Below are 98215 nucleotides of genomic sequence, written 5' to 3'. Positions count from 1 at the left end.
AATGGCAGGTTACATTGACTCAATTTCAGGTAATCTGGATTTGGGTCATCCTGAATGGCAGGTTACATTGACTCAATTTCAGGTAATCTGGATTTAGGTCATCCTGAATGGCAGGTTACATTGACTCAATTTCAAATAATCTGGATTTGGGTCATCCTGAATGGCAGGTTACATTGACTTATATTCTGAATTCTGAGTTTTAAGGTCAATCAGTGGTTCCAATAACTCCGGATGGTGGGGAAAAGAGTCGACCACGGTCTTCGCGAACCATTGCCGGCTGAACTGTTACAGTTTGTATATTTCACATTTCCCATATAAACCCCTATATTACTTCCTTTTATAGTGCCAAATCACTGCTGATCCTTAAGAAGCTCCATCAGCCGTTTCATGGCTTCGCTGCACCTTTTTACATCCTGAACAGCATATACAAGGTAGTAGTATATAGGCGGCTCCAATGACACAACATGGAAGTCTTTGCCATAGTCCAAAAGCGCATGCTCCGGCAGAAGGGCAATGCCGGCACCGGAAGCAACCATGTTTACCATGGCGCGAAACAGATTTATTCGACAGATTACATCCGGAGTACAGTTATGCTGCCTTAATGCTGCAGAAACAATGTGCTGTACCGCAGTGAACTCCTGCTGCAGAATAAAACGTTCTCCATCAAGGTCCTCCAATCTCACAGATCCCGGATATCTTTTCTCAAGATTCATTGGTGTTATCAGCTTCAATTCCTCCCTATAGATTTTAGAATACCTTAGGGTTCCACCGCTTAAACCCGGCACAACAAGGATTGCCATATCAACCTGATCTTTTAAGAGCAGCTCTCTGGCACGGTCGGTATCCGCTTCGGTAATATCAATCTGAATATGTGGGAATTCCTCCAGAAAAGTCGAAAGTACCCGAGATATCATGAGGGAGCCGGTCTGACGGCTCAGGGCAATTCTAATCTTATGTGATGTTCGCCTGAGGTGCGTATCCAGCTCGGTTTTAAATCCTCTGTCTATCTTTCGGGCGGCTTCAACTATGGTCAGATATCTGGCTCCTTCATCCGTGAACTCACAGCGTCCCCGATGCCTGTTCAGCAATTTCTTTCCAAGATTTCTTTCCAGGGAATTCAGATACTGAGTCAGTGCAGGCTGAGAAATATACAGATTTTCCGCAGCGTTTGTGATATTTCCCGTCTGAAATATTTCGTAAATATAAGAAAAGGAACGAAAGTCAATAGCATCCTCTGCACGTGTCTCATCTCCCACAAATTCAGAAAGTTCCTTCCTGATCTGCTCCAGTTTAACGCCATACTTAAGGTACAGCTTTCCGGCAAATGTAAGCTCGTGAGTCTTTCTGTCAAACAGAGTACATTCCAGTGCGACTTCTTCTGCCAGAAGACGCCTGCTGAGGGTTGACTGAAGACATCCCCGGGAGTCTGCAGCAAGCGTAAATTTCTTCTGTTCTTTAAGAACTTCCAAATCCAAATAAACCTGATAATTCATAAAACTCCTTAATTATATTTCATTAAAAAGCCCATGATTTTAATGCATGATTTTTTTCTTTCTATGCACAAATCTTATCCATCTTATGTCTGGATTTTATTAGACGACAAAAGAACTGTCAATCTATACTAAAACCATCACTAAAGCTTCGTCCGGTATTTTCAGGAGATGATTTCCCTTTGATGTCCGGCTTGCAATACCCGTATTTCGAACAACATTTTAAAACCAATATATGGAGGAAAAAAGATGGCTGATTACAATAAGGATTTTGAATTTAAGGACCCCAAATACCGCAGCGCTACGTTAACAAACGGAATCGCCCGCTCAGGTCAGCGTGCTCTTCTTTATGCCAATGGCATGGACGAGGAAGACATGAAGAAGCCTTTTGTAGCAGTTATCGGTTCTTTTTCCGAGATGGTTCCGGGACACCGTCATCTTCAGGAACTTGCCGAGTACGTAAAGATGGGTGTTATCGAGGCAGGCGGTGTGCCTGTTCGTTCAGAAACCATCTGTATCTGTGACGGATTATGTCAGGGCCATATGGGCATGAGATATCCTCTCGCAAGCCGCGAGCTTATCGCCGATTCCGTAGAAATGGTGGTTGAGGCCCATCACTTCGACGCCATGGTTCTCCTTGCAGGCTGTGACAAGATCCTTCCTGGTATGATCATGGCAGCTGCCAGACTGAACATTCCTACCGTCATCGTTCCGGGTGGTCCAATGCTTCCGGGCTACGTTGATGGCAATCCTCTTTTCTGTTCTTCCGAGCTTCGTGAATTTCCGGGCCGTGTTGAGGCCGGTGTGGTAACTCCCGAACATATGAAGGAGGTTGAGAAGCTGACATTACCGACAGTTGGCTCCTGTGCGCACCTTGGAACCGCAAATTCTATGTGCATGCTTTCAGAGGTTCTGGGACTTGCACTTCCCGGCGCCGGAACAGCTCCCGCAGTTTCAAACAAACGTAAGCGTATCGCCAAAGCCTCAGGCCGCGAGGTCATGAAGATGCTGAAGGAAGGCATTACCCCGAGAAAGATACTGACAAGAGAAACTCTTCTAAATGGTATCACCGGTGCCATGGCAACAGGTTCTTCAACAAACCTGGTTCTCCACCTTATGGCTATAGCTAATGAAGCAGGCGTTAAGCTTGAACTTTCGGATTTCGACAGAATAAGCCGTGAGGTTCCGTTTATCTGTAACCTTCAGCCATCAGGAAAGTATCCTATCGCATCTCTTGATAATGATGGCGGTATCACAGCGGTTCTTAAGACTGTTGAGAGCAAACTCAATTTAAATTCGCTGACACTTACAGGTGAAACCATCGGCGAGCGAATCAAAGACGTTGTGGTTCAGCACGGAGACGTTATAAAGACCATGGAAAATCCTCAGAAGCCTGAAGGCGGTATCGCTATTCTGAGAGGTAACCTTGCACCTAACGGCGCCGTCATAAAGCAGTCCGGCGTTAAGGAATCCATGTATTACTTCAAGGGAACCGCAAGAGTTTTCAACTCCATGGAGGAAACAGACGCTGCCATCTCCGCAGGGGAGATCAAGAAAGGAACTGTCCTTGTCATCCGCTATGAGGGTCCCAAGGGAGGCCCCGGCATGAGGGAAATGCTTTCAACCACCTCTCTCATCATGGGACGCGGAATGGATGAAGACGTTGCTCTCGTTACAGATGGACGTTTCTCAGGAGCCACTCACGGACCATGCATCGGTCATGTATCACCTGAAGCAGCCGACGGCGGTCCTATCGCCTTTGTTCAGGACGGTGACGAGATCACCATCGATATACATAACCGTAAGCTGGAGATCAATGTAAGCACCGAAGAATTTGAAAGAAGGAAAGAAGGCTGGAAACCACTGGTTAAGCCTCGTCTTAAGGCTCTTGCAAAATACGCAACCCTTGTTACCAGTGCTGATACCGGTGCTATTGTTGATGAAAGCAAGCTGATACAGTAAATAAAAGATTGTTCCATCAATCCAATTCTTGGAGTAAAATATACCCATCGGGGACGGTTCTCAACCGCGAGAATCGTCCCCGATGGATTTTTTGTAATAGGGGACATTTATGAAAACAGTTGTAGCAAAGTTCGGCGGTACATCTCTGGCTGACGCCGGCCAGTTCCAAAAAATAAAGGATATCATCGAAAAAGATCCTTCACGAAGGTTTATCGTGGCATCCGCACCGGGTAAAAGATTTCCGGAAGACATAAAGGTTACAGACATGCTTCTGAGATGCTATCAGAATGCAAAAAACGGTGAGGATTATGAACAGGATCTTACTGAAATAAAGAAACGCTTTCAGGAAATCATGGAAACTTTGAACATTGACTTCCCAATCGATAAAGAAATAGAAATTATCAGAAAACATCTCAGTGAAAACCCTGACGATCAGTATATGGCCAGCCGGGGTGAATATCTCAACTCTCAGATTCTCGCTTCATACCTCGGATTTACCTTTGTTGATCCGGCGTGGTGCGTCTGTTTCAATGAAGACGGTACCCTGGACAATGTCATGACTAAACGTGCCATGAGCGCTGCTCTCCGCCCCCTCAAAAACGCTGTTGTGGCAGGTTTTTACGGTGCCGATGCAGAAGGCAGGATCCATACATTTTCCAGAGGCGGCTCCGATGTAACAGGAAGCCTTGTGGCAAGTGCCATTGAAGCAGATCTCTACGAGAACTGGACCGATGTTTCCGGTCTCCTGGCTGCAGACCCCCGTATAGTGGATTCTCCAAAATCTGTTGAATATCTCAGCTATCGTGAGCTTCGTACCCTTTCCTATATGGGTGCCTCCGTACTTCACACAGATGCTGTTTTACCTGCATCGAATTTGGGCATTCCTATCAATATAAGAAACACCAACCGTCCCGAAGACCCGGGAACCACTATTGTGCGAAAACTTCCGGAAGGTAAAGTAAAGTATCCTGTAGTCGGTGTCGCAGGTCGTATCGGTATGTCTGTGATTCAGGTTGAAAAGGTCATGGTCAGTGATGGATCAGGATTCAGCGCTGTCATGCTTGACATCCTTAAGGAACGTAATCTTCCCTTCGAGCAATGTCTCACAGGAATTGACACCATCACCCTTGTTATCAGAAGTGATCTATTAAACCCCTGCAAAGATGAGCTCCTGGAGGAAATAAAGGCAAAGCTTAGCCCCGACTACCTTGGCATCAAGGAAAACCTCAGCATGATAGCTGTTGTTGGTGAGCGCGGCACCGAGTCCAGCGATGCCAATGTTAAAGTCCTGCACGCTCTCGACGAAGCCGGCATCGAGATCAGCACCATAAATCAGGGAGCCGGCAAACTTAATCTCCTGATAGGTGTACCGGAGGAACGTTATAAAGACGCCATCCGAGCCGTCTATTCTTCCATCGACAGCTCACTGAACGAAGCTTGATAACCCGAACAAAAATGAGGCTTCATGCCAACGTACCACTGAATTTTCAAGTACATTACATTAAAAGAGTCCGTCAGAGATTTACACTTCCGTGTTCATCCCTGACGGACTTTTTTCTTCATGTTCTTTCAATCAGCAAGCCTGGCTGGCATTGAAGCCTCTTTTTATGTGTTTCAAGAGACTCAATGTTTTTTCTTTCTCTTCTTTTTCTTACTGTTCTCCGAAATATCTTCTCCGTTGCCGGATTCAAGTTCAGCTTCCTTTACAGTTTCCTCAGCAGCTTCTTCTGTCTCGGGGACATCTTCAGCCTGCTTCTCTGGAGCTTCCTGAGTAACTTCTTCGGCAGCATCACTCTCTTCGGATTCAGAATCAGTCTCTTTTTTTTTTCGGATTCTGAAGCCTTCTCATCTTCCACAGAATAGAACTCAATCTCAACATCCTCATCATCCACAAGATCTTCGTCATCGATATCATCGAGGTCGTCATCTTCTGAAGTCTGGAAACCGAGCTTTTCGTTCAAAGCTTCCTTCACAGTTCTGTAAGCATCCTTACCTGCATCAATGGCAAGATTCTTGGTATCAACCGCAAGATTCTTGGCTGCATAACCGAGATCCTTAGCTGCCGCCTTGAATTCTTCCTTACCCTGATTGTTCTTTAAAGTTGTATAAGACCTCTTTGCAGAATTCTTAACCTCATTTGCTGACTCAAGCACATCTGTAAAATCCTGATCAACTTCCTCAGAAAACTTCTGATACTTGTAGAGATAAGAAACAACTGCCGCAACGCCGCCGGCCAAAGCCGCAAATCCGATAAGTCCACCTAACCCTTTTTTCTTCTTAGACATATTTATATCCTCCATTCGGGCAAACAGTTGCCCCAATTTTTTCAAAAAACTATAAGAAAATGATACCACCAATAAAGAGCGATGTAAAACAAACATTTTTCAAATTATAAAAATAAAGCCGGAGGGCATGCCCTCCGGCTCGTCTGCCATTATTTACCCTGCTCCGGAAGCTTGAAGGAGGACTTAAGTCCTACGATACGGTTATATACCGGATGTTCAGGAGTTGAATCCTTGCTGTCCACACAGAAGAAACCGTTACGGACAAACTGGAAGCTGTCATAAGGCTTAACCTTCATAAGCTCCGGCTCAACCATGCAGTTTGTTACTGTTGTAAGTGAGTTAGGATTAAAGTTAAGGGTTCCGTCATCATTCAGCTTACCCTTCTCCTCATCGATAAGCTGCTCATAAAGACGTGCTGTCACCTGACCTGCGGTAGGAGCATTTACCCAATGGATAGTTCCCTTTACCTTACGGCCTTCGAAACCTGAACCTGACTTTGTGGCAGGATCATAGGTACAATGTACAACTGTAACATTACCCTCGGCATCAGTCTCATAGGACTCAGCCTTAACGAAATATGCAGACATGAGGCGAACCTCGTTTCCTACATAAAGTCTCTTATACTTCTTTGGAGGCTCGATCATGAAATCATCACGCTCGATGTAAAGCTCTCTTGAGAATGGCACCTGACGGGAACCAAGAGCTTCATTCTCTAGGTTATATGGTACCTCAAGCATTTCTTCCTGTCCCTCAGGATAGTTGTCGATCACAAGCTTGATAGGATCGATGACTGCCATCATTCGCTTAGCTTTAAGCTTCAGATCCTCTCTGATGCAATACTCAAGAAGTGAATAGTCAGAGCTTGAATTTGCCTTTGAGATACCGGAAAGCTCAACGAACATACGGATGGACTCAGGTGTGTAACCGCGTCTTCTGAGAGCTGCGATGGTCACAAGACGAGGATCATCCCAGCCGTCAACCACGCCATCCTCAACCAGCTTCTTTATATATCTCTTACCTGTTACGACATTGGTGAGATAAAGCTTTGCGAACTCGATCTGTCTCGGAGGATTCTCAAAGTCACAATGCTTAACTACCCAGTCATAAAGAGGTCTGTGATCCTCAAACTCCAGAGTACAGATGGAATGAGTGATTCCCTCACAGGCATCCTCGATAGGATGAGCAAAATCGTACATAGGGTAGATGCACCACTTATCACCTGTATTGTGATGATGCATGTGGGCAACACGATAGATGATCGGATCTCTCATATTGAGGTTAGGTGATGCCATATCGATCTTTGCACGAAGTGTGAGGGTTCCGTCCTCATACTTTCCATCTTTCATATCCTGGAACAGCTTGAGGTTCTCTTCCACACTTCTGTTTCTGTTTGGTGATTCCTTACCCGGTGTAGTGAAATCTCCGCGGTACTCTGTGATCTGCTCTGCTGTAAGATCATCCACAAATGCAAGTCCCTTCTTGATAAGAAGTACTGCCTTGTCATACATAACATCAAAGTAATCGGAAGCAAAGAATACTCTGTTCTCAAAATCTGCTCCCAGCCAGCGAACATCTCTCTCGATGGCCTCAACAAACTCTGTTTTCTCCTTCATAGGATTTGTATCATCAAAGCGAAGATTGAACTTTCCACCGTATTCCTTTGCAAGTCCTGAATTAAGGATTATGGACTTTGCATGTCCTATATGAAGATATCCGTTTGGTTCCGGCGGGAATCTGGTCTGTACATGATCATATACTCCCTCCGCGAGATCCTTGTCGATCTCACGCTCTATAAAGTTCTTTGACTCCTGTGGCTTCTCCACAAGCTCGCCTTTCTCGTTTCTGATTTCTTCAGACATAAATGTTCTCCTCTGTAAATGCTGATTTTTTGCCGTTTCAATACAACATAGGGATGTCAGTCAATCCGGCTTCTTATAACATTGCAGTAAATATGGCGCAAATGTTTATCTTTCTGTTTTTATGAATAAAGCCAGATGGCTGAAATCAGACTCTCAGCCAATCTGGCATCTTATCAAAACCCTTTGGATTTTACAACTTTCCCGGTTTATACGCAATAATCTGCGTAGTTTTTTATTGCATAAGTTCGGTATCTCTCATAGAAATGCCCGGAGCCTATGACTTTTTCTTGTTTTTCAGCCTTTCGCTGCTCATTCTGTTGAATCCAACCCGGTGCATCTCATTAAGATCTTTTACCTCAGAGTATCTTACTATACCTACGGACGGGTGAAGAGTACAGCTATAGCCATTAACATTATTAATATCCATGATAAGCTTACGTATCTTGTTAGCAACTTTCTCTATATCCCCAGGTTTTCCCGACTGAGTAAATGCCAAAAAATCATCTCCGGAATATCTGACAAGTGTTGCACTGGTGCCAAAGGAAGCTGCCAGTTTCTTTCCTACAGCATAAAGTATCTCATCTCCGAAGGCATGTCCGTACTGACTTATAAGATCCTGGTAGTTATCTATGGAGAAATATAATTCGGCGAAATCAACGCCTCTTCTGTCGTACTCATCCTTGTAGGAAGATACCGCCGCCATCATTCCCCTGGTATTGAGAAGTCCGGTAAGGTTATCAGTTTCCTGAATATCGAATTTGCTTACTCTGTCACGCTCTACCTCTGTAACATCCTCGAAATAGCCAATGAGACCAATGATACGTCCGTTGTCATATACCGGCATCTTTGATGCTCTGATATCTCTGATACTGCCGTGGGCGATACAACGTCCCGGTACCCTCAGAGTCACCGCTCCCTCTCTGAGAACACGATACTCATCTCTCTTATATGGCTCTGGAGCAACATGCCATCCCATTTCCTCGTCAGTCTTTCCGATAAAATCAGACTGACTCCTAAAGCCATAATAATCCATGAACTTCTTATTGGCCCCCACAAATCTGCGCTGCTTATCCTTCCAGAACACGCCGAGTGAAGTATTGCGGTTAAGATTATCCCAAAGAAGTTCTTTGGTAAGCTCAGATCCAAGATTATTGCTGCTTCTCACGGCAGCCATATAATTCTGATAAGCTGACAATTCTGTTGATTTTATGTTGTCAGCATTTCTTATGAATACAAGGGCGTGATCCGAGGCCACCAGAACCGCCAGATATATCTTCCAGGTGTAATCCCCGCTAAGGGTTTTTGTCCTTATGTAAGCATTTATAAATCTGCTGTCTGTCTGCTTTATTCTTTGCTTGAGAGTACTCGTATCAAAGAAATTCAGATAGTTGTTCCTGTCCGCTTCATAAACATAGTTTTCAGCAAATTGTTTAGTCAGTTTTTCAATGTTTCCGCTTTCAAAATCTCTTTTTTCCGAATCCCTCAGATACAGTACTTCAAGGAAATTCTTATCAAGATCCAGCATTGAAACACTGTTGTATATACCATACAAATGCTTCAGACTGGCATCCAGCTTCTCAAGCTTTACCTTCTTGCCATCCTTGTTGCTGTTAGTGAGGCTGAAGAGTATCGCACATCTGTCAAAATTGCGGGCCACCACCCGGGCCTCGAAATAACAATAGTAACCGTTTATGGTGAAATCCGAGTAGCAGGAACCTAATTCTGTTGTTTCTTCTATTGCTTTCCTGAGCTTCCGTTTATCGGAATCTCCGGAAATATCGTTTAAATCATCATCCTCATACCCTATCACCTTCAGAGTCTTCAAGTACTCGGCGTTACGGTAAAGATACCTGAAAGAATTTCCGTCATACTCCACCATCGCATAGGGAATAACACTTTCGTAGGCTGATTCCACAGGCATATCTGTATTTCCGGCGGGATTTACCCTGGTAAGGGAAGCCGGGCTCAGGATGTTGATGCTTCCAACTTCATCAAAGTACTTTACCTCATCGGGATGCTCTATCTCAATTCCCTTAAGGGAAAGCTCTTTCATACAGTCTTCCACAGGAAGAGGCTTGCAGAAAAGAAAACCCTGAATCATCTCACAGCCAATGCTTCCTAAAAATCTTGACTGCTCCTCAGTCTCCACTCCTTCAGCTATGGTAAGGATACCTATCTCCTTAGCCATGTCCACAACAGATGCCACTATACGGCACGCTTTAGGACTGAAATCTCTGAGGAATTTCATATCTATCTTTATCTCATCAATTTCAAAATCCTTAAAAATGTTTAATGAGGAGTATCCTACTCCAAAATCATCCATGCAGATCTGATAACCTGCATTTCTGAACCGGTCAAGCTTCTCCTTTATCTTTTCCGTATCCTGATTGAAAGCATCTTCATTTAGCTCGATAATGACAAACTCTCTGGATATTTCATATTTTTTTACAGAAGCTTCCACAACTTCAAAAATATCGCACAGCTCAAAATCCTTCCTCGATAAATTCACTGAGAAAGGAACTATCTTCTTACCTTCATTGATCCTGTTTCTGAACTGTCTGCAGGACTCCTCTATCACATAACCGTCAAGCTTATAAATAAGTCCATGCTCTTCCAGAACATATATAAAATCCTCAGGCATAATCAAACCATGTTCAGGATCCTGCCATCTGGAAAGTGCTTCAAATCTGCTCACCTTTCGGCTTATCCCTCTTATGAGCGGCTGAAAAAACACCTTTATCCATCCCTTGGATATGGCATCATCTATGCATTCGACGATATATTTTTCAAGATCAAAATTACCCATACTACACCCTACGCGCGCTTACATGAAGTCATCTATCTATAACCAGAAAAAAATATTTAAAAAAATACTATCCGAACTTAATCTATTATTTTGATTATAAACATTTGCCCATTACAAAGTCAACGAAACCGACAGGAAACTAAGGAAAAACCATAATTAAATGTAAAAAATCCGCGGAACTTTATCGCTCCACGGATCTTTATTGAATCACTGATTATTTATTTACGAGATCTATCATGACATCGGGAAGTATACCGTCATTTCCGGCCCACATTTCTTCGATCTGTGACTCATCTACAGGTGAAGTTCCGATACCGCACTCTATGGTAACAGAAGGTATGTCAAGCTTCTGAACTGCCCAGTCCTTGAATCCTGCTGCGTCCTTTTCCGCCCAGGTATTGGAGATCCTGTAACCTGTATTCTGACTAACGATAGATGCAAGGTTGAAACCTTCATTTTTATAGTTTCCGGTCTCTCCGAAATACCAGTAGATAACCTTTCCCTGTGTATGGTAGCTGATGGTTCTGTCCGGCATCAGACTGCGGGTGAGGTCTGCAAGCACCTTGGTCTCGATCTCACACTCAGGTGCTGTTCCCTTATAGTTCATGGATGACGGATGGTCTACCTTGGATGGAGTCTCCTCCCAGTTTGCATCGAAATTACGGTTAAGGTTTACACCGTTAAGGTTGTTCTTCCAGGTTCTCAGATACTGTTCCATATCGGATGCGTTGTCCATTCCTGCGATGGTCATGACTGACATTCTGGCATCTTCTGAATTGAGGGCTTCCAGTCCGCCCTGAACCAGGGTAATTCCGTCAGGATCCACCATTGGCACAAAATGAATACAGGTGTTGTTCAGAAGATCCGGAATTGAGCAGCCTTTGTAAACTGTTCCGGCCTGCTGCATCTCAAGAAGTGACGCTATCTGTCTCATGACAACCTGACAAACTATATACTCTCTTGCATGGATTCCGGCATGAACCAGGATCTTGTGTTTAGCCATAGGATTACCAACCACAACATGGTAAAGATTACGGCTATCTGCTGTGGCGGCAAGGACGTCCATCTGCATATTGGGATATTGAGCCTTAAGTACTGTAAGATCATCAACCATATTCTGATAGGTGTAAGGCGCAATATTGTTAAAATGGTATCCTGATGGAAGTGGTAATGTCTCCTCCTGTGCCTCAGCCGTCTGGTCTGCTGCAGTTTGATCAGTTTGTGCTGTCTCTGCTGCTGTACCGCCGACTGATGGTCCAAACTCTGAAGCTGCAGTCTGTTCTGTGCCTGTTCCTGCTACCGGACCGTTTGACTGTATTCCTGTTGTATCCGTTGAAGTATCATTTCCTGTCATAACCGCTATCGGACCCTCTTTTTCCGTCAAGGCATCCTGTGCTTCTGTGTTTGTAGTTGCTGCCTGCTGAGTTTCATTCCCGGATACAGCACTCTGATCTTCTGCATTATTCAATGCTTCCTGAGCAGTACCGTCTGCTTCAACTATAGCAGTGACATAGCTTTCTCCGCTTACAGTTTCTTCCGCATAACCGTTTAAACACAAAATTGCACTGATTGCAGAAGCTGCAGCCATGGCAAATAGAAATTTTTTCATAAACACCCCTGATGATTTATTTCTTGTAGTATTATAATCATGCTACAGTATAGCCTACCTGAATTTGAGTGTGTACCTACGATTTTTTTAAGATTTTATCCTGACATGACGAATAAAATATCACTATTTATACTTTTTCTTGATGTAATATCGTTTTTGATAAGTCATTTAGCGGCAACCTTCCGTGGATTTACTGATTTTTATTCTCATAATATTTATCGCTATGTGAGCCTTGCAGTAAGCAGCATTACGGGACTGCTGCCTTTTTCTCTGACTGAGCTTTTGCTGTATGCATTGATCATTTTCGTTATATGGGATTTTGTGAAACAGCTGAGTAATTCTGTTAAGATTTTCATAAATAGTAAAGATAAAGCTTCAGGGTCGGTTTCAGAGAACAATGCTTCTGTCTTGAGAAAATCATTAAAACCTATGGTTCTTTTCGCCCGGCACATCTTTTTTACTGCTTCTATTCTTTTTATTCTTTATGTGTTTAACTGCGGAATAAATTACAGACGCACCAGTTTCTCATCTGAAGCAGGGATTACCGGCTATGACAGCCAGAAAAACATTTCCTCTGAAACTATGAATACAGGGGATACTTCATCTTCTAAAAATGATGCAGATTACGGCCTCGTGGAGCTTTGTACTTATCTTGTAGAAAACATTAATCTTACGGAAGAAAAGCTTCTGGAAAGTTCACAAATGTCGAATGACACCACATTAGCCTCAGGTTTATACAATGGGAACGAACATCCTGTAATATCTGGTTCAGAATCCCAAAACCGGGGTGATTACGGCTATGATCTGCCTCTGTCTCCTATAAAACTGTATAACGGAGCTTATCTCGGAGAAACTTATGCTTCTGAAAGAGCTTCTGTAACCTGCCTTTGGGAAACAGGCAAACTTGGTCAGAAAGCAATGGAAAGTCTCGGAACACGTTTTTCACGACTTTCGGGACATTATCCTTTTCCGAAGCCCCTCATAAATTCCTGGATTCTAAGTATCCAACAGGTTACGGGAGTTTACTCACCTTTCACTATAGAAGCAAATTACAACCGGGATATCCCCTACTATGACATTCCCTTCACCATCTGTCATGAATTATCACATCTCAGAGGTTACATGCAGGAGGAGGAAGCCAACTTCATCGCGGTTCTCGCCACCGTCGGTTCCGAGGATCTTTACTTCAATTACTCGGGTTTCGTTTCTGCCTGGGTCTACGCCGGAAATGCCCTTGCCAAAACCGATCGTGAAAAGTTTTCAGAGCTTTACATGAAGATAAATCCTTACACCCGTCAGGACATGATGTACAATAACGAATTTTGGGACCGATACGATACGAAAATGGCCGAAGTGCATGAAGAGATTAATGATGCATATCTTAAGTACAACGGCCAAACGCAAGGCGTTAAGAGCTACGGTCACGTGGTAGATCTAATGCTGACATACTTTTCGGAAAACAGAAGTCTGAAATAACCTTAATGTTCAAATCACGATTATTTAGAGCTTTCAGATCATCCTTCCAGAAAATCCAGGAATTTGAGAGCAATATCTTTCCTGTCGGAAACCACCGGCACTCCGAAAACCGGAATCGTGGCCGCAAAGAAGCCACCGTCAGATATTATTTTTGTGTCTGTTACGATTATTCCGACGGGAATGGGATCCTTCATCTTTTCGGGATCGGGAACTTCAAATTCTTCTCTGTCAACCACATCCGGCTTCCCCATAAGATCAGCCGCAAACTGCTCCATCTCATCGAGGGTTTCCTCTGAATCTCCGTCATTCTTGCCTGAGTCAATGTTTTCACCGGAAGCCTGATCACTGTCAACCTTATCTTTCTCTTCTGTTCTTCCGGATTCTGAGCTATAGGCATCAATTTCTCCTGCCTCGATACTCTTCATTTTTTCTTTGATATAGCCATCTATATAGTAGATTTTGTTTGCTTCCTCATATCTTCGGAACTCTTCTTCACTGAGCACTTCTCTCAGATCCGAGAAGGCACCACTCAGGGCATAATAAGTAAAAACTCCAGGATCGATAACCATGGCGTCAAGGTCATGAGATGCAAAAAGAGCTGTGATCTTGGCATTCTGGGCCATGGTGTACTGGCTGTTAACATTGGGATTGAAAGAGGCTGTTGTATCGATGACAACCTTCTCCTTTCCGCCATCTATTTCGGCATATTCCGCAAATCTCTTCTCCAGCTCATCGGCACCTATGGACATCTCCTGACCGGAACCATTGAGAAACATAGCGTAAAATCCCAGAGGTTTGTTGTTTATCAGAGTCTTCAGTACAGAAACCACCAGTATGATCACTACCAAGGTAACAATTATCGGAAACTTGTAATATTCAAATATGTACTCAGCCTTCTGCCCGAAAGTCATCCTGCTAAGCTTCTTCTTTTCATTTTTGATTTCATTCTTTAATTTTTCGTTCATATCTGTAAGCCTGTCTTTGATTTTTCTTCTATCATTCTGTATTCAAAGGTCTCCTCTCACTGTGATGAATCACTTTTTTTACATACTTATCAGCATCATCAGGGTAATTTCGTTTTCTCAGCGATAGGACTTTACCAGCTATACTATCAGAATGCCGGAAAAATATCCACTTTACCAATCTCAGGTTTTGATATACATTGTAGGTGAAACTAAACAAATTTTTTTAGCAGAGTAGGCAATCGAGCGTACAGTGCCTTCCGAACGGGGAGTTTGTCGGAGGGACGAAGCCAATGCAGAGAGCGGTCAGGGAATTCGTTTGAACAGGAACAAAATTCTGACCGGAAAATATCCTAAAAGGATAATGCATCGGCGCGGTTCGATGGTCGCATCCCGCTGCAGTGGAGTATAACCTCCTTTGTAGTCAGGGGCTGCAAAGGAGGTATTATTATGAAAAGATTCTCAACGAGAAATCTGGTAACCCTTTCAGTTCTTGTGGCTCTTCAGGTGATCCTGACAAGATTTTGTTCCTTTAATGCCTGGAACGTCAGAATAGGCCTTGGATTCACAGCACTTGTTATCGCCGGAATTTTCTACGGACCCGTTGCTGCGGCTCTTGTGGGCGGTTTAGGTGATTTCATCGGTGCGGTGGCATTTCCTACAGGTCCATACTTTCCCGGCTTCACCCTGACCCAGGTTCTTATGGGAGCTGTATTTGGGCTGATGCTCTATCAGAAGCACTCCTCGGAACCCTTATTTTCAAAAGCTTCTGATTCCGATGCTACGTCCTTTTCTTTTAAAACAGGTTCAGCTTCGATGATCCTTCGTATTGCAGTGGCCGTTCTCATTAACCAATGTATACTTAGTCTCCTGCTGAACACCTTCTGGATTTCCTTTGTATACGGCTCAAGCTTCACCGGACTTCTGGCTACAAGAGCAATGCAGGCAGCTGTAACAGCTCCGATACAGATGATAATAATTTATGTTCTGGGCAGCGTACTGAAGCGTGCGGATATCAGAAATGTTCTGGCTGTCTGATACTCTCCCAATCCTGTCTTGCAAAACACTCTCGAAGAACAATCTGTCCGGGGATATGTTTCTGTAAACCTCATGTATCACTAAAATAACTTGCCCGTCATGGAGGATGATCACAATTCACAGCATCCTGCATGACGGGCTTTTCAGAGAAATAATTAAAGAATGAAAGGCAACTTGTATGGATTGGAATGAAGCAATAGCTCTTTTACATGGCGCAGACTGGAAACATGCGAAGATTGGTCTTGATCGTATGAAGGCCCTCATGAGCGCCCTGGGAAATCCTCAGAAAAAACTAAGATTCATACATATAGCAGGAACCAATGGAAAAGGATCCACATGCTCCATGGTGAGATCCATTCTTACGGAAGCCGGCTTTAAGACCGGATTATATATTTCCCCTCACCTCTTCAGTTTCAATGAACGTATCTCCGTAGACGGCACAGACATTTCAGATGATGACCTCCGTCGGATTTCCGGGAAGGTTAAAGCAGCCGTGAAAGATCTCAATGAAGAGCCTACTGATTTTGAACTGATAACCGCCATGGCACTCTGCTACTTTTATGAAGAAGGCTGTGACTATGTAGTTTTGGAGGTTGGCATGGGCGGTCGTCTGGATGCCACCAATATCATCGATGCTCCGGAAGTGGCTGCTATCATGAGCATAGGGCTCGACCACACAGAGGTTCTGGGTGATACGGAAGAACTGATCGCCGCAGAGAAAGCCGGAATAATCAAAGCCGGGGCTCCACTTGTTGTCCTGAACCAAAAGGTTTCTGTCCTTCAGGTCATCGCTGACAAATATATCGAGGTTAACGGAGCTAATGCCGAAGTTTCTGCTCTCATTCCTTTCCGGAAAGATTCTGAATACAGCCTGGAAAAGCCACTCTTACACTGTGACTTAACAGATAAAACTGAAAAGATGGTCAAGTCATACCCTGACCAGATCGTAAACCGTTTTTCAGGACGGGTTTATCTTACCGTCACAGATCCGGAGAAACTGATTGTTCACTCCTATTCTCTGAAAGGAGAAGTTTTCAGCTACAGATCAATAAAAAATATAGAATTACCTCTGCTTGGTTCTTACCAGATTGCCAATGCCATGGCCGCCATTGATATCATTTTGAGCCTGAAAAGCCGAGGCGCAGACATTGACGATGAAGCCATAAAACAGGGACTCCTTAATGCCCGGTGGCCGGGAAGGTTTGAACTTCTGTCCGGAGATCCGGTATTCATACTGGACGGAGCCCACAATCCAAACGGTGCAGAGGCCCTCGCGGAATCCATAAAAGTGTTTCTGCCGGATCAGAAGATAATCTTCGTCATGGGAGTTATGAAGGACAAGGATCATCTGGAAATGCTGAAAATCATTACTCCATTTGCAGACAGCTTCATAGCAGAACTTCCATACGATGGTCGAGGACTCAATCCTGAAGAGCTTAAAGCTGAGATTTCTTCAATCTTCGACGGTCCTTCTTTCACAGCCCCTTCCATTAAAGATGCTGTTGCCATGGCTGTAAAACGTGGAAAAGAACTGAATCTCCCGATAGTTTGCTTCGGTTCACTCTACCAGGCGGGAGAAGTCAGAAAATACTTTCTGCATTGAAACAGTTCTGTCCGGGATGAAATAAACCGGAAGCACCGGACATCCATTTATAAGCTTTATGTACAAACGTGAATAATCATAACCCAACGACTTATAGTCTCTGCTTATATCACCTCCTAAATATTATTTATTATGAAACAGTCTTCTTTTATGATTAAATATAAGAAAAGCTTGTTTTTACGAAGTATTTAACAGTGCTTCCGGAAAACTGCTGTCATTACAAATTTCAGGAGGAATCCATGAGGATAATTGACATACTTAATAATGGCGAGACTACTTTATCTTTTGAGGTTTTTCCGCCCAAAAAAATAGAGAACTTTGACACTGTTCAGCAGGCTACCGAAGAAGTCGCAGCACTTAAGCCAAGCTTCATGTCCGTGACCTACGGCGCCGGAGGCGGAACCTCGGAATTCACCTTGAACATCGCAAAAACCATCCGGGATAAGCACGGAGTTGAGGTTCTCCCTCATCTTACCTGTGTTTCCTCCACCAAAGAACATGTTCACAACATGCTTTCCAAATTCAAGGAATATGGCTTTGAAAATATCATGGCTCTGCGAGGTGATATCCCAAAGGACGGCACACCTCATCATGATTACCATTATGCTTCGGAGCTTATTGCCGACATCAAGGCTCACGGAGATTTCTGCATCGGAGGTGCCTGCTATCCGGAAGGTCATGTGGAGTGCATCCACAAGGACGAAGACATTAAAAACCTGAAGAAAAAGGTGGATGCCGGCGTTGATTTCCTTACGACCCAGATGTTTTTTGATAATGCTGAGTTCTTCAACTTCCTCTACAGACTTAGGGAGAATGACATCCGCGTGCCGGTGCTTGCGGGTATAATGCCTATAACAAATGCCAAGCAGCTGGGCAGGTCTGTTGCTCTCTCAGGAACTTCTGTTCCAACAAGGTTCAGAGAGATAGTCGACAAGTTCGGAGACCATCCGGAGGCCATGAAGCAGGCGGGAATCATTTACGCAACAGAGCAGATCATTGACCTCATAGCAAATGATGTAAAGCACATACATGTTTATTCCATGAACAAGCCGGATATCGCTGAAGCGATACAGAAGAATCTTTCGGAGATACTGAAGATCTGAAGTTATATCGACTACATCGGTTTTTCTCCATGACTTTGCAGAATGTGAATCTCTCTTCTGCCCTCCGGTAAGTGCATATCGGAACAAACATTGATTTACACACTGCGATTCAAATTTACCGTGCCGTCGCCCCGCGGGGTACGGCACTTTTAGTATTTTATGATAGAACTAAGACAAAAAGAAATATACCGTTTCCTGGGCTACCAAAAGATCACCCCGTCACCGGAGGTTGATGAGCGGATAAAGGAATGCGTTGAAAAAATGCAGAATGCTGCGGCTCCCCGATGCTTCTACAGAAGCTTTCAGGTTAAGCAGACTGCCCCTGATATCACAGAAATCGCGGGACTCAGCATTAAATCAAAGAATCTGTACAAAAACCTGGAAGGCTGCGATCACGCCTATATGTTTGCGGCAACTGTAGGCATAGGCATCGACATGCTCATAAAACGGAGCGAACTGACAAGCCTCATGGAGGCCTCCATCTATCAGGCGGCCGGTGCGGAAATGGTAGAGTCCTTCGCCGATTCGGAAGTAAAAAAAATAAGAGAAACGGAGAATGCCTCCGGCTATACATTGAGGCCACGATTTTCTCCCGGTTACGGCGACCTGCCTCTTGCCCTGCAAAGCGATTTTGCAAAGATACTGGATATGCAGAAATGGTGCGGGATAACACTCACGGAAACCCTTCTTATGGTGCCTAGTAAGTCCATCACAGCTTTTATTGGATGCGCGAAGTCCTCCGACCTGCCGGAATCCGAATATCTTGCAAAAACCATCAATCCTTTGGAACTCTCTTCCTGCACTCTTTGCAGTAAGGCGAAGGATTGTTTATACAAAAACAGCTCCAAAGGAGAACAAACGAAATGCGAAAAAACATATTAGACCGCCTGGGAAAAGAATGGATATTTTTTGACGGAGGCACCGGTTCCATCCTTCAGGAAAAGGGACTTCAGCCGGGAGAGCTTCCTGAAACCTGGAATCTTCTGCATCCTGAGGAGATCATTGACCTTCATCTCGGATATCTCAATGCCGGTTCACACATCTTCAATACCAACACCTTCGGGGCCAACCGGCTGAAATTTCAGGACAATCTGGATGAGATAGTTACTGCTGCCGTGAAACTTGCGAAGGAAGCAAGAAAAAGATCCGGTCGGGAGGATGATGCTTATATCGCCCTGGACATCGGCCCAACAGGAAAACTTCTCAAGCCAATGGGGGACCTTTCCTTTGATGATGCGGTGGATATATTCGCCGAGGTTGTACGGATAGGAGCCCGGGAAGACGCGGATCTGGTGCTCATCGAAACCATGAACGATTCCTATGAGGCCAAGGCTGCCGTACTTGCGGCAAAGGAAAACTGTGATCTTCCTGTTTTCATAACCTGTGTTTTCGATGCGTCAGGAAAAATGCTTACTGGTGGCACTCCCGAGTCAGCCGTTGCCATGCTGGAGGGCCTGGGTGTTGATGCCTTGGGAACAAACTGCTCTCTCGGACCTGAACAAATGATTCCTATCGTGGAACGTCTGGTGAAGGCCGCCCACGTTCCGGTGCTGGTGAATCCCAATGCAGGTCTCCCGAAATCCGTGGATGGCCGGACTGTCTACGATGTGGATCCGGAGGCATTTGCAGGATTTATGAAGACCATCGCAGGCCTGGGCGCTGTTGGGCTCGGCGGCTGTTGCGGCACCACCCCCGCCCACATCAAAAAGGAAATTGAAGCCGTGACTTCTCTTCCATTCCGGGCTCCGAAGGCTGAGGCTCACACCGTTATCTCCTCCTTCTCTCAGGTAGTGGAAATCGGCGGAGGCGCAAGGCCCGTAATCATCGGAGAGCGCATCAATCCAACAGGAAAGAAACGCTTCAAGCAGGCTCTTGTGGAGCATGACATCGATTACATCGTGGATCAGGGCTTACAGCAGGAGGATGCCGGAGCCCATGTTCTGGATGTTAATGTTGGTACTCCGGAAATCGACGAAGCGGAACTTTTGGATGAAGTCCTCACCAGACTTCAAAGCGTGCTGGCACTGCCCCTTCAGATCGACACTTCAGATCCTGTAGCCATGGAGCGGGCACTGAGACATTATAACGGAAAGGCACTTATCAATTCCGTCAACGGTAAAGAGGAGGTAATGCACAGCGTATTTCCTCTTGTAAAGAAGTACGGCGGAGTTATCGTGGGACTTGCCCTGGATGAAGGCGGAATTCCCGATACTGCTGACGGTCGTATCGCCATTGCGAAAAAGATTTACGATACCGCAGCATCCTACGGAATTCCTAAAGAAGATGTGGTTATCGACGGTCTCTGTATGACCATATCCAGTGATCCACGGAGTGCCCTTGTGACCCTTGAGACTATAAGACGGATCCGTGATGAGTTGGGTGGAAGTTCCATCCTGGGAGTTTCCAACATAAGCTTCGGACTTCCTGCGAGGGAGCTGGTGAATTCCTATTTCTTCGCCATGGCACTTCAGAACGGACTGTCCTGCGCCATCATTAACCCGAACAACCAGGCAATGATGCAGGCCTACAGAAGTTTCTGCGCTCTTACCGCTCAGGATGAAAACTTTCAGAATTTCATCGGGGCTTATCAGAATTACAAAACACCTGACAAGCGGGTTTCAGAGGCAGTGGATGCCTGTCGCTCCAGGGTTCTCAATGCACTTGGAATTTCAGCCGGAGACCTTAAGTCTTCCGGCAGTCCCCTAGGGGGTAATGCTTCCTTCGTGACATCAAACGGAGGTATTTCGGGAAATTCAGGTGGTTCAGGTGCAGGCCAAAACGGAGCATTCGGAAGCTCAGGTACAGTTACCGGAGGTGCGTCCGGTGCTTCATCCCAGGGCGGCTCCGGCAACGGTCAAGGCTATCACTCAAAACTCATGGAAGCCATCGAACGTGGAATGGCAAAACCTGCTGCCGCTGCAACAAAAGATGCTCTTTTAACAAGGTCTGCTCTCGATATCATCAATCAGGATTTAGTACCTGCCCTTGATATAGTCGGAAAAGGCTTTGAAAAGGGAACTCTCTTCCTGCCACAGCTTTTGATGGCGGCTGATGCCGCAAAGGCTGCCTTCACTGTAGTAAAAGAATCAATGTCCGACACACAGCAGGAATCAAAGGGAAAGGTTATCCTTGCTACCGTAAAGGGTGACATCCATGATATCGGAAAGAACATAGTGAAGGTTCTTTTGGAGAACTACGGTTACGATGTTATTGATCTCGGAAAGGACGTTCCGCCTGAAACCATTGTTGAAACCGCAATTCAGCAGGACGTAAAACTCGTTGGTCTCTCCGCCCTTATGACCACCACCGTCGTGAATATGGAGGAAACCATCAAACAGCTCCACAAAAAAAAGCCCGACTGCAAAATCGCAGTGGGCGGTGCCGTCATGACCCAGGATTACGCCGACAAAATCGGCGCCGACTGCTACGGCAGTGATGCCATGGCGACCGTAAGATATGCGGATGAGCTGTGCGAAAAAGGATTGCTGTAAATCGAGCGGGAGGGGCTGTGCCCCTCCCGCTTCTATCTTACTTACTAAAATCCACCGCATTTCCAAAGAAATCCGTTCCCTTCATGGTCTTAACATTTACGGTATACCATGTCCAGGTAGTTTCATGGAAAGTGCTGCCATCATTAACGTACTCATACATCCTTATGGTGATGGTGTTATCATCATCCCATTGTATTTCAGCTTCCGGGGCGCCGCTGAGCTTCTTAGCCCGGTTCACAATGGTCAGAACCTTTTCTGCTGTTTCATCTCCTTCGCCCATGTCATAAAACTCATTCGCTTTCTCGGGAGTCATACGCATAAGCCCGATATGATCAACCTCTCCCGAACTCCAGGTCACGGTTCCCATCGCGTACTCTTCATCCCGGTTTTTTGAAATATAAAAATCGGTGAAATCGATGTTTCCTATGTCCGCTACAGTATGTACTGTTGCAGTCTTGGAATTCCATTTTCCTTTTCCTATGTCATATCCACTTTCAACGATAGACTGACTGGCATCTCCCGGATTAAATAACCACCAGTTAAGCTTCACAGAGAAGTTATCGCCATCAGTATCTATCACTGCATTGAGATACCTTTCGTATCCGTTGAAGTAACCTGAGTCTGCACTGAACATGTAGCACTTCCAGCCACCCTTCAGAAGATAGGGTTCATCTCCGGTAACGCGATCCACAAACTGTTCGTCGAGAGCATTGGGCCACTGTCCCAATGAAGAGTTGTAGACTTTATCGATCATCCAGTCGAAATCCATGGCAAGAGCCATGTCTGTGGTAGACATCGAATTGGCGATGTTTTCCTGGGCAGCTCTGTCAATCGAGGATGAAGAATAGCTCTTCCCACTCCCATTATCTATACCGAATTTTTGTTTGAGAAAATCCTGTTTGCTGGTGTCTGCATAAGCGGTTAAGGTTGTCACTGCTGTAGAAAGCGCCAGAACTCCAAGTAATATATTATTTTTAACTTTTTTCATGCCACTACTCCTCTCAAAAATCCCTACAAAAGTCCATTCATGTAATAATATCGTTCATTTAAGAGGATTTTATAATAGTAGCACTTTTTCGTAAATACATTGGGGTAATTGGGGTAATAAGACCTGTTTAAGGGGGTTTCGTTAATATACCATCAAAAAGATCTCGTTAACTATTTCATTCAAGCTTTATTCAAGCAGCAATACTTCAAATCACTTCTGGAATTATCAATATATCATAGGCTCTACGCTATAAACCTATATATCATCTAGTTTCATCTTTTTCTATTACAACGGCATTTCCATTTGCGGTAACACAAATAACGTAATCCTCATAAACAGTAATATCTCTTCTAAGTGCCGATGTATGATGAGGATCCATGGTTATATAATCAAAGTCAACACCGATTACAGCATTACACCCTAACTCATAGGCTGCTTCTTTCAATTCTTTCAGTGCCTGCCGTCTTATCTTGACAAGAGCATCACAAAGATGATCTTCCACCTTGTTTGACGAGAAAAAATCATCTCGTGGTATAGTTATGCAGTCATCTCCAGAAATATATCCAGAATACTTTACAATTCGATACCCATCGAAATTAAATCCAGAGGAAATCAATATATTTGCTATATCAGATTTTTTACGCTGTTCATTATCTTTTGCGTCTCTAATGTATTTTTCTTCATTAGTAAGAAATGCTAAATCTTCATCATCTAAGTACTTCATTTTGCCGTTTTCTGACATATTATCCAACAAACCGGCTCTTTCAGATTTGGGTGTATTTAAATAGTTTTGGTAAATACTGTAATCCTTGTAATCCTCTAATTTGGTAAGAAATAAATCTTCATTAATGTCAATCCCCAAGATACCAGTACTATGTGGAAAACCAGTATCTTTAATATATTGTTCCAATGTGTTTATTTGTAAGTTATATTTTGCAACTAACTCCATGATATTCATAATGATTACCTCTTAATATATTTCAATGCTTCTTGGTTGGATGGATCAATATCCAAAATAAGATTTGCATATTTAGACGCATGCGTTTTATCTTTTTCACACATATTAAGCAGTCTTTCTACATCATTTTTAATATTTATGCCACTTGATAGTTCTTTGTTTTTGAGATTATTTTCAAGACTTGCCTTAATTTCATTTCGTTGTTCATCCGATGAAATGCTATATCTTGTCTCACAATAATTACATATTCTGTATCCATTTTTGAATGTAAACTGTGTGCTTCCACAGCATGAACAAATTATTTTTTCCATGATATTTCCTCGAATATTATTATTAATATCTATAATATCTATGGTCTTTCGACACAGTTTTATTTTGAAACAACTATATCACACCAAAAACTTGTGTATTTCATTATAAACATGCTTTTTATAAAAAGGGCTTGCAAAAAAATTACCTCTCCATCGCCCATAAGTTTGTTGCCGCGTATTCAACAGTATATGTCTTACCTTTAGTACCACAGAATAAGCACATGCCCTTTAATTTGGTTTCTCCCTTTATACCGTATTTTGGAAGAACTAATGATGCAACTCCTACCAGTGTTTTTCCTTCATAAATATTGGCAATAATTGTACCATCAATAATTGCATCAACATCATCAAATATAATCATTGGTGTCGCAAGCTTTGCCGAGGTGGTTACTGTGCATGTACCGGTTTCTGACACTTCAACTTTTGTGTCTGAAAATGTAATCTTTGATAAACAAGTCTTTGCATCATCATTAGATACTAATTTTATCTTTGCTGCCTCTATTTCTTCCTGCAAGGCACGTGCATGTCTATCGTAATCAGCTGCTCCGCTAAGTGAAGTCATCATTAAAGGTGCAAAAGCTTTTGCATTAGCTTCGTTCTGAGCCCTTATCTGTGCATTCTTAGCTTGAATATCAGCCGCCGCTGCTAAACCTGCTGCCGGACCCGCAATACCACTTGCAATACCACCATGGATTGCCCAATCATGTTCCTTCTGTTGAGAAGCACCCATAATTGCTTGAGCACCATTTCTTAAAGTTTTCGCGCTTTCTAATGCAGCTGTTCTTTCAGCTGATAATATAGCAATTCTCTTATCTCTTCCCTTAAAGCCGGAATATTTATTCAGTTCATTATATTCGATTCTCTCTTCATCCTTCTTTGCATTAAGTGCAGCTTCTTTTCTGTTTTCAATATCCTTGTCTACCGAAGCTTTTGCTTCATAAAATAAAATGGATACGTTTGAATATTGTATTTTGTGCTTTTGTGCAATCAAAGTACACTTCTGAATCTCCTTTTCAGATTTACATTCTTTGATTCCATTGTTTACGCACTCGTTATAGAAGGCTATTTTTTTATCTTCCGCCATTTTATCTGCACGAGCCTGATTGCTTTTTTTTGCAGCCCCAAGTTGTAAAACCATCATTACTACACCAATAGCCGATAATAAAAAACCAAGTACAACCATTTCAGGGCTACCATTTGGCATATCTTTAGCTGGATTTGCACCAATTCCTATAAACATACCACCAAGCATCATTATGCCGCCCATACCTAATAATTTGGCATTTTTAGGACTGTTACTCCATCCAATACAAATACAACCCATACCAAAAAACATAATTGTCATTCCAAATCCTGTCATGGTTTTCTCCTTTCACGACTTGTTTTTTACTAGTTTCACTACAGTGGCTATCAAAGATAATTAGACAAGATTATATACTAGTTTCATCTTCTATTGTTGAAGTATTATCTCAGTATATACTGAGTAAACGAATCACAAAGTTCCGTTAACGGTTGATTTGGAGATGAATAAAACACTTTCCCTGTTTCTGATTGCCAGATTATCATTTCTTCTACATTTGTTTCCTCAATAACATACATGCTTTTAGGAATAGTTGGATTCTTTGCCCAAGATGCTTTTGTGACGGCAACAACATTCGTCCTATCTGATTTTGTTATTCCTGTCAGCTCATGACCATTATATGCCGCTACTCCATACGTTATAAGATATTTCCTATAGTCGACTGGAAATATAATTCCAAGCTCAGATTCTGCCTTCTTTACCATTTCATCCGATACACCTTCACCTACAAGAAGATGTTTTTTTGACTCAAAAGCTTCGACAATACTTTGCATATTTTTCCCTTTCTGTCAGCCTGCAAGAAATGCAGCTAATGCTTCCCAAAACTCCTCACGCTGAATAGCCCATTCACTATCAGTAATCAGACTGTGTACTCCGGCACCGTCAGCAATATTAACATCGTGAAGGATCGCATTATTTCCACCACCGGTATGTTCATACTGTGAAAGTATCGCAAGAGGAGAATCTACGTTCTGTCCGATATGGTGAAGCTGGAAGGCCTGCCCACTTGCAGGATCAATCGCCGCATACCCTTGTTGCATTCTCTCGAGATTTGTGACTGTTCGGCCGGCAAGTTCACTTTCATAAGAAAGATCAATGGAACGAATCAAAACAGCTTGTCCATTAATAGTTTCGGAATACAAACCTGCTTGCTCAAAATATATCACACTTTCCTCTGTACTTCTAAAAAGCTTAACAACCTCCAAAGGATAACCAGTATTCATACAGATTGCCGACATATCCTGAACTGCTAAACCAGTTGCTTCTGATATTTTCAACAGTTCTTGATACTCTTCCATCGAATGTATCTGCTTAACAAAATTTGCCGGAAGATTCGTTTCTTTAATGATGGTAGCAGCATCATCCAAAGAAAGTCCTCCTCCTGAAGCAGTCTTCAACATTATAAGCTCGCTGCTACCACCAAGTATCGAACCAGAAATGGCTCCCCATTTGAAGCTTTCGCTTCCAGCCAGAGCTCCAGCCTTGAGCGCCTGGTCAAAATCTCCAGTTTGTATACCGGTAACAGTTCCGCTTATTACTGCACTTAAAGCACCTGAAGATGTTGCAAAAATAGCACCTGATTTTGCTGATGCCGCAAAAATCATACTGACTGCCGGAGCACCGACTCCACCAGAAACCACAGAAACAGTTACACATACCAGGATGACGCCTGTTCCAATTGCGACATTTTTTAACACCTGTTCATATGTATCATCATAATCTTCAAAAGGAACAACCGTTGTTGCCCCATTTTCATCAAGGGTAAAAACATATCGTGTGCCTTGGAACTGCGTATCTAAATCCTCAAGTGAATACCCGAAAAAGATATTGGACCGCGAATTGTATGCGAGCTCATCGAGATATTCCTTTGAAATATAGGCTGTGCTGACATTTTCGACATGATAACCATCTCCAAGCTGTCTTGACACATCTTTATACACCGTATTCTCGACATATTCGAGAAGATTAGGATCGCTCAATTCGGAAAATACAGGTTCTGGTGCCGGAATCTTACTGTCTACAGGTTCAATTTTAACTTCATCATGTACTGTCTCGGAAACTATTACATTTCCTTTTTCATACCCGGAATCTTCTTCTAGATTTTTTTCCTCATTATTTTTCTCTGTGCTAGAAAAGGCTTTAGTAGTATTGATGGTCTCTGATTCAAAAGTATTTCTCTCTTTTTGAGAAGTACTGCACCCAGAAAAAATCAACGTAAATACCAACAATAATGAGATTACACTTCTCATGAGTTGCTTTACCTCCAATTTTATCCTCTTATCAAAAGAAACGAATCAACGAGCACTATCGCTAGTAATTTTTTCATTTTTTATCGTCCTCGTTTTTGACAGATTTTTTCTTTTTAACGTATATTGCAATGGCTACTCCTACACATAATATTGGGATTATATAAATAACCGGATTTGAATTATTTTCTGGTTTTTCTGTAGATGGAGTTTTTGCAGGATCTTCATCGATTGATTCAACTATATTTGACTCAGATGGTTCCGTATCCATACTGTTCCCAGTATTAGGAGTTGATTCTTCTGCTGAGTCAGTTATTTCAAGAGCAGACTCACTTTCATCTGGTTGTGAGCTGTTATCTGCTTCTGTTTCAATTATAGGTGCAGTTAAACTTCCATCTTCTTCAACTGTAAATCCCTCGGATATTCTGGAATTCAAATCTTCTAGTTTGATATTGTTTTTTGACAAAGCCTTAAGATACTTGTCAGTACCAACATACAATGTTTTAGTAGTTGTAGCTCCAGTATATAAATTAGTTACCGTAAATTTATATATTCCTTCATCACTATATGAATCATTATCTTTTGCGGGACGATTAAATCGTATGTCTTCATTTAATAATCCATCAGAGTTTGATTTTAAAGTGGTTCTGGTAACATCTATATTTAGGTATCTTGATTTTGCCATATCAAGCTTGAATCCTTCGGTGGTAATGGCATTATCTGACAGTTCGTTACCTGAAGTAATGTCAAATGGATAGAACATACAATTACCATTTCTAATTGAAAAACCAAAACTAATCTTATAATTAGTATATGTTGGAACGACAGATACAGGTCCAAGCTTGCGGGGATCATTCTTTATTTCATAATCTAAAGTAACCTCATAATCTCCTTCCTCAAATAATTGAACGCGAGTGTCTGCACCGGTGTGAGCATTTGCCTCAAGAAAATTAGTATAAATCACAGGATCATGAGTTTTACCTTCATGATCTGTGAACTCAATAATCACTGTTCCATGGCCAAAATTCGTTTGTTTTACTCCAAAAACTTGATCATAACCGTTCGAATCTTCACTAATGCTTAATGCATCATTATCATTAAGCTTATTTATATCCTGATTTAATTTGAACCAAAGAGTAACTTTGTCACCTACATTTTTAAGATATATCGGCTTATTATTATACATAGTTTCTCTTGTATAACCATTTATAATAAATGTTCCTAATTCCCATCCAAAATGTGGGTCATTCTTATCTATCTTTTCATTTCCCGAAAAACCATTATCTACGCCTGTACTTATAGGTTTGCTAGCTAGTTCCTTTCTTGGTATATCATCAGAACTAGCTGCAGAATCTTTTGATTTTGGATTCACAGCGTAAAATTCATATACTTCTGCAATACGTTTTTGTTCTGTCGTATCTGTTGTGACAAATGCAATTGTGTTCTCACCTGTTTTAATTTGCATTTTATAAGCCACAATAATTCTGTAGAAACATCCATTTTCCAGTTGAATATTTTGAGTTTGATAAATAGGATCATTAAGGGTACTTTCATCCTTAAAAACATTGAATAATTGTTTATCAGTAACCCATTTTTCCCCATCATTAGATGTCTGAACTACTATGGCGCCTTTTAATATATTTTCTTTTAAGTTAATCGAATCGATTTTTTTTATTTTATCTTCTATTATATGCCACTCTGTATTTTGAGCGTTCAAGATAGTTGAATCGAACATGTAAGAAAATGCGATATTTCCTGAAGATACTGATAACGAATGTGTTTTATCAACTATACCATCGTCTCTAAAATCACCAGACAGAACCAACTGACCCATAGGTTTATCTGTTTCTGTTGTATCTGTAGAAGTGGTTTCAGATATTGGATAATCATGTTTGTCATCAAAAACATAAATATCACCAGTAATATTAGATGATATTTCTTTTGAATAAGCCACATTAACACTTAACAAAAAATACAGCGAACTAAGTACTAATACTACAACCTTTACTAATGATTTTTTCTCTTTCATCATTTCTCCTAAATATACATGCAAAAAAATTATCATCAAAACGGATAATTATATGTGATTCATAATTGCTGATACACCACTTATAATTTTGATGATTAATTTTACGTAACACTCTCTTTTTACATCGACAATTAATCATCTTTTATAATCTCCAAACATTTACGTATCCCAACATTAAAGATGCCGACGATATATGAACTCGTCGGCATTATTCGTTTATATCATTTTTTTACGCCTTATCTCACATAATGTCCAAAATAGAGAATCTTTACAAAGGTATTCTCTCCTGCTTAATTTTCAATTGCCTCTAATTCGAGGCAATTAAAAACAATGTATGGTATCAACGGATTGATGCCAGTATTTTTATCCAAGCTTTGATTCACTGCTGTGCCACAAGAGGGACAAAACCGTACATTTTCTGTTAGTTCTTCTCCGCATTTTGGACATTTCATAGTTGATCTCCATTACTCAATTAATATATGATCTCACAGGGTATTATTGTCATTGTAATATATTTCCACATCAAAGTTTTTCCTGTCACCATACCATATTAAACGATTCGTTACGACCTTCAATTTTGCATTAGAATCAGTAGATATTTCTTTACTATCATCACTTATTCTGATCAGGTACACACTTTATCTGCAAACTTTTGGATCTTCTTATTTGCCTTATCAATATCTCCACTAAACAATTCTGATCTCATATCTGTCCAAAAACTATAAATATCACCACGTGTATCAGACCATTCACTATACACATCACCACGTGTATCAGACCACAAGGAATAAGCATCACCTCTAGCATCTGACCATTCACCATAGGCTATATTTTTCTTGGCTTCTTTGAGAATACCTTCATAGTAGTAGTCCTTAATATCGACAAGCAACCCATCATAAATATCATCCTTAACATAAGCACATGCGTCATCATAAATACAATCTTTTAAGTCATCCATTTCATTGTATTTATCTTTACTTGACGAATCTGACTCCATAACTAAATTTGCATATACAACGGCATATTGTGAAATCATTTTAAGTATCTGTTCACTCGACTCTTCTATATGTTTATGAAAGTCCTCCACGTCATCAACATTGTCGCGATACTTTTCATATGTGTCAATTCTTGATGAAAGATCTGACCACTCCTTATTTAAAGCTTGAACACACTCCAAAACATGTGAATCTACTACTTCTTCTAATTCTTTTGGAGTTGATGCACTTCTTAATGTAGTGTCAAATTTAGCATCTGAAATATTGTATGTATTATTTCCCTTATTCTTCTTTTCTATCTTTTGGAGGAACCTATTATATACTTTCTCAGCACGCTTTAAATCTCCATTATACAATTTAAGTGATAAACCATAATAGAATGAATATATATCAGTTGCTGCATCATAGTATAAACCATATACCTTTGTAGAAGTATCATACCATTGGCTATACTCATTTGTAGATATGTCATACCATTCACTGTATTCCGTAGAGTCTTTCCCATCTTCTACGATACCGTCATAGAAATGATCTTTCATATCATCCATTAGTTCATCATAAATCTCTTCTTTGATCTCATCACAAGCATCTTCATAAACGTAATCATTGATTCCATCTACAGCTCTGTATTTTTCTTTGTCAGACATATCTGAATCTAAAATCATTCTGCCGTATGCAGCTGCATATTCACGAAGCATGATACTCATAAGATTAGTTTCTTCTTCTACAGTTCTGTAAAAATTAGAAACCTTTTCTACCTGGTCGCAGTATTTGTCATATGAATCAATCTCATTCATCAAATCAGTAGCACGAGATTGTAATGATTCAATACACTTCGCCAGATGTTCTCCTATACGATCTTCTAATTCATCTGTTGTATTAACTCCATCAAGGTTAATGTTAAATTGAGTGCTATCAACATTTACCTTTTTCTTTGTTATTTCTTCCTTAGCATTATCTTTTGTTTTTGTTGGTCTGCCAAACACACTCTCGATTGTATCGTCTGATTTAGAGAGGGTTTCTGAAGGTTTTCCACAAGCAGTTACAAATAACATAGACAACACTGATGAAAACAGAATAACGATTAAACTTTTGTACTTCATAATACTTTATTACGCCTCCATATTAATAATCCTATATATCTAGTTCACACGATATAATTTACAGTCTTGAATTACCCTCAATAAGATCAATCGTTTGCATCAAAATAGATTTCTCCATTAATTAATTGTTTATAATCATCCTCATCTACTTCGATATTAGATTTATATATCACCTGAATATTATCTTCAGTTAATACATATTCTATTTCGTCAAATTCATAACGTTTAGTATCAACTAATATATGGATCTCTCCTTTCTTATAATTGATACTCTTTACTTCCATCATGTCATCGTTTTCCGCTATATTGTGCATAAACCCTTCTGCAATTTCTTTTTGATTCCTATCAAAGAACGAAGAACTTTGAGAAATCTCATTTTTGCTTAAAAATTTTCCGTTGATGAAACCAGCTCCAAATGAAGTAAATACGATTAAAACAATTATTGCAACAAATAGAGTCTTACCAAATTTTTCCTTCAAATTTTCAAACACAGTTTCTCCTTTTCAAAAAACTTTTGTTAACTATGTTTCATTTAAAGAGTTATGAAATGCGTAAAAGGATAGATGAAGGTTTAGTAGTACTATTAACAATAGTTACTCCTTGTATTCAATAAATTATCCAAACTGTTTCAGTGAATCCTGCTATTTCTTGAATGACTGGTTTGAAATGACAAATCATACTCGTAGATCAACATCTATTCATGCATCCCACTAGATCTGAGCGGCATCATCTTATTGGCAGAAAGCATCTCGTTGATATCGATAATGCTTCCGGGATGTTCGTTAAAAAATGTCATAAGTAGCGCATCTCTTGGATTTCTCGCATACAAAATATCCATCTGATAGATTTTAAGAGCATTCTGAGTCTCTTTAAGAGTAAAATTTGCAGCATAACAGATTCTCAGTATAATGTCTCTCTGCTTTGTTACCTTTTCCTCCGTCAGCAGTTTATATCCATATCCTTGAGATATATCAGCTCTTAGGAGGACATCTTGCTTCTGTAGTCCTTTCTCCTTGAGCCTTTCGTTCATATATTTCATGAAGTTCCTGTCACCATCCAGCAAGTCATCTTCATTAGCCTTGACAAAATTTTCTATATCCTTTGGATGTGTGTGTTCAAGGATTTCTTCCAGTTCTTTTGTAGTCTTTTTATACATTGCTATCCTCTTTACTGTGTTATACTTTAGATAATTAATATGTGAGGTATTATTATGTTTGATAGTTCATTGCCGATTTCCTTCTACAAAGAAATTGCTCCGCTCAGTGAAGAACATCGGATATATTTTGTTCAGCACATCGAGACAAGGAAGGTTTATCTAAAGAAAACTCTTTCTGTATACAATCTTGATGTCTACGAACAGCTTTTCAAGCATCATATAAAAAATATTCCCCGGCTTTATGCAATGTATCAACATGATGGGCTTCTTACAGTTATTGAAGAATATATTCCCGGTGATACACTTCAGGAAGTGATCGATTTATGTGGGTTCGTTTCCGAAGCCGATGCAATATCCTATGCGATAAAGCTATGTGATATTCTTGTTGACTTACACTCACAACAGCCGACAATAATTCACCGTGACATTAAGCCTTCTAATGTAATCCTCACAGAAGATGAAAGAATCATACTTATAGACCTAAATGCTGCTCGTCAGTGTATAAACGAGAAGGAACGTGACACAAGACTGATCGGCACCGAAGGTTATGCTGCTCCGGAACAGTTTGGGTTTGGCAATTCTTCCTGTCAGACAGATATATATGCTGTTGGTAATCTAATTAAAGTGCTTATAGGCATCGATACAGATCCTGCCTTAAGAATATCCGCAAAGCTTTCAGCTATTATTAGCAAGTGCCTTGAAATGAATCCTAAAGATAGATATCCATCGGCTGCTCATTTAAAAGCTGCATTGGAAAAGCTTTGAACCATTACCTATAGATTCATTATAGCAACAAGATTTATTATTGCTCCCACCGTAGCGGTGGGAATATTATTAAAAAAGGGTAAAACATATGAGATTAGTCAACTGCCCTATTTGCGGAAAAAGATGTTCTGCGGATACTGAAAAATGTCCTGAATGTGGTTTTGAGATTAGGCAGTATTTTGAAAGCAATAATGTTCCTGAGAAAAGAAAAAAGAAGCCTCATTTTGGGGCTGTTTGCATTTTATGTGTAATAGTATTTGTTTTTTTTACATCAATATTTATTTTGGTACGTAATTCTTCAAAACCTAAAATGGATACAATTTATAAAGAATCCACGGTTGGGTTAGTTTCAAATAAGAACATTGATGTCAGTGGTGTTTATAGCGGTGATGATAATGAGATACTTGTATTAAATTCTGATGGACTTGCCTATTATTATTGCATTGACATTCAATATACCGAATTAGCATGTCCCTGGCATATCAAAGATGACACTGTATACATTGAGCTCTCAAGATTACATTGTATTATTTTCGCTAAGATTGATGATGAAAAGGAGCTGATATTCAAATCAGACAGTTCAAACTGGAATCCCGAGCTGTTTACAAGGATAAACTTAGAACCGGAACAGTATCTTACCAAAATACCAGCGACTAATGATCCCAAGGCTACACTTAATAGGGATGGAACCATTTCCTATACCAATGATGGTACTACCTATATCCTTCCAAAGATGTTTATGGATTTTAAAGACGAATTTGACAGTAAGGAGGATTCTTCATGTTTTATAGACCAGGATACTCAAAGCAATTACATAGCATCAGTCGTATTTCACTGTTCTGAAGGAAGAGAGTTAACACTTCCTCTTGCAGAAAAGTTGGCGCAAATCTTTGGATCTAGATTTTATGAAAACATAACTATTTCAAATAGCACTAAACTGGAGATCTGCGGTCACCAGGGATATAGATTTAAGGCGACAGGATATCTTAACAAGGGGTTTAACACTTGGGAAGGTTATGAAATGGATGGGTCTATTATAATCTTCTATAATGAATCCACTGGGAACAACAACTATATAATGATGAGCCAGACCTCAAATCGGGCTCTGGACGATACAGAGTTGTTTGAAGATATATTAAAATCTGCAAGGTGAAATATACATTTCAAGTGAAATGATAATTGTATAGTATCTGTGCTTCTTTACGGGACTTATATTGTGTTTTTTGCATTTCTTCTTGTTAAAGGTTCAATTATATAATTATTGTTCGAGTATAATGATATTTTGTTCAATGTAAAAGGGGCTGTCGCACTAAGATTAAGACAGCCCCATCATAATTTATCATCAGTTTATGTTTTGCTTTTAATCAACTCATCAAATTTATATATTTCAAGGGTGGTTTTCCCTGATTCCAGTTCACGAATAATCTCCTTCTCGTGCTCGTATTTTTTACACGCTTTTTCAAATACCTCATCTTCTACGTTTTGAGGAATAACAACTACACCATCACAGTCTCCAAATATGATGTCCCCCGGATTTACCTGCACTCCTCCACAACTTACAGGTATGTTAAGCTTTGCAAGGCTCTCCTTTACCGTCCCTGAAGGATTAAATCCCCTGGAAAAAACCGGGAAACCAAGCTCACGTATATCCTCTGAATCACGGCAGCTTCCATCTATCACAACTCCGGCAAGTCCCCGTAACTTACATGCGGTTGCCATTATGTCGCCAAAGTGTCCTGCCTCAGAATAGCCGTTAAGATCCAACACAAGCACATCCCCCGGCTGCGCTCCGTATATTGCCTGATGAAGTGCCAGATTGTCTCCCGGATAGCACTTTGCAGTATAAGCCCTTCCTATCATTTTCATTTTAGGACTTACGGGTTTGATGCCGGTATCCATAACACCCTGATTTGATACTGTATTGTTATTATCAGCTATATTCCCTGTAGGAAGTTTTAAAAGGTCATTTCTTATTCTTTCTGTGAGTTCCATGTTTATTCTCCATTCGTATATTCGATCACTTGAAACAATTTATGAAAAATGTGATGATCAACGGGTTTGTAATATTTATGAAAATAACTGTTACAACCGGAAGTACAAACCATGCGGTTGGTGCAGGTCCATTTTTCTCTATGATCGCCGACATATTGGCAACAGCGTTGGGTGTCTGTCCTAATCCTACTCCACAGTGTCCGGCAGCCATGACAGCTGCATCATAATCCCTTCCTGTAGTATTAAAGGTCACAAAAGTAGCCCACAATGCCATTACTACTGCCTGAGATATAAGTATCACAATCATCGGAAGTGCAAGGTCAACAAGTTTTGCTATATCAAGTGACATAAGAGCCATGGAAAGGAAAAGATTAAGGGCAATGTTTGATATGGTATCAATTTCATGCATCCTGAGGTCGATTCCTCTTGCATCCGCAATATTTCTCACCAACGCTCCTCCGAAAAGGCAGCCAACGTAATAAGGGAATGAGAGTCCGGTCAGCTTAAGTGCCGCTGAAATATAAGACCCTATAAATGCAGCAAGAAGAAGCAGTAAAACACTGTCAAACAGACTCTTTTGATTCAGTTCAAAAACCTTCTTCTTTTCTTCAGCCATCGACTGTCCTGAGCTCTTAAGATCATATTTTTTGATAAGACGTTCCGCCACAGGGCCTCCGGTAATACTTCCAAGAAGCAGTCCAAAGGTTGCTGCCGCAACACCTATTGTTGTGCCACCAACAGCTCCCAACTCTTCAAGTGTCGGTCCAAAAGATGCTCCGGATCCTACGCCACCGGACATTGAGATGGATCCCATTGCGATACCCAGAAGTTTATTGATCCCGAAAACCTGACAAAGTCCGACTCCCACCAGGTTCTGAACAAATAAAAATATCACTGCTCCTACTGCAAGCTTTGCTCCAAGTTTTCCTGATTTTTTCAGCACAGCAAGACTGCATGTAAAACCTGTTCCTGTAAAAAACAGGTTCATAAAGAAATCCTGCAGAGTATTTGTCATCTCAATAGTAAATAAACCTGTACTCTTACCTATAAAGATCAAAATACTGCATATCAAACCACCAATTACCGGTGCCGGAATAAAATATTTCTGAAAAACAGCAACTTTACTCTTTATATAACGTCCAAGCATATAGACCAAAACTGCAAGTCCCGTCGTTTGAATCAGATCAAATTGAATTGTCATATCTATCTCCCTTTTTACACGTAACATTTTCTACTTTTTGAATGATTTGAACCGGTTCTTTATTTTCTATGACTAATCTACCATTCGGAAAATAAGTTGTAAAACAGATATATTTGATTTAATATATCGGTAAAACAGATATTTAATCCAATACTATTTCATACCCACTTTTATATTTTAAATTTGTTTGGAGATTCTAATGACTTACGAACAGATAGAAACATTTCTTGTTGTAGCAACTTACAAGAATATAACCGCTGCATCGAAATACCTTTTTGTATCTCAATCCACTGTTTCATCCAGACTTCAGCAACTGGAAGACGAGCTGGGTACTCCTCTCCTTATCCGTCACAAAGGACAGAGAAATGCAGAGCTGACAAATTACGGCTCGGCATTTATCCCTATAGCAAGTCAATGGGCATCCCTATGGAAAGATACCCAGCATCTAAAAGCTCTTCCTGATATAAAATCATTGAATATTGCGAGCGTTGATGCTGTTAATAACTACACTTTAGTCCCAATGTTCCAAAAGCACCTTGAGGATCATCCAAGAGTCAAACTTTCGATAATGACCTACCATTCCAGTGAAATATATTCCCTGGTTCAAAACCGTACAGCTGACATCGGCTTCGCATTTTCTTCGATTTCTTATCCCGATGTCATTGCAATTCCTGTATATAGGGAATTAATGTATTTGATCTGTAATAAAAAGAGTAATTACGGAGATAATATTACCTGTAAGGATCTCCCCATAGAAAAAGAGATATATCTTCGATGGGGATCAGACTACCAGCAGTGGCATGACAGACATTGGAGTCCCGGTGTATATCCTTTGATATCAGTTAACACCGGCTCTATGCTACAACGATATCTGGATTATCCGGATAATTGGGCGATTGCACCAATGTCTGTAATTCAAGGTGCCATGCGATCCAATCCGGAACTGACTTTCCACAGCCTAAAGGAGCCACCTGCTCCAAGGATCTGCTATGAAATTAAGAATCGTTTTCCAAATGTTACACTTTTGGAACCAATTGAACTTCTTGAAAAAGAACTTCAGGAATTTATTGAAGAAGACGAAAGCATATGCTCTTTTGAAAGCTGGATGCTCAATAGCTGAGAACTGGCCTGTCCCTGGTACATAAAAGATGACACTGTTTATATTGAGCTTATTTGAAGACATTTTGAAATCCGCGAAATAAAATGATGTGAGCGTCAGCCCTTCGCTAAGCGAATTTTGATGGGCTGACGCTCCAAGTGAGTAAAGGCATTATTCCTACATATAACCCAGAATATGTAAGGCACTGATAAAACCTGATATCTAAGATTCTCGATTAAAACTCATTTTTTATCTGATTTAACTCTCTGTTAAGTTCCTTTAGATCAAGACCCTCAGGGATATCTCTGCTAAGTATGCTCTGCATGGAAAGCCCAAGCGGGATCACATCCTTTTCAGTCATAAACTTTACAAGTTCCGGCAGATATTTCTCAAGCACTGCCCTCGCATCAGGATCATCGAGAAGATCATTGGCGGTATCCTTTAAGGAAAAATATCCTTCCCTTACGACATCATCATCTGAAAGAAACCAGTTTTTTACCGCCTGTCCTGCATTATTGCCCGGTAAACGATAGTTTTCATCCTCTGAATCTACACGGACGAAAACACACTCATCCGTAAGCCCCTCCGCAGCTACCTTTATCCGGTTTTCTCCTTCGTGAAGAGGTACATCAGAAAATATGATCCTGCCGTTACCATCATTCGTACCACTGCCGAATTCCTTTTCATCAACATAAAGCACCGCATCGCTGAGATTGGTATAAACCTTGATCTCGATACTCTCTTTTGCCCTGTTCACGAATCTCTTGGAACAGATATGCAAAAACTTTTCCTCAGACCACTTTGCTTTGTAGTAGTAGAATGCATCCTTTCTGGTATTTCTGTCATAGGTCACGAGGCCCTTGGCATTGATATTTTTCTGCCCGCCTTCATTTCGAAGTCCGCTGTGAAAGTCAAACATATTCCAGACATAGCTTCCATAAAGATGATCAAGACTCTCGAAAATATGATAAACGGTCTCATGATAGAGAGCCTGATACTCCTCTGAGTAATCTCTGACCATGGGGTTCTCTGCATGCAGGCTAATGTTTGCGTCCACACCGTACTCACTTACACCGAGAGGCATTTCCGGCCGCTCCTCGTGAAATCTGTTAAGGTAGTCACGGTAATCCTCCATCTCTCCATAGTACCATCCGAAGTAAATATTGTAGCCGATCATATCCGTAACAGAATTAAGCTTACTCTTAAACTTAACTGTATAAAGATTGGCAGCCGTAACAAGTCTTGACGGATCCAGTTCATGGGAAAGCTGCTGCATTTTTTTCAGCTCTTCATGCATAAACTCCGCATCCCGGAACATGCCGATTTCATTCTGGATTCCCCAGCAGTAGATGGACGGATGATGGATATTCTGAAGTATCAGTTCCCTGAGCTGCTCCTCTGCATCAGCTTTCAGCTCTTCACTGTCCGTCATTTTGAGCATAGGGATCTCAGCCCATACGAGATAACCCTTTTTGTCTGCGGTCTCATAGGTATACTGAGGATGCTGATAATGTGACAGCCTTACGGAATTGGCACCTATTTCGTCGATGAGTTCAAAATCCCTGTCGATATTCTCCCGGCTCACTGCATTGAAACAGCCCTTGAAATCCTGATGCTTTGCAACACCGTTTATCTTTATATGCTCACCATTAAGGAACAGTCCCTTGTCCGCAGTTATGGTAATATCTCTGAATCCGGTCTCAAGCTCCACCTCATCTAAAGTTTCTCCCGCACGTACAAGTTTCATCTTTACCTTATATAGATTGGGGGCAGTTTTTCCGTTCCACAGGATTACATCAGGGATGCGGAAGGTCAAGGCCATACTGCAATTAATGGAGCCTGATGCGTGAGTGTTGGCACTTTCTGAATCAACTTCTTCCGATCTCACATCAGTGAGCAGTGTACCGAAAGGATCTGTGATTTCCGCAACTATCTCAGCTTCTTTATCCGTGCGGGCATGAATTTCCGCATTCAAAATGCCGGTATTTCCATCGATGCCAGTCCTTAATATCACACCACTTGTGCCGTAATAGGTCGGATCAAAAAAGCTTTCATGTTCTGTCACCAGAAGATTAACACCCCTGTATAGTCCTCCGAACACAGTGAAGTCTCCTGTAAGAGGTGAGATACCCTCGTCATGAACATTTGTCAGAAATATCCTTAACTTTACTTCTTTATTGCAGAGCAGCTCCTCAGGTATCTCGCAGTGAAATGCTCCATAAGCACCTCTGTGCTCTCCTATCTTACGGTCATCTGCCAGAACAACCGCATGCTGGTCGGCACCCGGAATGTCCACAAAAACATGTTTCCAATCAGGATCGATCTGTATGGTCTTTTGATACAGCACAAGTCCCCTGTAAGGGTCTTCATCCCTGTACCATGTGTGAGGAAGTGTGACAGTTACAAAACTCTCTGACGAAATGACATCGCTATCAACTACTTTTGTATCCACTGTCAAACCACTTAAATCCCTGATGTTTCCATCAGGGATCTTATTAAACTGCCAACCTTCGTTTATCTGTATCTTATGCATTCTCTTTCCTCATTTCATCAATTCTGGCTTCTACCGCCTTCATCTTCTCCGGTGTAAGGTCGTAATATTTCATGGCGATGACATTAAACACTGCTCCCAAAAGCTCAAGGCCGTAGTAGAAAACTATGGCGATCAGCAGGAGGCTCCGGCTGTATGGAGTATTGAGATCTGGAAATGCTTCCTTGAAACCAATGAGCGCAAATCCGATACCTACAAAAGTCGGTCCAAAGGATGAGATCAGCTTATCCATAAATGAGAAAACTGTTCCGACCATACCCGGAATATACTTTCCTGTTCTTGAGGCTTCATAGTCATTAACGTCCGCGATCATCGGAGGAATGATGGAGCTTGTGATCATCTGGAAACCACCGCCTATAACAGTCACAAGGAAAAGTGCCACTGTAAATGCGGTAAAGCCACTGAATGCCTCGCCATAGCCATTAACAAATCCCGGAAGACTCAGTGTCTTCGGATCCATGACCATCCAAATAAGTATGGCGATGGTGTCGAAAAAGATCACACCCCAGGAACCTATCTGCATAGCTTTCTTGAGACCGAGTTTGGCGCCGATCGCACCGATTCCAAGGGCCATCATCAAAAGCCCTACGATGGTTGTGTAGAGGGTCCAGCCTCCTGACAGCTCATAGTTACCAACTACAATGCCGTAAAGTACAAGCAGGATTGCACTTGTCTTGCAGGTATTTGAGAACTGGTCTGTAGCTCTTGCAACGATAAGCATCTGAAGGGGTTTGTTGTTTTTTAACACATCAAGATAATCTGAAAACCTGATATTTTTCTTTCCTGAGGAATTGGTCTCTGAAAATGCAGGTACATCCTTTGGTGCGATGGAAATGTAAGCAACAACTATTCCGATGGTAGCGATGACTGCTACGATCAACCAGTACTCATGGAAAAGCTCCGCGCTCTTCATGGAGCCGTATTTAACGGCAAGTCCCGCAACTGCCATCTGCATCACAGCTCTCATAACACGAACCAGTACTGTACCAACGATGGAAAGTATAGGTCTCTGGGCCGGATCATTGGTGAGGCAGACATTACCCACATGGTTTGAGATATTTAAGAATGTATATCCTATGTAGTAAATGGCTGTAAAGAATATAAAGAAAACCGGCCTCAATGCTCCTTCCGGAAGTCTGTCAGTCACATTGAACATGAGAAAACTGTTTATGAAAAGAAGCAGACCGCCCATAACAAGACACAGTCTGGTTTTACCGAAGTTTTCCTTTTCTTTAAATCTGTCAACAAAAAATCCTACGATAGGATCTGTCACGCCGTCCCAAAGTCTTGTTATAGTTGAAAAACTTGATGCAAGTATAACTGCCATGCCCACATATCCATTGAGATAAAATGACATGATCATAGTGAGACCCATGTACAGATTGACTGCCATGTTGGCCCCGGAAAAACCAACTATCCTCCATACAGGAACGTTGTGTATGCCATTCTCTTTTATATACTTTTTGTACTTGTCCTGTGACATAGTCTCTACAGTTCCTTCTTTCATACCAATCTTCGATTCTTTCCGCATTGCCGCTTCCATAGCCCCTCCTGAATTTACTGAATGATGATGCCAACATTTTTTAATGTTGGCATCATCATACCATCAGTCGTATAATGAATATAGAACTATAGTCTTTGCTTTAGAACGATATTACTTTTTACTACAAATATGATAAATAATTCACATGCAATAAAAACAACTTCATCAGCAATAGCTTCATCTGAGGCATCTTCAACTGAGATGACTTCACCCCAAACTGCTTCTATGGAAACCTGTATGAAGCTCATACAAAAACTATTTCAGGTCAGATTCTATACTATTAATGATTTCTCTGAGGCAGAAGCATTCAGCCGCGAAAATATGCTTAGTGATCTACAACTTATTTTATCACCTGACGCGCTTATGACCATGAGATCCGGTGCTGAAAAACATACTCTCTATCTCCTGACAGATATTTTTCATATTTCGATCATAGTCTTTATGTTGGACGACAGCTTTATGCTTTTTGGTCCCTTTACCTCTCTCATCCATACCAAAATGCATGCGTCACATATCATAAATGCGCATGGGATCAAAAATCTTCAGATCGAAGATTATCTCAGATATCGCGAGCACTTTCCCAATATAAATAAGGAACGGGCTGAACACATAGTAAGATGTTTTCTCAACACCGTATATGGACACGAAGAAAACTACACTCTGAGGGATCCGGAGACATTTGCCATGGAAAATGTATATGAAGATCATGCAAAAGAACAAAAGACCGGAATTGATCTTCTGCAGCTGCGTTATGCCAATGAAAAAGAGTTTATCAGAAGTGTTGAAAATGGTGACAGCAGTTCCGCTCTCAGATATCTCGATAGGATGCAGAGTGACGTAAGATACATGAAGGAGCTCGGTTCAACCATAGAAAATGAACGTATCGGCTGTGCCATCACGAGAACCACTCTCAGATTAACCGCCATGAATGCCGGCCTTCCGGCTTATATCATTGATAAAATATCAGGACAAAACACAAGAGAAGTTTTCCGGGAGAGACACCTGGATAAAATACTTGCAAGCAAAGAAAAAATGGTCGTAAATTTTTGCAATGCCATAAATGAGCACAAATCTGAGATTCACAGTACTGTAGTCACAAATGCCATTTTCTTTCTGAACAGCAATTTCAAAAATGACATAACCATCGAAGATATCACAAGTGAACTCGCAATATCCAAAAGTCACTTTATGTCTGAATTCAAAAAAGAAACCGGAACAAGTCCCATGAACTATCTCAGATCTATAAGGATCAAAAAAGCCTGCACCCTTCTTTCGGGTACAGGCAAAAATATCATGGAGATAAGTGAAGATGTTGGTATCCCGGACAGCAATTACTTTGTGAAACTGTTCCGGAAAGAAACCGGTATGACACCTACCGAATACAGAAAAAGCAACCGGTTATGAAATAACAAATCTGCAGACGGTTCTATTGACTGCTTTTGTAAAGTAGTCAACAGAACCCTCAATAAAGGATTTAGCATGCCGGAGTTTACCCATATGATGGATATTCTCTAGCATGCTTTTTTATTTTACATTTTTACACTGTTTCACCTTCTGTCACAGTAAGGTAAGTATATTCCTCACTTCTGTGTAAACAACCACTCCATAACAGCTACACAATTGTAAGCGTAGTCGAAGGATGCCATATGATATCCGGCGCCACCCATAGGGCTGTTTCCGCTCTGCTGCCCGGCTGTTTCGGATGTCTCCTGACCATCAGCTGCTGCCTGTTCACTCACTGAAGTTTGATTGCTGTCCGGTGCCTGGCCATCCTTTGGTGCCTGGTTGCCCTCAGGTTTCTGGCCATTCATTGGAGGCTGGTTACCTTCAGGTTTCTGGCCATTCATTGGAGGCTGGTTACCTTCAGGTTTCTGGCCGTTACCTGCTCCACCCATCGTAAAGCTGCCGGCATCGATGGTACCTGTCTTCCATGAGATAAAATACTGGTTTTCGTCTGCATTAAACAGATCATTTGCCGCAGAACTGAGCTCATCCACAGACCATGTGCCATCCCACTGTACATATTCATAAGAAACACCGTCAGTATCAAACATTTCCATCACTTCCTGAGCCCCGCTCCAGGCACTTGTATCGTCCTCTGCCGCAAAATATACAAATGACTGATTCTCAAGTCCTGAAAGAGCATTTACATCCCACTGACCATCTACAAACATACATGCAGCATAAAGATCGGGATACTCTGATGCCAGGATCAATGTAGTCATGCATCCCATTGACTGACCGGTACCGTAGATCCTCTCAGCATCAACTGCATACTCCTCGCACATATAGTCAATGTAACGTTTTGTAAGTTCTACATACTCTGTTGTAGTATACCCGCTGTGATCATCAAGGATAGTCTCAGGATACGTAGGAACTGCTACGATGGTAGGATTTACACTCTGCCATTCATCGGTAGCCCAGACAAGAGCACCTCGTCCCTGTGTTAATGAATAAGTGGGATCGTCACCTGCGCAGGTTGAGTCACCTATGAAAACCACCATGGGATATGAAGCAGCTTCATCATATCCTTCAGGAAGATACAGATTATATGTTATGGAAAGCCCGGTTTCCTCATCTGTAAATGTCTTCTGCTCGAACTTTCCGGCATAAGTCGATACCAGACTCTCCTCATCTTCAGCGAGGGTGTTCGCTACTGCGCCAAGTCCTGCTGCTGTGATATCACTCTTTTCAGCATCAGCCTGTGATTCCTTCGCTGCAACTGATGTTTCTTCTTTCTTATCTGTTTCCTGATCCTCTGTATTCTTTTCTTCTGCTGCCTGGGTGGAAGGCGCTTTGTCAACAGTGGTCTGGTTTCCACAAGCTGCCAAAGTGCAGAGCATGGATGATGCAAGTAACAGTGCTAAAGGTTTTTTGAACATTTCATTTCTCCTCATATCTTATATTGTATTCTGCTGAACACGCAGCAGTTTTCGTTTTCCGTGATGCACATGTTACAACATTTTCCTTAAACGAAACTTAAAACCTCCCATACCGCAGCAAACCAAGGTGAAAGTTTCATCTCCTCACTTAGTTCTGCCTCTCCACAATTTGAGATCAAAAGAGCATTTGCTTTACTGAATGCATCGTTGTGATAATGTATCTCCCGGTCACTGAGATTACAGAGCACAAACAGATTTCTGCCATTAAGTTCTCTTTCGTAGGCAAAGATCTCGCTGCTTTCATCATCCAGAAGCCTGTAAGTGCCGTATACGATAAGATCCGACCACTCGCTTTTTCTTCTCAGGGAAACAAGCTTTTTATAGTAGTTAAAAACTGAATCAGCATCCTTAAGCTCAGCTTCAGCATTGATCTCTTTATAGTTTGGATTCACCATGATCCACGGGGATCCGGTGGTGAAACCTGCATTTTCACTTGCATCCCACTGCATCGGAGTTCTGGCATTGTCTCTTCCTTTTGCTTCGATGCCGGCGATCATGGCTTCACGAGTCATCTTTCCGCTGTCTACAAGCTCATGATATGCATTGATCTCCTCGATATCTCTCAGATTTTCAAGGCAGCCGAACTTACAGTTTGTCATGCCGAGTTCCTCGCCCTGATATATGTAAGGTGTTCCCTTCATGAAGTGAAGCATAGTGGCGATAGCCTTGGCTGAAAGCGGTGAATCATCTCCAAGCCTTGAAACGATTCTCGGCTGGTCATGATTATCAAGGAAGAGTGAGTTCCATGACTTGCCTTCAAGCTCTGTCTGCCACTTACTGAGATTCTTTTTTAACTCACGAAGATCGTATCTTCTGGCAGTCCACTTTCCATGCTCATCATAGTCGAGACCAACGTGTTCAAACTGGAACACCATATTGAGCTCCGAGCCATCGAGAGAAGCGTACTTCTCAGCCTCTTCTATAGTGACTCCTGCGCACTCACCAACTGTCATGATGTCATACTTTGAAAGTACCCTTTTGTTCATCTCCTTCAGATACTCATGTACATGAGGTCCGTTTGTGGTGTTTTCAAGTCCGCCGTAACCGGTGTTGGCATCTACCTGTCCATCAGGAAGCCCCTCAACCTTTGAGATCATAGAGATAACATCCATCCTGAAGCCATCTATACCCCTGTCACACCACCAGGTCATCATCCTGAAAACTTCATCTCTCACTCTCGGGTTATCCCAGTTGAGATCCGGCTGCTTTTTTGAGAAACAGTGAAGATAGTACATATCTGTTTTTTCATCGTACTCCCACGCCGAACCGGAGAAACTGCTTCCCCAATTGTTCGGAGCCTGACCATCCCTGCCCTCACGCCAGATATAAAAGTCTCTTTTATCATTGTCCTTCGAGGATCTGCTTTCCACGAACCACTTATGCTCATCAGAAGTATGATTCACCACCAGATCCATGACTATCTTTATCCCACGATCATGGGCACTTTTCAGAAGAATGTCAAAATCCTCAAGTGTTCCGAACTCATCCATGATATCCTGATAATCCGAGATATCGTAGCCGTTGTCATCGTTAGGCGACTTATAAACAGGACTCAGCCAGATAACATTGATCCCAAGCTCATGAAGGTAATCAAGCTTACCTGTGATTCCCTTGAGATCACCTATTCCGTCTCCGTTGGAGTCACAAAACGATCTCGGGTAGATCTGATATACAACACTTTCTTTCCACCACTTTTTCTCCATATTTCCTCCGCTTCCTTACGATCTGCCGTCAGTAAATGTAAGTTATTCGAATAACCTTTGTGAAACTAAATTAATCCATATCAAGTTCCACGTCAAAGGTTATTCGCGTAACCTCCATACCTCACGGCATGATTTTCTCACCACAAGCTCTACAGGAAGCTTTACATTGTGCTTTACAGTTTTTCCCGAAAGCATCCTCATCATACTGTTGACAGCAGTCACCGCCTTTTCCTCTACATTTTGTCTTATTGTAGTGAGTTCCGGATTGGAGTAACTTGAATAAGGAATATCGTCATATCCTGCAACAGATATATCATCCGGTACCCGCATACCGTTCTGATAAAGATGATTAATAAGCTGAAGAGCATAATTGTCGGAAACACAAAAAACAGCACTGTGCTTTTTTATCTCAGGCAGTATCCTGTTAAGTCCGTCCCGGATCTTCTCTTTGTTGATATCAATGATGTAATGACAGTCTTCTGTAAGCACGATACCACTCTCCATATAAGCCTGCCGGAATCCTCTCCATCTGTGGCGGTTTATTTCGAGATCACTGTCGTCTATCATGGCAGCATTCTTATGGCCAAGGCTCAGGAAATACTGCCCCATGATGTATCCACCGTTGAAATCGTCTATAAAAATCTGAACAAGCTTGTCATACTCATATTCAAATGAAGCATCTATGGTAACCACCGGCTTCGAAAACTGACTGCTGACCTCTATCATCATATCCTTAAGCTGGTTACAAAGTATGAGTCCATCCAGATTCCATCGTCTTGCATCCCTTAAGATGACATCCACCGACTGATCAAGCAGCATCAGTATGTATTTATCATTTTTTCTGAATTCTTTCTCGAGGTATGAAAACAAAACACCAAAGTAAGGATCAGCCATAATGTTTTTGCTTTCACCAAGGTTAAGAACCGCAACACCGATAAGTCCGGAACTCTTACTGACAAGTGAAAGTGCCGACTGATTGGAAATGTAACCGGACTCGGCTATGACGGCTTCTATCTTCTCTCTGACTTCTTTCGATACCTTTCCCTGCTTTCCGTGTATCACATATGATACTGTAGCTGTGCTCACACCACACATCTCAGCGATATCTTTTATCCTGATCATCTCTAATTGTCACGTAATAAATGCTTACTCTTCGTTTACGTTTATGCCTTCGTCTTCGACATCATCTTCGTCATCATCGTCTTCTTCTGAATCGAAATCCTCATAGTACTCATCGTCATCAAAGAACTCTTCATCATCAGGTTCGTCGTAAATCGATTCATAGTATCCGGCGGTCGAGAAACCATCATCCTCATGATCTGACAGCATCCACTCCATAAGCTCAACTATCTGATCATGCTTACCGTCAAAACGATCATGAACATAGAAAAGAGAAAGGATATTCTCACTGAATTCCAGTCCCGGAATCTTGTTATGGAACATTTCAATTATATTCCATAAAGTAACAGAATCATCATAAACTATATCCATAAGAAGGACGTTAAGTTTATCAGGATTGTAGTAACAGTGGATCATATCTCCCACTGTATCTTCACCGAAAAGATCCATATAGATCTGCCTGATGGCTTTTGCATTAAGCTCCGAAGCATCATTCAGGTATGATTCCGGATCTTCCACCGCTATGCGGTAATGATCAAAGGCCTCATTCTTAAGCTCCAGAAACTCCAAAGTGTCGGCAATTGCAGTCTGAACAGTCACATTATTCTGCTCCGCATAGGATTTAAGTATCTCTACATATTCATCGGGAAATTCCATTTTAACGCTCATAATATCTCCATTCTTCTTACTTAAGATTCTCAAGCTCTGCCATGAACATATCATAGTAATCGTCCTGTCCCTCCAGCTTAGGAGAATTTTCACCACCACCGTTTGTGGATCTCTTTATGGCTGCGTAAAACTCTTCTCCGTAGGTCAGGATATCCATTTCGTACAACTCGTAACCTTCCCGCCTTGCTATCTCGCAGAAAGCAGCAAGTGGATTCTTCTCCTTTTTCGTCGCCAAAAGCTCTTTTTGAAATCCTTCATCCTTCAGCGCCTTTTGGCGAAGGGCTGACATTACTGTCTCAACGTCCATAATTTCCTCCCGAATGCTCAATCCTCATGCTTAATAAAATACCTGGTGATTGCCGCTCCTATAAGTCCTCCCAGTGTCAATGTCACTGCCGCAAGAAATACCGGCTTTCTCACATCCACACGTGTCGGAATCTCAAACTCCCCTCCGTTTTTACAGATGAGTCCGATTTCTCCGTCTGCAATAAGGTATGACTCACCATATAGCATTTCCTTGTTTGTAACTGTATCTTTTCTAATGTAGGCTCCGTCAGTCAGGCAATAAAAAGCTCTGTTTGTACTATCCGGATAGGTTATCTCCTCAAACAGCTTTTTTCCATCCAGCATGGCATCGATGGTTTGATCGTAATGAGGGATAACATTGGTATCCGTAAGCCCAAGGCCTTCCAGAAAACGCTTATAACCGGCATCCTTTGATTCGCCTTCAAACTCCGGCTGTGCGTATACGATGTCTGCGCAGTTCATGGTACCGGCGCTTACTCCTATGACTATGCCCCTGAAGCCTTTGATCCACTCCTTAAGCTTTATCTTATGGAACCAGGCGTTCTCCGTGGGAACGTGTCCTCCCGCAAGGATAACCACATCATAGATCGCAAGGATCTCAACGATTTTTTCATCTCTGGCATCAAGAACATCAATGGAATCCATACTGAGCCCTGATTTATTGAAAGCATCAAGATATGTCTGTGCCATGGCTGTATTCATCTCGGAATTTTTAGGATCCGAAGAAATGAGAAGCCCTTTGCTGTGATCCTTCCAGTCATTCTTAAGCCTGTCCACAAACTGATTTCTGTTATCAAGCTTTTCCGATAACCCTGTACGGCGGTCAAACCCACCCGGGGTTGAAGTCATATATAAAATCATTTATTTCTCCTGCTGTTACTAATATAAAATCCTGTTCAAGCTGTAAAAGGAACAGTAAGCTCCAAATCAGGCTCTCTTTTCACTTGATTTCACCCTGCCATTATAAGCCTTCATAACAAGCCATGACAGCAAATAATTTATTCCCATTACAACCACTACCCATAGGATAGTCTTGTAAACCGGCTGTTCATAAACCCTAAGGAAAAAGTATGGTCCCACAGTGATGTGGGCAGCGTTTAATATAAGCATTATTACTGCATATATCACTGTCGGTACCAAGGCCCAAAGAGGTGCAGCCTTGGGAACTTCTGCCTTGTTTTCTAAAAATATAAATGAAAACAAAGACATCAGTGGAACAAGAAAGTGATCCAATGGATGAACTCCGCTGAACAGCTCCTCATCAAATCCCTTCTTGGGTCCAAGTACCGCAAATACGATAAAAAATGTGAGCATAAGGCTGCAGACCACCACATATCTCACGGTAATGAGCCAGGCGGGAAGCTCGTCGGATCCCTTATAATGCTGCATCATATAGGTAGAAACAAACCCGCTGGTCCTCCCTTTGGAAAGCGCCGGCAGCATAAAAAGTACAAACGCCCCACTGCTCAGTAAACACAGGAAATTTGATACTTCCGTATAGTGATAAAACATTTCAAGTCCGTTGCGGGTTGCATATACGTAGTTAGTTATGATGATTTCCATCAATACTATGATGATATGCAGGAACAACGCAGTTCTGAGTTTCGAATTCTTCATTTAAACAATCAAAGCCCGCCGGCATCCACCGTCGGGCCCTTTCCCTTCATTTTATATTCTTTTTATTGTAAATACCACGCCTCTGATCCTCAAACGGAAACATTACAGGCATTTACCATCTCATTGCTTGTAATTACAGAGATTTCAGTGTTACCAGCTGGAAGAAGTGGTATCCCACCTGAAGCGGCAGGGGCAGAACCATATCTGCCACAGTCTCAAGCGCAATCTTTTCTCTTATTCTCCTCTTGGCATCCGGAGTAAGACGTCTCTCTTTAATCTCTTCGAGGCTTATCTTTGACTCATCAACGAATTCGTCTTCAGGAACCCATATTTTCTTAAGCTTGATCTTCTCCATTGCCGTTATCAGTTTGTCTTTTGACAGAACTTTGGAATCAAAACTAATGGCAACACCACCGGTCCTTCTGTATACGCGAACCTCTTTTACGCCCTTGATTTTCCGAATGGCATAGGAAAGTCTCTGATCCTTGACGTAATCCAGCTTTCCGTCCTTCAGGCGTATACGTATTCTGTTCTCCAACTCATTTTTAATCGTGAATTTCATTTAGAACCTCATGCTCTCAAAAAACCCGATGCTATGGAAGAACTGATATGGTCAGTTTCTCCCCGGATAAAATCATTATACAAAAATGGTTGTGATATCATCAAGCTGTTTTCTGCCGAATGGAAGTCACATATAACTCAGGCTAACCATCAGAACAACAGCCTCCTCGTAGTATGTGCGTCAAATGTCACCGCATCCACTCCCGTGGTTTCAATCTGGTACAGCGCATTGGCCGCAAGATGCTCCGCCGCCTGCTCAAGGTCACGGCATCCGGTGGTATCTCTGTATTTTTCGAGAATCACGCTTATGGCTCTGTCATCCACCACGCACTCCTCCGGTCTCATACCCATGCGTTTAAGCACCTTGGGAAGCGAAAACTTTTGGAATATGATTTTTTTCTCATCCGGGGTGTAATCCGGAATATCGATAACCGCGAATCTGCTCATGAGTGGGTCTGATATACGGGACTTGTCATTGGCCGTAGCCACCGGATAAACTCCGTTTGTGGGTATACGGCATTCGATGTAATTGTCCGTGTAGCCGATATTATCGAGAAGGGTCAGAAGGGCATCCGCCGGATTTCCGTTAATGCTGTTCTGATCCGCCTTATCAAGCTCATTAATGATAAAAACTATATTGCTGGAGCCGCTCTGTGAGAATGCCTCCATAATGCGCCCGGCTTTGGCATTGGCATAAACCCGGGGACTACCGGTCAGCGCCTCCGAGTCATGTATGGCACTCATATCGAGGCTGGTCCATGGAAGTCTCAGAATTCTCGCAACCGCATAGGCAAGCTGGGACTTTCCTATACCCGCAGGTCCCGCAAGAAGCAGTCCGTAAGACGGCAGCGTGTGGGTTCTGTTTATCTGAATGATGGTCTCCATGATGCGCTGCTTCACCCGCTCCAGTCCGTAAAGCTCTTCATCCAGAATCTGACGTGCCCTGACAGGATCGATGGCAGCGAAATATTCTCCCTTCCACTGAATGTTGAGAACCATCTGGAGAGCTCTCTCCGCGTGGCGTCGCTCCTCAGGGGTGATGGTCTTGGACCTGATAAGGTCAATGTTTCTGTCCGCCCAGGATTGCATGTTCTTCGGAAGTGTTTTCTTAGCGCAGGCAAGGAAATTCAGCATGGAATTTATATCTCTGAGATCCTGATGTCCGACCTCAGTCATTTCATCATTTGGTTCCTCATCGTCAGGAGCCTTGCTTTCTTTAAGCCTCTCAATGATAAGCTGGAGGAAGCTGTCTCTGTCGGATTGAATATTTTTCCCGTCGGGAGTCACAGCCCGGATCTTGTATACACAATAGCCTTCCTCCCTGCTCTCACCGCTAAGCCTTACTGAAACATGATTCTCTCCAAGCCACTTCTCAAGGTCAATGAACCTTTTATCAATCTTAAGGATATGGTGGTTAAGATCCCTGCCATCCTTATCCTTGCCGCTTACATCCGCTTCAACTTTTCCTTCCGTATAGGCAAATGATGTCCCCCTGACAGGGTTCACGAAAACTCCTGCCACATGCTTCGGAAGCTTTTCCTTCTCCTCGGAAAGAATCATTATGGGGCAGTCAGCACTCAGTTCCTTGTCATCTCTCTCCACAATCTGCCATGTGACCAAAGAGCTGTCTACGTCTGATCCTGTGATTTGATCTTTATTGTCATCTATTTTGTTGAAATCAAATATTCTGTCTGCCATGGAATACCTCTTGATACTACTATAAAAACCCTCAAATCATTGTACCATTTATGCGATGTCGTTTTGTCTTTCCTCTTTAGCAATTCTTGCATAACTGATGTTTATATCAATCAGCGATTCCATACAGCAAAGCATTTACTATTGCTGCTGCAATGTTTGAGCCGCCTTTTCGACCTCTTGCAACTATCAAAGGAATATCTTTATATTCTTCGGAATTTCCAAGCTCCCGGATCAGTTCCTTTGCTTCCACCACATTTACGAAGCCAACGGGAACGGCGATGATACCCGCAGGTCTCAGATTTTCCTCACGTATAAGTCTTTCCAGTTCTATCAAGGCAGTGGGGGCATTGCCGATGGCAAAAATGATATTGGAAAATGAGCCTGTTGATCCACTCTTATTTTTTGATGTGTTCGATGAAGGAATAAATTCCTTTGATTTTTTCTGAACAGATATCTCTGTTATCGGAAGTTGCTTTGCGAGTATCGCGGCGTGTTCCATGCTGACCGTAGCCCTTGTTACACCTTTTGCTTTTGCTTCCGAAGCCACCTCAGGGTCCGACATAAAACAACGAATCTCACAACCGTATTTTGCCGTAGTCACCTTACTGATGCCAGCTTTCACCATCTCAGTATCGGTAACTATGACAGCTCCCGCCGAAAGTGCAGTTCTCATCCGGTCTACTGCATTAGCGGAGAAAACCAGATTTTCATAATAATCAAAATCCGCGGAGGTATGGATACACCTCTCAATCACCGGTGCCTCCGTCTCAGGGAGCCTGACTCCCCTGCGGGAAAGCTCCTCCCGGATGATTTCCATGCTCCGTCGTTCTATGTCCCTTGGTTCAACGTGTTCAAACTTAATCATCTTAAAGTCATTTTTTCGGAATCCCTTTTATCCATATCTTTATGATAAGGATATTTGTACTCCAAAATCTCCTGCCTTCTATTTCTCCACTCCGACCCTTGCTTTAATCCCGTCATCATAGGGATGCCTGTCTTTCACCATATTCGTCACATAATCCGCCATGGAAAGAATGGTAATGTCAGGGTTTCTCCCTGTCAGGATCACTTCCACATATTCCGGCAGCTGAAGAAGAAACCTTGCCAGCATATCCTGATCCAGAAGCTCTTTATTTACAGCATCAAGAATCTCATCAAACACAAAAAGTGCAACTATATCCGGCCTTTTCACATCTCTGGTTATGATTCCGGATTTTTTTCGTCTTTCCTCAAAAGCTTTCAATGCCTTTGGCTGATTCTGCAGGATCATGGTCATGGTTCTGATGGCCTTGCCGAACATCTCGTCACAGTCTTTTCTTGTGGCAGCAAGCTCTTCCGGGGTCATCTTTGAAGTCCACCCGTAAAAATGCTCAGGAAAAAGAACCAGTATACCCGGTATCTTCTCAAGTACACTGATTTCTCCGGACATGCCGTCCTTAAGGAACTGACAAAACACCACAGGAATGTTGTGTCCTGCCGCCCTGATGGCTGCCCCTACCGCCGCACTGGTTTTCCCCTTTCCATTTCCATGATAAATGTGAACCATCTGTAAACCTTCAGTCAATTTCTATTGATCACCGCTATGATGCCATTCAGTCATCTTCATATACTAAAATGACTCTTCAAGTCTCAAATCATATTTGTTTTAAAACTTTAACTTTCTAGAATCATACTATATATCTTCTCCATATCCAATGAATCTCTCAAAATTGCAGCAAGTTTGTCGTACTGTTCCTCCTTGAACTCCCTATAGCTTCGCTCTGATATTTCGATTTTGTCGGGATTGATTCCCTTCTTTCTGTAAAATATATCCAGAAATGCCTTTCGGAGTTCATCAGAATCAAAGAAGCCATGAACATATGTGCCTAAAACATTGTCACGACATGTAAAAAGGCAATTCCCTAAATTCCTTTTTTCGTCGATATTTATGTTCTCTTTCCTCTCATACTTTGGTGCATCGGCACGTAAACCATTTGATATCGCAAGATATCCGGTTTTTCCCATATGGATTTCATAGCCACTGACTGTTTTTCCGTTTAATGTCTCGAACGATCCACCTAAGCCCTGAAGTTCAAATGTCACTCTGGTTCTGGTCTTTTCTTCGGCAAACTCTGTGACTACCGGCAGTAATCCGAGACCTTTCGTCTCAGTTCCGATGCCGGTCTCCGCACCCTTTTCATCAATGATCCGCTCCCCAAGCATCTGATAGCCACCGCAGATTCCTATGATAAGTGTGCCTGCATGGTGCTTCTGCATCAGCTTTGCCTCAAGCCCCGTGGCTCTCAGCCACTCCATATCTCTGATGGTACTTTTCGTTCCGGGGATAATGATCACATCAGGCTCTCCGAGTTCGCTCACATTTGAAACATATCTGAGAGAAACTCCCGGTTCCATAGAAAGCGCCGTGAAGTCCGTGAAATTACTGATGCGGGGCAGGCGGATAACAGCTATGTCAGGAAACGAAACCATAGTTTCGTTGTCATCTCCCAAAACATCCTCCAAACTATTTCCATTACCGCCTTCCGTTTCTTTATATATTTGGAGGCCTGACATCTTTCTTATGTATTTTCCGGACCTCAACTGATCCGACAGCGAGTCTTCATCATCTATCACCACATCCATATAAGGCACAACTCCCAGGATGTCCTTGTCGGTTTTTTCCTTCAGGATATCTAAACCCGGATCAAGAATTGTCTTATCTCCCCGAAATTTGTTGATTATCAGTCCTTTTATCCGCGCCTGTTCATGTTCTTCCAGCAGTGCTATGGTTCCGTAAAGCTGCGCAAACACTCCTCCCCTGTCGATATCACCAACCAAAAGCACCGGCGCATTCGCAAGCTCCGCCATGCCCATATTTACGATATCATCGTCTCGAAGGTTTACTTCCGCGGGACTTCCGGCTCCCTCTATAACGATTATGTCATACTCCGAAGCCAGCTTTTCATAGGCTTCTTTCACAACAGGTATGAGAACTTTTTTATGCCTGTAATATTCCCTTGCGGTCATGTTGCTGCTGACTTTTCCATTAATAATGACCTGAGAACCGACATCTGTTGTAGGCTTCAAAAGAATCGGATTCATTAAAACCGATGGCTTAACACCTGCTGCCTCCGCCTGAACCACCTGAGCTCTTCCCATCTCGAGGCCTTCATCGGTTATGAAGCTGTTAAGAGCCATATTCTGAGATTTAAAGGGTGCAACTCTGTACCCATCCTGCCTGAAGATACGGCACAGTCCTGCCGCAATGAGACTTTTCCCGGCATTGGACATTGTTCCCTGTATCATGATCGCTTTAGCTTTTATCTTCTGTTCCAAAATCCTTTGCCCTTTCAAATCTTTAACTTGAGACTGCCCGTTTTTTCTTGTTGCATCGGGATACCTGTATCTCATCACACAGCTTCAGCTATATATATCCTTTGATTTCTGAGCCAGTCAATCATTTCTGTTTCATTAACATCCTCCGAAAGACCACTGAATTTTACAAAAGATTTTTCGGAAATGATCTTCACCATAATATTTGGATCCTTTGGGAGACCATCCTCGCGGTTTTCACATAACTCATCCTCTTTACGGGCTCTTCTGACATAATTCTCATCTTCCATGATATATAAATCATAGTTTGCAACGACCCGGGAAAAATCCTGTATACGCTCAAATGTAAATTTTGAAACAGTATAAAATCCAAAAGACCGGTAAAGAGATTCCGAAACAGGAATGAGAAAACAAAAGGGCACTCCCTTATCCCGAAGTATCTCAAAGCTCTTTGTTAATACATCCGTCATATACCCCTTGTGGCGGTATTCTTTTTTTGTAGCCACAGCATATATGTAATATATTTCAGCCGTTTGTCCGTTTTTACCGCCAACAGTGAATGGATTCAGATGCGACATGGCAACAGCTTCGCCATTCTCCTTCCTGCATACTATGATGTTATCACTACACCTGTCCTCATAGTACCAGTCAGAAAACGGTCCCTTGTCATCCGGAAAGACTTCCTCATAAAGAGCCTTTGTTTCATATTTATGATCTTTTTCTGTTAATACACAAATTCCGTTCATACAGATATTTCCCATGTCCCTATGGCACCTCCGGATATATCAATTCTGCACATTGCTCTTTGAGGTCTGTCAACACTCCGATACTTTGATAAAAATCAGCATTAACACAGGGAGCTTCCCCACATCCTCTCACTGCTGTACGGTGAGTTCATGGTGTTAATACTTCATATCAGCCTTTAAAGTCCTTCTGCAGTACCATGTATTTTCTTTCATAGCCGATAGGATTATAACTTTCTTTTGCTTTTCTGAGTCCCGGAAGCCCCATATCATCCTCCCGGTTTATAAGCTCTGCATCCGGAAACTCATGTATCAGAAACTGCTGGTTTATGACCTGATAAATCCCGGGTATTTCGGAATTACCCTTCTCTATAGCTATGCAGGCCATATTTTCCCTCGGATTTAAAGCTCCCAGTGAAAAGGCCTGAAGGTGACCGTCTATAAAGATGCCGCCTGCTCTGAATTCTTTTAGAGAAAAGCATTCCTTCATCATCTCATGGATACCTATAACTTCATATTCCAGAGCATCTCCGGTTTCTTTTTCATCTTCTGTGCGTTTTTCATACCATTTATCAAGAAAATCAAGCAAATCTTCCCTGTCACTGCAGCGGAGTGTCCTGTATTCCCATCTTCCCTCATATTCTTTTAAAAACTTGTTCACAAGATTTTTCTTTTTATGATATTTTTTACCCGAAAGATTTCTGAGATCATCTCCTTTATAGAGATAATCCTTAAGATCAGCTTCCTCTTTCACATAGTAACGCGGATCATATTTTAAGGCCAATGTCTCTACAGCTTCTTCGTCAGCAAGATACATTTTTAACGGCTTCTTCAAAACCTCGTTAAAATACTTTTCAATGACAGAAAAATAGTATTGAAGATCTTCCTCTTTACAAAAAGGCATGGCCGAAAAGCACTCTCCATTACTTTTCATCAGAATCAGCAACGCTTTATCATCTGCTATAGATACCCGGATATCGTAACTTTCTCTCCATATAAAAGTATCAATTACACCGCTGTCACATGCCTTATTGGGTCTCATATAATAAAAAGGGGCTATTCTTTCAGCATCAGCTGACCTCGGTATAAAAAAATCCAAATTCATTTTAGTCTCCTATGTAAGCGCATGTTTTTCAACCTTTATTGTCCCTTTTATTAATTCGTAAAGCTCCTGAAAATCCACTTAGTAAAGCGCTGATTTAATCAGTGTTTCCCTGGAAATCACTTCTTGGGATCAGCTCTTCTCCTCCGAAAAACAGCTTTCTGATTCCATCACTGCCTGTTAAAAGGAAGCCTTCCTCTCCTGCTTCTTTCCAGTAAAGATCATTTTCAAAATATCTGTCACCGCTGATCACTGATCCCGGGCTCTTATATGCTTCACGGTCCTCATGGCTGTGGTATTCGTGTTTCAGGAACTCAGAATCTTTGTCTGCATATATTGAAAAATCAAAGGTATGTTCCCGGTCAGGGAAAGTAATGAGGTACCCGTCATTTGTTTTTTGGAATGACAGGTCATTAAAATCACTGTCCCTGCCTTCTATCACCTTTATTTCTCCCTTTTCTTCCTTCTCAACCCAATAGGTTTCCTTCATACGGATACGAATATCCGGTTCATCCACCTTGTGGAAACCGTATCTGTGGTAAACTGCCCGACCGCTGTAAGTAGCTATATCTTCAAAAGAATCCGAAAGGTCAAAATTTTCAAAGAATAATCCGTCTTCTTCCCGCGATTTCACCCAAAAATCCAGATTGTATTTCTCAAGGACAGCTTCATCAGGAACTCTGATGGAACCTCCTATCTCGATCAACTGTCTGTTGTCCTTATTTCGTACAAATTCCTCAAGGATTTTCAGAACATCATCATTGGCGGCCTCCTCCAGCTTCAGGACAAGTTCTCCCGGAAGCCAGACTTCGTTTACAAATGTTTCTCTGTAAACATTTTTTTTGCCCCCTGCCGGGATACGAAATCCGGTGCTCAGTCTGTCTACATTACAGTCTTCACGAAAATCTTCAAGATTCAATATTTCAAAAACGTAATCCTGACACACTTCGTTAAACAGGGTGTTGTCATATGCGATATATACCCCGTCTGATCTTGTATCTACGAGATAGTCCCGGGTTTCACCCTTATCGGAGAATGTTCCCGTAACAAGGTCTGTAAGATAGTGGGGACCGCTGGGGATCATAATTACATATCCTTCGGAAGACAGAACCTGAGATCCCTTCATATGCTGATCCAGCCATTCCTGCATCTGTTTTTTGCCTGTTTCTTCCAGGTTTGTCTTGTCACCTTCCTCATACTGAGGACCGCGGCAGCTGGAAAAACCGCAGGACACAAGGAAGATCACAACTATGAGACCTGCAAAAAACAGTCGTCTTTTATTTCTCATTCTTTGATATAGAAACATTTCTTTCATCTCCGTTTTGATTGAAATCCAACTGCTCCTTATCTGTATTTAAAATCAGTCTTTCAAAATATAAACCGTATTCTTTTTCGATACTTTCTATATTATCAACTGTATAAATCGACAGATCTGTCTCTTCCGGTACATAAACATTCATCCCGACAACGATCAGATCTTTTCGATCTCTGTCTCTGACAAAATCACGTACTTCTCCGTCGGAAAGTACAAGAGAGGCCGGAAGATACCCATGAGTCTCTATATTAGTAAGCCAGAATCCCAGTGCACCTTTTTTCAGTTTATCGTCTGTTTCGGCTCCCGGCTTATGGGCCTCATCAACCATGATCCGGTTTTCCATTCCCATTGAGAGCACGAATGACATATTGCTGTATTCAGACTTATCCATGATTAATTCATCTACTCCGAGACCCTCTTCCACAAGAGCCCGGCATTCATCATAAAACTCCTGTCTCTTTTCCCCTCCCGGGTCAAGATACAGTTCCCCATTCTCTACATTCATGAGGTAATCGTAGGTTTCCCTGCCGTCTGAAAACTCTCCTTCAACAAAACCGGTCAGGAATATGGGACCGCCGGTAAGCTGACAGAAACTGTTTTCCATAGATACAGCCTTTCCATCGGGACAGTTTTTGCCTATCCATTCTTCCATCTTTTCCGCTCCGGTCTTAAGTTCATCCGAAGCTTCTTCTTTTGTATAATGCTCCCTCAGCCCCTTTGTCATGTCCGTGTTGCAGCCTGTAAGCATCAGGCCGGAGACTGTCAATGTAAGAAAACCGGTTATAATTTTTTTAATCCCTGTCATATGAAACAAACTCCCTCCCTTTTTTCGTTAATTTCTTTGTCCGTAAAACGTCGATAAAAATTCAAAGCAATGCCAATGTATTCCTGATTTCTGAGGAATCTAAAGCATATTATTTATATTATTAAAACCTTTACAAGCTACATTTTTTATGTTCTTCCATGTCTCTATCAACTCAGCATTTTCCTCATGCCTGCGGACACAGATCCTGAAGAATCTTCCATCAAGCCCTGAAAAATCGCTGCAGTCTCTTATCAGTATCCCTTTTTCCTTCAGTTTGTACTTAAGGTCTTTTGAATTGCACGAAACTTTGAAAAGAATGAAGTTAGCTTCTGAATCGGGATTATATATCCTTTCAGCAAGTCCGTTTCTCAGGATTTCATCTATCAGATATTTCCGTTCTTCTTTTATCATTCGTCTCGTTTCCTTGAGATAATCGCCATCCGAAAGAGCTGCCACACCCGCCATCTGCGCCGGTGTATTAATCTCCCATGGTGACATAGCTTCTCTTATTTTTCTGATCAGATCCGGATTCTCAGTGACCAGATATCCAAGTCTTAGCCCCGGCATACCATATATCTTCGTAAATGCCCGGAGGACGATGAGATGATCATCATCCCTATTCTCGTTCTCATGATCATCAAAACTGCTGTCTGTTAATTCATTTGCTCTTTTCCTGATGTTAGGAATCAACGAATACTCTTCTTCACGGGAACTGAATGGCAGAAAACATTCATCCACTATGAGCCATATAGATTTCTTCTCGCAGACTTCATAAATGCGAAGGAGCATCCGCTTTGGAATCATGCTTCCATCGGGATTATTCGGATTACATAAAAAAACGGCAGACCCTGCTGCCAGGTGCTCTATTCTGTCAATAAAGGCAGCCACTGCATCATCCGTAAAGCGAAAGGAATCCTCTTCCTTTAGAATAAAGTCCAGAACCTTTGCACCGGCTTTTTCCGCCGCTGATCTGTATTCAGAAAATGATGGGTCCGGAACCAGAACCTCTTTTGGCTTCAGCACCATCATAAGTCGATAGATCAGATCCGAAGCTCCGTTGCCAAAAAGTATATCTTCTCCGGGTACATCGAGATATTTCGATAACGCATGTCTAAGCTCCCTCTGCTCCCAATCAGGATAGCCGGTGCTTAGTTCTACACCTATTACGGCAGCTTCCTTTGCGCATTCCGGCATCCCAAGAGGGTTTATATTCACAGAGAAATCCAGCGTAACCTTATTTCCGTATATGTCTCCTCCATGATTGTAATTCAATTTAAATCTCCCAAATGTAGTTTATTATACAAACTTGAAATCGAATCTTCCGATGGATAAACCCATCTTTCTGTATATTTTCATGGTGTTACAAGCCCACCACATTTGACGACTAACACCATTTTCATTAATAAGATATGCCTGACAATACTCCATCAAAGAATATCGATAAGTCTGTCTACATCTTCATCCTCTGTAGCCCAGCTGGTAACAATACGTAAAACCGTGTGCTTATCATCCGGCTTTTCCCAGAAACCGAGCTGAGCTTTTTCTTTTAACTCTGAAGCTTTTTTGTCTTCCAAAGTAACAAAAATCTGATTTGTGGGGGAAGAAATCGGAGAAACATAACCCTTTTCCCTAAGGGCCTTCCTTATCCTGTCAGCAGCCTTAATCGCTGTTACCCCGATCCTGTTGTAAAGATCAGAAGTGAACAGTGTTTCAAACTGTATCGCCGCAATACGTCCCTTGGCAAGAAGTGCACCGTGCTGCTTTATGATTGTAAAAAGATGCGGTATACGATCATGCTGAGGGATGACTACTGCCTCCCCAAACAAGGCTCCGCACTTCGTGCCACCAATATAAAAAGCGTCACAGAGCTTTGCCAGATCAGGAAGAGTCACATCGTTCTCAGGACACGCCAAAGCATAAGCAAGTCTTGCGCCATCCAGATAAAGCGGAATATCATAAGCCCTGCATATCTCGCTGATATCCTTAAGTTCGCTGAGTGAATATAATGTCCCATACTCCGTTGGGTGTGAAATATAAACCATTCCCGGCATAACGGTATGGTCTCTGTTATCATCTTCCTGATATCGTTTGATGCATTCTTTTATATCTTCCGCTGCAAGCTTTCCGTTATGATGAGGAAGCTCCAGTACCTTATGGCCTCCTGCCTCTATAGCGCCTGCTTCATGTCCGCTTATATGACCGGTTTTTGCCGCCATTACACCCTGATATGGACGAAGCATTGCATCAATCATTGTAGCATTAGCCTGAGTTCCCCCAACAAGAAAATATACATCCGCCTCCGGAGCCTCGCAGGCCTCTCTTATTTTATCTCTTGCAGCTTCCGAAATCTCGTCCAAACCATATCCTGTGGTTTTCAAAAGATTAGTCTCTGTCAGTCTTTCCAATATCTCAGGATGCGCTCCCTCCATATAATCTGATGTAAACGAAAGTTTTTGTTGTGTTTGCATTGTTATACCGTCCCTTCAAACAGCACCTTGTTGCCTATCTCAACGAGCTTCACACCTTGTTCTTTATTTTTATTGAAATTAAAGCTTAACATATATCCCGTATCAAGGTGCCAGTAATCAAGAGACAATCCAGTGATTTTTCTCAATTCTTTAATCAGCATTTGAATCACCATCCTTCAAAAGCTTTGGAATTAATATAAGTCTTCCACGTTTGGTTCTAACCGATTGGAATTCCAATCGGTTAGAATCGGAATTATGAAGTATTTCCTTTAATGTATACCATTGATATAGTATGCACAAGCATTACACATATTACTTTTAATCCGATTATTTTACTTTCATTTTACCTAAAAGAAAATCATATCAGTCCAAATCTCACCATTACCTCTTTAATAATCAAAATCCCTATAACATAAATCATGAATACTGAAAGATACATCACCCTGTTGGCAGTTTCGATATCCTCCGGTTTTATATCTCTGAGCTTATCTCCGATTTCCGGCTTTTTCACGAGCTTTCCGAAGTACCGGGCATCACCAAGGAGAGTTACACCCAGGGCTCCTGCCATGACGGCTTCAGTCTGTCCGGAGTTCGGGCTTGTTGATTTTTTTGCATCACGCATCCAGATTTTAAAGGCATTTTTCCAGTTGAGGTTAAGAAAAGCTGAGGCTATGACCATGAAAAGTGCGGTCACTCTCGCAGGAATGAAATTCATCACATCATCAAGTTTTGCAGCGGCGGTTCCGAAATATCGATATTTTTCGTTTTTGTAGCCGATCATGGAGTCCATGGTATTCACTGTCTTATAGAACCAGCCGCCGGCAACTCCGAAAACCATCATGAAAAGGAGCGGTGCCACAACTCCGTCGGAGGCATTTTCAGCCACGGTTTCTACTGCCGCTTTTGTGATTCCGGATTCGTTAAGCTGTTTTGTATCTCTTCCGACGATCATGGAAACTGCTTCCCTGGCACCCTTTAGATCTTTTCTTTGAAGCGCCTTGAACACCTTCATTGATTCTATCTTTAGCTGCTTCATGGCCAGCATCTGGTACGCGAGAAACGCACTTATGGCACAGGAAATGTTTTCCCCGAACATGCGGCTTATGTGGATTATGATAAGGGGTATCGCTGTAAATACCACCAACATTATCACTACAAGTATCCCGCCGGCAATGCGCTTTTTTTCTTTATCCTCTTCCGCTTCTTCGGAAAGCTTAAACATTTTTCTCAGAATTATTTCCAGACACTCGATGGCTCGTCCCATAGCCATAACCGGATGAAACCAGTTATGGGGATCTCCGAAAACAAGGTCAAGTATCAGTGCCATGATAAGAATTATTATACGTTCGTACATTTTATTTCCCGTCTAAATAATGTTTTATATTTCAAGTCATCCTGATGTGTTTTGATAAGGTTATTTCAATCTCTGAGGAATCCCTGCAAGTAACCTGTAAACTCTGTCGGCTCTCTTAGCAAACAAGCAACTGACTCGTCCAGCTGCCTCACGCCATTCCCGTTCATCCTTGTCCATGGGTACAACCCCGGATCCTACTTCGTTCATGATGATGACAAGTTCCCGTGGATTTTGTTCCTTAAACCGGTTCTCAGAATCCATGGATAAATGAACGGCTGTATCAGTACCATCAATTTCCATAGTGGCTGATATTTCATCAAGCCACTTCTCCGCCTCCGAAACCGGACCCTTTCCTTCCCCAAGTTCCTCACGAATCCTTTCTTCATAATGCTCTATCACTTCAGCATCCGGAAATTCGCTTTTACAAAAGTCATGCTTTCCCTGACACATACCGCCTATTATAAGAACCATATTTCCTCCATGCACCTGAATCGTTCTGATTTCTGAATTTCGTTCTGCAAAATGATGATACACATCTAAAAGCTTTACGTAAGTCCAGAAATATCTGCTTTAAGCTCTAAAAAAACTCTATGATTTTCGAAGCAAGTATGTTGGCAAGTAAAATCAAAAACTCGCAATTACACAGAAAATATCCGCACAAGTCCCCTGTGGTTCCTCCAAACTGAGGCACTATCCTGTATCGATATCTAAGAAATGAAATCACTGCTGCTGCCAATGTCACTGCCGGATACGCAAGCTCAATATTCCCAAATATGTAAAACAAAAACATACAAAGAACCGTCACAAAAAGCTCTGCCAGAAGCACAGTCTTCACATTCTTATCCGCATTCTCTGAAAACTCGCTGACCATTCCGTCCTTTTTTGCCTTCGGGAAGCTGACAACACTGAGCCCGCTCAGCTCTCTTGAAATCACAAAACCGAAACACACGGCAATCAGCGCTTCTATGTCTATCTCTGTTGCAAGTGCAAAGGCTCCAAGCATATACATTACCCCAAAGATCACGGCAAAGGCTCCTATATGGGGATCCTTCAAAATAGAGAGCTTCTTCTCTCTGTCACCGTAGCTGTGAAGTGCATCCTCTGTATCGAAAAGCCCGTCAAGATGTATGCCTCCTGTCACTGCCACAGGAACCAAAAGTAAAAAAAATGCCGTAATCATGTTATAAGTATGGAGAGATATGGTTGCCCTCCATGTTAGAAGCTCAAGAAATGCAATGATTACCCCGACCATAGGAAAAAAACACATGGCATACTTCATGCTCTTATCATTCCAGTCTGCCTTCGGCATGGGGATCCTTGAATAGGTTGAAAAAGCGATAATAAATGAATCTGTCATTTAGCCGATTCTCCTCTATAAGCTCAACACATAATAAATATGTCGGTGATAAAAAATTAACAAACCGTTTATTTTTAGGTATATTTTTAGGCCATATGAGTTTATTATATATATTATGAAATATAAGTCCAAGTGATGCACTTAGGATTCGTGATCCAAAAATTATTTATATCCCGGTTGTATCAGCCCTTCAATGTACGTTTTTCTGGGTGAAGCAGCCGACTACTAAACAATGTGACATTTTTAAGCAATGGGGAGGTTTATATGGAGTTCAAAGGTATTAAGCACATTGAAGGCGGACAGTTTCTTCACAGGTATGATGTCCTGTATGAAACCGATGATCATAAAGAAATAACTTATGAAATGGCAAGCCGCAATCCACATATCACATCACTGGAAGAGCTTTCCAGCTGGGGAAGTAAAACCGTAAGTATAATCGGTATTTCCCGTGATCATAATCGTATCCTGCTTAACAGGGAGTTCCGCCCGGCTGTTGGTGACTGGGTATATAATTTCCCTTCAGGCCTCATTGATGAAGGCGAGACTCCCACTCAAGCCGCAAAGCGCGAACTGTTGGAAGAAACAGGTCTTCACTTCGTTAAGCGTATAGTCCGTTTGGCAAGCAGCTTCAATGCCATCGGCATTTCCAACGAATCCACTTCCTGCGTTATAGCCATCGTTGACGGTGAAATACAGGGAATTGATTCGGACACCGAGGAAATCCATGCAGCATGGTTTAACAAGGAGGAAGTAAAAGAGCTCCTTAAGACCGCAAAGATGTCCGCCAGAGTACAGCTCTTCTGTTTCCTTTGGGTTTACGGAGATCTTTCTCTAAACAAATTCTATGAGTATCAGGATGACTTCGGACCTGGAACAGGTCGCCTGCAATAAGCTTTATAAAAATCAGATCGCACCGGGTGAGCGTAATTTATAATGGACACAATACCGTTATCAAATTAATCAAAACGTCGGTCAGAAGAGCCTCAACTCTTCTGACCGACATTTTTATAACCCTCAGGACTTTGGAGATTCTTTTTTATATTGCCCCAAAGCTGTCATAATAGATACAGTTATGATCACATCCACCCATCAGCAGTTTCCTGCAGGATTTCATCCGATAGGTAGCCTCCTCTTCACTTTGATATCTGTTTATTCTCTTTCTGATATATCCGATATTTTCAAAATTATCTTCTTTTCCTGGTATCAGTGCCGCACAGGTATTGACCCAGATGACATTACAATCATCATGTGCACATAAATCCAGGGACAGCTTAAAATCATGGGATCCGGTTGAATATGCCGGAGATATGATCATTGTAAGCATAAATCCTCTCATTATACGTTCCATATACTCATTGGTCAGGAAATCCTTGCATATCATTACAGCAAAGCGACCTATGCCTTCATAATGAAAGATGGTTATCTTATTATTGGGTCTCAGATATTCCCTGTACTCTCCCTGTTTTAACTTATGAAAAAACGGGTTATGTTTACACTGTCTTGTGAGCTCATGACCATATCTGTCCAAAACCGGAGAATAATTCAGTCCATCCACGCTGCAGGATGGCAAAACCATGAGTACAGGAATCTGTTCCAACTGCTCATCATTCAATGTACTCAGTTTATCCCGGATAAAAGTCTCCATCATGGGATTTCCAAGCATCTCGGGGAAAACGATCAGTTCACTCCCGTGTTTCCCTGCTTCCGTGATCTTTTTCCAGACCAGGTCATTATCACTCTTAATTCTGGATTCATTATATTTAATGTCAAAAACCAGATAATCATCTAAACCATGATAATTCAGATCAAAATTGGTTTTTGCGCTGATAGGAGAAGCTGCAACATTAAGCTTTTTGGTTTTATCGAATATGGGAAATGATCCTTTTTTTATAAATACATGCTCTGCTTCTATTCCGGGAATATCCTGAACTACCAGCAGATACCTGAGATAACTGTCTATACGTTTGTACGAAAATGTCTGCCTGTTTTTTCTTGACCATACACAATTCATCTTGGGAAACAGGGATATCCCCGTGGATGCTCTGTTTGTATTGATTTCTGAGGAAACCCTGTTTCCTTCAAGGATTTCACGTTCATCATATAGAAGCACGGAAACAGTTTCATCCAGAGCCTGTAAAAATCTGATGACGGCGTTTTTGTCATTTTCTGCGAATATTTTATCTTTAAAGCTATAGAGTTTATCAACGTACTCAGGACTGAGATCCGGCTCAAAAATCGGAAGATACTTTCCTTTATCGCTTAAACTGAGAAAAGTATCTTTAACGATACGATCATCAATACGCCTTAACTCTTTATCAGAGAGACTTTTGTAGAAGATAAAATGACTTTTACCGACAGACTCCAGATAAGCGCATAGTTCTGCGATAATGTTGTATAGCGATATTCTCTCAGGAACAATCTCCTTCATTTTCACCTCCATGAGTCAGGCAAGCATAGGTTTGATACAAGACTATAGTTGACCCGGAAATCAACTTAAAAATCATTTTCAAGCCCAATCTCTCCTATATATCAGATGCTGACATATTGTTTTAAGGCATTTATTTTACACCAACAGGAATACCTGCCACAACTTCAAAAACTTTATCCGCGTCTTTTGCTATGCTCCGGTTTATTAATGCCAGCTCTCTCAGAAATCCCATAGTCTCTTCCGGATACTGATTGCCGTCACAGTATAGCTCATTGGTGACAACTATAAGAGCTTTGACATTAGCAGCAAGTTCTCTGAGAGGCTCAGTGATTTTATGCGGGTGACCATTGGTTTGGTAGCATTCATTGGCATAAAGGTTGGTGAGATCCTCAAGAAGAACTATTGAAGATTTCAAATACCGGCATGAGTCAGATAAGCTGATTGAATCCTGAACTGAATTATCATTTGTATTCTCACTTCCGGACATTTTTATCTCATCCAAAACCTTCGATATCTCAACAGATCGCTCAATGGTAACAAATCCCTTTCCCGCTCTAAGGTTCCGGTGTCTCTCTATCCTCTTTCTCGTTTCTTCATCATCATAAGGAAACATGGTGGCAATGTAAAAAAGACTATCACCATTCTCTGTCAGTGAAAACGCCAGATCTTCTGCATATTCAGATTTTCCCGAACCGGCTCCACCGGTTATCAAATAGTACATTATTTCAGCCTCTCTGTCATGACCACTAAATAACATTATTTCTGCACGATAACATTTTCTATGTTACGGATATAAAATCATATTATCATACCTGATTCGACATTCCTGAATCATTGGAATCTCCGGTACGCTTCTACCTTTATATCAGAAAAAGTCCCCATACGGTTGAAGGCTTCCACCGCTGAAGAAAGTATCGGCATCAAAAGGACTGCTCCGGAACCTTCTCCCAAGGACATTTCTGCATCGATTATGGCACGAAGTCCCATTTTTTCGAGAGCTTTTCGTGGAAGCTTTTCCTTCGATACATGGGATGCCAATACATAGTCCGCGACTCTCTCATCAATCATATAGGCGCCGAGGGCTGCTGCGGTTGAGATGATACCGTCAATCACAATTGGAACCTCATATTTAACTCCACCAAGGAACATTCCGGCCATAACGGCTATTTCCATGCCCCCGATCTGAAAGAGGCCTTCCTTAGCCGTTGCTGCCGAAATAACTTTGACTTTTTCCCCGGAAACAACATCTATGGTTTTATTTACCGCTTCATCATTTAACCGATTAAAATCATCTTGTGCGATGTCTTGAAGTCCTGCCTGACCTTCGCGCTCTTTCCCGAGCCTCTCCAGTGCTCTTCTAACCACATCCTGTTTTCTTTTAAGCCCTTCTTCACTGAGTCCGGCTCCGTAACCTACAGCCTCTTCTTCATTACTTCCCATAAAATAAGCAAGTAATGCTGCAGTCGGAGTGGTATTTCCGATTCCCATTTCTCCTGTGCAAATGATCTTATAACCGGTTTCCTTAAGCTCGCGAACGATGACCATACCGAGCTGCAATGCTTTTTCACCGGTTTCATGGCTCATGGCAGGTTCTGTGGCAATATTTCCACTGCCGTTCTGAAGGCGTCTGTCGTTTACTTTACCCTGGGAAAGTCTTTCTGAATAATGATTTAATTCTGAATCCGATCTATATTCGGAATTTTTTACAGATTCATCTTTATTCTCACCTTCAGTATCCTCAGTTACTCCTTCGCTATATCTCGGTCCTATCATCCCCACATCGATAGTATATACATCAACTCCATTTTTTTCGGCAAAGATGGCAGTTGTAGCCTTCCCCTTTGCAAAGCTGTCTGCCACCTTTCTTGTTACAGAACTGTCGGTCTGAGACACGCCCTCTTTTACGCAGCCATGATCTCCGCAGAGCACCACCAACGCTTTTTTATCTATAGACGGAGTTAGAGTTCTTTGTATCCCACAAAGCTTTATAACCTGCTTTTCAAGAACGCCGAGACTATCGATAGGCTTAGCTATCCCATCCCATTTTTTCTGAGCCTCCCGTTCAAAATGATATCTCTCACAACATTTCATAAAACTAAAAATCGCTTTCGGATTACTGTAGTAGTAAAAATGCGGCCAGCCGCAGGACATGGTTTTTCCATAGAATATTCCTTCATATGAAGCGGAACTTCCGGTTCCAACACTATAATCCTTCTTTTCAAAATCTAAGATGTTTCTCTGCTTTCCGGCTTTTGGCTTTGTCAGCACGAATCCATCCCCGTTATATTCACAATCATATCTGTGGAACTCATGACCCTTAAGAACTGTACCCGCTTCGCCAAACAGACCGGCAGCCTTAGTCTCTGCGGAAATATAACCGAAACGGACAAGCCTTTCCTTCTTTTCTGCATCTCCGGTGAATACTTCGCACATATGGTGTTTTTTTTCTGTTTCTGTACTGTTCCTGCCGGCATCTTCATTATCAGCCGCCTTTTTATCAAAAGCTTCCTCTTTAGATACTTTTATCGAGTTATTCAGATACATATACCCGCCGCACTCTGCAATAACCGGTAACCCGCTTTTTATGACTGCGGCCAATGCTTCTCTCATGGAAGCATTGGCAGAAAGTTCATCCGCATAAAGCTCAGGATATCCGCCTCCGATGATGATTCCATCCAAATCTTCAGGCAGCTTCTCGTCATGTAACGGACTGAAGGTCACTATATCTGCCCCCATATTCTCCAAAAGCTCACGGTTTTCCTGATAGTAAAAATTGAAAGCTTCATCCTCGGCTATTCCAAGCTTTATCTTAGTATTCAGTTTGTACTTTGAATCATCTTCTCTTGAGGTTTGGCTGGTATAGTAAGAAGCCTTAAACTCAGAAATCTTTTCTTCCGTCAGCTTTCCGGATTTCGTTGTCCCGGCAATCTCCAAAAGACCGTCAACATCAACTGTTTTTTCAAGCTGTTCACTGACAGCCTCTATCCAGGAATTGAAATCCTCCATATCCCCCGGCTCGATAAGTCCCAAATGTCGTGACGGAACTCTCTGATTCTTCATTTCAGGCATATAGCCCAGAACTCTAATTTCAGGACAATTATCTTCGATTACTCCCTTCAGCCTATCATAAAACATAGGTGATACTCTGTTGAGAATTAATCCCCTTATTCCAGAATCACCATTAGTAAAATCCAACATCCCCTTGATAAGTGCAGCTATTGAAACACTTGCCCCTTTGCAATCCATTACAAGCACCGTCGGGCAGTCAATGATATTTGCAATCTCCCAAGTGGACCCTTCTGATGAAACTCCACCCAGCCCGTCATAAAAGCCCATGACTCCTTCAATCACAGAAATATCCGCCTTCTCAGTTCTTTCCGCATAAATTCTTCTCAACATTTCCCTTGACACAAAAAAGCTATCAAGATTAGCAGAAGGAACACCAAGCACCTCTCTGTGAAACATCGGATCTATATAATCCGGACCACATTTAAAGCTCTGTACCTTAAACCCTCTTTTTTTCAGCACACTAATAAGACCACACGTCAATGTGGTCTTCCCGGAACTGCTTTTATCTGCTGCAATTACAAAGCTGTGTTTCATATATTCTCCGTTTAAAGAAAAATTTACATTAATTTAATTGTAGATTTCCCCATCCTTTGGTATAACACGTATATACACATTATACCAAAGGAGGTCATTTCACTATGTCACAAGTAACTATCAGGTCTTGGGGAAATAGCCAGGGAATACGCATTCCCAAAGATATTCTGGATAAAATGGGGCTCGCTATATCTGATGTGCTGGATATAGATATATCCAAAGACTCTATAGTACTTCGCAAATCTTTCAAGCACAAAACTTTTGAAGAAAGGCTTGCAGAGTATAATGGAGAAATAACCGTATGCGATTTTGATTGGGGTGAACCTGTTGGAAAGGAGATTCTATGATAAGCTTTAGTCAGGGTGACATCATTTCAATCAGTGGCTACGGCAAAAAAGCATTCTTAATAGTCAGTAAAAATGCCTTTATAAAAGCAACCGGTGTATTTCATATATGCCCTATTATGAATATTACAACCGGTCCTCTTCATATAGAGATTTCCGGAAATAAAGGAATAACCGGAACCGTTATCTGTGAACAAATAAAACTCATAGACCCAACAGTTCGAGGTTGCTCAAAAATAGACAATATTCCTTACTCTGACATTATGAACATTTCTGATGCCATCCAAGGCATGTTTGAATATGATTAATGAATCACGAGTTATTAACTCGTGATTCATTATATTAATTTCTTACTCCGTCTTCTTCACCAGGATCTTCACCTCATTCGCCGGCGATTCCCCTTCACGGCAGCTGTATTCTATCTTCTCGGCCGAATTCTCGACCATGGAAAGTGACAGCTCATTGTCCGTATCTCTGATGTCGAATTTTTCTCCACCATAGGTAAAAGTGATTTCTGTGCTATCATCCTGCATGGAGTACTCCACTGCCACATGGATGTCCGGCTTAGGATACTTCGGAAGGAGTATCTGCTGCACTGTCTCCTCTATAGTGAGACGAATGCGGTTCTTCTCTGAGGACTTCACATCATTCTGAAGGAGATATCTGTCAAGCTCCGCTCCAAAGTTAATAAAATCATAATCCCTGCTGTCGATCTCAGCCTCAAATACCTTCAGTCTTCTGATAAATCTTCTCGTATTTTCCTTCTTAGACAAAAAGTACCGGCCACTTGCCGCACTCCTTCATCATCTCTGTGTCTTCGGAAACATTTAGTCCTTTAAACAGCTCGACATTATTTCCCTGTCTCACCGAGAAGAACTTCTCTACCGTGCTCAGCATCAGTGTTTTTCCGAAACGACGCGGACGGGTGATCAATGTTACATCATCCTTACTATTCCACCATTCAGTTATAAAATTTGTTTTATCAACGTAAAAGGCTTTTTCTGTTATGACCTTTTCATAATCCTGTAATCCAAGTCCGACTGTCTTTAACATATGGTAAGTTCACCTCATTTCTTCACTATCAACTCCTATACTAACATAATTAACATGCTGTATTTCAGGTATTCTACGTACTAAATTTACACTTATTTAAGCAGACACTAATACTGCATTATTATTGACCAATTTAGTCAAGGTGATGTCATTCATACAGATCATCAATACTCAGCAGTTTAACGTCCTCTGTTTTTGCTCTTTCGGAAACTGGAGCTGAAAATCCATTCTTGCTTATAAACATAAAATGCTTTTTCGCGATTCCGGGAAAGGCTTTTGCCGCATCTATCAGATCGTCGTATTCTTCCATCGGCATTGGCTTGTTTGTGAATTTACATTCACAAAACAGTGCTTCATCGCCTTTTTTGTTTATGGCAAGAATATCTACATCATCCTGTGCCCGTAAAGAAGGATTATTTCCCCACCACTTTCCTATATGATACGGAACGAATGGTAATTTTCGAAGCCCGGCCATCCTTTTCAGATACTGTACACATATATTTTCAAATGCCGGTCCCATAAAATCATTGAGATTTTCTTCAATTTCCGCCGCAGCTTCCTCAGGACCCAGCATTTCGTAATAGCTCTTATTTGGAAACACATAACGATACCAAAAACGAAAATAATTGTCTGTCAGACTATATATAACCTTCTTACTGTTTTCCGGTTCACCACATGGAGATTGTTTCTCTGCTAACCGAAGTGTTGTTAATATTGCTATATATTTGCTTACCTTTGCACTGTCTTCATGAATCTTATTGGCGATTTCCCGTATCTTATTATGTCCGTTTGCAATTGCTTCAAGAATGCTTGCATAAACCCCCGGCTCGCGAAGCTCCATACGCAGCATTGCCGATGGCTCATCCGATAGGAATGCACCTGATGCAAGTACATGGTCACGTATGTTTTCCCGGATACTTCGGTCATCAGAAAATTCCATGAGATATCTGGGAATACCTCCCAGTATTCCATATGCTATCGTTTTCTCAACATTTGTATATTTCCGGAAAAAGTCAGCACTTTCTCTATAGTCAAACGGTAAAACTTCCATAGTTGATGTAGCTCTTCCGTAAAGCGGACTCTCATATCCCATTACATCATTTAGCATAAAGCTTACACTTGAACCACATAAGACCAGCATAAGATTGGTATCTTTCCATTCGTGATCTATGATATGCTGTAAAGTGCTCTTTACTGAAGCATTCTGCTTTGCTATAAATGGAAATTCATCAATGATTATGACCGTTTTTTCTTTAGACTCCGGCTGTGAAGCACTTCGCACCGTTATATACTTAAATGCTTCCTCCCATCCCGGAAAAGCTGCGATATAATGTTTATCAAAATGAAACTGTATGATTTTTGAAAAATCATTGAGATTCAATGTATCATTTTTTTCCTGTGCAGAGAAAAACACCGTCTTATGACTACGGGAAAATTCCTGCAGAATCGTTGTCTTTCCTACACGCCTGCGCCCGTACATCACAAGAAATTCAAACTTAGAACTGTTATACATTTCTTCAAGACGTTGTAATTCATTTTGGCGACCAATCATCACAAATACTCCCATCAAAAAATGAAACAAAAGTTAATAACTCGTAAGTTAATAACTTTTGTTTCATTATAATATCATAATATATATAATACAAGTAAACAGCTATGATTCTTCATAGGTCCGTTACTCTTTATGTCCGCACCTGAGTTCACGGATATGACTGACAGTGTCACACCGTTCTTTCTTCATCCCTTATATTTCCTCTCGGATTTCTCCCATGTCTTTTCGGATATTAAATATCTGGGTCTATGTTTTGTCTCAAGGTATATCTTTCCGATGTACTCTCCCAGAATTCCAATAGAGAAAAGCTGTATCCCACTTAAAAAACACAAGATACATACGATAGATGCCCAGCCCGCAACTGTTTTATGCATGATCACACATACTATCGCCCATATCACACCGATAAATCCCAAAATGCTCACCATAACACCCAAACCTGCAATCAGGGAAATAGGTTTTACAGAGAAGCTTGTTATTCCTTCCAATGCAAAATGAAGCATCTTTCTTAAAGGATAATGACTCTCTCCAGCCATCCTCTCTTGCCTTTCATAGCACACAATATCACTCTTATAACCCACCAACGGAAACATTCCTCTGAGAAAGAGATTTACTTCTTTAAAATCCGAAAAACCATCAAGAACCAGACTGCTTACCAGGCGATAATCTGCATGATTAAAAACAACTTCTGCACCCATGATACGCAGAAACTTATAAAACATTTCTGCTGTAAATCGTTTAAAAAACGAATCCTTCTTCCTGCTGTTACGAACCCCATATACTACTTCTGCGCCATCCAGATACTTATCAACCATTTCACCCATGGCCGAAATATCATCCTGCCCGTCACAATCGATGGAGATGATCATATCACATTTGTCTTTTGCTTCCATCATACCGGCAAGAATAGCATTCTGGTGTCCTCTGTTCCGGCTCTCTCTGATCCCTATATAATGTTCATCAAAACCAGCAAGTTCATTGATGATATTCCATGTCTTATCAGTTGAACCATCATCTACAAACAATACTTTACTTTTATCACTGATTTTCCGAGTATCTATCAGCAGCTCAAGCTCATCTTTAAACAGCTTTGCCGTAAGTGGCAGCACAGATTCTTCGTTGTAACACGGAATCACTATCCATAATATTGGGTATCCTTGTATAGTACAATTTTTCATAGTTGGTCTCCTACTATTTCTTCAGATAATCATTTTCGTCATAGATTCGAACCATATGCGTACAAACTGGAAAATCCATAGGACAATAATAATTATTGTCACCATATTCTTTATCAAGAGATTTTTTGAGTCTCCAATACTACTGTTGCTGTCCAGGGTAATAGATATGTTTTCTGCTACAATGCCAAATACAAAGCCGATAAGCAATGCAACTATAATAATATATCTTCCTTGTGGCTGATAATCACGATAGTAGGATTGCATAACTGACAATATAATTACAGAGAAACTTGATAAAGCAAAATTGGCAAAAATCATATACGATAACATGTTGTGTTTTTTACTAATCATTATCAAAACAAACATCATGGTTGCAAAAATAATCAAAGCATAATACTCTCCGTACTGTATAGTTGGAATAGGTACATTTAAGTATCCAAAACACGCTATAAAACTTCTTGTAGTGTCAACAATCCATCCGGCATCGTTATTAAATACCATGTCTGATATCGAATTGCTACTCTCTACACCCGGATTGTAGCGAATTAAATCTTTCCCTTGTTTAATCCATTCCTGTCGTGACAGTTCCTCAGATGCAATTCCAAGAAAATCTCCATTATGTAATAATCCGTTTCTAATAAAAAACAAACCTGAAAGACAGAAAGTAATAACAGCTATAAAAATAGCTCGCTTAATCATAAAAGAAGCTTTCTTATCAATTGTTTTATCTGATAAGCACGAAACTATACAGTACCAACATGCAAAAGCTATCCATACGCATACCGTATAATATGATAATAAACATAAAGCAAATGATGCTGCCAGCCCAACACTGCTTACTTTATCCCAATGCGTTTTATGCCCTTTTACTAAATAATATGCTCCCATTGCTACTGCGGCTAATGATAAGGAATCGTTATTTAAATACATTCCGCAAAACATAACCTGTGGAACAAAGCAAGTGATTACTGCAAAGGCAAAAGATGCTATTCTCTTTTCAAAAATTTCATTACCGATTTTCAAGCAATAGTAGCACGTGAATAACGTTGCAATTATACTTGGCATGCGTGACATCGTAACAATTACATTAGGATTGTCTGTGACAACAGAAACCACTCTCATAAAGAAGGCACCTATTAAAGATGTCAAATATGGTCTTAATGCATATGAAAATCCCCAACCGGGAATAATAACATCTTTTTCATACCCTTTCGGAAGCCTTCCTGTGCGAAAAATGTAATCTGTTAAAATAAAACGTGCATACTCATCAGGACAGTATTTGGTGGATATCATTATCCCACCACACAGACAAATCAAAAATACAATAAGTACCAAAATCTTTTGCTCAGGATATAGCCCATGTCTTTTTATTTCATTATGTTTTGGCTTATAGGATAAACATATCAGCACCAATAATCCAAATAAATCCATTATTATACAGTAAATAATAGCGCATACTACAGTTCTTATCTTAAGAATATCTATGTATCTTTTAATCGATTCATAATTGGTAATATCAATACAAATGTATGGATCATCACCACTTGTATAAACAACTAACCTATCGGACGACTCAAGCTTCACACGTGCATCATTCTGAATTCTTGAATCTAATACTTTATTTATCTCTAATTCGAATGTCTTCGCCCCTATTATTACGGACATATTATGGATAATAATAGTATGTCTGCCATATCCTAAATCCAAACGAAGATGATTAATATCCATCTCCATCGGAATTTCAAAATATACTGTACTCTTTCCCTCCTTTACATTTATCGCGGTAGATTTTTCTTCATTGAAATCTAAATTATCTTCATAATACAACTGAAAAGGAAAACTATCTTCCGTGGTTAATACTGTTTCAAATCTGAATTTTTCGTAATTCGGATTTCTAACAGTCATACTAAAAATAGCTATGTCAATAAAAAACAGAATTGTTGTCAGAACCACATATATTTTATTATTTAATAACATTGCAACTTTTCTCATTGTATTCTACTTTCTATTTGAAGATTCTCCGCCAATTCATAGTTAGCATTACAAATCCAATTCACCAACTCTTATATCTTGAATATCATCGTTTCTTACTACATTAATAAATCTCAAAATCATATTATAAGTCTTATTTTTTTTAAACGACACATCTGAAAAAGTCGCATCAAATCCACTATTACATAAAAATTTCACTTCAGGTATAGCAATCGCTACATCCGATCGTTCTTTTGAAAGAAGCTCACACTCATAAACAGGTCCACCATCAGTTTGAAGAATAAGCGACATTTTATACTGGTAATGCTTATCCCCATTGCAGAACGCCCAACCGTTGAATCGTACTCCCTCATCACTTTTTCCCAAAGTATCAAAATAATACCTTATATCATACGTATGCTCATGAAAATCAAAATCAGTCAATTCTCTAAGTGAACAGTATTTCCTTCTAAAACTTGATTTTCTCATCACTGGCCTGTAGTTTTCTTCCCAATAAATGTGAGATATTCCCTCTGTGTCAATTATCTGAATCCCAAGTCTATACGGAATCACGTCCATCCTTATACTATTTGTGTCAACGATGCACTCAAATCCACACATCAATAGATCTTTACGACCTCCAAAAGCCTCAACCAGATCTTTCCTTCTTACATTCACCACCGGAGCCTTATACTTATATCCATATATATCCTCAAAAATAAGATTTCTCTCAAGATCAGCATTATCTGTCCTGTCATTAAGAAATGCCCATCCATAAATCCTTATCTCATTCTCCATCACCACCTTATCAATTAGAGCATTAGTATGTGGCACAGAGCCAAAATCATCTAAAACAGATACTTCATCAATATTATTACTTAAATCAATCTCTTCTCCGTAATAGCAATGAAGGTTGTGGTTAAGAAATGGATCTCTGTTTACTAACAAAGGATGTAGTCTATACAATCTTTGTAGTTCTCTCGATAGTCTGAAAAACTTATCATCATCATCAAAATCATAACCTCTGCTCAAGGACTCATAATGATAGGCATATACATCCTGTCTTATAACAAGATAGTATCCAAGTTCATGAACCTTGAAGCAAAGGTCTACGTCGTTATATGCCACGGCGAAACCTTCATCAAATCCTCCGACCTGATTAAATACTTCCTTATCGATCATAAGACACGCACCTGTAACACAACTTACATTGTAATCAGATCTATTAAATTGGTTATAATATACGTATTTATCATTTTTTCCCGCAAAGCTATGTCCCGGTCCTTCTTTAAGTTTAGCAACTCCTGCATGTTGAATGATGGTTGACATTGGATAGAAAAGCTTGGCACCAACTACTCCTACATTTTCCTGTATTGCCTGTCCAACCAACCGATCCAACCAGTCCTCCTGAAAAATCTCAATATCGTCATTTAAAAATAAGTAATATTCTTTTTGAGCTATTTCTGCACCTATATTGCACATCTTAGAAAAATTAAACTGGAACTCTTCATATACATATTTGCAATCATTTTCGGTCAGGTATCGATGTATCAATTTTCTATTATTTTCAGAACTACCGTTATCCACAACCAATATCTCATAGTTCTTATATGTAGTAACCGCCTTAATAGAGTCAATACATTGCTTCAATATAGTATAATTATCTTTCGATGGAATAATAATACTGACCCCAGGATTATCAACTGGATCATATACCACACGATACTGAGATACATCACTAATAAACTCCACATGGCCAGCAATATTTCTCCTTTTCAGAGCATCTTCCTTTGCGCGTTTTGCAGCATTGACAGCATAGTTCTTAGAGCCCATTGTAAAGGCAACCGACTCTTTTCTTTCCCTCCAATGATACAGTATCTTACTGATATGACCTACTCGGGAATTATCAGAGTGTTCCATAAACCGAAGCACAAAGTCATAATCCTGAGATCCATTGTATTCAGAGCGTAGACCTCCTATTTTCCTGACAACATCCATTCTATATGCTGACAGATGATTGGTATAATTCATACTCCAGAACAGATCCGGCGACCAATCGGGTTTAAAAAAAGGCATATGTCTGATTTTTCCATCTTCTGTTATCTTATCTTCATCGGTATATATGAAATCCAAATCGGGATTTTCATTTAATTTTTTTGCCATCTCATAAAATGCATTTGGGGCAATCAGGTCATCACAATCCATGAAAACCAGGAAATCCCCTTTTGCTAAAGCAATTCCATCGTTGGTGGCCATTGAAATATGACCATTGCTCTGCCTATAGATGACCTTTACATGTTCATTTATTTCATATTTTTTTAGCGTTGGAACTACATTTTCCCACGTAGAACAATCATCAACCAATATCGCTTCATAATTCTTGTATGTCTGATTCAAAATAGAATCTATTGCGCCTCTAAGTTGATCATCAGCAGTATTATAAACCGGAACAACTATGGAAAACTTTGGCTGATACTCTAATTCAATTTCACGTTCTGGTTTTTGATGTTTCCTAAGCCATCTACGATATTTAATCAGGTCATATTCATTCTCCAGATGATACTCTCCTTCCTCAGGTATAGTTTTTTCCGTATTTTTATCTACTGCTTCTTCATTGAGATCAAGGCCCATTCTCCCCAAATATCCGATTAACATATCGTGAGTAACTCTTGTCTTGCCATTCTCCGCTACCCTCTCAACAGCATCAAAATAAGTAAAAATACCTTCCAGAAATTTGCGCTTCGACTCATTGTCATATAATTTCCCAAATATTATCCTGTCCTCACCGCACAAGTGTCCGACATTTGGTGCAGAAAATAAGATCTCAAATAAATCAATATTGTTTTTTACATCTCTTTGAAACCCATAATCTTTATAGAAATCAAAGAAGTATGTTTTATATCGTTGTCCATGAACATTTTTGATACTGTCTTCAGAATTCAGTATTCCGGGACATAGATAATAAGTTTCATGATCACATAAAGCATCTTTTTTTAATCTATCAATATGATTTATTAAACTCCCATTCCAATCACAGCAAAACACATATGCATCCGAATCAAACAAGCCTTGATTATCCTCTTCTATTTCGGTCATATCCAAGTATTCAATGTTATCAATTCCCGCTCTTTTGAACACCTGAAACATATAGTAGCCCGATTCAGAAACAAAAAAAATCCTTCTGTCATCACGAAGGCTATCCAAAATCCATGATTTTAAAACATAATAAAAAGGGCCGCCAATTATTACGCCAATGTTTAACCAAAAATCAGCAGGTCCATCACATAGCTCGTTTATAGCTGCAACAAGCTTCTTTTCTTCTGATTCTTCAAGACCCTCCCCTATAAAATCAAGCGTTATATCAACCAGTTCTTTTTTCCTATCAAGCTTCATACAATTATACTCCAACCTTCCACCTGTGATTCAGTATGACAACTCCCTCACCGATGTAATCCATCTTCACAAAAAACGTCATAATCTTAGTCCTGTAATCTATGTTTACTATTCCCGCCTGATCAAATATTCCGACATCAAAATAATATTCACCGCCTATAAGATTGAAACAATCATAAGTAAGTTCAATCTCATTATATCCTTTCTTCCACGGAATTCTGATGTTATCAAGTTTAGTATTTATTCCACAGATATACTCATTATCAATCCTGCGTATAGCCACCCCAAGAAGCGGATTCTCAATACTATCATCCGCAACAAGGTAGCTTACCTTCAGTATCACCTTTTGACCATGTTGTATTTCCTGTATATCCTTATATGCCGAATCCATCATGTGAAACTCATAGATCTTGACTATATCAATCCCCGACAAATCAACAACCTGCTGCCTCGACTTTTCAGGGGCTATATTGTCATTCTTCTGAGCCATATACTGGTCTATCGGCATCTCACTCTTTAAGAAATCAAGATAACGGTCAGTGACCTCATCTGTATTCCCATCAAGGATGAGCTTTCCCTGATTTAACCAGATAGCTCTGTTGCAAAATCTCTTCACAGAATTGATATCATGAGTTACAAAAAGGATAGTCTTGCCTGCCTCAATAAACTCCCTGAATTTGTCCATACACTTAAGCTGGAATCTTACATCTCCTACTGCCAGGGCTTCATCAACTATCAATATGTCAGGATCTACATTAATTGCCACAGCAAATGCCAATCTTACAAACATACCACTTGAATACGTTTTTACCGGCTGATCTATAAACTCTCCTATATCTGCAAACTCTAAAATATCAGGAATCTTCTTTTCTATTTCTTTCTTACTTATATGCATCATGGTCGCATTGAGGTATATGTTCTTCCGACCGGTATATTCCATATTAAAACCTGCCCCCAGCTCCAAAAGAGCTGCGACCTTGCCGATTACTCCTACATTGCCTTCTGTCTGATTTAAGACACCTGTGAGAATTTTCAAAATAGTTGACTTACCGGATCCGTTTCTCCCTACTATTCCTACGATCTCACCCTTTCCGACTTCAAATGATACATCATTAAGTGCATAGTAATTTCTGGAATAAGTCCGCTCTTTACCACCAATCCCAAGTGCTTCCTTAAATCTATCCTTGGGATCATCATACATCTTATAGATTTTTGTTACATGATTCACCTTGACTACAGCGTTTTTCATTAATATCTCCTACAATACATCTGGAAAATGCACTTTTAATCTGTTAAAGAATTTTACTCCACCAATATATACAACAATTGCTACTATCCAGAAGTAAGTAGTCCAAACCGGTTTATCCCAAAACCATTTCTTGAAAAGAATCACATCTCTGAATCCATCAACGATATAGTAGAAAGGATTAAGTCTGAAAATTTTATGCATCATTGGAGGCAATGTGTTTTCTGCATTCCACATAATAGGTGTAATCCATGTTCCAATCATAAGCACGATATTTATAACCTGCGTCATATCTTTAAAAAATGCTGTACAGGCAGCGGTAAAATATGATAACCCCAGGATAAAGAAGGCAGAGCAAAAAATATAATAGAATATCTGAAATATATATAAGTCGATACCTATTCCATACATACATGCGATTACTATCAGTGCTCCAAGAAAAAATGCATGTACAAAAAGAGCTGAGGCAACCTTGAGTACCGGAAGTATCCCCACATTAAACACCATTTTTTTTACAAGGTAAGAGTATTCAAGAAGTGAGGAGGCGCCACCATTTAGAGCCTCCTGAACATAAAACCAGGGAATCAGTCCTGACATTAAGAATAATATAAAGGGATAATCCCCTACATCACCCGCACGCAGTCCTATCTGGAACACAAACCAGTAAAGAAGAAGTGTAATAACAGGATTTATAAAAGCCCAAACCACTCCAAAAATACTGCCTACAAATCTCGCCTGAAAATCATTTTTGACAAGATCCCAAAACATATCTCTGCTTCTGTAAATATCCAGTGGCACTCTGAACAATGTTTCGATATTACTTAAGCAATATACCCCGAGAGTATCTGTCACCAGGCATAAAAATATGTTTACATACATACTTAATTTGTCATATATCCTGAAAGCCAGAAATACATTGGCAATAACTGCAGCCGTTACTATAATTAGTGCTGCGATTATCTTCTTTTTTTTCATATTACCGTCCCACTATCCTTCTTTTGATTCCCCTAAGTATCCTTCCGATAAATCTGACAAGCCGTATTCCCGGATACTTTCTGTAATGCTCTACCGCCTGATCAAGTTCCTTAATTCTTGCATTTCTTTGATCAATGATTCTATCCAATTCAACAATATAAGTATCCTTACTATCTGCAAGTGCCTGATATGAACCTAAAAGAATAATCTTTTCATCAAGTTGTTTTCTCAGCTTCATAGACTCTTCTTCTGCCGCATCTTGTATGATTTTTTTCTCTTGCTCATAGGCATGACTAATGTCATTCATTTCTTTATTATATTTGGACAAATTATCAGATATCTGTCTTTCCAGATTATTGATACAATTCCTATATTCTTCTTCACTTTTATTGAACCGGGTTTCTAAGTCATTGATTATCTTTTCACGCTCGTTCAATTGGCTTACATATTCATTCACTTGTTTCGCTAACTCTGATATCCCACGTTCAGTAGAATTAATGTACTCTTCCCCCAATAAAATAAATTCAGAATCAATCGAAACCGGTTCTCCGCTTCCATCTAATGTAATTGTAACCTGAGGATCATTTCCTTTAATCAGGACTTCTTCCCCAATATCAACGGAATCGGAAAATTGTGGTGAAAGCTCTTTTGTTCCCTGTCTGACATGAAGGTACTTCAAGTAACAGCCCTGTAACTCAACAGGATCAAATCTGATACATCGGAGATTAATAGTATCATCAATTCTATAATTCACATAATAAGCACCATTTTTTGAAAACAACGCTTTAACAGGTATAATATCCCTTTCATTAAACCCTTCTCCCCTGTCTAGATAAATATGGCTATATACGTAAGGCTTCTTCAAATGATACTTATCATCTGAAACGTCCACAGGACTTTTCTGCATAGTGATGATGAACTGATATACCTGTCCGGCTTTACGCTCATTAAGAATATTCAAAAGCAACAGCGATGATTTAAGTTCCTTTCCTCTAAACTGCTCTGTTAATCCTGTCTCTGTATATGTAGCCTCAACTGTTTTTAAATAGAGATCCGAGTCTCTGGCGAAATCTTCAAGGTTTTCAAGCCCCCAAAAATGCACATGGGTATTGTCCAAAAGACCAATATCTGTATAGTCAAATCGGTCCATATATGATTTAAGAATTATGTCATTGTGAGTAATATTTGGTATAGAGATAAATACCTTTCCATCCTCTGCAAGCATATTTCCGGCAATCTTAAGTACTTTGACCGGTTCAGTAAGGTGTTCCAGTACATCAGCGAATAATATTGCATCAAATCTTATATCTTTGAATTTCGTTACCCATTCATATTTCTGAATATCCCCGCAGACACCATCTTTAGCGTATTTGATCGCGCTTTCGTAAGCTTCAATATCATATTCCACAATATATACAGCACAATCCAACACTTCTTTCATATAGCGGGTCATCCTGCCATGTGCACAACCAAACTCAAGCACGTTCATCCCGTGTTTTAACTTTTGGACAATCATTCCTGTGGATGTCTGCTGAGACAGATCCATTTCAAAATTATATTTAGACATTTTTTATTCTCTTCAAAAAATTATACAACCGTGGATGTTTCCTCAATCTGCTCTTGATTCTTTCCAGACTATCTGTAGAATCTGTATAGTTCACATAGCATCTATGAATGTTGGAATCGTACATGACTCTCCTCCATCTTTCATAGAGTCTGTTTACGTCAATCTTTTCTGATAACACAGACTGAAGCATCTTATCTACATCCTCAGCTACATCATCCCAACTTCTGTTACATATATCATTTGGAGAATCTGTAATATTGATGGTCAATGCTTTCTCTATACAGCTGTCTATTTCATCTATACTGTTGAATGTGACTACAAATTTTCCATCATGATCAAAGTATTCAATAAGCTCCCGATTCAGTTCATTATCTTTAACAACTATAGGCTTCCCAAAATCAATAGCCGTAAGAATTGGCAAACCAAATCCTTCATATACACTTGGAAACAATATTGCCCTGCAATTCCTGTAAAGCAGTCTCAGGAATTCATTACTGAGATTTCCGGTCTGATATCCATATATGTTATCAGTAACCATACCGGTGTATGCATTACCAATCACGATAAAGTTACGTTTTATGTTTTTTAATTCAGGAAGCACATTAATCAGGTTTTTGTGTTTATAGTGATTGCCTATAACCACCACATAGTCATCGAATGGGAGCTTCGATTGAGTATCAATTTCCTTTTCGTTGTCAAAAAATCTTCCATGATAAACAACCTGTGTCTTAATGTTTCCGGAATCAAATATACGGTTAAAATACGTACGTGTTTCTTCTTCCGAAAAATCGCTTATAAATACAATACCATCAGCGTATTGGATAGACTGTTCAAATATAGACTCCCTTTCCCAATCATCCACTAGAAGATAGTTACTACGTATACTGATGATATCCTGCATGCAGAATACGTATTTAAGACAACCACGATTCAGCAAATGCCAGTGTGTACTATTTATGATCTGAGACGGAGTATATGCTATATCAAATGTACCCACTATATTGTCCGGATGATATACATCAGAGTATTTCCTGCTTATCCCATGAAACTTATCTGCTGCTTCATTGGTCAGTATTGCAATCTCATATTTTTCACTGTATAACCTGTAAAAACTTTGAAGGAAACTTAATCCATACTGTGCTGTTCCGTTATATGCGTTTGGAACTTCGTACAGATCTATCAAAACACGTTTTTTAGGATAGAGTTCACCAATTAAGTCAGCAAAATAATCTATCGGATCAATCTGATGTTTTTGGTACATCGAAATAATCGTTGGATAATAAGGGTACCTTTTTACCAGATATTCGTTATGCTTAAAATCCAATTCATTTCTTCTGGATCCAAAGCTCCTGGATTCATAATGATATACAAATGCCCTGTTTGCAGCAAGCACACTGTAACCATACTGATTGATCCGCATACAAAAATCATTTTCTTCATTGTATCCGGGACTATATATCTCATCAAAAAGTCCATAGGTTTTAATCAGTTTTCGCTTGATCAAAAATGCAAATCCTACTCCGGTTGGCATCACACTGTAACGTGGCAACATACCCTTTACAAGTTCATAGACCCTAAAGGATTCTTCGGGTTTCAGTTCATGAGAGGCTTTTTTATTGGAAGGAATTGTGTAAATGGTAGCACAATTGCTGCGAGGGCAGACCACTCCATGCTTCTCTGTAATATAAAGTACCTGAAGCATTTCCTCCAAAAAACCTTCTGTGACCTCCGTATCAGAATTAAGTAGCAGGATATCATTATCTGTTTTGTCAAGTTCGTAGACTGCTCTGTTGCAAGTCTTAACAAATCCCATATTATCGGCATTTGCTTCATATACAAAATTTGCAGAATTGCTTATTTCTTCTATGATTTTGTTTTCCAGATACTCCCAATCAGGCCCTTTGTCATTGATGAGAATTACTTTATGTCTTGTATCCAAATGTTTTTTTAACGATTCTATGCATCGTTTCAATGTATCCCAATCATCATACACCGGTATCACAACTGTAACGTTTCTAGCTATATCACCATTCATCTTTTAATACACATTTTCTTATATATATCCTTAAGCTTTTCAGCCTCTGTTTCCCAACTGTAGTGCGGAGTTTCTTCCGCACCCCCCCTCATTAAAGAAATACCTTCTTTTTTGAGAAGTTCCTCTATCCCCTTTACTATTGAACCTATATCCTTAGGGTCAAAATAAATAGCGCTGTCACCCAGTACCTCATGCATCACTTCGATATCTGATACAGCCACCCTGGTACCACATCTGAGCGCCTCCAACGGAGGTATACCAAAGCCTTCAAAAAGCGAAGGGTAGATAAGTCCCTCCGCTTCATTTAAAAGCCCAACAAGATTCTCTCTTTTGACGTACCCCGTCAGGATGATGCTTTTCATGTCCTCCTCGGATATATATGCAGCCTCATCATCCTTCCAGGCTTTTTTCCCTACTATTACAAGCTTTAATCCTGTTCCTGCCGTTTTCTTATATTCAAGAAATGCTTTAAATAGCCTTTTCAGATTTTTCCTTGGGTGTCTGTTGCCCACAAACATAACATAAGGTTCATCACCTATTGAATATTTGTTCCTTACATTAAGCTGCTGCAGCCGTTCTTTAGAAAGTTTTCTGAATTCGCTGCCCGCAGCGTTATATACCACGCTGATTTTATCTCTGCTAATACCATAGACTTCAGAAATATCATCTGCAGAAAATTCCGAAACTGTCACTATCCTTGAAGCCTTTTTAGCCGCATGACGAACAAGTATCTTGTCCTTTAGCCATTCTGTTCTCGAAAAGAATTTCCTGAAATGCTCAAAACTGATATCATGGATCGTGACCAGCACCTTGCATGGTCTCAAAAAAGGCACATAATACTGAGTATGCAGCAGATCGAGACGATATTTTATACACAACAGAGGAAGCTCTATATATGTTCTGACAAATGCGCTGTTGCTTTTATATCGAATCGTAATATAATTATGCTCATAAGGTATATTTGATAATTCTTTTTTTATAAATAGTATATATGTATCCTCAGGATCAGGCTTCATTGCTTTTATTATGCCGTCATAAAAGCTTTCGTTTCCGCCTGACTCATCGCCGAGCATATGTGCATCTATCCCTATTCTCACAATTGTATTTTCCTCATTATATTTTTACATATTTGTTTCATCCATTTTTGGTAAAACCTCAGGGCATGAATAGTTTCTCATATTTGTTTACAACCATCTCCCATGTATACTCTGAACTGATTCTGTCATTGCTCTTTTTTGCATAGTTCTCTCGTGTAGCAATGTCCATGTTTTCTACCCTATTTATTACATCAGCAAGATTTCCAACATCTTTATTCCAGTAAACCGCTGCATCCTGTGCTACTTCCCTATTGTACTTAACATCATATACAAGATTCAGTTCCGTGTATGAGAGTGCCTCCAAAAGAGATGGATTTGTGCCTCCGACTTCATGACCGTGAATATTGGCAAAGGCATTCTCTCTTATTTTCTTCACAAGCTCCTTATCATAGACAGGCGGGATTATCCTGACATTATGAACAGCTTTGATATGAAATCTCTCGTCAAGTTTCTTATAGAGTTTTCTGTTCATCGTTGATATTATGATAAGCTTCTTGGCTGATGTTGACTCTATAAACTCCTTGATTATGATGTCAAAGTTGTTTTCCTCAACAAGTCTTGCAACAACCAGATAATACTCTCCGGGACGAGTACCGGTACTGTCAAGCCAACTTATATATCTCCGGTCATCATCCTTCAGTATAGATTTACCTGTATCCGCACCATATGGGACAAAGCATGTTGCAGGCTTATACTTTTTGTACTTCTCTACGATATACTTCTCTATCTCCCTGCTGTCACATACTATCATATCAGCATGTTTCACCATGAGCTTTTCAGATAGTTTCCAGTACGCTCTTACAGGTCTTGACCACTTGGCTCTTGCCCAATCATGTCCGTCCGGATTAAGTACTACCGTGCCTCCAAGTTTTTCGATCCTTTTTTTCAGAAATTTCATGAAAGGTCCTATCCTGCAGGCCATGATAAAGAATACAGGGCTTTCTATATGCTTTCTTTTTTCACAATAACTGATACTTCTGAAAAGTGCCTTTACATCATAAATGACAGCTTTTCCGGCTCCTATATCAGGTACTCTCACATTAAAGCATCTTGCACCGTTATAGTCAAATACCTCATTATTATCTGAAATATGTGCTACATGATATGTAATCTCATCACTTTTTTTATGCAAGGTCAGATTTTCCATGAAGGTCTCAAATCCCCCGTATTGAGCCGGAATTCCTTTACTGCCTATGCAAAAAACATGTTTCCTATATTTTTTTCCGCAATCCTTTTTTTCGTTTATCATTGTATTTTCAAGCTTTAATCATTCTGTCTTCTTAACCCAAACCTTCACCTCGTTTGCCCGCTCTTCCCCTTCGTCAAAGCTGTATTCTATTTTTTCTGACGAATTCTCGACCATGGAAAGTGACAGCTCATTGTCCGTATCTCTGATGTCGAATTTTTCTCCACCATAGGTAAAAGTGATTTCTGTGCTATCATCCTGCATGGAGTACTCCACTGCCACGTGGATGTCAGGATCAGGATACCTTGGAAGGAGTATCTGCTGCACTGTCTCCTCTATAGTGAGACGAATGCGGTTCTTCTCTGAGGACTTCACATCATTCTGAAGGAGATATCTGTCAAGCTCCGCTCCAAAGTTAATAAAATCATAATCCCTGCTGTCGATCACAGCCTCGAAAACCTTCAGTCTTCTGATAAATCTTCTGGTATTCTCCTTCTTCGGATGCTCGAAAATCTCCTCGGGAGTGCCTTCTTCGTAAATGCCCTCCCCGTCCATATAGAATACCCTGTTTGAAATTGCCCGTGCGAAATTCATTTCATGGGTAACTATCATCATGGTCTTTCCGCTCTTGGAGAGATCCCTGATAACCGCCTGCACCTCGGAAACCATGGTGGGATCCAGAGCACTTGTTGGCTCATCCAGCAAAATCACCTCGGGATCCATGCACAGAGTTCTGGCGATGGCAACTCTCTGCTTCTGTCCACCTGAAAGCTCATCGGGGTAACTCAGGGCCTTATCCGCCATTCCCACACGACGGAGATATTCCATGCCCTTATCATAGGCCTCCTGCTTGCTCTTCCCAAGAAGATCCATGGGAGCAAGCATCAGATTCTCAATAACAGTAAGGTGCCCAAACAGATTGAAGGACTGGAACACCATGCCCATTTTCATTCTGGCTTTTCTGATGTCATAGCCCCGTGCGGTAATTTCTTCACCGTCAAATATTATCTGACCACCGGTGGGTTTCTCCAGCATATTGAGGCATCGTATCAGGGTTGACTTTCCGGTACCGGAAGGCCCGATCACCGCGATAACGTCACCTTCATTTACATTGAAACTCACGTCTCTCAGCGGTGTCACCGAATCATATTTTTTAGTTAAGCTCTTTACCTCAATCATCAGTACGCACCCCCTTAAGTATGTCTTCTCTGTTACGGCGTTTCGGGTTAATGTTTATCTCTATCTTATCCACCAGGAATGTAAGCATAGCCCCAAGAATGAAATATATAACGGCCACCGCAATAAGCGGGAAAAATGCTTCATAAGTGCGGCCTCTTATTATGTCTCCCATCTTTGTCAGATCCTGAACCGCGATGTATCCGACAATGGCAGTTGACTTTACAAGAGCCACCACCTCGCCCTTATAGGTAGGCAGGAAGTGCGGTACCGCCTGAGGGAATATGATCCTGAAAAAGGATTTGATATCGCTGTAGCCTAAGGAAAGGGCAGCCTCTGTCTGGCCCTTGTCCACAGCCCCGACGCCCATTTTCAGCATTCCGAAAACCCCGGAGCCAAACACAAATGTAAAGGCTATTACCGCCACAACAGTACCGGTTATCTTCATTTTTGCGAAAATAATATAGTAAAGGATCATCAAAAGAACTACTACAGGCATTCCCTGTATGAGCCACACAAATACCCTTGCAAAGGCATTAGCCGCCTTGTTTCCATTTCTGGTCCCCATGAATATAAAAAATCCGAAAGCTGTTCCGAAGATGATTGAAAGAACCGTTATCACGATGGTTGTCATGATTCCGGAAAGGAAAAGCTCATAACGATTCTCTCTTATAAAGGTCTTTTCGAAGCTTGCTTTAATTCTGTCAACGAAAGATGTACCGGCTGCTTCATGGGTTGCGGTGCGCACAATAAAAACAAATGATGCAGGAGCATACTCCAGGAAATCCATTTTTTCCTTGCGCTCAGCCGTAGTAACTATCGAACCGCAGATGACATCCGCCTTTTCGGCTTCGAGGGATGAAAGCACGGCTGCAAAATCCATGGGGATAAAATTCACATGAACATCCAGTTCCTTCGCAATAAGGAGTATGGTTTCAATGTCAAAACCGAGACATTTGCCTCCCTCTCCCATGTAGCTCATAGGCTCCAGGGCATCACAGCAGGCTGCATTAACCGTGCCGTTACTGCCGGGCCAGTCCTGCTCCGGAATAGTTTTGATGCTGTCATCCGCTCCGGTCCACTTTTTCCAAAGAGCTTCCTTGGTTTCTGCGGGGATCCGGTCAAATGCCTCCTGCCATACATCACGCCTCTCGTCTCCCTTTTTAAAACCCAGTCCGAAAGCAGTATCACCAAGAGACTGAGGGAAAACACAGAGGTCCGGATCCTTATTGGCAGCAAGCTCCGCAACAGCATTGTTCATAAGTCCGGCATCAGTCTTTCCGGTTCTGATGGCAAGCATCATATCCGGCATGGTGGTGAAATAGGTGAACTCCTTGACATCTGATACCTTTGAAAGGATCATATTTTCAAAGGGAGCTCCTGTGATCATAGAGATAGTTCTGCCCTTAAGTTCATCAAAGGTTTTGAACTCCGGCTCCTTATCTCCGGAAGTGATCTTTTTCTCCTGATCGATGCCTTTTAGATCTGCAGCCGGAACCGCAAGTACAATCCCGTTTTCATATGTAGCATCACAGAAAAGTACCTCTTCCTTTCGCTCAGGGGTTACATTCATTCCTGTTGTAATATCGCCTCTTCCGGATTGAAGATCGGGAATACGCGCGGCAAAGCTCACATCCTGGATTTCAAGAGCATAGCCTCTGTCCATACAGAAATGCGCAAGAAGGTCTATATCATAACCCACATTTTTCCCGTCTTTTATATAGGACCAGGGCATGTCTGTAGCGGTGGTTACCACCTTGACAGTTCCGTTTTTTCCGGTAAGGACTGACATGTCAACAGTTTTCCTGTACTCATCAACACCCATCCAGATATCATCCATAAGCTGGAGGATGCCGTTACTTCTTATCTTCCTAAGGTACTCATTGAACTCCTCACAAAGCTTTTCGCTTTCCGGATCGTCTTTTCTGAAGGCAAAACTTACATCCTGTTCCTTAATACTTTCATGAATATAGTCAATATCCGGATCTTCAAAATGCATGGTCTTTACATTCGGCTCATCCGCAAGAAATGCATCTATCTTACCTGAAAGAAGTGCTACAGCGCAGTCCGGATAACTGTCGATATAAACATACTCACTGTCAGGAAAAAACTCTTTTGCCACGTCCTCCATCAGGGTTCCGGTGAGTACCCCGATCTTTTTTCCGTTATAATCGTGCCAATCCGCTGCAAATGAGCTTACTGTAAACACACATGTCATCAGTAAAACAATTGTCATCAAAAAACGTATCGGATATTTCAAAATTTTCATCTCCTGGAAATTCTTGTAATAGTTATGGGATTTTCCGCCCTGTGCATGTGATAGCTTCCGCGTCTTTCAAGACCGGTTGACTGAATCTCCACCATCTCAAAGTTATAATCCGTAAGTCTTCTCTCAACCTCCAGAACCTCTGCAACCGATTCAAGGGTAACCGTATTTATGACAATGACTACATCCGGATTAACCCTGACAGCCCAGTCTATGATCTTCTGAAGATTTCCCTTGCTTCCGCCAATGAATACTCGGTCCGGAATAGGCAGCACTCCCTCATCCGCAACATTTTTTCTCTCTCCGGGCTTCTGCATCTCAAACTCTTCAAAGCATTCGGGTGCTTTTCCACGAATTATGCGGATGTTATCCACCTTGAACTGATATCTGTTTCTTTCGATGGTATCGATGGCTTCCTGATTCATCTCCACCGCGATGACCTTTCCTTCGGGACAGGCAAGACCCGCCTCGATAGACATTGAACCGGAACCCGCACCGATATCGTAAATGATGCTGTCCTCTTTTATGGCCAGTCGGCAAAGGCTCAGAGCCCTTACATCACGTTTAGTGATAGGCACAGCTTCAGCTCTTTCAAAATGCTCGTCTCCGATGCCGTAGGAACGTACCGGGGTCTCTGCATTGTCATTTTCGAAAAGTGCGATGGCAAGACGATCAAACATCTTACCCTTCATGTCTCTGGGCTTTCCAACGGTAAAGCACTCATCAGGATAGCTCAGCCTCTCTCCGACAATGATTTTCACTGAACCAAAACCAAATTGTGCAAGCTCCTCAGAAATCTTTGAAACTGTATCTTCGCTGCCCAGAAGAGCACACACGTACTTGTTTTCACGGATCAGCGGAATCATGTCCTTATAGCGTCCGTGAAGACTTACCAGCTTAACATTGGCCATACTTACAGAGCGTTTACTAAGGAAATACTGGATGCTGGAAACTCCGGCATAGTTTCGGATCTCAAAGTTCTCGGCTCTGTCCTCATCCTCTGAGTCATCACCACCGTCCGGTCCCATATTTTGTTCCAATGCTTTCTTCAGTGGTATGGCACCGCTGTAAACGCTGGTATCTCCCGTAAATACGCAGGAGATCACCTTCTTCTCAGGATGGCCCTTTATGTAAGCCACCATATCATCTGTTTTTACAGCCTCACAGATTTCTATATCCAGCTCAGGAACCGCGTCTTTTGCTGTCTTAAGGGCTCTCGCCGCACCCATCAGAACCTCAGACTCTTTTATTGCCTTAATTGCCTGAGTTGTCATCATCTCCGGACTTCCCGGACCAACACCGATTAAGTTTACAATTCTCATATTTTTAACCTCGCAAACGATACTTAATCTTTCTTTTTAAATTGAATTTTATACAGTTACATTTGAATAAAACATAACTGTACAAAAATTATTAATCATGCACTGTCATCAAGTCAATAACTCGACTCAATCAAAATCTTTTGGTCGTCCTATAACAAGAACCTTTACTCCCAATTCTATAGCTGCATCGCACTTCTCGGAAAATCCTCCTATTTTCCCCGAATCCTTTGTAACAATGTATCCGGCAGAGGCATATCTCAGCTGGGCAAGATTCATATCAACGTCGAAGGGACCCTGCATCAATATCAGCCGGTCTCTTCTGAACCCGAGTTTCATGCATTTATCAATAACCTCAAATGTAGGTAATGCTCTTACATAACAGTACTCCTCATAATCCGGTATTGAAGTGTATTCCTGAATTTCTTTTGAACCTGTTGTTATGAATATATGCTTTCGTTTCTCCGGAAAATTTTTGAAAGTTGAGTTGAGCCATCGTACGGCATTTTTTATATTTTCGAAATATAGAAAGTCAGAACTTTCCGTACCTGAGTCTGCATTCGGCCTATTTATCCTGATACATCTGACTCCGGAGGCCTTGCAGGCTTTGTTAATATTTTCTGTCGCTACGGCAGCATAGGGGTGAGTCGCATCTATCACTAAAATACCATCGGCTTTATCTTCCGGTACCTCTCTCATAACCCCTTCTATTGAATATTCATTAATTACAATCTGTTCATTATTATCTGTTCCGACTTTTGGCCTGATCGGGTACCTGCAGGCTCTTTTCGCAGTTCCAAAACGCTCAGCCATTTCCTCTGCATTCAATCTTCCTACATTAACAGTGATATGTTTTTCCTTTGGAAGAAGACCTGCTCCGTAGTCCGTAGTAACAAAAACCTCCGTCTCAAGAAAATCTTTTCTCCCCTCAATCTCTCTCTTTCTGTTCTCTTCTGCGATATGCTCCGCTATCTTCCGTCCCTCGGTAGTTCCGCCAAATAAAAATATATGCATTTCTTATCCTTTATATCCCCTGGGAGTAACCATCCTGGATCCATCCGGTGTTTCCACGATCTTTGTTTCCGAATTACCTATAAAAACCGTAGTCAGCATATCAATCTCGGATTCCTCGCCAAGCTTCTCCAGTTCGCACAGCAAAAAGATCCGGCTTTTCATTCCATCCCTTCCTATGTTTCTGACATATCCGCAGACTCTGTCAGAAGGAATCCCTTCGCAGAGTATCCCGCAGGCTTTCTTAAAAGTCTCCAGCCTCTTGTGGCTCACCGGGTTATAAAGCACTATGACAAAATCCCCTTCCGCTGCTGCTCTGAGCCTTTTTTCTATAGTATCCCGGGGCGTCAGAAGATCTGAAAGACTGATGACACAGAAATCATGCCCAACCGGAGCCCCAAGAATCGCCCCGCCGCTAAGAACCGCAGAAAGACCCGGTACAGTCTTCACCTGAACGCCGCAATAACATTCTTTTTCAGAAAGTTCATACAAAAGCCCCGCCATTCCGTAAACCTCGGCGTCACCTGATGAGATAACGGCAACATTCTTCCCGGACACTGCAAGCTCCAGAGCCTTTTTACAGCGTTCCTCTTCCTCATGCATCCCGGAAACCACGAATTCCTTTTCAGGATACTGTTTACTCACTATATCCGCATAAGTTTTATACCCGACTATCACATCCACACCGGAAAGCACTTCCCTTGCTTCCAATGTCTCATACTTTACATCTCCGGGTCCGAAGCCCACAGCATATACTGTTCCCATTTCACCCTCCGTGAACCAAATCATTCATATTTTATAATTTTATCCTAATCCGGCCCGCAAAAAAACCCCTACACACCATTGCGGCAGCTTTATCAAAACCGGAAGTGACGGTCTTCAAGAAAAATGCCCCTTCCGGGCAGCAAGCTTTTTGTAGTTTAGCCTGTCTATCCGGAAGGGGGTATATCTTGATTTGCAGTACAGTTTTATATCACTTTAGCTCCATATTTCCAAGGAAGTCCTCGATGATAGCATCTGTAGACATCTGGATTTTTTCATCTTCACTGTATGTAGATGAGATCTTTAATACAAGGAGATCATCTCCTCTCGGAACAAAATAGTTCACATAAACCGCATCACCTTCTTTATAAGGTCCCTCGCTTATAAGTGTGGTACAGCCTTCAATATCCAAAAATGTTACTCCATCTGTTCTCTTAAGCTCTGCATTCTCGTCTGCAAGGCCGGCTCGAAGCTCTGTTATGGCACTGTCAATGTCTTTACTCTCCGCTTTATAAACTACGATCAGGAATTCATTCCATTCCTTGCTGTCAACATTACAGAACATATCCGACTCACCGGTTTCATAGGAGCAGATTTCACGCATATCGTACTTTGCTGTATAATCGTAGCTTCCTTCGTAATCAACGATCTGATCTTCATCCTTTGTCGGAGGTGCGTTAAGAACCGGAACCGGTGCCCATCCGTACTCCTGATACTGGGTGATATACAGCCCGTTAGTGTTGATATAGTTTGCCAATGCTTCTGCCAGATACTTGTCACGTTCATTTGAGGCTTCAAGATATGCATCCTTCAGACCTTCTTTACCGAAAAGTTCATCCAAAGAAGCCTCAAATCCGGCACCATCCTGAAGAAAATCGAAATCTGTAACTATGGGATCTCCTTTTGTTGTATCAAGATGCACAACGCCTCCGAAGGACCCTCCATTTACATTCAGAAGGGAAGTCTTTACAAGGTTGAAACCTTCTACATAGAATTCACCCCATAACTTCACGTCTTTAGGATCGCTGTCATCAGCTTTTAGAACGATAGGAACGCATATGGTTAAATCCGGTGCTACGTCTCCAAAACTGTTTTCAACAAGAAAATGGCTTACTCCGTCTGCATACTCTGCCCAGTCCTCAGGACCGTTGTAATGATATTCCGGAAGGGGCAATGTCGGATAATCAGGCTCCGAAGCAGTTGTTTCCTCTTCCTTCGCAGCTTCTGTGGTTTCTTGAGAAGTCTCTTCAGTTTCCTGGGGAGCTGCCGTAGTAGATTCTTCCACTGCTGCCGTTGTAGCCTCAGTTGTATTAACATTTGTTGCCGGCTTCTGACATCCGACCATTCCAAAGGCAAAAACACAAAATGCCATTGCCAATGCTGCTTTCTTTCTCATAATATTTCTCCTCTCTTCTATTAACGCTGTTTTTGAGCCTTAATATCTGACACATAGATGCACATCTATCTGGCTCTTTGAATTCACTCTACTCATCTACAAACGAGTGTTTTCAGTTGTTTATAGATGACACACAGATGTCAATCTAATTGGCTCCGTTTAATCAAGTGTTTTCCTCAATAATTTCTAGTTTTTTTATCCTCAGTAGTAACAGTTCAGTATGAGGTAAACTGATATGTAATGACCTCTTGTCAAGCGAAAAATGACAGGAATCACCACAAACTTATTTAATTGTATCTGAAGGCATCTTGAAAGAGCCTCGGGGTATCAGTTCCCGGCATTGGCCACTCTGATATACGTGGATTGGTTACCGACAGGTCAATGGTCCGCCGTGAGCTCTACCGTCTAATAGCGTGGATCACAGATTGCTCTGTGCCGACATAGTTTACTCGTAGATAGCTCGAACCTTGAAATGGCCGAAGCCCTTTCAAGATGTCTTCAGTTGTTGCTTGTTAATGGGCAGATGTAAATGGCACAAGCCATCTTACATCTGCTTAACCACCCACTATAACAGCAGGGTGAAGATGTCAAGGCTGCGAAGCACCGCCCTCGGCGGCTTGGCCTTGATATCGGAGACATGATGTTATACCAGATCATGCTATTTTATCAGTCATCATGCCCCACATGAAGCAGGCAAGTTCTCTTGCTATTGCAGTTTTAGCGACGTTGTGTTTCTTGCTTTTCCCAAGAACCATTTTGTAGTACTTACGTCTCAGTCTTTCATTAGCTTTATCAGCATATGCAATGACTTGAGGCAGATTGCCAGCCTGACGTGCTTTAAGTGCTTTTGATTTATGACCAATTTGCCCTCTGCTGTATGTCTGTGATGATTCCGTGAGTAATTGCCTCACATGACGATTTCCGGCTTTTGTGATCCCAAGCCTTGTTTTTTCATCACCACTGGAATCTTCGCCTGGTACAAGACCAAGATATGAAGCAAACTTGTCAGCCGTTGCAAAACGTTTGAAATCACCTACTTCAACCAATACAGATAATGCTGTATGAGTTTGAACTCCGATGAAACAGCAAAGTTTTTTCACAGACTCCTTGTACTCGTCTTTGGAAGCGAGTTCTTCTATTCGCTTATCCAAACGTTCAAGCTTGTCACTTAAGGTTTTATAGGTCAGCAGGTATTCATCGAGGATCTCCTTATATAGAGCCTCAGGTTTAAGTGATTTAAGCCAATTTAAATGGGCTATTGTCCAATGAGTTTTTCCATCATAGCGATAGTTATGACGAAGGCAAAATGAAAGAATCTGCTGTTTCACTTTTTTAAGCGCAAGCTTATGATCATCCCTCATTCGAAGAAACTCTTTTGTTTCTTCATCTGTAGCAGTGGGAACATGAACAGGACTGTAGTTGTGCTGAGCAAGACATTTACCGATCAGTGCTGCGTCACGCTTATCAGTTTTTATTCTTTTACCACTACGTGTTTCAAGCATAGTGGTTGGTGCAAGTATCACACAGTTAACGTTACGGTCTGTTAGCTGATGATATAAAGTATAGCCGAGACATCCGGCTTCATAACCGCATATAAAGATAGTATCGTTTCCGTAGATGGTTCTAAGAAATTCCAGATACTTGAGAACTTCCTTGTAATCAGCCGGTGTGCGCCTTATGTAAGATGCTTTCTCTGTTTCAATCAAGTAAGCGCAGAGAGTAAAACTTTCCTTGTGTACATCCATTCCTACGTAAACTGTGGTATTATTCATTATGTGACCTCCCTTTGTATGCGGTAATCCCTGTTACCTTTGTCTTATCAACTTTAGTATACAGGTAAATCCACGTTGCTACAAAGAGGAGGTCATTACATATTGTCTAATA

General features: G+C 41.2%; 79 protein-coding genes, 1 pseudogene and 1 riboswitch. Of the genes and pseudogenes, 15 read left to right on the top strand and 65 right to left on the bottom strand.

What is annotated here, in order from left to right:
- Window positions 1–350: 350 nt before the first annotated feature.
- Window positions 351–1493 (bottom strand): LysR family transcriptional regulator, encoded by a 1143-nt coding sequence (locus tag BLV86_RS10060; protein WP_090816743.1) that lies wholly within the window; start codon window positions 1491–1493, stop codon window positions 351–353.
- 246 nt (window positions 1494–1739) lie between these two features.
- Between BLV86_RS10060 and ilvD the strand changes: the two genes are divergently transcribed.
- Together ilvD and BLV86_RS10050 are read left to right on the top strand one after the other, a co-directional pair.
- Entirely contained in the window at window positions 1740–3452 is a 1713-nt protein-coding gene (ilvD, locus tag BLV86_RS10055) for a dihydroxy-acid dehydratase (RefSeq protein WP_090816740.1), read from the top strand.
- 109 nt (window positions 3453–3561) lie between these two features.
- Window positions 3562–4893, top strand: coding sequence for an aspartate kinase (locus BLV86_RS10050; RefSeq protein ID WP_031552387.1), 1332 nt, complete (start codon window positions 3562–3564; stop codon window positions 4891–4893).
- Window positions 4894–5155: 262 nt separating this feature from the next.
- Here the strand turns inward: BLV86_RS10050 and BLV86_RS10045 are convergent, their stop codons facing one another.
- The 4 genes from BLV86_RS10045 to BLV86_RS10030 form a co-directional block, all read right to left on the bottom strand.
- The gene (locus BLV86_RS10045; RefSeq protein WP_090816737.1) at window positions 5156–5737 is read right to left on the bottom strand and encodes a hypothetical protein; all 582 of its coding nucleotides are present in this window, start codon (window positions 5735–5737) and stop codon (window positions 5156–5158) included.
- Window positions 5738–5886: 149 nt separating this feature from the next.
- The gene (locus tag BLV86_RS10040; protein ID WP_031552390.1) at window positions 5887–7596 is read right to left on the bottom strand and encodes a glutamine--tRNA ligase/YqeY domain fusion protein; all 1710 of its coding nucleotides are present in this window, start codon (window positions 7594–7596) and stop codon (window positions 5887–5889) included.
- Window positions 7597–7870: 274 nt separating this feature from the next.
- The gene (locus tag BLV86_RS10035; protein ID WP_090816734.1) at window positions 7871–10402 is read right to left on the bottom strand and encodes an EAL domain-containing protein; all 2532 of its coding nucleotides are present in this window, start codon (window positions 10400–10402) and stop codon (window positions 7871–7873) included.
- Between the two features lie 214 nt (window positions 10403–10616).
- Window positions 10617–12011, bottom strand: a complete 1395-nt coding sequence (locus BLV86_RS10030) for a M14 family zinc carboxypeptidase (RefSeq protein WP_090816731.1) — start codon at window positions 12009–12011, stop codon at window positions 10617–10619.
- A gap of 156 nt (window positions 12012–12167) precedes the next feature.
- On the opposite strand from BLV86_RS10030, the gene BLV86_RS10025 reads away from it, so the two are divergent.
- Window positions 12168–13487 carry a DUF3810 domain-containing protein gene (locus BLV86_RS10025; protein ID WP_175456501.1) on the top strand — a complete coding sequence of 440 codons (1320 nt, stop codon included), beginning with the start codon at window positions 12168–12170 and terminating at the stop codon, window positions 13485–13487.
- Between the two features lie 38 nt (window positions 13488–13525).
- On the opposite strand, the gene BLV86_RS10020 is transcribed toward BLV86_RS10025, so the two are convergent.
- Complete coding sequence (locus BLV86_RS10020; RefSeq protein WP_090816725.1) at window positions 13526–14452, bottom strand: hypothetical protein; 927 nt, start codon at window positions 14450–14452, stop codon at window positions 13526–13528.
- Window positions 14453–14677: 225 nt separating this feature from the next.
- A riboswitch (THF riboswitch) is annotated at window positions 14678–14850 on the top strand.
- A 49-nt stretch (window positions 14851–14899) separates the two neighbouring features.
- Here BLV86_RS10020 and BLV86_RS10015 point away from each other — a divergent pair.
- From BLV86_RS10015 to BLV86_RS09995, 5 genes are all read left to right on the top strand, one after another.
- On the top strand, window positions 14900–15487 hold the full coding sequence (locus tag BLV86_RS10015) for a folate family ECF transporter S component (protein WP_090816722.1): 588 nt from the start codon (window positions 14900–14902) through the stop codon (window positions 15485–15487).
- A gap of 178 nt (window positions 15488–15665) precedes the next feature.
- Window positions 15666–17090: a bifunctional folylpolyglutamate synthase/dihydrofolate synthase gene (locus BLV86_RS10010; RefSeq protein ID WP_090816719.1), complete on the top strand. Its 1425-nt coding sequence runs from the start codon at window positions 15666–15668 to the stop codon at window positions 17088–17090.
- A gap of 239 nt (window positions 17091–17329) precedes the next feature.
- Window positions 17330–18193, top strand: coding sequence for a methylenetetrahydrofolate reductase [NAD(P)H] (gene metF / locus BLV86_RS10005; protein ID WP_090816716.1), 864 nt, complete (start codon window positions 17330–17332; stop codon window positions 18191–18193).
- 159 nt (window positions 18194–18352) lie between these two features.
- Entirely contained in the window at window positions 18353–19075 is a 723-nt protein-coding gene (locus tag BLV86_RS10000; protein ID WP_049962389.1) for a vitamin B12 dependent-methionine synthase activation domain-containing protein, read from the top strand.
- Window positions 19057–21684, top strand: coding sequence for a homocysteine S-methyltransferase family protein (locus tag BLV86_RS09995; RefSeq protein WP_090816712.1), 2628 nt, complete (start codon window positions 19057–19059; stop codon window positions 21682–21684). Before BLV86_RS10000 ends, BLV86_RS09995 begins: the two co-directional genes overlap by 19 nt.
- Window positions 21685–21721: 37 nt before the next feature.
- On the opposite strand, the gene BLV86_RS09990 is transcribed toward BLV86_RS09995, so the two are convergent.
- The 11 genes from BLV86_RS09990 to BLV86_RS09940 all read right to left on the bottom strand — a co-directional run bounded on the left by BLV86_RS09990 (window position 21722) and on the right by BLV86_RS09940 (window position 32551).
- On the bottom strand, window positions 21722–22672 hold the full coding sequence (locus tag BLV86_RS09990) for a hypothetical protein (RefSeq protein ID WP_090816709.1): 951 nt from the start codon (window positions 22670–22672) through the stop codon (window positions 21722–21724).
- A 262-nt stretch (window positions 22673–22934) separates the two neighbouring features.
- Window positions 22935–23630, bottom strand: a complete 696-nt coding sequence (locus BLV86_RS09985) for a heavy metal-binding domain-containing protein (RefSeq protein WP_090816706.1) — start codon at window positions 23628–23630, stop codon at window positions 22935–22937.
- Between the two features lie 5 nt (window positions 23631–23635).
- A complete protein-coding gene (locus BLV86_RS09980; protein WP_090816703.1) occupies window positions 23636–23941 on the bottom strand; it encodes a hypothetical protein in 306 nt (101 codons plus the stop codon).
- A 142-nt stretch (window positions 23942–24083) separates the two neighbouring features.
- Window positions 24084–25301 (bottom strand): hypothetical protein, encoded by a 1218-nt coding sequence (locus BLV86_RS09975; RefSeq protein ID WP_090816700.1) that lies wholly within the window; start codon window positions 25299–25301, stop codon window positions 24084–24086.
- A 104-nt stretch (window positions 25302–25405) separates the two neighbouring features.
- Window positions 25406–25795 carry an SMI1/KNR4 family protein gene (locus tag BLV86_RS09970; RefSeq protein WP_090816698.1) on the bottom strand — a complete coding sequence of 130 codons (390 nt, stop codon included), beginning with the start codon at window positions 25793–25795 and terminating at the stop codon, window positions 25406–25408.
- Window positions 25796–25810: 15 nt separating this feature from the next.
- Window positions 25811–27271: an HNH/ENDO VII family nuclease gene (locus BLV86_RS09965; RefSeq protein ID WP_090816695.1), complete on the bottom strand. Its 1461-nt coding sequence runs from the start codon at window positions 27269–27271 to the stop codon at window positions 25811–25813.
- Window positions 27272–27344: 73 nt separating this feature from the next.
- Window positions 27345–29297: a hypothetical protein gene (locus BLV86_RS09960; protein WP_090816690.1), complete on the bottom strand. Its 1953-nt coding sequence runs from the start codon at window positions 29295–29297 to the stop codon at window positions 27345–27347.
- Window positions 29298–29587: 290 nt separating this feature from the next.
- The gene (locus tag BLV86_RS18775) at window positions 29588–29749 is read right to left on the bottom strand and encodes a zinc-ribbon domain-containing protein (RefSeq protein ID WP_090816687.1); all 162 of its coding nucleotides are present in this window, start codon (window positions 29747–29749) and stop codon (window positions 29588–29590) included.
- Window positions 29750–29922: 173 nt separating this feature from the next.
- Window positions 29923–31395, bottom strand: a complete 1473-nt coding sequence (locus tag BLV86_RS09950; RefSeq protein WP_090816684.1) for a hypothetical protein — start codon at window positions 31393–31395, stop codon at window positions 29923–29925.
- Between the two features lie 86 nt (window positions 31396–31481).
- Window positions 31482–31886, bottom strand: a complete 405-nt coding sequence (locus BLV86_RS09945) for a hypothetical protein (RefSeq protein WP_090816681.1) — start codon at window positions 31884–31886, stop codon at window positions 31482–31484.
- Between the two features lie 203 nt (window positions 31887–32089).
- Window positions 32090–32551, bottom strand: coding sequence for a hypothetical protein (locus BLV86_RS09940; protein ID WP_090816678.1), 462 nt, complete (start codon window positions 32549–32551; stop codon window positions 32090–32092).
- Window positions 32552–32605: 54 nt separating this feature from the next.
- On the opposite strand from BLV86_RS09940, the gene BLV86_RS09935 reads away from it, so the two are divergent.
- Together BLV86_RS09935 and BLV86_RS09930 are read left to right on the top strand one after the other, a co-directional pair.
- Window positions 32606–33316: a serine/threonine protein kinase gene (locus BLV86_RS09935; protein ID WP_090816676.1), complete on the top strand. Its 711-nt coding sequence runs from the start codon at window positions 32606–32608 to the stop codon at window positions 33314–33316.
- Window positions 33317–33404: 88 nt separating this feature from the next.
- Window positions 33405–34469 carry a hypothetical protein gene (locus BLV86_RS09930; protein ID WP_090816673.1) on the top strand — a complete coding sequence of 355 codons (1065 nt, stop codon included), beginning with the start codon at window positions 33405–33407 and terminating at the stop codon, window positions 34467–34469.
- A 194-nt stretch (window positions 34470–34663) separates the two neighbouring features.
- On the opposite strand, the gene BLV86_RS09925 is transcribed toward BLV86_RS09930, so the two are convergent.
- Together BLV86_RS09925 and gltS are read right to left on the bottom strand one after the other, a co-directional pair.
- Window positions 34664–35308, bottom strand: coding sequence for a 4-carboxy-4-hydroxy-2-oxoadipate aldolase/oxaloacetate decarboxylase (locus tag BLV86_RS09925; RefSeq protein WP_090816670.1), 645 nt, complete (start codon window positions 35306–35308; stop codon window positions 34664–34666).
- A 25-nt stretch (window positions 35309–35333) separates the two neighbouring features.
- Window positions 35334–36509: a sodium/glutamate symporter gene (gene gltS, locus BLV86_RS09920; protein WP_090816667.1), complete on the bottom strand. Its 1176-nt coding sequence runs from the start codon at window positions 36507–36509 to the stop codon at window positions 35334–35336.
- A gap of 199 nt (window positions 36510–36708) precedes the next feature.
- Here gltS and BLV86_RS09915 point away from each other — a divergent pair, with 199 nt between their 5' ends.
- The gene (locus BLV86_RS09915; protein ID WP_090816664.1) at window positions 36709–37629 is read left to right on the top strand and encodes a LysR family transcriptional regulator; all 921 of its coding nucleotides are present in this window, start codon (window positions 36709–36711) and stop codon (window positions 37627–37629) included.
- Window positions 37630–37843: 214 nt separating this feature from the next.
- On the opposite strand, the gene BLV86_RS09910 is transcribed toward BLV86_RS09915, so the two are convergent.
- The gene (locus BLV86_RS09910) at window positions 37844–40141 is read right to left on the bottom strand and encodes a glycoside hydrolase family 2 protein (RefSeq protein ID WP_090816661.1); all 2298 of its coding nucleotides are present in this window, start codon (window positions 40139–40141) and stop codon (window positions 37844–37846) included.
- Window positions 40134–41702, bottom strand: a complete 1569-nt coding sequence (locus BLV86_RS09905) for an MFS transporter (protein ID WP_090816658.1) — start codon at window positions 41700–41702, stop codon at window positions 40134–40136. The genes BLV86_RS09910 and BLV86_RS09905 overlap by 8 nt, the downstream gene beginning before the upstream one ends.
- A gap of 237 nt (window positions 41703–41939) precedes the next feature.
- On the opposite strand from BLV86_RS09905, the gene BLV86_RS09900 reads away from it, so the two are divergent.
- Window positions 41940–43106, top strand: coding sequence for a helix-turn-helix transcriptional regulator (locus BLV86_RS09900; protein WP_175456500.1), 1167 nt, complete (start codon window positions 41940–41942; stop codon window positions 43104–43106).
- Window positions 43107–43282: 176 nt separating this feature from the next.
- On the opposite strand, the gene BLV86_RS09895 is transcribed toward BLV86_RS09900, so the two are convergent.
- The 22 genes from BLV86_RS09895 to BLV86_RS09795 form a co-directional block, all read right to left on the bottom strand.
- Entirely contained in the window at window positions 43283–44584 is a 1302-nt protein-coding gene (locus BLV86_RS09895) for a carboxylesterase family protein (protein WP_090816653.1), read from the bottom strand.
- Window positions 44585–44670: 86 nt separating this feature from the next.
- Entirely contained in the window at window positions 44671–46347 is a 1677-nt protein-coding gene (locus BLV86_RS09890; RefSeq protein ID WP_090816650.1) for an alpha-glucosidase, read from the bottom strand.
- 99 nt (window positions 46348–46446) lie between these two features.
- Entirely contained in the window at window positions 46447–47469 is a 1023-nt protein-coding gene (locus BLV86_RS09885) for a LacI family DNA-binding transcriptional regulator (RefSeq protein WP_090816647.1), read from the bottom strand.
- A gap of 24 nt (window positions 47470–47493) precedes the next feature.
- Complete coding sequence (locus BLV86_RS09880) at window positions 47494–48135, bottom strand: hypothetical protein (RefSeq protein ID WP_090816644.1); 642 nt, start codon at window positions 48133–48135, stop codon at window positions 47494–47496.
- 16 nt (window positions 48136–48151) lie between these two features.
- On the bottom strand, window positions 48152–48442 hold the full coding sequence (locus tag BLV86_RS09875; RefSeq protein ID WP_175456499.1) for a hypothetical protein: 291 nt from the start codon (window positions 48440–48442) through the stop codon (window positions 48152–48154).
- Between the two features lie 17 nt (window positions 48443–48459).
- Complete coding sequence (locus tag BLV86_RS09870) at window positions 48460–49302, bottom strand: Type 1 glutamine amidotransferase-like domain-containing protein (protein WP_090816641.1); 843 nt, start codon at window positions 49300–49302, stop codon at window positions 48460–48462.
- Between the two features lie 66 nt (window positions 49303–49368).
- On the bottom strand, window positions 49369–50058 hold the full coding sequence (locus BLV86_RS09865; RefSeq protein WP_090816638.1) for a hypothetical protein: 690 nt from the start codon (window positions 50056–50058) through the stop codon (window positions 49369–49371).
- Between the two features lie 133 nt (window positions 50059–50191).
- Entirely contained in the window at window positions 50192–50620 is a 429-nt protein-coding gene (locus tag BLV86_RS09860) for a hypothetical protein (RefSeq protein WP_090816635.1), read from the bottom strand.
- A gap of 149 nt (window positions 50621–50769) precedes the next feature.
- Complete coding sequence (locus BLV86_RS09855; RefSeq protein WP_242873282.1) at window positions 50770–52317, bottom strand: AAA family ATPase; 1548 nt, start codon at window positions 52315–52317, stop codon at window positions 50770–50772.
- Between the two features lie 106 nt (window positions 52318–52423).
- On the bottom strand, window positions 52424–53182 hold the full coding sequence (locus BLV86_RS09850; RefSeq protein ID WP_090816632.1) for a precorrin-8X methylmutase: 759 nt from the start codon (window positions 53180–53182) through the stop codon (window positions 52424–52426).
- Between the two features lie 78 nt (window positions 53183–53260).
- Window positions 53261–53863 (bottom strand): cob(I)yrinic acid a,c-diamide adenosyltransferase, encoded by a 603-nt coding sequence (locus BLV86_RS09845; protein ID WP_031552474.1) that lies wholly within the window; start codon window positions 53861–53863, stop codon window positions 53261–53263.
- Between the two features lie 107 nt (window positions 53864–53970).
- On the bottom strand, window positions 53971–55602 hold the full coding sequence (locus BLV86_RS09840; protein WP_090816755.1) for a cobyric acid synthase: 1632 nt from the start codon (window positions 55600–55602) through the stop codon (window positions 53971–53973).
- A gap of 104 nt (window positions 55603–55706) precedes the next feature.
- On the bottom strand, window positions 55707–56375 hold the full coding sequence (locus BLV86_RS09835) for a GNAT family N-acetyltransferase (protein WP_175456498.1): 669 nt from the start codon (window positions 56373–56375) through the stop codon (window positions 55707–55709).
- Window positions 56376–56544: 169 nt separating this feature from the next.
- Window positions 56545–57477, bottom strand: a complete 933-nt coding sequence (locus BLV86_RS09830; protein WP_090816627.1) for a DUF2156 domain-containing protein — start codon at window positions 57475–57477, stop codon at window positions 56545–56547.
- 94 nt (window positions 57478–57571) lie between these two features.
- Window positions 57572–58780, bottom strand: coding sequence for a hypothetical protein (locus tag BLV86_RS09825; RefSeq protein WP_031552485.1), 1209 nt, complete (start codon window positions 58778–58780; stop codon window positions 57572–57574).
- Window positions 58752–59594: a hypothetical protein gene (locus BLV86_RS09820; protein ID WP_090816624.1), complete on the bottom strand. Its 843-nt coding sequence runs from the start codon at window positions 59592–59594 to the stop codon at window positions 58752–58754. The genes BLV86_RS09825 and BLV86_RS09820 overlap by 29 nt, the downstream gene beginning before the upstream one ends.
- 99 nt (window positions 59595–59693) lie before the next feature.
- Window positions 59694–60866 carry a pyridoxal phosphate-dependent aminotransferase gene (locus BLV86_RS09815; RefSeq protein ID WP_049962392.1) on the bottom strand — a complete coding sequence of 391 codons (1173 nt, stop codon included), beginning with the start codon at window positions 60864–60866 and terminating at the stop codon, window positions 59694–59696.
- 155 nt (window positions 60867–61021) lie between these two features.
- The gene (locus BLV86_RS09810; protein ID WP_090816620.1) at window positions 61022–62062 is read right to left on the bottom strand and encodes a threonine aldolase family protein; all 1041 of its coding nucleotides are present in this window, start codon (window positions 62060–62062) and stop codon (window positions 61022–61024) included.
- A gap of 2 nt (window positions 62063–62064) precedes the next feature.
- Window positions 62065–62223, bottom strand: coding sequence for a hypothetical protein (locus BLV86_RS17820; protein ID WP_175456497.1), 159 nt, complete (start codon window positions 62221–62223; stop codon window positions 62065–62067).
- Window positions 62224–62420: 197 nt separating this feature from the next.
- Complete coding sequence (gene cbiB / locus BLV86_RS09805; protein WP_090816617.1) at window positions 62421–63416, bottom strand: adenosylcobinamide-phosphate synthase CbiB; 996 nt, start codon at window positions 63414–63416, stop codon at window positions 62421–62423.
- A 60-nt stretch (window positions 63417–63476) separates the two neighbouring features.
- Entirely contained in the window at window positions 63477–63887 is a 411-nt protein-coding gene (locus tag BLV86_RS18280) for a bifunctional adenosylcobinamide kinase/adenosylcobinamide-phosphate guanylyltransferase (RefSeq protein ID WP_242873281.1), read from the bottom strand.
- 106 nt (window positions 63888–63993) lie between these two features.
- On the bottom strand, window positions 63994–64773 hold the full coding sequence (locus BLV86_RS09795) for an adenosylcobinamide-GDP ribazoletransferase (RefSeq protein ID WP_090816614.1): 780 nt from the start codon (window positions 64771–64773) through the stop codon (window positions 63994–63996).
- A gap of 264 nt (window positions 64774–65037) precedes the next feature.
- Here BLV86_RS09795 and BLV86_RS09790 point away from each other — a divergent pair, with 264 nt between their 5' ends.
- Entirely contained in the window at window positions 65038–65664 is a 627-nt protein-coding gene (locus BLV86_RS09790) for an NUDIX hydrolase (protein ID WP_090816611.1), read from the top strand.
- Between the two features lie 145 nt (window positions 65665–65809).
- Here BLV86_RS09790 and BLV86_RS09785 read toward each other — a convergent pair whose 3' ends face one another.
- The 3 genes from BLV86_RS09785 to BLV86_RS09775 form a co-directional block, all read right to left on the bottom strand.
- A complete protein-coding gene (locus BLV86_RS09785) occupies window positions 65810–67201 on the bottom strand; it encodes a carbon-nitrogen hydrolase family protein (RefSeq protein WP_031552505.1) in 1392 nt (463 codons plus the stop codon).
- Between the two features lie 130 nt (window positions 67202–67331).
- Window positions 67332–67922, bottom strand: a complete 591-nt coding sequence (locus tag BLV86_RS09780) for a bifunctional adenosylcobinamide kinase/adenosylcobinamide-phosphate guanylyltransferase (protein ID WP_031552508.1) — start codon at window positions 67920–67922, stop codon at window positions 67332–67334.
- 110 nt (window positions 67923–68032) lie between these two features.
- A complete protein-coding gene (locus BLV86_RS09775; protein WP_090816608.1) occupies window positions 68033–70804 on the bottom strand; it encodes a cobyrinate a,c-diamide synthase in 2772 nt (923 codons plus the stop codon).
- Window positions 70805–70908: 104 nt separating this feature from the next.
- Between BLV86_RS09775 and BLV86_RS09770 the strand changes: the two genes are divergently transcribed.
- Both BLV86_RS09770 and BLV86_RS09765 read left to right on the top strand, forming a co-directional pair.
- Window positions 70909–71151, top strand: a complete 243-nt coding sequence (locus tag BLV86_RS09770; protein WP_090816606.1) for an AbrB/MazE/SpoVT family DNA-binding domain-containing protein — start codon at window positions 70909–70911, stop codon at window positions 71149–71151.
- Complete coding sequence (locus BLV86_RS09765; RefSeq protein ID WP_090816600.1) at window positions 71148–71456, top strand: type II toxin-antitoxin system PemK/MazF family toxin; 309 nt, start codon at window positions 71148–71150, stop codon at window positions 71454–71456. Before BLV86_RS09770 ends, BLV86_RS09765 begins: the two co-directional genes overlap by 4 nt.
- Window positions 71457–71498: 42 nt before the next feature.
- On the opposite strand, the gene BLV86_RS09760 is transcribed toward BLV86_RS09765, so the two are convergent.
- The 19 genes and pseudogenes from BLV86_RS09760 to BLV86_RS09670 all read right to left on the bottom strand — a co-directional run bounded on the left by BLV86_RS09760 (window position 71499) and on the right by BLV86_RS09670 (window position 98103).
- Window positions 71499–71921 carry a hypothetical protein gene (locus BLV86_RS09760; RefSeq protein ID WP_090816597.1) on the bottom strand — a complete coding sequence of 141 codons (423 nt, stop codon included), beginning with the start codon at window positions 71919–71921 and terminating at the stop codon, window positions 71499–71501.
- Window positions 71914–72201, bottom strand: coding sequence for an AAA family ATPase (locus tag BLV86_RS09755; protein ID WP_090816594.1), 288 nt, complete (start codon window positions 72199–72201; stop codon window positions 71914–71916). The genes BLV86_RS09760 and BLV86_RS09755 overlap by 8 nt, the downstream gene beginning before the upstream one ends.
- Window positions 72202–72349: 148 nt before the next feature.
- The gene (locus tag BLV86_RS09750) at window positions 72350–73753 is read right to left on the bottom strand and encodes an ATP-binding protein (RefSeq protein ID WP_090816591.1); all 1404 of its coding nucleotides are present in this window, start codon (window positions 73751–73753) and stop codon (window positions 72350–72352) included.
- A 185-nt stretch (window positions 73754–73938) separates the two neighbouring features.
- Window positions 73939–74931, bottom strand: coding sequence for a glycosyltransferase family 2 protein (locus BLV86_RS09745; RefSeq protein ID WP_090816588.1), 993 nt, complete (start codon window positions 74929–74931; stop codon window positions 73939–73941).
- A gap of 21 nt (window positions 74932–74952) precedes the next feature.
- Window positions 74953–76923 carry a glycosyltransferase family protein gene (locus BLV86_RS09740; RefSeq protein WP_090816585.1) on the bottom strand — a complete coding sequence of 657 codons (1971 nt, stop codon included), beginning with the start codon at window positions 76921–76923 and terminating at the stop codon, window positions 74953–74955.
- Window positions 76924–76971: 48 nt separating this feature from the next.
- Entirely contained in the window at window positions 76972–80295 is a 3324-nt protein-coding gene (locus BLV86_RS09735) for a glycosyltransferase family 2 protein (protein ID WP_090816583.1), read from the bottom strand.
- Window positions 80296–80299: 4 nt separating this feature from the next.
- Window positions 80300–81544, bottom strand: coding sequence for an ABC transporter ATP-binding protein (locus BLV86_RS09730; protein ID WP_090816581.1), 1245 nt, complete (start codon window positions 81542–81544; stop codon window positions 80300–80302).
- Between the two features lie 9 nt (window positions 81545–81553).
- Window positions 81554–82516: an ABC transporter permease gene (locus tag BLV86_RS09725; RefSeq protein ID WP_242873280.1), complete on the bottom strand. Its 963-nt coding sequence runs from the start codon at window positions 82514–82516 to the stop codon at window positions 81554–81556.
- 1 nt (window position 82517) lies between these two features.
- Window positions 82518–84083, bottom strand: a complete 1566-nt coding sequence (locus BLV86_RS09720; RefSeq protein ID WP_090816578.1) for a class I SAM-dependent methyltransferase — start codon at window positions 84081–84083, stop codon at window positions 82518–82520.
- Window positions 84076–86118: a glycosyltransferase gene (locus BLV86_RS09715; RefSeq protein WP_090816576.1), complete on the bottom strand. Its 2043-nt coding sequence runs from the start codon at window positions 86116–86118 to the stop codon at window positions 84076–84078. Before BLV86_RS09715 ends, BLV86_RS09720 begins: the two co-directional genes overlap by 8 nt.
- Window positions 86115–87215 carry a glycosyltransferase family 4 protein gene (locus tag BLV86_RS09710; RefSeq protein ID WP_090816575.1) on the bottom strand — a complete coding sequence of 367 codons (1101 nt, stop codon included), beginning with the start codon at window positions 87213–87215 and terminating at the stop codon, window positions 86115–86117. The genes BLV86_RS09715 and BLV86_RS09710 overlap by 4 nt, the downstream gene beginning before the upstream one ends.
- A gap of 58 nt (window positions 87216–87273) precedes the next feature.
- Entirely contained in the window at window positions 87274–88464 is a 1191-nt protein-coding gene (cps2T, locus tag BLV86_RS09705; RefSeq protein WP_090816573.1) for a beta 1-4 rhamnosyltransferase Cps2T, read from the bottom strand.
- A gap of 399 nt (window positions 88465–88863) precedes the next feature.
- Window positions 88864–89580: pseudogene (locus tag BLV86_RS09700) on the bottom strand (amino acid ABC transporter ATP-binding protein); the annotation flags it as partial.
- Complete coding sequence (locus BLV86_RS09695) at window positions 89573–91837, bottom strand: ABC transporter permease subunit (RefSeq protein ID WP_175456496.1); 2265 nt, start codon at window positions 91835–91837, stop codon at window positions 89573–89575. The gene BLV86_RS09695 and the pseudogene BLV86_RS09700, both read right to left, overlap by 8 nt.
- A gap of 5 nt (window positions 91838–91842) precedes the next feature.
- The gene (gene cbiT, locus BLV86_RS09690) at window positions 91843–93165 is read right to left on the bottom strand and encodes a precorrin-6Y C5,15-methyltransferase (decarboxylating) subunit CbiT (RefSeq protein WP_090816568.1); all 1323 of its coding nucleotides are present in this window, start codon (window positions 93163–93165) and stop codon (window positions 91843–91845) included.
- 126 nt (window positions 93166–93291) lie between these two features.
- Entirely contained in the window at window positions 93292–94176 is an 885-nt protein-coding gene (locus BLV86_RS09685) for a precorrin-6A/cobalt-precorrin-6A reductase (RefSeq protein WP_090816567.1), read from the bottom strand.
- A 3-nt stretch (window positions 94177–94179) separates the two neighbouring features.
- Window positions 94180–94938 (bottom strand): precorrin-3B C(17)-methyltransferase, encoded by a 759-nt coding sequence (gene cobJ / locus BLV86_RS09680; protein ID WP_090816565.1) that lies wholly within the window; start codon window positions 94936–94938, stop codon window positions 94180–94182.
- A 208-nt stretch (window positions 94939–95146) separates the two neighbouring features.
- The gene (locus BLV86_RS09675; protein ID WP_090816563.1) at window positions 95147–96331 is read right to left on the bottom strand and encodes a hypothetical protein; all 1185 of its coding nucleotides are present in this window, start codon (window positions 96329–96331) and stop codon (window positions 95147–95149) included.
- 653 nt (window positions 96332–96984) lie between these two features.
- Window positions 96985–98103, bottom strand: a complete 1119-nt coding sequence (locus BLV86_RS09670; RefSeq protein WP_090816561.1) for an IS110 family RNA-guided transposase — start codon at window positions 98101–98103, stop codon at window positions 96985–96987.
- Window positions 98104–98215 lie beyond the last annotated feature (112 nt).

It is taken from the genome of Oribacterium sp. KHPX15, from assembly GCF_900107835.1.
Classification (GTDB): Bacteria; Bacillota; Clostridia; order Lachnospirales; family Lachnospiraceae; genus Oribacterium.
The sequence above is the reverse complement of the archived record's forward strand: the minus strand, read 5'-3'. Positions and strand labels throughout refer to the sequence as shown.

Bases quoted from the DNA above. Each gene is read 5' to 3' on its own strand.
- BLV86_RS10060 (WP_090816743.1), bottom strand. From the start codon at position 1,493: ATGAATTATCAGGTTTATTTGGATTTGGAAGTTCTTAAAGAACAGAAG.
- ilvD (WP_090816740.1), top strand. From the start codon at position 1,740: ATGGCTGATTACAATAAGGATTTTGAATTTAAGGACCCCAAATACCGC.
- BLV86_RS10050 (WP_031552387.1), top strand. From the start codon at position 3,562: ATGAAAACAGTTGTAGCAAAGTTCGGCGGTACATCTCTGGCTGACGCC.
- BLV86_RS10045 (WP_090816737.1), bottom strand. From the start codon at position 5,737: ATGTCTAAGAAGAAAAAAGGGTTAGGTGGACTTATCGGATTTGCGGCT.
- BLV86_RS10040 (WP_031552390.1), bottom strand. From the start codon at position 7,596: ATGTCTGAAGAAATCAGAAACGAGAAAGGCGAGCTTGTGGAGAAGCCA.
- BLV86_RS10035 (WP_090816734.1), bottom strand. From the start codon at position 10,402: ATGGGTAATTTTGATCTTGAAAAATATATCGTCGAATGCATAGATGAT.
- BLV86_RS10030 (WP_090816731.1), bottom strand. From the start codon at position 12,011: ATGAAAAAATTTCTATTTGCCATGGCTGCAGCTTCTGCAATCAGTGCA.
- BLV86_RS10020 (WP_090816725.1), bottom strand. From the start codon at position 14,452: ATGAACGAAAAATTAAAGAATGAAATCAAAAATGAAAAGAAGAAGCTT.
- BLV86_RS10015 (WP_090816722.1), top strand. From the start codon at position 14,900: ATGAAAAGATTCTCAACGAGAAATCTGGTAACCCTTTCAGTTCTTGTG.
- BLV86_RS10010 (WP_090816719.1), top strand. From the start codon at position 15,666: ATGGATTGGAATGAAGCAATAGCTCTTTTACATGGCGCAGACTGGAAA.
- metF (WP_090816716.1), top strand. From the start codon at position 17,330: ATGAGGATAATTGACATACTTAATAATGGCGAGACTACTTTATCTTTT.
- BLV86_RS10000 (WP_049962389.1), top strand. From the start codon at position 18,353: ATGATAGAACTAAGACAAAAAGAAATATACCGTTTCCTGGGCTACCAA.
- BLV86_RS09995 (WP_090816712.1), top strand. From the start codon at position 19,057: ATGCGAAAAAACATATTAGACCGCCTGGGAAAAGAATGGATATTTTTT.
- BLV86_RS09990 (WP_090816709.1), bottom strand. From the start codon at position 22,672: ATGAAAAAAGTTAAAAATAATATATTACTTGGAGTTCTGGCGCTTTCT.
- BLV86_RS09985 (WP_090816706.1), bottom strand. From the start codon at position 23,630: ATGAATATCATGGAGTTAGTTGCAAAATATAACTTACAAATAAACACA.
- BLV86_RS09980 (WP_090816703.1), bottom strand. From the start codon at position 23,941: ATGGAAAAAATAATTTGTTCATGCTGTGGAAGCACACAGTTTACATTC.
- BLV86_RS09975 (WP_090816700.1), bottom strand. From the start codon at position 25,301: ATGACAGGATTTGGAATGACAATTATGTTTTTTGGTATGGGTTGTATT.
- BLV86_RS09970 (WP_090816698.1), bottom strand. From the start codon at position 25,795: ATGCAAAGTATTGTCGAAGCTTTTGAGTCAAAAAAACATCTTCTTGTA.
- BLV86_RS09965 (WP_090816695.1), bottom strand. From the start codon at position 27,271: ATGAGAAGTGTAATCTCATTATTGTTGGTATTTACGTTGATTTTTTCT.
- BLV86_RS09960 (WP_090816690.1), bottom strand. From the start codon at position 29,297: ATGAAAGAGAAAAAATCATTAGTAAAGGTTGTAGTATTAGTACTTAGT.
- BLV86_RS18775 (WP_090816687.1), bottom strand. From the start codon at position 29,749: ATGAAATGTCCAAAATGCGGAGAAGAACTAACAGAAAATGTACGGTTT.
- BLV86_RS09950 (WP_090816684.1), bottom strand. From the start codon at position 31,395: ATGAAGTACAAAAGTTTAATCGTTATTCTGTTTTCATCAGTGTTGTCT.
- BLV86_RS09940 (WP_090816678.1), bottom strand. From the start codon at position 32,551: ATGTATAAAAAGACTACAAAAGAACTGGAAGAAATCCTTGAACACACA.
- BLV86_RS09935 (WP_090816676.1), top strand. From the start codon at position 32,606: ATGTTTGATAGTTCATTGCCGATTTCCTTCTACAAAGAAATTGCTCCG.
- BLV86_RS09930 (WP_090816673.1), top strand. From the start codon at position 33,405: ATGAGATTAGTCAACTGCCCTATTTGCGGAAAAAGATGTTCTGCGGAT.
- BLV86_RS09925 (WP_090816670.1), bottom strand. From the start codon at position 35,308: ATGGAACTCACAGAAAGAATAAGAAATGACCTTTTAAAACTTCCTACA.
- gltS (WP_090816667.1), bottom strand. From the start codon at position 36,509: ATGACAATTCAATTTGATCTGATTCAAACGACGGGACTTGCAGTTTTG.
- BLV86_RS09915 (WP_090816664.1), top strand. From the start codon at position 36,709: ATGACTTACGAACAGATAGAAACATTTCTTGTTGTAGCAACTTACAAG.
- BLV86_RS09910 (WP_090816661.1), bottom strand. From the start codon at position 40,141: ATGCATAAGATACAGATAAACGAAGGTTGGCAGTTTAATAAGATCCCT.
- BLV86_RS09905 (WP_090816658.1), bottom strand. From the start codon at position 41,702: ATGGAAGCGGCAATGCGGAAAGAATCGAAGATTGGTATGAAAGAAGGA.
- BLV86_RS09900 (WP_175456500.1), top strand. From the start codon at position 41,940: ATGAAGCTCATACAAAAACTATTTCAGGTCAGATTCTATACTATTAAT.
- BLV86_RS09895 (WP_090816653.1), bottom strand. From the start codon at position 44,584: ATGTTCAAAAAACCTTTAGCACTGTTACTTGCATCATCCATGCTCTGC.
- BLV86_RS09890 (WP_090816650.1), bottom strand. From the start codon at position 46,347: ATGGAGAAAAAGTGGTGGAAAGAAAGTGTTGTATATCAGATCTACCCG.
- BLV86_RS09885 (WP_090816647.1), bottom strand. From the start codon at position 47,469: ATGATCAGGATAAAAGATATCGCTGAGATGTGTGGTGTGAGCACAGCT.
- BLV86_RS09880 (WP_090816644.1), bottom strand. From the start codon at position 48,135: ATGAGCGTTAAAATGGAATTTCCCGATGAATATGTAGAGATACTTAAA.
- BLV86_RS09875 (WP_175456499.1), bottom strand. From the start codon at position 48,442: ATGGACGTTGAGACAGTAATGTCAGCCCTTCGCCAAAAGGCGCTGAAG.
- BLV86_RS09870 (WP_090816641.1), bottom strand. From the start codon at position 49,302: ATGATTTTATATATGACTTCAACCCCGGGTGGGTTTGACCGCCGTACA.
- BLV86_RS09865 (WP_090816638.1), bottom strand. From the start codon at position 50,058: ATGAAGAATTCGAAACTCAGAACTGCGTTGTTCCTGCATATCATCATA.
- BLV86_RS09860 (WP_090816635.1), bottom strand. From the start codon at position 50,620: ATGAAATTCACGATTAAAAATGAGTTGGAGAACAGAATACGTATACGC.
- BLV86_RS09855 (WP_242873282.1), bottom strand. From the start codon at position 52,317: ATGGCAGACAGAATATTTGATTTCAACAAAATAGATGACAATAAAGAT.
- BLV86_RS09850 (WP_090816632.1), bottom strand. From the start codon at position 53,182: ATGATTAAGTTTGAACACGTTGAACCAAGGGACATAGAACGACGGAGC.
- BLV86_RS09845 (WP_031552474.1), bottom strand. From the start codon at position 53,863: ATGGTTCACATTTATCATGGAAATGGAAAGGGGAAAACCAGTGCGGCG.
- BLV86_RS09840 (WP_090816755.1), bottom strand. From the start codon at position 55,602: ATGATACAGGGAACAATGTCCAATGCCGGGAAAAGTCTCATTGCGGCA.
- BLV86_RS09835 (WP_175456498.1), bottom strand. From the start codon at position 56,375: ATGAACGGAATTTGTGTATTAACAGAAAAAGATCATAAATATGAAACA.
- BLV86_RS09830 (WP_090816627.1), bottom strand. From the start codon at position 57,477: ATGAATTTGGATTTTTTTATACCGAGGTCAGCTGATGCTGAAAGAATA.
- BLV86_RS09825 (WP_031552485.1), bottom strand. From the start codon at position 58,780: ATGTTTCTATATCAAAGAATGAGAAATAAAAGACGACTGTTTTTTGCA.
- BLV86_RS09820 (WP_090816624.1), bottom strand. From the start codon at position 59,594: ATGACAGGGATTAAAAAAATTATAACCGGTTTTCTTACATTGACAGTC.
- BLV86_RS09810 (WP_090816620.1), bottom strand. From the start codon at position 62,062: ATGCAAACACAACAAAAACTTTCGTTTACATCAGATTATATGGAGGGA.
- BLV86_RS17820 (WP_175456497.1), bottom strand. From the start codon at position 62,223: ATGCTGATTAAAGAATTGAGAAAAATCACTGGATTGTCTCTTGATTAC.
- cbiB (WP_090816617.1), bottom strand. From the start codon at position 63,416: ATGTACGAACGTATAATAATTCTTATCATGGCACTGATACTTGACCTT.
- BLV86_RS18280 (WP_242873281.1), bottom strand. From the start codon at position 63,887: ATGGTTCTTATAATAGGCGGTATGTGTCAGGGAAAGCATGACTTTTGT.
- BLV86_RS09795 (WP_090816614.1), bottom strand. From the start codon at position 64,773: ATGACAGATTCATTTATTATCGCTTTTTCAACCTATTCAAGGATCCCC.
- BLV86_RS09790 (WP_090816611.1), top strand. From the start codon at position 65,038: ATGGAGTTCAAAGGTATTAAGCACATTGAAGGCGGACAGTTTCTTCAC.
- BLV86_RS09785 (WP_031552505.1), bottom strand. From the start codon at position 67,201: ATGAAGGAGATTGTTCCTGAGAGAATATCGCTATACAACATTATCGCA.
- BLV86_RS09780 (WP_031552508.1), bottom strand. From the start codon at position 67,922: ATGTACTATTTGATAACCGGTGGAGCCGGTTCGGGAAAATCTGAATAT.
- BLV86_RS09775 (WP_090816608.1), bottom strand. From the start codon at position 70,804: ATGAAACACAGCTTTGTAATTGCAGCAGATAAAAGCAGTTCCGGGAAG.
- BLV86_RS09770 (WP_090816606.1), top strand. From the start codon at position 70,909: ATGTCACAAGTAACTATCAGGTCTTGGGGAAATAGCCAGGGAATACGC.
- BLV86_RS09765 (WP_090816600.1), top strand. From the start codon at position 71,148: ATGATAAGCTTTAGTCAGGGTGACATCATTTCAATCAGTGGCTACGGC.
- BLV86_RS09755 (WP_090816594.1), bottom strand. From the start codon at position 72,201: ATGTTAAAGACAGTCGGACTTGGATTACAGGATTATGAAAAGGTCATA.
- BLV86_RS09750 (WP_090816591.1), bottom strand. From the start codon at position 73,753: ATGATTGGTCGCCAAAATGAATTACAACGTCTTGAAGAAATGTATAAC.
- BLV86_RS09745 (WP_090816588.1), bottom strand. From the start codon at position 74,931: ATGAAAAATTGTACTATACAAGGATACCCAATATTATGGATAGTGATT.
- BLV86_RS09740 (WP_090816585.1), bottom strand. From the start codon at position 76,923: ATGAGAAAAGTTGCAATGTTATTAAATAATAAAATATATGTGGTTCTG.
- BLV86_RS09735 (WP_090816583.1), bottom strand. From the start codon at position 80,295: ATGAAGCTTGATAGGAAAAAAGAACTGGTTGATATAACGCTTGATTTT.
- BLV86_RS09730 (WP_090816581.1), bottom strand. From the start codon at position 81,544: ATGAAAAACGCTGTAGTCAAGGTGAATCATGTAACAAAAATCTATAAG.
- BLV86_RS09725 (WP_242873280.1), bottom strand. From the start codon at position 82,516: ATGAAAAAAAAGAAGATAATCGCAGCACTAATTATAGTAACGGCTGCA.
- BLV86_RS09720 (WP_090816578.1), bottom strand. From the start codon at position 84,083: ATGTCTAAATATAATTTTGAAATGGATCTGTCTCAGCAGACATCCACA.
- BLV86_RS09715 (WP_090816576.1), bottom strand. From the start codon at position 86,118: ATGAATGGTGATATAGCTAGAAACGTTACAGTTGTGATACCGGTGTAT.
- cps2T (WP_090816573.1), bottom strand. From the start codon at position 88,464: ATGATAAACGAAAAAAAGGATTGCGGAAAAAAATATAGGAAACATGTT.
- cbiT (WP_090816568.1), bottom strand. From the start codon at position 93,165: ATGAGAATTGTAAACTTAATCGGTGTTGGTCCGGGAAGTCCGGAGATG.
- BLV86_RS09685 (WP_090816567.1), bottom strand. From the start codon at position 94,176: ATGCATATATTTTTATTTGGCGGAACTACCGAGGGACGGAAGATAGCG.
- cobJ (WP_090816565.1), bottom strand. From the start codon at position 94,938: ATGGGAACAGTATATGCTGTGGGCTTCGGACCCGGAGATGTAAAGTAT.
- BLV86_RS09675 (WP_090816563.1), bottom strand. From the start codon at position 96,331: ATGAGAAAGAAAGCAGCATTGGCAATGGCATTTTGTGTTTTTGCCTTT.
- BLV86_RS09670 (WP_090816561.1), bottom strand. From the start codon at position 98,103: ATGAATAATACCACAGTTTACGTAGGAATGGATGTACACAAGGAAAGT.